General features: G+C 36.3%; 110 protein-coding genes, 1 tRNA gene, 5 pseudogenes, 1 riboswitch and 1 other annotated feature (1 of these 118 running past the window's edge). Of the genes and pseudogenes, 40 read left to right on the forward strand and 76 right to left on the reverse strand.

All coding sequences use genetic code 11. The features are described from left to right. From DS031_RS10040 to DS031_RS10110, 15 genes and pseudogenes are all read right to left on the reverse strand, one after another. Window positions 1–224 (reverse strand): annotated as a pseudogene (locus DS031_RS10040) (RNA-guided endonuclease InsQ/TnpB family protein); the annotation flags it as partial. A gap of 173 nt (window positions 225–397) precedes the next feature. Then, the gene (gene htpG / locus DS031_RS10045; protein ID WP_113805946.1) at window positions 398–2,275 is read right to left on the reverse strand and encodes a molecular chaperone HtpG; all 1,878 of its coding nucleotides are present in this window, start codon (window positions 2,273–2,275) and stop codon (window positions 398–400) included. A gap of 293 nt (window positions 2,276–2,568) precedes the next feature. After that, on the reverse strand, window positions 2,569–3,123 hold the full coding sequence (locus tag DS031_RS10050) for a 3D domain-containing protein (protein WP_113805947.1): 555 nt from the start codon (window positions 3,121–3,123) through the stop codon (window positions 2,569–2,571). 200 nt (window positions 3,124–3,323) lie between these two features. Next, on the reverse strand, window positions 3,324–3,833 hold the full coding sequence (gene yjjX / locus DS031_RS10055; RefSeq protein WP_113805948.1) for an inosine/xanthosine triphosphatase: 510 nt from the start codon (window positions 3,831–3,833) through the stop codon (window positions 3,324–3,326). Window positions 3,834–4,071: 238 nt separating this feature from the next. Continuing rightward, the gene (gene accC, locus DS031_RS10060; RefSeq protein ID WP_113805949.1) at window positions 4,072–5,415 is read right to left on the reverse strand and encodes an acetyl-CoA carboxylase biotin carboxylase subunit; all 1,344 of its coding nucleotides are present in this window, start codon (window positions 5,413–5,415) and stop codon (window positions 4,072–4,074) included. A gap of 10 nt (window positions 5,416–5,425) precedes the next feature. Continuing rightward, window positions 5,426–5,914 carry an acetyl-CoA carboxylase biotin carboxyl carrier protein gene (gene accB, locus DS031_RS10065; RefSeq protein ID WP_113805950.1) on the reverse strand — a complete coding sequence of 163 codons (489 nt, stop codon included), beginning with the start codon at window positions 5,912–5,914 and terminating at the stop codon, window positions 5,426–5,428. A 13-nt stretch (window positions 5,915–5,927) separates the two neighbouring features. Beyond that, complete coding sequence (locus tag DS031_RS10070; protein ID WP_113805951.1) at window positions 5,928–6,875, reverse strand: 5-oxoprolinase subunit C family protein; 948 nt, start codon at window positions 6,873–6,875, stop codon at window positions 5,928–5,930. Further along, window positions 6,868–7,641 carry a LamB/YcsF family protein gene (locus DS031_RS10075; protein WP_113805952.1) on the reverse strand — a complete coding sequence of 258 codons (774 nt, stop codon included), beginning with the start codon at window positions 7,639–7,641 and terminating at the stop codon, window positions 6,868–6,870. The genes DS031_RS10070 and DS031_RS10075 overlap by 8 nt, the downstream gene beginning before the upstream one ends. Then, window positions 7,628–8,377, reverse strand: coding sequence for a 5-oxoprolinase subunit PxpB (pxpB, locus tag DS031_RS10080; protein WP_113805953.1), 750 nt, complete (start codon window positions 8,375–8,377; stop codon window positions 7,628–7,630). The genes DS031_RS10075 and pxpB overlap by 14 nt, the downstream gene beginning before the upstream one ends. An 18-nt stretch (window positions 8,378–8,395) precedes the next feature. Next, complete coding sequence (locus tag DS031_RS10085) at window positions 8,396–9,631, reverse strand: NRAMP family divalent metal transporter (RefSeq protein WP_113805954.1); 1,236 nt, start codon at window positions 9,629–9,631, stop codon at window positions 8,396–8,398. A gap of 133 nt (window positions 9,632–9,764) precedes the next feature. Continuing rightward, window positions 9,765–11,141: a sigma-54-dependent transcriptional regulator gene (locus tag DS031_RS10090; RefSeq protein WP_113805955.1), complete on the reverse strand. Its 1,377-nt coding sequence runs from the start codon at window positions 11,139–11,141 to the stop codon at window positions 9,765–9,767. Next, window positions 11,131–12,834: a sensor histidine kinase gene (locus DS031_RS10095; RefSeq protein WP_113805956.1), complete on the reverse strand. Its 1,704-nt coding sequence runs from the start codon at window positions 12,832–12,834 to the stop codon at window positions 11,131–11,133. The genes DS031_RS10090 and DS031_RS10095 overlap by 11 nt, the downstream gene beginning before the upstream one ends. Beyond that, window positions 12,834–14,249 carry a sodium:solute symporter family protein gene (locus DS031_RS10100; RefSeq protein ID WP_181833094.1) on the reverse strand — a complete coding sequence of 472 codons (1,416 nt, stop codon included), beginning with the start codon at window positions 14,247–14,249 and terminating at the stop codon, window positions 12,834–12,836. The genes DS031_RS10095 and DS031_RS10100 overlap by 1 nt, the downstream gene beginning before the upstream one ends. Before the next feature lie 169 nt (window positions 14,250–14,418). Then, window positions 14,419–15,870 (reverse strand): TolB family protein, encoded by a 1,452-nt coding sequence (locus DS031_RS10105; RefSeq protein WP_113805958.1) that lies wholly within the window; start codon window positions 15,868–15,870, stop codon window positions 14,419–14,421. A gap of 31 nt (window positions 15,871–15,901) precedes the next feature. After that, window positions 15,902–16,372 carry a hypothetical protein gene (locus tag DS031_RS10110; protein ID WP_113805959.1) on the reverse strand — a complete coding sequence of 157 codons (471 nt, stop codon included), beginning with the start codon at window positions 16,370–16,372 and terminating at the stop codon, window positions 15,902–15,904. 260 nt (window positions 16,373–16,632) lie between these two features. Between DS031_RS10110 and DS031_RS23610 the strand changes: the two genes are divergently transcribed. Further along, on the forward strand, window positions 16,633–16,791 hold the full coding sequence (locus DS031_RS23610; protein WP_181833095.1) for a hypothetical protein: 159 nt from the start codon (window positions 16,633–16,635) through the stop codon (window positions 16,789–16,791). A 72-nt stretch (window positions 16,792–16,863) separates the two neighbouring features. Here the strand turns inward: DS031_RS23610 and DS031_RS10115 are convergent, their stop codons facing one another. From DS031_RS10115 to DS031_RS10130, 4 genes are all read right to left on the reverse strand, one after another. Beyond that, on the reverse strand, window positions 16,864–17,586 hold the full coding sequence (locus DS031_RS10115) for a LutC/YkgG family protein (protein WP_113805960.1): 723 nt from the start codon (window positions 17,584–17,586) through the stop codon (window positions 16,864–16,866). After that, the gene (locus DS031_RS10120; protein ID WP_113805961.1) at window positions 17,583–19,013 is read right to left on the reverse strand and encodes a LutB/LldF family L-lactate oxidation iron-sulfur protein; all 1,431 of its coding nucleotides are present in this window, start codon (window positions 19,011–19,013) and stop codon (window positions 17,583–17,585) included. Before DS031_RS10120 ends, DS031_RS10115 begins: the two co-directional genes overlap by 4 nt. A gap of 21 nt (window positions 19,014–19,034) precedes the next feature. Continuing rightward, window positions 19,035–19,748, reverse strand: a complete 714-nt coding sequence (locus tag DS031_RS10125; protein WP_113805962.1) for a (Fe-S)-binding protein — start codon at window positions 19,746–19,748, stop codon at window positions 19,035–19,037. A gap of 163 nt (window positions 19,749–19,911) precedes the next feature. Next, window positions 19,912–20,637 (reverse strand): FadR/GntR family transcriptional regulator, encoded by a 726-nt coding sequence (locus tag DS031_RS10130; RefSeq protein WP_113805963.1) that lies wholly within the window; start codon window positions 20,635–20,637, stop codon window positions 19,912–19,914. A gap of 298 nt (window positions 20,638–20,935) precedes the next feature. On the opposite strand from DS031_RS10130, the gene DS031_RS10135 reads away from it, so the two are divergent. From DS031_RS10135 to DS031_RS10150, 4 genes are all read left to right on the forward strand, one after another. Then, window positions 20,936–22,735: an L-lactate permease gene (locus tag DS031_RS10135; RefSeq protein ID WP_113805964.1), complete on the forward strand. Its 1,800-nt coding sequence runs from the start codon at window positions 20,936–20,938 to the stop codon at window positions 22,733–22,735. Window positions 22,736–22,846: 111 nt separating this feature from the next. Further along, window positions 22,847–23,971, forward strand: a complete 1,125-nt coding sequence (locus DS031_RS10140) for a CdaR family transcriptional regulator (RefSeq protein WP_113805965.1) — start codon at window positions 22,847–22,849, stop codon at window positions 23,969–23,971. A gap of 115 nt (window positions 23,972–24,086) precedes the next feature. Next, window positions 24,087–25,508, forward strand: coding sequence for a glycolate oxidase subunit GlcD (gene glcD, locus DS031_RS10145; protein WP_425451956.1), 1,422 nt, complete (start codon window positions 24,087–24,089; stop codon window positions 25,506–25,508). After that, entirely contained in the window at window positions 25,505–26,848 is a 1,344-nt protein-coding gene (locus DS031_RS10150; protein WP_113805967.1) for a (Fe-S)-binding protein, read from the forward strand. The genes glcD and DS031_RS10150 overlap by 4 nt, the downstream gene beginning before the upstream one ends. A 92-nt stretch (window positions 26,849–26,940) precedes the next feature. On the opposite strand, the gene DS031_RS10155 is transcribed toward DS031_RS10150, so the two are convergent. Then, complete coding sequence (locus tag DS031_RS10155) at window positions 26,941–27,186, reverse strand: DUF1450 domain-containing protein (RefSeq protein WP_113805968.1); 246 nt, start codon at window positions 27,184–27,186, stop codon at window positions 26,941–26,943. Window positions 27,187–27,253: 67 nt separating this feature from the next. Beyond that, window positions 27,254–28,222, reverse strand: a complete 969-nt coding sequence (locus DS031_RS10160; RefSeq protein WP_113805969.1) for a cupin domain-containing protein — start codon at window positions 28,220–28,222, stop codon at window positions 27,254–27,256. A 119-nt stretch (window positions 28,223–28,341) separates the two neighbouring features. Between DS031_RS10160 and DS031_RS10165 the strand changes: the two genes are divergently transcribed. Continuing rightward, window positions 28,342–29,214, forward strand: coding sequence for a LysR family transcriptional regulator (locus DS031_RS10165; protein ID WP_113805970.1), 873 nt, complete (start codon window positions 28,342–28,344; stop codon window positions 29,212–29,214). Between the two features lie 156 nt (window positions 29,215–29,370). On the opposite strand, the gene DS031_RS10170 is transcribed toward DS031_RS10165, so the two are convergent. Continuing rightward, window positions 29,371–30,183: a YitT family protein gene (locus DS031_RS10170; RefSeq protein ID WP_181833109.1), complete on the reverse strand. Its 813-nt coding sequence runs from the start codon at window positions 30,181–30,183 to the stop codon at window positions 29,371–29,373. A gap of 308 nt (window positions 30,184–30,491) precedes the next feature. Between DS031_RS10170 and DS031_RS10175 the strand changes: the two genes are divergently transcribed. Next, the gene (locus tag DS031_RS10175; protein WP_113805972.1) at window positions 30,492–31,769 is read left to right on the forward strand and encodes an L-lactate MFS transporter; all 1,278 of its coding nucleotides are present in this window, start codon (window positions 30,492–30,494) and stop codon (window positions 31,767–31,769) included. 26 nt (window positions 31,770–31,795) lie between these two features. Here the strand turns inward: DS031_RS10175 and selA are convergent, their stop codons facing one another. From selA to selB, 3 genes and pseudogenes are all read right to left on the reverse strand, one after another. Continuing rightward, window positions 31,796–33,208: an L-seryl-tRNA(Sec) selenium transferase gene (selA, locus tag DS031_RS10180; protein ID WP_113805973.1), complete on the reverse strand. Its 1,413-nt coding sequence runs from the start codon at window positions 33,206–33,208 to the stop codon at window positions 31,796–31,798. Between the two features lie 125 nt (window positions 33,209–33,333). Next, window positions 33,334–33,522: pseudogene (locus tag DS031_RS10185) on the reverse strand (Rdx family protein); the annotation flags it as partial. A gap of 123 nt (window positions 33,523–33,645) precedes the next feature. Then, on the reverse strand, window positions 33,646–35,559 hold the full coding sequence (gene selB / locus DS031_RS10190) for a selenocysteine-specific translation elongation factor (RefSeq protein WP_342767239.1): 1,914 nt from the start codon (window positions 35,557–35,559) through the stop codon (window positions 33,646–33,648). A gap of 170 nt (window positions 35,560–35,729) precedes the next feature. Between selB and DS031_RS23615 the strand changes: the two genes are divergently transcribed. Further along, a tRNA-Sec gene (locus tag DS031_RS23615) sits at window positions 35,730–35,826 on the forward strand. Window positions 35,827–36,109: 283 nt separating this feature from the next. On the opposite strand, the gene DS031_RS10200 is transcribed toward DS031_RS23615, so the two are convergent. The 3 genes from DS031_RS10200 to DS031_RS10210 form a co-directional block, all read right to left on the reverse strand. Next, window positions 36,110–36,388 carry a hypothetical protein gene (locus DS031_RS10200; protein ID WP_113805977.1) on the reverse strand — a complete coding sequence of 93 codons (279 nt, stop codon included), beginning with the start codon at window positions 36,386–36,388 and terminating at the stop codon, window positions 36,110–36,112. A 214-nt stretch (window positions 36,389–36,602) separates the two neighbouring features. Next, on the reverse strand, window positions 36,603–38,078 hold the full coding sequence (locus DS031_RS10205; protein WP_113806087.1) for a protein adenylyltransferase SelO: 1,476 nt from the start codon (window positions 38,076–38,078) through the stop codon (window positions 36,603–36,605). A gap of 201 nt (window positions 38,079–38,279) precedes the next feature. Then, on the reverse strand, window positions 38,280–38,888 hold the full coding sequence (locus tag DS031_RS10210; RefSeq protein WP_113805978.1) for a class I SAM-dependent methyltransferase: 609 nt from the start codon (window positions 38,886–38,888) through the stop codon (window positions 38,280–38,282). 133 nt (window positions 38,889–39,021) lie between these two features. Between DS031_RS10210 and DS031_RS10215 the strand changes: the two genes are divergently transcribed. The 3 genes from DS031_RS10215 (at window position 39,022) to DS031_RS10225 (ending at window position 40,269) form a co-directional block, all read left to right on the forward strand. Beyond that, window positions 39,022–39,222 carry a hypothetical protein gene (locus DS031_RS10215; RefSeq protein ID WP_113805979.1) on the forward strand — a complete coding sequence of 67 codons (201 nt, stop codon included), beginning with the start codon at window positions 39,022–39,024 and terminating at the stop codon, window positions 39,220–39,222. Continuing rightward, on the forward strand, window positions 39,223–39,492 hold the full coding sequence (locus tag DS031_RS10220) for an OsmC family protein (RefSeq protein WP_113805980.1): 270 nt from the start codon (window positions 39,223–39,225) through the stop codon (window positions 39,490–39,492). Between the two features lie 132 nt (window positions 39,493–39,624). Further along, window positions 39,625–40,269 carry an SDR family oxidoreductase gene (locus DS031_RS10225; RefSeq protein ID WP_113805981.1) on the forward strand — a complete coding sequence of 215 codons (645 nt, stop codon included), beginning with the start codon at window positions 39,625–39,627 and terminating at the stop codon, window positions 40,267–40,269. Window positions 40,270–40,331: 62 nt separating this feature from the next. Here DS031_RS10225 and DS031_RS24115 read toward each other — a convergent pair whose 3' ends face one another. Beyond that, window positions 40,332–40,817, reverse strand: coding sequence for a redoxin domain-containing protein (locus tag DS031_RS24115; RefSeq protein WP_281269113.1), 486 nt, complete (start codon window positions 40,815–40,817; stop codon window positions 40,332–40,334). 211 nt (window positions 40,818–41,028) lie between these two features. Between DS031_RS24115 and DS031_RS10240 the strand changes: the two genes are divergently transcribed. From DS031_RS10240 to DS031_RS10265, 6 genes are all read left to right on the forward strand, one after another. After that, on the forward strand, window positions 41,029–42,030 hold the full coding sequence (locus DS031_RS10240) for a glycosyltransferase family 4 protein (RefSeq protein WP_113805984.1): 1,002 nt from the start codon (window positions 41,029–41,031) through the stop codon (window positions 42,028–42,030). Window positions 42,031–42,114: 84 nt separating this feature from the next. Continuing rightward, window positions 42,115–43,146 carry a selenide, water dikinase SelD gene (gene selD, locus DS031_RS10245; RefSeq protein ID WP_425451960.1) on the forward strand — a complete coding sequence of 344 codons (1,032 nt, stop codon included), beginning with the start codon at window positions 42,115–42,117 and terminating at the stop codon, window positions 43,144–43,146. 124 nt (window positions 43,147–43,270) lie between these two features. Then, window positions 43,271–44,185: a phosphate/phosphite/phosphonate ABC transporter substrate-binding protein gene (phnD, locus tag DS031_RS10250; RefSeq protein ID WP_113805986.1), complete on the forward strand. Its 915-nt coding sequence runs from the start codon at window positions 43,271–43,273 to the stop codon at window positions 44,183–44,185. An 11-nt stretch (window positions 44,186–44,196) separates the two neighbouring features. After that, a complete protein-coding gene (gene phnE / locus DS031_RS10255) occupies window positions 44,197–44,952 on the forward strand; it encodes a phosphonate ABC transporter, permease protein PhnE (RefSeq protein ID WP_113805987.1) in 756 nt (251 codons plus the stop codon). 13 nt (window positions 44,953–44,965) lie between these two features. Beyond that, window positions 44,966–45,727 carry a phosphonate ABC transporter ATP-binding protein gene (gene phnC / locus DS031_RS10260; RefSeq protein WP_113805988.1) on the forward strand — a complete coding sequence of 254 codons (762 nt, stop codon included), beginning with the start codon at window positions 44,966–44,968 and terminating at the stop codon, window positions 45,725–45,727. A gap of 106 nt (window positions 45,728–45,833) precedes the next feature. Further along, entirely contained in the window at window positions 45,834–46,424 is a 591-nt protein-coding gene (locus DS031_RS10265) for a polysaccharide deacetylase family protein (protein WP_245947330.1), read from the forward strand. A 61-nt stretch (window positions 46,425–46,485) separates the two neighbouring features. On the opposite strand, the gene DS031_RS10270 is transcribed toward DS031_RS10265, so the two are convergent. The 3 genes from DS031_RS10270 to DS031_RS10280 all read right to left on the reverse strand — a co-directional run bounded on the left by DS031_RS10270 (window position 46,486) and on the right by DS031_RS10280 (window position 51,275). Continuing rightward, window positions 46,486–46,680, reverse strand: a complete 195-nt coding sequence (locus DS031_RS10270; protein WP_113805990.1) for a YqaE/Pmp3 family membrane protein — start codon at window positions 46,678–46,680, stop codon at window positions 46,486–46,488. A 93-nt stretch (window positions 46,681–46,773) separates the two neighbouring features. Continuing rightward, the gene (locus tag DS031_RS10275; RefSeq protein WP_113805991.1) at window positions 46,774–47,640 is read right to left on the reverse strand and encodes a metal-dependent hydrolase; all 867 of its coding nucleotides are present in this window, start codon (window positions 47,638–47,640) and stop codon (window positions 46,774–46,776) included. A gap of 602 nt (window positions 47,641–48,242) precedes the next feature. Next, window positions 48,243–51,275, reverse strand: coding sequence for an efflux RND transporter permease subunit (locus tag DS031_RS10280; RefSeq protein WP_113805992.1), 3,033 nt, complete (start codon window positions 51,273–51,275; stop codon window positions 48,243–48,245). Between the two features lie 778 nt (window positions 51,276–52,053). Between DS031_RS10280 and DS031_RS10290 the strand changes: the two genes are divergently transcribed. Beyond that, a complete protein-coding gene (locus tag DS031_RS10290) occupies window positions 52,054–52,674 on the forward strand; it encodes a DUF3298 and DUF4163 domain-containing protein (RefSeq protein ID WP_113806088.1) in 621 nt (206 codons plus the stop codon). Window positions 52,675–52,753: 79 nt separating this feature from the next. Here DS031_RS10290 and DS031_RS10295 read toward each other — a convergent pair whose 3' ends face one another. The 7 genes from DS031_RS10295 to DS031_RS10325 all read right to left on the reverse strand — a co-directional run bounded on the left by DS031_RS10295 (window position 52,754) and on the right by DS031_RS10325 (window position 58,088). After that, window positions 52,754–53,458 (reverse strand): polysaccharide deacetylase family protein, encoded by a 705-nt coding sequence (locus DS031_RS10295; protein WP_113805994.1) that lies wholly within the window; start codon window positions 53,456–53,458, stop codon window positions 52,754–52,756. A gap of 33 nt (window positions 53,459–53,491) precedes the next feature. Continuing rightward, window positions 53,492–53,920 carry a hypothetical protein gene (locus DS031_RS10300; RefSeq protein WP_113805995.1) on the reverse strand — a complete coding sequence of 143 codons (429 nt, stop codon included), beginning with the start codon at window positions 53,918–53,920 and terminating at the stop codon, window positions 53,492–53,494. 165 nt (window positions 53,921–54,085) lie between these two features. Then, window positions 54,086–55,789: a 2-isopropylmalate synthase gene (locus DS031_RS10305; RefSeq protein ID WP_113806089.1), complete on the reverse strand. Its 1,704-nt coding sequence runs from the start codon at window positions 55,787–55,789 to the stop codon at window positions 54,086–54,088. A gap of 63 nt (window positions 55,790–55,852) precedes the next feature. After that, window positions 55,853–56,073: a binding site (T-box leader), on the reverse strand. A 175-nt stretch (window positions 56,074–56,248) separates the two neighbouring features. Continuing rightward, complete coding sequence (locus tag DS031_RS10310; protein WP_113805996.1) at window positions 56,249–56,476, reverse strand: hypothetical protein; 228 nt, start codon at window positions 56,474–56,476, stop codon at window positions 56,249–56,251. A 78-nt stretch (window positions 56,477–56,554) separates the two neighbouring features. Then, a complete protein-coding gene (locus DS031_RS10315; RefSeq protein WP_113805997.1) occupies window positions 56,555–57,166 on the reverse strand; it encodes a hypothetical protein in 612 nt (203 codons plus the stop codon). 23 nt (window positions 57,167–57,189) lie between these two features. Next, entirely contained in the window at window positions 57,190–57,804 is a 615-nt protein-coding gene (locus DS031_RS10320; protein WP_113805998.1) for a DUF4304 domain-containing protein, read from the reverse strand. A gap of 17 nt (window positions 57,805–57,821) precedes the next feature. Continuing rightward, window positions 57,822–58,088, reverse strand: a complete 267-nt coding sequence (locus DS031_RS10325) for a hypothetical protein (RefSeq protein WP_113805999.1) — start codon at window positions 58,086–58,088, stop codon at window positions 57,822–57,824. Between the two features lie 167 nt (window positions 58,089–58,255). Here DS031_RS10325 and DS031_RS10330 point away from each other — a divergent pair, with 167 nt between their 5' ends. Together DS031_RS10330 and DS031_RS10335 are read left to right on the forward strand one after the other, a co-directional pair. Then, a complete protein-coding gene (locus DS031_RS10330) occupies window positions 58,256–58,474 on the forward strand; it encodes a hypothetical protein (protein WP_113806000.1) in 219 nt (72 codons plus the stop codon). 21 nt (window positions 58,475–58,495) lie between these two features. Further along, window positions 58,496–58,753, forward strand: a complete 258-nt coding sequence (locus DS031_RS10335; protein ID WP_113806001.1) for a hypothetical protein — start codon at window positions 58,496–58,498, stop codon at window positions 58,751–58,753. Window positions 58,754–58,902: 149 nt separating this feature from the next. Here the strand turns inward: DS031_RS10335 and DS031_RS24120 are convergent, their stop codons facing one another. The 4 genes from DS031_RS24120 to DS031_RS10350 all read right to left on the reverse strand — a co-directional run bounded on the left by DS031_RS24120 (window position 58,903) and on the right by DS031_RS10350 (window position 62,286). Beyond that, window positions 58,903–59,523, reverse strand: coding sequence for a phospholipase D-like domain-containing protein (locus DS031_RS24120; protein ID WP_245947331.1), 621 nt, complete (start codon window positions 59,521–59,523; stop codon window positions 58,903–58,905). 78 nt (window positions 59,524–59,601) lie between these two features. Further along, complete coding sequence (locus DS031_RS24125) at window positions 59,602–60,885, reverse strand: phospholipase D-like domain-containing protein (RefSeq protein WP_245947332.1); 1,284 nt, start codon at window positions 60,883–60,885, stop codon at window positions 59,602–59,604. Window positions 60,886–61,602: 717 nt separating this feature from the next. Next, window positions 61,603–61,689 (reverse strand): YjcZ family sporulation protein, encoded by an 87-nt coding sequence (locus DS031_RS24655; protein ID WP_181833110.1) that lies wholly within the window; start codon window positions 61,687–61,689, stop codon window positions 61,603–61,605. Between the two features lie 105 nt (window positions 61,690–61,794). Further along, window positions 61,795–62,286 carry a CAP domain-containing protein gene (locus DS031_RS10350; protein WP_113806003.1) on the reverse strand — a complete coding sequence of 164 codons (492 nt, stop codon included), beginning with the start codon at window positions 62,284–62,286 and terminating at the stop codon, window positions 61,795–61,797. Between the two features lie 687 nt (window positions 62,287–62,973). Here DS031_RS10350 and DS031_RS10355 point away from each other — a divergent pair. Both DS031_RS10355 and DS031_RS10360 read left to right on the forward strand, forming a co-directional pair. Further along, window positions 62,974–64,515 carry a peptidoglycan-binding protein gene (locus DS031_RS10355; protein ID WP_113806004.1) on the forward strand — a complete coding sequence of 514 codons (1,542 nt, stop codon included), beginning with the start codon at window positions 62,974–62,976 and terminating at the stop codon, window positions 64,513–64,515. A 51-nt stretch (window positions 64,516–64,566) separates the two neighbouring features. Next, window positions 64,567–66,171 (forward strand): peptidoglycan-binding protein, encoded by a 1,605-nt coding sequence (locus DS031_RS10360; protein WP_113806005.1) that lies wholly within the window; start codon window positions 64,567–64,569, stop codon window positions 66,169–66,171. A gap of 645 nt (window positions 66,172–66,816) precedes the next feature. Here DS031_RS10360 and DS031_RS10365 read toward each other — a convergent pair. The 5 genes from DS031_RS10365 to DS031_RS10380 form a co-directional block, all read right to left on the reverse strand. Continuing rightward, a complete protein-coding gene (locus tag DS031_RS10365) occupies window positions 66,817–67,158 on the reverse strand; it encodes a zinc ribbon domain-containing protein YjdM (RefSeq protein ID WP_113806006.1) in 342 nt (113 codons plus the stop codon). A 163-nt stretch (window positions 67,159–67,321) separates the two neighbouring features. After that, on the reverse strand, window positions 67,322–67,483 hold the full coding sequence (locus DS031_RS23620) for a hypothetical protein (RefSeq protein WP_181833097.1): 162 nt from the start codon (window positions 67,481–67,483) through the stop codon (window positions 67,322–67,324). Window positions 67,484–67,514: 31 nt separating this feature from the next. Next, window positions 67,515–67,694, reverse strand: coding sequence for a YtzI protein (ytzI, locus tag DS031_RS10370; protein ID WP_425451959.1), 180 nt, complete (start codon window positions 67,692–67,694; stop codon window positions 67,515–67,517). Window positions 67,695–67,736: 42 nt separating this feature from the next. Beyond that, the gene (locus tag DS031_RS10375) at window positions 67,737–68,174 is read right to left on the reverse strand and encodes a DNA mismatch repair protein (protein ID WP_113806008.1); all 438 of its coding nucleotides are present in this window, start codon (window positions 68,172–68,174) and stop codon (window positions 67,737–67,739) included. Further along, entirely contained in the window at window positions 68,171–68,506 is a 336-nt protein-coding gene (locus DS031_RS10380) for an ArsR/SmtB family transcription factor (RefSeq protein ID WP_113806009.1), read from the reverse strand. The genes DS031_RS10375 and DS031_RS10380 overlap by 4 nt, the downstream gene beginning before the upstream one ends. 217 nt (window positions 68,507–68,723) lie before the next feature. Between DS031_RS10380 and DS031_RS10385 the strand changes: the two genes are divergently transcribed. Together DS031_RS10385 and DS031_RS10390 are read left to right on the forward strand one after the other, a co-directional pair. Continuing rightward, window positions 68,724–70,487, forward strand: a complete 1,764-nt coding sequence (locus DS031_RS10385; RefSeq protein ID WP_113806010.1) for a SulP family inorganic anion transporter — start codon at window positions 68,724–68,726, stop codon at window positions 70,485–70,487. A 30-nt stretch (window positions 70,488–70,517) separates the two neighbouring features. Beyond that, the gene (locus tag DS031_RS10390) at window positions 70,518–70,868 is read left to right on the forward strand and encodes an ArsR/SmtB family transcription factor (RefSeq protein ID WP_113806011.1); all 351 of its coding nucleotides are present in this window, start codon (window positions 70,518–70,520) and stop codon (window positions 70,866–70,868) included. Window positions 70,869–71,205: 337 nt separating this feature from the next. Here DS031_RS10390 and DS031_RS24435 read toward each other — a convergent pair. The 7 genes and pseudogenes from DS031_RS24435 to DS031_RS10420 form a co-directional block, all read right to left on the reverse strand. Continuing rightward, window positions 71,206–72,635, reverse strand: a pseudogene (locus DS031_RS24435) (IS4 family transposase). A gap of 703 nt (window positions 72,636–73,338) precedes the next feature. Then, on the reverse strand, window positions 73,339–74,094 hold the full coding sequence (gene tatC / locus DS031_RS10400) for a twin-arginine translocase subunit TatC (protein ID WP_113806012.1): 756 nt from the start codon (window positions 74,092–74,094) through the stop codon (window positions 73,339–73,341). Between the two features lie 38 nt (window positions 74,095–74,132). After that, window positions 74,133–74,309, reverse strand: coding sequence for a twin-arginine translocase TatA/TatE family subunit (tatA, locus tag DS031_RS10405; RefSeq protein ID WP_113806013.1), 177 nt, complete (start codon window positions 74,307–74,309; stop codon window positions 74,133–74,135). 33 nt (window positions 74,310–74,342) lie between these two features. Further along, window positions 74,343–74,627 carry a c-type cytochrome gene (locus DS031_RS10410; RefSeq protein ID WP_113806014.1) on the reverse strand — a complete coding sequence of 95 codons (285 nt, stop codon included), beginning with the start codon at window positions 74,625–74,627 and terminating at the stop codon, window positions 74,343–74,345. Then, window positions 74,605–74,778, reverse strand: a complete 174-nt coding sequence (locus DS031_RS23625) for a hypothetical protein (RefSeq protein WP_181833098.1) — start codon at window positions 74,776–74,778, stop codon at window positions 74,605–74,607. The genes DS031_RS10410 and DS031_RS23625 overlap by 23 nt, the downstream gene beginning before the upstream one ends. A 20-nt stretch (window positions 74,779–74,798) precedes the next feature. Further along, the gene (locus tag DS031_RS10415) at window positions 74,799–76,025 is read right to left on the reverse strand and encodes a ZIP family metal transporter (protein WP_113806015.1); all 1,227 of its coding nucleotides are present in this window, start codon (window positions 76,023–76,025) and stop codon (window positions 74,799–74,801) included. Window positions 76,026–76,057: 32 nt separating this feature from the next. Then, window positions 76,058–77,125: a multicopper oxidase domain-containing protein gene (locus DS031_RS10420; RefSeq protein ID WP_245947336.1), complete on the reverse strand. Its 1,068-nt coding sequence runs from the start codon at window positions 77,123–77,125 to the stop codon at window positions 76,058–76,060. A gap of 320 nt (window positions 77,126–77,445) precedes the next feature. On the opposite strand from DS031_RS10420, the gene DS031_RS10425 reads away from it, so the two are divergent. Together DS031_RS10425 and mntR are read left to right on the forward strand one after the other, a co-directional pair. Next, window positions 77,446–77,847 (forward strand): cupredoxin domain-containing protein, encoded by a 402-nt coding sequence (locus DS031_RS10425; protein ID WP_181833099.1) that lies wholly within the window; start codon window positions 77,446–77,448, stop codon window positions 77,845–77,847. Window positions 77,848–77,897: 50 nt separating this feature from the next. After that, entirely contained in the window at window positions 77,898–78,326 is a 429-nt protein-coding gene (mntR, locus tag DS031_RS10430; RefSeq protein ID WP_113806017.1) for a transcriptional regulator MntR, read from the forward strand. On the opposite strand, the pseudogene DS031_RS10435 reads toward mntR, so the two are convergent. The 4 genes and pseudogenes from DS031_RS10435 to DS031_RS10450 form a co-directional block, all read right to left on the reverse strand. After that, a pseudogene (locus DS031_RS10435) lies at window positions 78,240–78,517 on the reverse strand (DUF3189 family protein). The gene mntR and the pseudogene DS031_RS10435 sit on opposite strands and share 87 nt — an antisense overlap. 346 nt (window positions 78,518–78,863) lie before the next feature. After that, a complete protein-coding gene (locus tag DS031_RS10440) occupies window positions 78,864–79,529 on the reverse strand; it encodes a L,D-transpeptidase family protein (RefSeq protein WP_113806018.1) in 666 nt (221 codons plus the stop codon). 28 nt (window positions 79,530–79,557) lie between these two features. After that, window positions 79,558–79,740 (reverse strand): hypothetical protein, encoded by a 183-nt coding sequence (locus DS031_RS10445; protein WP_113806019.1) that lies wholly within the window; start codon window positions 79,738–79,740, stop codon window positions 79,558–79,560. Between the two features lie 58 nt (window positions 79,741–79,798). After that, window positions 79,799–80,407 (reverse strand): hypothetical protein, encoded by a 609-nt coding sequence (locus tag DS031_RS10450; RefSeq protein WP_113806020.1) that lies wholly within the window; start codon window positions 80,405–80,407, stop codon window positions 79,799–79,801. Window positions 80,408–81,292: 885 nt separating this feature from the next. Here DS031_RS10450 and DS031_RS10455 point away from each other — a divergent pair. Both DS031_RS10455 and DS031_RS10460 read left to right on the forward strand, forming a co-directional pair. Further along, a complete protein-coding gene (locus DS031_RS10455) occupies window positions 81,293–82,168 on the forward strand; it encodes an ISL3 family transposase (protein WP_181833100.1) in 876 nt (291 codons plus the stop codon). Window positions 82,169–82,377: 209 nt separating this feature from the next. After that, window positions 82,378–82,647 (forward strand): hypothetical protein, encoded by a 270-nt coding sequence (locus tag DS031_RS10460; RefSeq protein ID WP_113806022.1) that lies wholly within the window; start codon window positions 82,378–82,380, stop codon window positions 82,645–82,647. Between the two features lie 679 nt (window positions 82,648–83,326). Here DS031_RS10460 and DS031_RS10465 read toward each other — a convergent pair. From DS031_RS10465 to DS031_RS10480, 4 genes are all read right to left on the reverse strand, one after another. Beyond that, window positions 83,327–84,574 (reverse strand): DUF4153 domain-containing protein, encoded by a 1,248-nt coding sequence (locus tag DS031_RS10465; protein WP_113806023.1) that lies wholly within the window; start codon window positions 84,572–84,574, stop codon window positions 83,327–83,329. 48 nt (window positions 84,575–84,622) lie between these two features. After that, window positions 84,623–84,838: a helix-turn-helix domain-containing protein gene (locus DS031_RS10470; protein ID WP_113806024.1), complete on the reverse strand. Its 216-nt coding sequence runs from the start codon at window positions 84,836–84,838 to the stop codon at window positions 84,623–84,625. An 11-nt stretch (window positions 84,839–84,849) separates the two neighbouring features. Then, window positions 84,850–85,332 (reverse strand): DUF2975 domain-containing protein, encoded by a 483-nt coding sequence (locus tag DS031_RS10475; RefSeq protein WP_113806025.1) that lies wholly within the window; start codon window positions 85,330–85,332, stop codon window positions 84,850–84,852. 143 nt (window positions 85,333–85,475) lie between these two features. Then, on the reverse strand, window positions 85,476–85,832 hold the full coding sequence (locus tag DS031_RS10480; protein WP_113806026.1) for a DUF3231 family protein: 357 nt from the start codon (window positions 85,830–85,832) through the stop codon (window positions 85,476–85,478). A 238-nt stretch (window positions 85,833–86,070) separates the two neighbouring features. On the opposite strand from DS031_RS10480, the pseudogene DS031_RS10485 reads away from it, so the two are divergent. From DS031_RS10485 to DS031_RS10500, 4 genes and pseudogenes are all read left to right on the forward strand, one after another. Further along, a pseudogene (locus tag DS031_RS10485) lies at window positions 86,071–86,257 on the forward strand (DDE-type integrase/transposase/recombinase); the annotation flags it as partial. Window positions 86,258–86,595: 338 nt separating this feature from the next. Continuing rightward, on the forward strand, window positions 86,596–88,491 hold the full coding sequence (locus tag DS031_RS10490; RefSeq protein ID WP_113806027.1) for a PrkA family serine protein kinase: 1,896 nt from the start codon (window positions 86,596–86,598) through the stop codon (window positions 88,489–88,491). A 10-nt stretch (window positions 88,492–88,501) separates the two neighbouring features. Beyond that, a complete protein-coding gene (gene yhbH / locus DS031_RS10495) occupies window positions 88,502–89,665 on the forward strand; it encodes a sporulation protein YhbH (protein ID WP_113806028.1) in 1,164 nt (387 codons plus the stop codon). Window positions 89,666–89,678: 13 nt separating this feature from the next. Further along, entirely contained in the window at window positions 89,679–90,944 is a 1,266-nt protein-coding gene (locus DS031_RS10500) for a SpoVR family protein (protein WP_113806029.1), read from the forward strand. A gap of 266 nt (window positions 90,945–91,210) precedes the next feature. On the opposite strand, the gene DS031_RS10505 is transcribed toward DS031_RS10500, so the two are convergent. Continuing rightward, the gene (locus DS031_RS10505) at window positions 91,211–91,399 is read right to left on the reverse strand and encodes a hypothetical protein (protein WP_113806030.1); all 189 of its coding nucleotides are present in this window, start codon (window positions 91,397–91,399) and stop codon (window positions 91,211–91,213) included. Window positions 91,400–92,324: 925 nt separating this feature from the next. Then, window positions 92,325–93,488, reverse strand: coding sequence for an iron-containing alcohol dehydrogenase (locus tag DS031_RS10510; RefSeq protein WP_113806031.1), 1,164 nt, complete (start codon window positions 93,486–93,488; stop codon window positions 92,325–92,327). A 147-nt stretch (window positions 93,489–93,635) separates the two neighbouring features. Between DS031_RS10510 and DS031_RS10515 the strand changes: the two genes are divergently transcribed. From DS031_RS10515 to DS031_RS10525, 3 genes are all read left to right on the forward strand, one after another. Next, on the forward strand, window positions 93,636–94,061 hold the full coding sequence (locus tag DS031_RS10515) for a MarR family winged helix-turn-helix transcriptional regulator (RefSeq protein WP_113806032.1): 426 nt from the start codon (window positions 93,636–93,638) through the stop codon (window positions 94,059–94,061). Window positions 94,062–94,173: 112 nt separating this feature from the next. Further along, complete coding sequence (locus DS031_RS10520) at window positions 94,174–94,800, forward strand: FMN-dependent NADH-azoreductase (RefSeq protein ID WP_113806033.1); 627 nt, start codon at window positions 94,174–94,176, stop codon at window positions 94,798–94,800. A 401-nt stretch (window positions 94,801–95,201) separates the two neighbouring features. Continuing rightward, window positions 95,202–95,567, forward strand: a complete 366-nt coding sequence (locus DS031_RS10525) for a DUF2512 family protein (protein ID WP_113806034.1) — start codon at window positions 95,202–95,204, stop codon at window positions 95,565–95,567. A gap of 51 nt (window positions 95,568–95,618) precedes the next feature. Here the strand turns inward: DS031_RS10525 and DS031_RS10530 are convergent, their stop codons facing one another. From DS031_RS10530 to DS031_RS10570, 9 genes are all read right to left on the reverse strand, one after another. Then, a complete protein-coding gene (locus tag DS031_RS10530) occupies window positions 95,619–97,037 on the reverse strand; it encodes a sensor histidine kinase (protein WP_245947337.1) in 1,419 nt (472 codons plus the stop codon). Further along, complete coding sequence (locus DS031_RS10535; RefSeq protein ID WP_113806035.1) at window positions 97,007–97,684, reverse strand: response regulator transcription factor; 678 nt, start codon at window positions 97,682–97,684, stop codon at window positions 97,007–97,009. Before DS031_RS10535 ends, DS031_RS10530 begins: the two co-directional genes overlap by 31 nt. Next, window positions 97,681–98,664 carry a YncE family protein gene (locus tag DS031_RS10540; RefSeq protein ID WP_113806036.1) on the reverse strand — a complete coding sequence of 328 codons (984 nt, stop codon included), beginning with the start codon at window positions 98,662–98,664 and terminating at the stop codon, window positions 97,681–97,683. Before DS031_RS10540 ends, DS031_RS10535 begins: the two co-directional genes overlap by 4 nt. A 104-nt stretch (window positions 98,665–98,768) precedes the next feature. After that, the gene (locus tag DS031_RS10545; RefSeq protein ID WP_113806037.1) at window positions 98,769–99,578 is read right to left on the reverse strand and encodes a FixH family protein; all 810 of its coding nucleotides are present in this window, start codon (window positions 99,576–99,578) and stop codon (window positions 98,769–98,771) included. Between the two features lie 176 nt (window positions 99,579–99,754). Continuing rightward, window positions 99,755–100,297: a CBO0543 family protein gene (locus DS031_RS10550; RefSeq protein WP_113806038.1), complete on the reverse strand. Its 543-nt coding sequence runs from the start codon at window positions 100,295–100,297 to the stop codon at window positions 99,755–99,757. 69 nt (window positions 100,298–100,366) lie between these two features. Beyond that, window positions 100,367–100,448: riboswitch (cyclic di-GMP riboswitch) on the reverse strand. A 408-nt stretch (window positions 100,449–100,856) separates the two neighbouring features. After that, window positions 100,857–101,039 carry a hypothetical protein gene (locus DS031_RS10555; RefSeq protein WP_113806039.1) on the reverse strand — a complete coding sequence of 61 codons (183 nt, stop codon included), beginning with the start codon at window positions 101,037–101,039 and terminating at the stop codon, window positions 100,857–100,859. Between the two features lie 77 nt (window positions 101,040–101,116). Continuing rightward, on the reverse strand, window positions 101,117–101,989 hold the full coding sequence (locus DS031_RS10560) for a transglutaminase family protein (protein ID WP_113806040.1): 873 nt from the start codon (window positions 101,987–101,989) through the stop codon (window positions 101,117–101,119). Further along, complete coding sequence (locus tag DS031_RS10565) at window positions 101,986–102,948, reverse strand: alpha-E domain-containing protein (protein WP_113806041.1); 963 nt, start codon at window positions 102,946–102,948, stop codon at window positions 101,986–101,988. Before DS031_RS10565 ends, DS031_RS10560 begins: the two co-directional genes overlap by 4 nt. 27 nt (window positions 102,949–102,975) lie before the next feature. Continuing rightward, window positions 102,976–104,433, reverse strand: a complete 1,458-nt coding sequence (locus DS031_RS10570; RefSeq protein WP_425451961.1) for a circularly permuted type 2 ATP-grasp protein — start codon at window positions 104,431–104,433, stop codon at window positions 102,976–102,978. Between the two features lie 392 nt (window positions 104,434–104,825). Between DS031_RS10570 and DS031_RS10575 the strand changes: the two genes are divergently transcribed. From DS031_RS10575 to DS031_RS10595, 5 genes are all read left to right on the forward strand, one after another. Beyond that, the gene (locus DS031_RS10575) at window positions 104,826–107,504 is read left to right on the forward strand and encodes an ATP-binding protein (RefSeq protein WP_181833101.1); all 2,679 of its coding nucleotides are present in this window, start codon (window positions 104,826–104,828) and stop codon (window positions 107,502–107,504) included. A 42-nt stretch (window positions 107,505–107,546) separates the two neighbouring features. Beyond that, the gene (locus DS031_RS10580) at window positions 107,547–108,377 is read left to right on the forward strand and encodes a CheR family methyltransferase (RefSeq protein ID WP_245947338.1); all 831 of its coding nucleotides are present in this window, start codon (window positions 107,547–107,549) and stop codon (window positions 108,375–108,377) included. Then, complete coding sequence (locus DS031_RS10585) at window positions 108,349–110,151, forward strand: response regulator (RefSeq protein ID WP_113806045.1); 1,803 nt, start codon at window positions 108,349–108,351, stop codon at window positions 110,149–110,151. The genes DS031_RS10580 and DS031_RS10585 overlap by 29 nt, the downstream gene beginning before the upstream one ends. A gap of 159 nt (window positions 110,152–110,310) precedes the next feature. Further along, window positions 110,311–110,490: a hypothetical protein gene (locus tag DS031_RS10590; protein ID WP_113806046.1), complete on the forward strand. Its 180-nt coding sequence runs from the start codon at window positions 110,311–110,313 to the stop codon at window positions 110,488–110,490. Window positions 110,491–110,695: 205 nt separating this feature from the next. Then, entirely contained in the window at window positions 110,696–112,120 is a 1,425-nt protein-coding gene (locus tag DS031_RS10595; protein WP_113806047.1) for a DHA2 family efflux MFS transporter permease subunit, read from the forward strand. 83 nt (window positions 112,121–112,203) lie between these two features. Here DS031_RS10595 and DS031_RS10600 read toward each other — a convergent pair whose 3' ends face one another. Both DS031_RS10600 and DS031_RS10605 read right to left on the reverse strand, forming a co-directional pair. Continuing rightward, window positions 112,204–112,695 (reverse strand): CBO0543 family protein, encoded by a 492-nt coding sequence (locus DS031_RS10600; RefSeq protein WP_113806048.1) that lies wholly within the window; start codon window positions 112,693–112,695, stop codon window positions 112,204–112,206. A 156-nt stretch (window positions 112,696–112,851) separates the two neighbouring features. Continuing rightward, a protein-coding gene (locus DS031_RS10605; RefSeq protein ID WP_113806049.1) for a polynucleotide kinase-phosphatase crosses the window boundary here: on the reverse strand, window positions 112,852–115,343 show its 3' portion. Its footprint extends 100 nt past the window's final position; only the last 2,492 of its 2,592 coding nucleotides appear in the window; its start codon lies off the right edge, out of view — the gene reads right to left on this strand; its stop codon occupies window positions 112,852–112,854.

A 115,343-nucleotide genomic window follows, 5' to 3' on the forward strand; every position in this document is an offset into this window, starting at 1 on the left:
GCGACAGCTTGAATCGTTTGGCTGTGCAGGGGATATAGACCTTTTACTTCCTTTTGAAGATCGCTTTTGGTGATCCATCCACCGCCAAGCCGGTAATAATAACGGGCGATTTGAACACAATCATTCCAAACAACGGCACAAAGACGGCGGATGTCAAACAACTTTTGAATGGCAGCAGCAGAAGCAGAAAACGGGACTTTCATCGTTCGATATATGGGTTTCACCTCCATGTCTTCATTTTATCATCAAGAACAAATGTTTGTATATGGGAAAATCTTATTATTTTTATTTCTGAATACCAAAACAAAAAAGCGCCATTCATCCCCCACCTAAAATGCCATCGAATTTTTGAGGAAGGGGACTTCTGGCTGAATTTCGTTAAAAGAACCTGTTTAGGTTACACCATAATCTTACAAATATCGTTTGTAAATTCGACCGGATCATTTACTGGTAATCCTTCAATAAGTAGTGCTTGATTGTACAATAAGTTTGTATAAAGCGCTAGTTTTTCCTTATCGTTTTCAAATGACGTTTTTAATGAGTGAAAGACTTCATGATTCACGTTAATTTCTAAAATTTTATCTGCTTTAATGTTTTGGTTATCAGGCATTGCTTGAAGGATTTTTTCCATTTCAATTGATACTTCGCCGTCAGATGCTAAACATACAGGATGATTTTTTAAGCGTTTTGAAACGCGAACATCTTTTACTTTTCCTGATAAAATGTTTTTCATTTCTTCAAACAGCTCTTTATTTTCCTTTTCTTCTGAAGCATCTTTTTCATTTTCTTCTGCTTCAATGCCTAAGTCACCGCTTGATACAGACTTGAATTCCTTTTCGTTATATTTCATTAACATTTTGATCGCAAATTCATCGATGTCTTCTGTGAAATATAAAATTTCATAGCCTTTATCAGCAACAAGCTCTGTTTGCGGAAGCTTTTCAATGCGTTCATGTGTATCTCCTGAAGCATAATAAATGTATTTTTGATCTTCAGGCATTCTTGATACATACTCCTCTAATGAGACAAGCTTCTTCTCTTTTGAAGAGTAAAACAGCAGTAAATCTTGCAGTTCTTCTTTATTAGCACCAAAGTCGCTGTACACACCATATTTTAGCTGTCTGCCAAATGAGTGATAGAATTTTTCATATTTCTCCCGCTCATTTTTCAGTAAGCTTTGCAGTTCATTTTTGATTTTTTTCTTAATATTTTTTGCGATTACTTTTAATTGTCGATCGTGCTGCAGCATTTCCCGTGAAATGTTGAGAGATAAGTCTTCTGAGTCGACCATTCCTTTTACAAAGCTAAAGTAATCTGGAAGTAAGTCAGCGCATTTATCCATAATTAACACACCGCTTGAATATAATTCTAAACCTTTTTCATATTCCTTTGTATAATAATCAAACGGCATGTTTTCCGGAATATAAAGAATCGCATTATATCTTACCGCACCGTCAACCTTAATATGAAGATGTTTTAACGGCTTATCAAACCCATAGTGTTTTTCTTTATAGAAGTTTTCGTAATCTTCATCTGTCAGCTCATTTTTATTTTTTCGCCAAATCGGCACCATGCTGTTAATGGTTTGTTCTTCTTGAACTTCTTCCCACTCGTTGTCCGTGCCTTCTTTAAGCTTTCTTTCTGTAACATCCATTTTAATTGGATAGCGGATAAAATCTGAATATTTTTTAATAATTGCTTTTAATCGGTATTCTTCTAGGTACTCATCAAAATTTTCATCTTCGGTATTTTCTTTTATTGTAAGTGTAATTTCTGTACCAACAGACGCTTTTTCACACGATTTAATTGTATATCCGTCAGCACCGTTTGATTCCCACTTGTACGCTTCATCGCTTCCTAACGCTTTTGTTGTAACCGCCACATTATCAGCGACCATGAACGCTGAATAAAACCCAACGCCGAACTGCCCGATAATATCATGACCGTCTTTTAATTCATTTTCATTTTTAAATGCGAAAGAGCCGCTTTTTGCGATCGTGCCTAGGTTATTTTCAAGCTCTTCTTTTGTCATACCGATTCCAGAATCTGAGATTGTTAATATTCTCTTCTCTTTATCAGCAGCCACTTTTATGTAGTAACTGTCCTTATCAAATGTTAAATTCTCATCTGTTAGTGCTTTGTAATAGATTTTGTCAATTGCATCACTCGCATTCGAAATTAACTCTCGTAAAAAGATTTCGCGGTGCGTATAAATGGAGTTAATCATCATTTCTAACAGTCTTTTTGATTCCGCTTTAAACTGCTTTTTTGCCATTAAGTATCGCTCCTTTCAATATATACAAGGGTAGTCACTGCATCACAGCAGAACATATGGTAATTGAGCGATTAGCACTCTCTAGCTTCAAGTGCTAATCCATTTATTTATTTACCATATACAATTTTCTCTGTCAATATGTTATTAGCGATAAAACAGATGAATCCTTTTTATCTAAATATTAAAAATAATTTTACATTTTATATTCTTACCGCTAGAATTAACCTTGAATAAAAATTACTAGCTTTTAAATAAAAAATAAGAACCTCATGTAAGGTTCTTATTGATCACATTTATGATTTTAAGATTTGTACTTTGACAGTTTTCTTTCCCCACTGCAATGCTTGTTTTTGTGAAGGGATAAATACATCAATTTTATTTCCTTTAATGGCACCGCCTTTGTCGCCTGCTACGGCATAGCCATAGCCTTCCACATATACTTTTGTGCCGAGTTTTATGACTTTAGGATCTACGGCAATCACTTTTAAATTAGGATTTTTCTTAAGGTTGATTCCTGTAGCCGTAATACCGGAACAGTTTTTGCAGTTTGCTGTGTAGGCCGTTGCTGTTACTGTTATTGTTTTTACAACTTGGTTTGATTGTGTTTTAACAGGTGCATCTGCTTTCACATTTGAAACAACTAATGTTTGATTTGGACGAATCGTATCTGATTTAAGATTGTTCCATTTTTTCAGGTTGCTGACAGAGGTGTTATGTTTTACCGCAATGCGGTATAACGTATCTCCGCTTTTAACTATGTATGTATTGGATGCTGCTGATGCTTCAAAGTGATTGAGTCCTAGGAGTAAAAATAAAGTGAAAATTGACGTTAATAGTATCTTTTTCAAAATGTTGTACCCCTTTACTTGTCGATACTATTAAAATAGCATACATATGTTACAGAATGATTTCAAAATTCTACAAGTTTAGTTACAAAACGATTTCATTTTGCATTTTTTTCTGCAACAAACTAGTAACTTCGTACTAAAAAGAAGAGGTAATCACCTCTTCTTTTTCTTCTTCAGTATGTACTTTTATTATCATAGCCTTATTTTAGAAATTTTGAAAACGCGCAAATGGCTGTATCTTCAAACATATCTGCCCGATTGATATGTCCTTTTGTTAAAATTCCTATTGTTCCTTCTTTTTTAGCGATATTTTGTTTTCCTGTCCATTCATCAATTACCGTGCCAAGCTCTTTTCCTTGGCGAACTCCTTTTGCAATGGATTCAGGAAGGAGAATGCGTATGCCGCCGCCGATATTTATCTCTCCATCAGCGTTTACAACCGCTCCCCAATTACATAAAAGCATTCCAAACGATGTTTCCTCAATACCTCCCTCTAAGCCAAATCCATAATCAAATTTTCCAGAAGCCATCACGGCTTTCGCGCGATTTATTGCTCCTGTGATTGTCTCATCATCAGAAAAAGGCTGATCTGCTACGCCGGATGAAACGTCAATCCCCGTTACCTGTACTTCACATCCCATTTTTTCAAATGCTGATTGAACAGCTTTCAGTTTTGTTGGATTTTTTGATCCGACTGCAATGTTCAACATCCTTTTATGCCTCCTATTTAAGAAAAAATCAAACCTATTATATCATTCATCCTTCTTCATTCGAAAATCCTTTTTATTTATTATAGATTCAATAACTTTCTTCATTCTTCATGTTAGAAAACTAATTTCCATAAAAGAAAATAATATCGTTTCTTCTAAAAACAAAAACTCCTTTTATCATTTTCTTTCATGATAAAAGGAGTTACAATTCAACAGTTCGTCTCTTCTTTTAATTCATTTAAAGTTCATAGATTTCAAGAAACTTTGTATTAAAATCACCTTCACCAAACTTTTCATGGTTTAATAGCTTTTGATGAAAAGGAATGGTTGTTTTAACTCCTTCGATAACAAATTCATTTAACGCACGCTTCATTCTCGCAATCGCTTCTTCACGAGAGGCGCCATATGTAATTAATTTTGCAACCATTGAATCATAAAACGGTGGAATGACGTAGCCTGGATAAACAGCAGAATCAACGCGAACTCCAAAACCGCCCGGCGGCAGGTACATTTCTACTTTTCCAGGTGACGGCATAAAGTTTTTATCGGGATCTTCTGCGTTAATGCGGCATTCAATCGCCCATCCGTTCAAGCTTATTTCATCTTGTGCAGCGGAAAGAGGTTCATGATTGGCAATTTTAATTTGTTCCTTGATTAAGTCGACTCCTGTTACCATTTCTGTTACAGGGTGTTCCACTTGAATGCGTGTATTCATTTCCATGAAATAAAATTTGCCGCTCTTGTCATAAATAAATTCAACTGTTCCTGCTCCAGAGTAATTAACAGCTTGAGCAGCCCTTACTGCTGCTTCTCCCATCTCGCTTCTTTTTTCCTCGTCAATTGCCGGTGATGGGGTTTCCTCTAACAATTTTTGCAGACGTCTTTGAATCGAGCAGTCTCGCTCACCTAAATGAATGACATTGCCATGATTATCGGCAAGAATTTGTATTTCAACATGACGGAAATCTTCAATATATTTTTCAATATAGACACCAGGATTTCCAAACGCTGTTGCTGCTTCCTGCTGTGTAATTTGAATGCCTTTTATTAATTCTTGTTCATTTTTAGCAACACGAATTCCTTTTCCACCGCCGCCTGCTGTTGCTTTAATAATAACGGGATAGCCGATCTCATCAGCGAGCTTCACAGCACTTTCTTTATTTTCAATAATCCCATTTGAACCGGGAACAATCGGGACTCCTGCTTCTTTCATCGTTTCACGGGCAATATCCTTAATTCCCATTCGATCGATTGCCTCTTTGCTTGGCCCGATGAACGTAATGTTACAGTCTTTACAAATCTCCGCAAAATCAGCGTTTTCCGCTAAAAATCCATACCCTGGATGAATCGCATCCACTCCAACTGATAATGCGACACTCATAATATTTGTAAAATTTAAATAGCTGTCTTTTGAGGATTTTGGTCCGATGCAGTAGCTTTCATCCGCTAACTGAACATGCAGCGCGTCTTGATCGGCTTCCGAATAAACAGCGACAGCCTCGATTCCTAATTCATGACATGCTCTAATAATTCGAACGGCAATTTCGCCGCGGTTTGCAATTAATATTTTTTTAATTCCCATTTTTATTCTCCTATTCTGGTTTTACTAAGAATAGCGGCTGACCATATTCAACAAGTTCTCCATTGTTTACAAGAACTTCGATAATTTCACCTTTCACATCAGCTTGAATGTCATTAAACATCTTCATTGCTTCTAACACACACAGAACCGTATCCTCTGCTACTTTATCTCCTACGTTTACATATGAAGGCTCTTCAGGTGAAGGAGAAGCATAAAACGTTCCTACCATTGGTGAAGTAATTTCATGAAAATGATTTTGTGTTTCTTCTGACTTATCTTGTTCTGGTTGAACTGCTGTTTCCTCTTGATAAACTTCTTTTACATCATTACCTTTAGAAGCAGCTTCCTTCAAGATTGGTTCAACTCCAGCTTTCTCCGCAGACTGCAAATTTTGATTTTTCACCCGCAAGCTAAAACCTTCATGCTCATAATGAACTTCATCAACCGTTGAACCGTTAACAAATTTAATAATTTCAATAATTTCATTTGATTTTAACATCTTAAAATCCCCTTTATTTTGATACCTTTTCTAAAATGCGAATCAATTTATCTCTTTGTTCATAAATTTCCTGCGCTTCTTCAACTGATACAGCTTTAAAACAAATTTGTGTACCTGGCAGTGCCTGCGCTAATAATGAAATATCGCTTGAGATCACGGTTGCAATCCGTGTATAACCGCCTGTTGTTTGGCGATCAGCCATTAAAATAATTGGATCACCACTTGCCGGAACTTGAATGCCGCCAAGCGGAATGGCTTCTGAAATAATATCAGCGGACGTTTTGTGTTCAATTTTCGGTCCTTTTAAACGATAGCCCATTCGATCTGACTGCTGTGTGACTTCATATGTTGAAGATAAAAAGGTTGAAATCGCTTCATCAGGAAAAGCGGAAAGGTGCGGTCCTAATACAACACGAACATCGACTTTTTTTTGATATGTTGGGATTTCATCAACATGAAGCGAGCGGCCGCTTTTCATAGGACGTTCTTCTACTCCATACAAAATATCGTCTTTTTGAAGCGCTCTTCCTTCCAATCCGCCAATTGCCGCTTTTAAGTACGTTGATTTACTTCCCATTACGCGCGGAACATCAAAACCGCCTGCCGTACTTAAATAAGCGCGAGCCCCTTCCTTCGGCTGACCAAATTCAATTTGCTGCCCTTTTTTAACAACAAAGCTTTTCCACATCCGCACTGTTTTTCCATTTACTTTCGGTGAAAGATTACCGCCGCAAATCGCAATCACTGTATCTTCTAATACTGTTAACGTTGGTCCCATTAATGTAATTTCAAGAACAGCTTCATTTTTCTTATTTCCAACAAGAAAATTGGCAATGTTCATTGAAAAAGGATCCATTGCACCAGATACAACAATTCCGAACTGCTGAAAACCAAGACGGCCGTTATCTTGAACTGTTGTTAAAAGTCCTGGCTTTTTCACTTGAAATAAAGGCTTAGACATTTTGTTCCACTCCAAAACCTTGAATTTTAATGTTTTCAGCTTGTAACCGTTCTCGTAATTTTCGAACAAAATTTAATGCTTCAGGCTCATCGCCATGCACACAGATTGTATCTGCTTGAATGTCGATATCTTCACCATTTACCGCTGTTACTTTTCCTTCTTTCACCATTCGAATTACGCGCTTTACAGCAAGATTGGCATCATGAATCATCGCATTCGGCTCTGTTCGTGAGGTCAGCGTTCCATCCGGCTGATATGTCCGGTCAGCAAACACTTCTTGAGCGACTTTTAAGCCTGCCTGCTCGCCTGCTTTCACTAATTCACTTCCTGCTAATCCAAATAAAATGAAGTTTGGATTTACCGCATAGACCGCTTTTGCGATTGCCTGGGAAATTTCTGGATTTTTTGAAGCGAGGTTATAAAGAGCGCCGTGCGGTTTTACATGCTGAATATTTGTACCATTCACACGCGCCGCCGCTTCTACTGCACCTACTTGATACACAACGAGATTAAAAATTTCCTCAGCTGACATCGCGATTTCACGGCGTCCAAATCCGCCTAGATCAGGAAAACCTGGATGTGCGCCAATTCCTACATCTAAAGAAGCCGCTTTTTTGACTGTATTCATCATGACGTTATAGTCTCCAGCATGAAAGCCGCAGGCAATATTGGCTGATGAAATATATTTTAAGACTTCTTCATCATTTCCGATCGTATAGGCACCAAAACTTTCTCCTAAATCACTATTTAAATCAACGAAACTCATTTCGATCAACTCCTTGCTTTTCAAAACAGTTTACTTCATATTCTCCACGCTGCACCGCTTTTTCAATCTCTACATAGTCATCTTTACTTATCGGCACAAACCGTAAATAATGTCCTGAAGATAATAGGATTGGGCTTGTACTGTTTGGATCATACAGCTTTATTGGTGTTTGACCGATAATTTGCCAGCCTCCTGGTGTTTCTAACGGATAAATGCCTGTTTGACTCCCTGCAATTCCGACAGATCCGGCTTCAATTTTTGGACGCGGATTTTCCCGTCTCGGTGTTTCAATGCGCTTATCCATTCCACCTAAATATGGAAAGCCCGGCACAAATCCCATCATATAAATCAAATAATCTTTGCTTGAATGGATGGAGATTACTTCTTCTTCACTTAACCCATTATGCTCTGCAACATAGGATAAGTCAGACCCTACTTCTCCACCATAGTAAGTAGGAATTTCAAAAATAAGAGAAGAGGATAATTCCGCTCCTCCTTGAAGCTTTTCATAAACAGCGCCAAGCTTGTCACACAACGTCTTATAAGAAATAACGTTGGGCTGATAAAAGATAGATAGTGTTGTATAAGCAGGCACCCATTCGATAATTCCATTAATAGGATGCTCTTCTAACTGTTCTGAGAACATTCTAATCGTTCGATTTGTTTCTTCTGAAATTTCGGTACCAAATAAAAGTTGAATGCCTGTATCTCCTAATGAAAAAAATTCAAGATTCACACGTGAGCCCCCTAACTTTTATGAGAATAGCTGTGGAATTTGATTCATTAACGTGACAACTGCTAAATAAGCTGTTGCGGCAAAAACTAATCCTCCAAAAATTGTTAACCAAACCGGATGTTTATAATCACCAACAATTGATTTTTTATGTGCAGCAACTAACATCGCGCCTAATGCAAGCGGTAAGATTAGCCCGTTAAACGCACCTGCTAAAATAAGTAACACAACTGGTTTTCCAATAAAAGTAAAGATAATTGTTGAAACGACTATAAATCCTATTGTAACCTTTGAGTGATTGCGGTCAACCTTTTCAGATAATGTTCGTAAAAATGAGACCGATGTATAGGCCGCACCAATTACAGATGTAATTCCTGCTGCCCACAATACTAAACCAAACATTTTATACCCAACTGCGCCTGCTGCCTCTTGGAAAACAGATGCCGGCGGGTTTGCTGGATCTAATGTAAACCCTGTTGCTACGACACCTAATACAGCAAGGAATAAGAAAATACGCATCACTGAAGCAATCAAAATACCTGTTACAGAACTTTTTGTCACTTGATGAAGATTTTCTTTTCCAGAAATTCCAGCATCAAGCAAGCGGTGTCCTCCGGCAAAAGTAATGTAACCGCCTACAGTTCCACCTACAAGTGTAATAATTGCAAATACATCAATCGTTTCTGGTGCAAACGTATGAATGACTGCATCTCCAACCGGCGGATTACTTTGAAAGGCAACATATAACGTAAGTAAAATCATCATACCGCCTAAGTAGCGGGCGATTTTATCCATCGCGATTCCAGCTTCTTTTGAAAGGAAAATACCAATTGTAATCACTCCTGTAATTACTGCCCCAAGACGAGGATCAATCCCAAATAATACGTTCATTCCAAGTCCTGCGCCGCCAACATTTCCAATATTAAATGCAAGACCCCCAAGTGCTACGGCAAATGCTAAAAAGTACCCTAAGCCTGGAAGAACCATGTTGGCAATATCTTGTCCTCTTTTTTTAGATACTGCAATAATTCTCCAAATATTTGCTTGTACGCCAATATCTAAAATAATCGACATTAAAATAACGAAGCCGAAGCTTGCTAATAACTGCTCTGTAAATACAGCTGTTTGCGTTAAAAATCCCGGACCAATGGCAGAAGAACCCATTAAGAACGCGGCTCCGAGTATCACGCTCCATTTACTTTTTGTTGGGATGTTTTCTTCTAAAGTAGGATATACCTTCTTATTTTCTAACCCCATAAAATAACCCCCTCATCGTGATTTATAAAAGTAATGATGTTTATGTTACTTCCTCCTTCTACGATATCACATAATTTTCAGATAATTTTAGTAGATTGCGCACAAAAAAATCGCCCAAATCGGGCGATTTCGCTCATGTTATTTCATATTTTTCAATTCGACGCTGCAGCGCATAGCGGCTAATTCCTAACAGCTTTGCTGCTTGAGTGATATTCCACTTTGATTCTTTAATCGCTTTTTCAATATATTTCTTTTCAATACGTTCGATATGATCTTCTAAAGAAAAATTTTCATCAAACAAAACGTCTTCTGTTTCATTTTCATTTCTATCATTATTTTCCACCGGCTGTAAAAAGTCAAGATGATGGGCAGAAAGTTCATTTTCTTGATGTAAAATCGCAAGTCGTTCAATCATATTTTTTAGCTCACGCACATTTCCCGGCCAAGCATAATTTAATAATCGTTTTTTCGCGTCATATTTTAGTAACGGTGGTTCCTTTCTCATTTGACTGTAAAACTCATTTAAAAAATGTTCTGTTAAGATGACAATGTCTTCATTTCGCTCTCGAAGCGGCGGCAGCTTCACTGGTACAACATTTAAGCGATAATAAAGATCAGAGCGAAATTCATTTTGTTGAATCATTTCTTCAAGTGAACGATTTGTTGCCGCAATCACGCGAACATTTACCTCGATATCATGAACACTTCCAATTCGTTTTATCTTTTTATCTTCTAAAAAACGAAGAAGCTTCACTTGAATATCCAGCGATAGATCACCAATTTCATCTAAAAAAAGGGTACCGCCGTCAGCCCACTCCATTAAACCAACTTTTTGTTCGAACTGAGTTGAAAAACTATTTTTTTCAACGCCAAACAATTCACTTTCAATAAGATCTCGCGGAATACTTGCACAGTTTACAGCAACAAATGGACCATCCTGACGTTTGCTTTTTTGATGAATGCTTCTTGCCACAAGCTCCTTGCCTATCCCTGTTTCTCCTCTTACTAAAACAGTCGTATCATTGCTTGCAGCGATTAAGGAAATTTTAGATTTTAATTCTTTCATTTGATCGCTTTCGCCGATCATTTTCACTAATCTTGTGCGCCGCTCTTCTTCCCGATAACGTTCTACTTCTTTTTCTAAATGATGATGCTTGCTCCATTTTTCAATCGTAATTTTTAATTCTTCAAGTTCAAATGGTTTTGTTAAATAATCAAATGCCCCTTCTTTAATCGCTCTTACCGCTGTTTTTGCCTCTCCATAAGCGGTTAACATGATCACCGCCAAATCTGGATAACGTTCTTTTATTTGATGTAAGGCATCAAGTCCATTTCCATCAGGCAAACGAATATCTAACAAAAGAATGTGCGGGCTAAACTGCTCTAAAAGATTCCATCCTTCTGCTAGAGAAGCGCCTGTTTGCACTTCGTATCCTTCATCCTCTAAAAACAGCTGCAATGAAAGCCGTAATGTTGTTTCATCATCAACGATTAAAATTTTAACTGCCATTTCGTTCACTCCCCTCTCCAATAGGAAATGCAATTGAAAATGTTGTTCCTTTTCCTTTTTGACTGCTTACATCAATTTCTCCTTTATTTTGAACAACAAGCTGATGAACAACAGAAAGTCCTAAGCCTGTCCCTTCAGAGCGTGTTGTAAAAAAAGGATCAAATATTTTTTTAATCACACTTTCTTCCATTCCAATGCCTGTATCTGATAGTAACATCACCACTTCATTGCCTTTTTGTTTGCTTGATATAGAAAGCTCTCCGCCATTTGGCATCGCATTCATTCCATTGATCATGACATTTAATAAAATTTGTCGAAGCTGATCGCGATCAACCATGATTTCATAATGATTTTCCTCATGATAAAGGGTTATGTTTTTTTCTTTTGCGATTCTCTTCATTAATAGAAAAACAGACGTGACCACTTCATCAAGGTCCACCCTTTGAGGATTCGAGCCAAGCGGCCGTGAAAACTGCAGTAAATTTGTAATAATTTTATTGACGCGATCAATTTCTGCTAACATATTTTCAGCAAGCATCAGATGATCCTTACTTAACGCAAGTCTGCGCATTAATAATTCTGTTGTTGTTTTAATGCCAGCGAGCGGATTTCGGATTTCATGAGCAATACCAGAAGCCATCTCTCCTAATGAAGCTAAACGAGACATGCGTTCCACCCGCTGTTCCAGCTTTCTTCGCTGTGTAATATTTTCAAATGTAATAAGATCGCGATGCATTCCTTCTATATCTTCTAGTGATCGATAGTTTACCGCATAATAAACCATTTCTTCATCCGTTTGGAAATGCCATATTTCTTCATGTCTTTTCTTTGATTCATAACTCGTTAATGTTTCTACTTTTTCTTTCAAAAAAGCATTTTCTTTCATCATCTTTTTCGCAGCTTCATTATAAATCGATTCCGCTCCTTCAATCACCAGCACCATGCCAACATGAACACTATTTAAAATCGTTTCATTCAGCAGCTTCATCTTCTCAATTTCGTGATTGCGTTTATCTAATCTTTCGACCATCTCTGTTAACGAAGAGGCCAAGATACCAATTTCATCTTTACGGTCTTTTTTAATGTCAGGATCCTTTACCTTTTCACCTTTACTGATTTGCCTGCAAAAAGCAGCTAAGTTTTTAATCGGCTTTGAAAGATGATAAGAAAAAAGGATCGTGAGCTGTACGGCAATGATGCTCGTAATGATGCTGATTAACAGTGTATATTTTTGAATATCAGGAAGAGAACCGGAAAAAACCGAAAATTGAATTGGAACATACAACTGCCAATTCCAAGATGAAAGCTCTTTTGTAAGGACGATACTTTCTTTAAAAAAGCTTGTATTCTGCTCGTTTCTATTTAACCAGTCCAAATGCTCTTGATTAATTTTCATTCCTTGATATGTCATTTCACCGTTTTCATCTTCAACATATAACCCATCTATTTCATTCATCATCATTTTAAGAAATGATTTTGCTTGGCTTTCCGTAATTCCTCCTTCATTTACTTCTTTATCAAGTCTTAAGGCATAGTGCTCGATGCTTGCAAGATTTTTGTTGATCGCTGCTTGTTTCAGATGTTTATCTGATTGATAGCTCGACCACATCGAGACAACACCGATAATTAAGATTGGAAGCAGTACAATCATTAAAAAAGGGATTAATATTTTACGTTCAATTGAATGACCCATTAGCTGTCACTCCCCCTTTTTTTAAAAAACAGTAAACCTGCCATTACGATTGAGGGCAGAACTGGATGATAAATGTGCTGCATCTCACTTGGTATAAGAAGAAATGCAAGAATATAAGTGATGAGGCCTCCAAATGTAGACAAAATCGCATTCTCTTTATGTACATTTGAGTAAAGCCCGCCATATAAAGGAAATAATAAGGAAGCCGCAATAATCCCCCATATATGACCGCTAAACTCGACAATCCCTTTTGGTGGGGTAAAGGAAATAATTAAAGAAAGTGTAGCAAATAAAAAAATCATCCAGCGCGTCCATGAAAGAATTTTTTGATTCGCTGCTTTTTTTCCGCTTAACGGCAGTTTAATATCATAAATAATGCTGCTTGCCATAATTAATAACTGCGAGTTAGCTGTCGAGATCGCAGCAGCGACAATACTAATTAACAGCAAACCTTTCCACGGGGTTTGGAGTAAATACGCAATCACATATGCATAAATTTCATCGGTGCTTTCTAAATGAAGAGTTGGCTCGAGCACTCTAGAGCCGATCCCGATTATAAAAATAGAAACATACACAATTACAAGAAAGATAATACTTGCCGCAATCATTTTCCATGCAATTTGTTTTGAACGAGCTGATAAAATTCTTACCGCATATTGCGGATTTGCCGCAACACCAAGCCCTAATGAAAAGAATGCACTTAACAGTGCCCAAAAAGATAAACCACCTTCAGGAAAAAGAGCCATATAAGAATCAGAAATCACTTCTCGTTTTTCGTAAGCGGAGACAGATGTAAAGAGCTGCGATAATCCCCCTACCTCCCTGACGATAAAGACAGCACCAAGCACAGCGCCTAACAGGATCAGACAAAAATGAAAAATATCAGTACGGGCAACAGAATGAAGTCCGCCAAACGTTGTATATAATACAAATAAATAAATTAAAAATACGCTCACTGTATAAGGAATTTCAAGCATTTGACTAACGACAATTCCAAACCCGCGAATTTGAATGACCACATATAACATATAACTAAAGCTTATAATGATTCCAATCCAAATTTGTAAAAGCTTCGAATCATAACGAACAAGGAAAAATTCCGGAACGGTTACGAGTTCATACTTATAAAGTTTAGTAGAAAGAAAAAGAAGGCCAATAATCCCAAGCAGCCAAGCGAGTGCTGTTGTCCAAATGACAGCTAAACCATTTTCATAAATTAAACCTGGCAGCCCTAATATGGAAGCCGCACTAAACCAAGTTGCACCAAAAGAAGCAATGCTCGGAATTAACGGAAGGTTGCGCCCCGCTAAAAAGTAGCCTGTTAACTCATCTGTTTTATCAAAACCATGCTTTCCTAACACTAAAATCGCAATGGTATAAATTAAGAAAAAACCTAAAAACAGCAGTTCATTCATTACGCCTCTCCTTTCATTCTGTTTCCGCCTCATGTTTTGTAGGTTTTATTATATACAAAATCTCCACATTGAACTAGGTTTCGTTCATGTGGAGAACAATTTAGTATTCTCAAAAATCACGTTTATGAAGAGATTGTTTATACTATGGGGGAAGATTACTGGTTTATGTTTAAGTGTATTGACTTTCTTCATCACGCATTGTTGTTTGATAGAAAGTTAAAGTTGAGGCGATTTTATAAAGATGGTGTTCGTCAACCCATAACACAAAGTAATTGTAAGTGGTACCTTGGATTAGAACAGGATGTGGATACTTTACGATTAAGGCTGCCTGTCTCATCATTTCTGCGGGTTGATCAGGAGAAGGGAAAATAAAACATGCTTCTTGGTGCTGAATTCGTGTTTTAAAAATACGCGGCATGGATCCGTATGGCATTAATTGATGGAATGCTTCTCCTCGGCATACCTCCTCAATGTTTTCTCCTGCTGAAACAGCTGAAACTTGAAGAAATCCATCACTACCTTGATATCTCTCATCGTTTACTTTTTGCCAGTGCGGTGGATAGTAAAATTGAACTTTGTAGACTGGATTCTTATAAGTTCTTTTGGAGCAATCGATGCGGAAAGAAGGTGACCATTGGAGAGACAGAATTGTAACTCCTTGAATGAGCGAAATCGAGACAGGATAAGCAAGATCAATCATCCGCATTTCGTTCGCAAATTCCTGTTCCGTGCAACCAGAAAGATAGGCAATTCTTCTTCCATCTGGGGACCATGTAACAGGAGATGCAAAACAAGTAGAGAATGCCCATATTCGATCGTTTTCTCCCCGCCGCCCTACTGTTCTAATTTGCGAATAATAGCCCCTTCTCTCGTCATATGCGGTGGCACTATATACAATATAGAGAGAATTAGGAGACCATTTCGGAAAATAGTTTTTGGCGAGCGGTCCTCCTTTTACCTCAAAAACATTGCCTGTTGAAATCTCTACAGTGTAAATGATTGAAATACTGGCACCTGGCGTTGTATAAAGCGCAAATGTACCATCGGGAGATAACTGCACATCATGAAGTGGTCCATTCGTATTGCCTGTTATTTGCTGTTTTCCTGTTCCATCTATCCTCATGCGAAACAGTTGACTAATCCCTAGGACACCTGGTGCTTGAAACAGCAGTTCCACACCGCTTGGAAACCACTGCACATCAGATGAATGAGACTGCTTAATTTTTTGAGCTCGGTGGGACATGACGTTATAAAGAATAATGTGGTTTTGTTTTGTATACGCTATTTTTTTACTGTCGGACGACCAATTCAAACTGAAATCTGCGCCTTCGTCCAATTGATCAATACAAGCAATTGAACCAGTGATTACAGAAATAACATAAAGGAATCTATTTTTTCCTACAAAAGCGATTTTTCTGCTGTCCGGTGACCATAACGGAACTGAAAATGAATCCCCTAATCCATTTGTCTGCTGAACATTCGCTCTATTTCTTAGATTATACAGCCAAATATCATAATACCCGCCACGATCAGCTGTATAAGCAATGAAACCTCTATCAAGAGAAAGACCGTATGGAACTGCTGGTCTCACTTCAGGAAAAGTTTGATAAGAAGACTGCATGACTATCACATCCTCATTCTTTTATTATGACTTAATGTCTTTTTAGAGTTTGATGAACCATCCTTTTCATCGATAAAATGGTCGTTTTCTTGTACCGCACCGCTAGAAGCAGTACTTTGATTTGTTGAGGTCGCGATAACTTACTGAAGCGGGGCTCCTGCTTTAAAAAGGCACGAACGATCGACCAGCTTTTCGGCAGCATCGGAAAGTCATCGAGTGTTTTCTTTTTACATAAACGATGAAGCCGCGCTTTTATTCCTGAAGAAGTGCTTTCATCAACAATACACGGAGCATATATATTTTTTGTATGTTTTCTAAGGTACTCGAAGCGATCAACTCCGCTTAGAATGGTATAGCTGCCGTCTTTGCTATTTTTTTTAACAACTAAAATATGCATGCAATCCCACATCAAGCTTTGAAGCTTCTTAATGTGACCCGTAATCTTTAACGATAAATCAGGCTTGATCTTACTCAATGGTATATACCGAACCGTCAATTTCATAGGCACCCTCTCCCCGCTTTATTAAATGGGTAACTCTCTTATTTGTAACAGGATTTCTAAAGTTCGCGTTATACGGATTGATAGATCAATAATAATTCCCTCTGATTCCATTCTTTTTCGCATTATATGAATAAAATGGGCTGTTGGTACATATGGAAATAGGATGAAATCAACTTGAGGAATGTTTAGAACACGTTCAAGCGGGAATTCCATCTATTGAGAAGATTTGAATTCTACAGTTATTAGAGGAGGTGAAGTTTGTGTCATTCGCTAATTTTGATGAAGTAAAGGAAGTTTGCCGAAGAATGGAAAAATATAAGTTATCAGACTTAGAGATTGATGCTAGAAAAATCGATGCTAGGAGACTATCAGAATATCTTTATGCACAATCGAAAAAGAAACGCGACGACCTTAATTAAGTTACTTTGATTTGAAACATTTCTATAAATAATTGATAAGGGCCTTACTGTATACAGTAAGGCCCTTATCAATTATTTATCATTCACTACTACATATGTCGCTTTAATAGGTCCATGAACTCCGACTACTAAGTTCATTTCAATATCAGCCGAGTTGCTTGGTCCTGTTATAAAATTTACACAAGAAGCAACCTCTTCCCCGTTGTTAATCTTCTCATGAATTTCATCAGCTGCTTGAGTGATTCTCGGTATAATAGTGCTTTTAGGAATGATTGCAATGTATGTAGTCGGAAGTAAACTTACAGAACGCCCTTTGTCATTGTCGCTAAACAAAACAACAGTACCCGATTCGGCAAGTGTTTTATCACTGAAAGTAATGCCTACATTTGCTCGTTCTGCTAATTCAATATTTTCATTTCCAATGGATGGATCCCATACGTTCACTTCAATTTGTTCACGGGGCCACTCATCATTTAGTAAACCGCTAAGCCCACATTCAGCAAACCGGTCATCATTCCACGTAATAACAGGTCCGCCGCCATAATTTGTGACAACGTTTTTTAGTGTCTGTACTAAATCGAATGACGTTGTCTCAACAAAATCAGTTTGAATTCGCTGACATTGCTTTTTTAATACATCCATAAGCTCGTCTTGTGAAAGTCCGCGAAAAACTTCCCATTGCGGTTGATGCTTCCATTCCGGTCTCGTTACCCCTTCTGTTCTTCTGTCACGGCCAAGATTCGCTGCAAGTTTGTTTAAAAATTTTTCTCGGTTTTGAATCGTCCCTGCTGTCATGATTTAACCCCTCCTTTGCCACGCTTTTTAAACCAGTCACGAAATCGCTCTTTATCAGGAGCTGGAAACTCTCGAATATCTGTCCATGCCTTAAGCGGACCAGGTCCCTTGGAAATTTTATTATTCACTGTAAAAGGATTCATTGCAGTCGGCGATAACTTTGAACCTAAATTATAAAGCGATGGTGAAGCTGATCCAAGTCCAAAGGCCTTCATCGCCAGTTTTTCAGAAATTGGCGCTTTTCCCTCCCGTTCAACAATTACCTGCCGATGCTTATGAAGCAATTCGTGAAGCGGAATTTTAACTGGACATACATCTGTACAGGCGCCGCATAGTGTTGACGCGTACGGCAGTTCTTTATAATCTTCATAACCTCCAAGAAGAGGAGAAAGCACAGCGCCAATTGGTCCAGAATAAATTGAACCGTATGAATGACCGCCTACATGACGATAAATGGGACAAACGTTCACACATGCCGCACAACGAATGCACTGTAAAATAGATTGAAATTCTGTACCTATTATTTTGGAGCGTCCATTGTCAACAATAACAACATGAAATTCTTCAGGGCCATCCACATCGCCTTCCTGCTTAGGACCTGTTAATGCTGTTACATAACTTGTTAACTTTTGGCCTACAGCACTTCTTGTCAACAAGCTTACTAATACTTCAAATTCGGCAAACGTCGGGACAATACGCTCCATTCCCATTACCGTAATTTGTGTTTTTGGAAGGGATGATACAAGTCTTGCATTTCCTTCATTTGTCACAAGGCTAATCGATCCCGATTCTGCGATTGCAAAGTTACAGCCTGTAATCCCAATATCCGCCGCTAAAAACTCCTTCCGCAGCATTTCTCTTGCATGTAGTGCAAGTTCTTCAGGTTTTTCTGTTTTTGTATATGCTAATTTTTCTTTGAATACGTCGCGAATTTGCTCTTTATTTTTATGAAGGGCAGGCGTGACAATATGTGAAGGGGGATCATGGTCATCAACTTGTAAAATATACTCTCCAAGATCTGTCTCAATCACTTCACAGCCCTGTTCTTCTAAACAAGCATTCATATTAATTTCTTCCGTTACCATCGATTTAGACTTAACGACTTTCTTTCCATTCTTTTTTTGAATCACATTTTTAATATACTCGTTTGCCTCATCAGGAGTTTCAGCAAAAAAGACATGTCCTCCTCGTTCTGCCACCTTTTCACTAAACTGCATTAAATAATAATCAAGGTTTTCAAGGGTATGTTGACGAATTTCTTCTCCAAGATTACGCCATTCTTCCCAATTGCCAAGTTCCTCCGTAGAGTCAATACGTCTAGTGCTAAGCCGTTCTTGCGCACCTGCTACTGCACCGCGCATAAACGTATTATTAATGCCATTATCAACACGCTCTTTAAATCCTTCCGTTCCGATTTTCATCGCCATCGGTGACCCTCTCCTTTTCTATCAGCTGTTCAATACTTCGGCAATATGCAGCACCTTAATTGGCTTTCCTTTCCGTTCAATTCGCCCGCCAATATTCATTAAGCAGCCGCAATCAGCGCCGATTAAATAGTCTGCTTCCGTTTCTTCAATACTCCTAACCTTCTCATCTACCATTTGCTCTGAGATATTGCCCATTTTCACAGAAAATGTTCCTCCAAATCCGCAGCAATTATGGCTGTTTGGCAGTGGAATGTATTCTAATCCTTCTACATTTTCTAGCAGCTTTGTAGGCGCTTCTTTTACACCTAATAATCGAGTCATATGACAGGATTTATGATATGTTGCTTTTCCATTAAGCTTTGCTCCTACATTTTCTACTTTTAGCACATCAACAATAAATTGCGTCAGTTCATACGTTTTGTTAGCAAGATTAAACGCCCGATCCTCCCACACATGATCACCCGCAAATACATGAGGATATTCACGAAACATTGTCGCGCAAGAACCTGAAGGGGTTACAACATACTCTGCATTTTCAAACGTTTGGATCATTCGTTTCATCGCTTCTTTTGATTCTTTCACATAGCCGCTGTTATAAGCCGGTTGGCCGCAGCAAGTTTGTGTTTCTGGAAATTCGACTTCACAGCCTAATTTTTCAAGCAGTTCAACAGCTGCTCTCCCAGCTCCTGTTTGGAACATATCTACTAAACAAGTAACAAATAATGTTACTTTCATCATTATCCCCCCTGTACCAATATAGAAAACGCTTTCTATTATCAATTTAATATAAAGCTCATCATTAGTCAACTGGTCATCTGATGACTTAAAAATAAAATATAAACTGAGCCGCATAACTTGTTTTCTTACAGTATCAAGAAAAAGAAAGAAGCTACCTGAGTTAGCTTCTTTCTTTTTCTTGATAATAATTTTTTAATACACTTTCAACATTTTCTAAGTGCTCAATGATAATCTGCTGGGCCTTGGTTACATTCTGTTGTTTAATCGCTTCGTAAATTTGTAAGTGTTCCTGATAAAGGCGCTCAGTTGTTGTTTGCTTAGAAAATAGCCATAGACGACGCGTTTCTCTCATAGACTCAACCATCATGCCGGACACATTACTCATTAAACCTTTTAAAATTGGATTATGTGTGGCGTCCGCGATGGCAAAGTGAAATTTTAAATCAGCTTTTTCGCCAAGCTCTTCATTACCAAGTCCATTTCTCATTTTAGTTAATGCCGCTAACATAACTTCTAAATCCTCATCTGTTCGTCTTAAAGCTGCTGTGCCTGCTGCACCAACTTCTAAAATTTTGCGAACCTCTAATAAATGAATAATATCTGTTTCATTCATTAATACTGCCGTGGATAAAGGCAGCGTTAACATCATTGGGTCAAACTCACGAACATAAGTGCCTTCGCCTTGTTTCATCTCTACTAAACCCATCGCTCGTAATGCACTTAATGCCTCTCGAACTGCTGAGCGGCCAACCTGAAAATTTTCAGCTAACTGCTGGACAGAATCCAGCTTATCACCTGGCTTCAGCTCTCCTTTATTAATCATCTCTAACAGTACTTCGGCAACTTCTTCATTTATTTTTCGTCGCTTAATTTGTTTATATTCCATTTCATACCACCTCTATTCAAGTCAACACTGATGGAAAGTATCTAAATTATACTATACTATCAGCTGTTCTAGTTTTAAAGATTAGAAAAAGCAAGAAAACAAATTGTATTTTATCTGCTGTTATTAAAAAAATATTTTTATTGATTTATGATTACGCTTACATTATGATGGTCATATAGTCATCTGATGACTATATGACCAGATTTAATTCTAGTTATACATAAGCAGAAGTTTTTTACTTTTATGTCTATTGGCTTGAGATTTTATTTAGTAAACTAAAGTTTAAGGAGGAAAAAGAATGAATATTGGATTATTATCTCTTATTGCTTTACTGCCTGTATTTTCCGTCTTTTTATTTCTCGTTATTTTAAAATGGCCGGCAAGCCGCGCTATGCCTGTTTCATTAATTGTAACCGCTTTAACAGCTATGTTTATTTGGGGGACAAAGACTAATGTCATAGCCGGAGCTGCTCTTAATGGTGTTGCTACAGCTTTAGATGTTATGTTTATTGTATTTGGAGCTGTTTTACTACTAAATACGGTGAAAGAAAGCGGAGCAATTACAACGATCCGCCAAGGCTTTATAAGCATTTCTCCTGACAGAAGAGTTCAAGCCATCATTATCGCTTGGTTGTTCGGGGCATTCATTGAAGGTGCTGCCGGCTTTGGTACTCCTGCAGCTATTGCAGCGCCACTTTTAGTAGCGATCGGCTTTCCAGCAATGGCAGCAGTGCTTGTTGCATTAATTATTCAAAGTACACCTGTATCATTCGGTGCCATTGGTACTCCGCTTCTTGTTGGAGTGAACGGCGGCCTTGTTGATCAACCCGCTGTATTAAATGCAATCGGTTCAATGGAATATAGACAATATTTATTACAAATTGTAGCAAATGTTGGAATGTTTCATGCCATTGTAGGGTTTTTAATTCCATTAATTATGGTTGGAATGTTAACTCGTTTCTTCGGTAAAACCCGTTCTTTTAAAGAAGGATTAAAGATTTGGAAATTTGCACTTTTTTCAGGAATCGCTTTTACTGTTCCATATTATATAATTGCCGTATTCCTTGGTCCAGAATTTCCATCTCTATTAGGTGCATTAATTGGCTTATTAATTGTCGTTCCATCGGCAAAATCTGGATTGTTCATGCCAAAGCAAGAAGAAATTTTTGATTTTGAAGACCGCGGTAAATGGGAAGCTGATTGGTTTGGCAAATTAAATCATGAGCAGCCGAAAGTGCTTGAAGGCGGCAAAAAGATTTCTTTAGTAATGGCTTGGGTTCCATATTTATTAGTAGCAGTTTTATTAGTAATTACTAGAATTGTAGAAGAAGTAAAAGCATTGATTACCCATCCTAATGTAACAATTTTAATTGAAGATTTATTCGGATCAGGAATTGCGATTAAATCAACACCATTATATTTACCGGGAGCTATCTTTGTTGTTGTCTCTTTCATTACCTATTTCCTACACGGTATGAAAGCAAAAGATTATGCAAAAGCATGGTCAGATTCATTTAAAACGGTTGTATCTGCAGGAGCTGCGTTAATTTTTGCTGTTCCAATGATTAAAATCTTCCTTAATACACAAACTGAGGCACTTGCAAGTATGCCGCTTGTTTTAGCAGAAGGTGTTTCGACTCTTGCTGGTTCATTATGGCCTGTATTCTCTCCAACAATTGGTGCACTTGGCGCCTTCATTGCTGGAAGTAATACATTTAGTAATATGATGTTTTCCTTATTCCAGTTTGGTGCTGCTGAAAATATCGGTCTTACAGCAGGTGGTGCTGGCTTTGTTGTTGCCCTTCAAGCAGTTGGCGGTGCAGCAGGTAATATGATTTGTGTACACAATGTTGTGGCTGCTTCTGCTACAGTAGGTTTAGTTGGTCAAGAAGGAAGCTTAATTCGAAAAGTATTAATTCCATTAACTTATTATTTATTGGCAGCTGGTACGTTAGGTATGGCTGTAATCGCCGGAGGCTTCAGTATTTGGTTCCTCGTTTACGGAGCAGTCGTCATTGGATTTATTTTATTTATGGTTTTAACAAAAGGAAAAGCTGAAAAAGAAAAGACAAAAAACAAACAAGAATTCACAGCATAAATAAATTACAATAGAGGTTGACTCATTCGGGTCAACCTCTTTGTTTATAACATGTAATAAAATAGTGAATAATACAAGTTTTTAATGATTACTAACTGTGGAGAGTGAACTATGATACGACCTTCCTTAGCAAAAAACATTATTTCAGAAGTAAGGAAACTTCTAGATGAAGATGTCATTGTTGTCGATGTAAACGGCATTATTATTGCCAGTACTGATGAAAGACGAGTTGGAACATTTCATGAAGGAGCCCTTATTTCCTATCGGGAACGCAATAAAATTATTATTACAGAGAACGATCAACATGCACTAGAAGGTGTAAAGGCAGGTATTAATTTGCCAATTTTTTTTCAACAGCAAATCGTCGGAATCATTGGCATTACCGGAGACCCCAGTAAAGTTTCGCAGTATGGTGAAATATTAAGAAAAATGACAGAATTACTTATTAAAGAAAGTTATTATTCAGAACAGCTGGAATGGCAGTCACGAACGCTTGAAGCTTTTGTATTTGATTGGATACAGCAGAAAGAATGGTCAAGTTCATTTCAAAACCAAGCAGAATTGTTGGGGATTGATTTAAATGTCCAAAGACAAGTGATTATAGGTCACTACCTGCGCAATAATGAAAATTTCATTCAACGAAACGTATGGAATGATGTGAGACAAACATTTATGATTGAAAGCAAAGACGTTTTTGTACGATGGGGCAATGAACGCTTTGTGTTATTACACGCTGTTAAAGGAAAAGAAAATAAGCAGCGCACCATGCATTTTATACAACAGCTAAAAAGTTATTTAACAGAAAAATATAATCAACCGATTTCGTTTGGAATTGGTCAAGCTGTTTCTCCAAATGATGTTTACCAATCGTTTGAGCAGGCTGAACGGGCTTTATCAGCTGCTAAACACACAAATGCTATCATTTTTGATGATGAGCTTCGCTTAGAAATGTGCTTACAAGATATTAAAAAACAAACACGTTTTGAATTTGTCAATCGAACGATTGCGCCTATTATAGAAGATCTGGAACTATTAGAGACATTGCGCACATTCCTAGATCAAAACCAATCATTTAAAAAGACTGCCGATACGCTTCATATTCATATTAATACGCTTCATTATCGTTTAAAAAGAATTGAGAAATTAACGAAGCTAAACCCAAGAAATTCTCATGATATCACTACCTTATATCTCGCCCTTTTATTTTTAGATGATTATCTAAAAATAAACAATTAAATCGTTTGATTTTTGGATAATCAACCATAGTTAATTATCCTTCTTTTTTTTATGATTAAAGTAGGCTTTGAGAAGAAACAACGAACCCTCAAAATTTTACTTTAATAACGGAAGGATGGTTTTCTTGATTTCAAATGAAATAAAGTTAAAACTTTGCAATATAGTAGGTTTGGAAAACTATGACGATTCAAATGTAGGCAGACTTGTTTATTCCTATGATGCAACACCACAATTTCAGTCAATGCCAGATGCTGTTATTTCACCAAGGAATACAAAAGAAGTTTCTGAGATTGTGAAAATTTGCAATGAACATCAAATTCCTATCGTACCAAGGGGCTCTGGAACAAACCTTTGTGCGGGAACATGCCCAACAGAAGGCGGGATTGTCCTTCTTTTTAAATATATGAACTCGATTTTAGAAATTGATGAAGAAAACCTTACCATAACGGTCCAGCCAGGTGTTATTACACTCGATATGATTACTGCGGTTGAAGAAAAAGGATTATTCTATCCGCCAGACCCAAGCTCAATGAAAATTTCAACGATTGGCGGAAACATTAATGAAAATTCCGGTGGTCTGCGCGGACTTAAATACGGTGTAACAAGAGATTATGTAATCGCTTTAGAAATTGTATTAGCAAATGGTGAAATCATCCATACAGGCGGTAAACTCGCAAAAGATGTCGCTGGCTACGATTTAACTCGTTTATTTGTAGGTTCAGAAGGTACGCTTGGTATTGTGACAGAAGCAACACTTAAGCTGATTCCAATGCCTGAATCTAAAATGACAATGCTCGCCCTTTATCAAGATATTGAAGCAGCGGCTAAAACGGTTTCAAAAATTATCGCCAATAAAATTATTCCAACAACACTCGAGTTTCTTGATCAGCCAACACTAGAAGTTGTGGAAGCGCATGCGCAAATTGGCCTCCCAACAGATGTAAAAGCTGTTCTTCTCATTGAACAAGACGGTCCAATTGAAGTTGTGAAACGAGATATCGAAAAAATGGCGCTGTTATGCGAGCAGGAACATGCAGTATCTGTTAAAATAGCGGAATCTGAAGCAGAAGCAGATGGTCTTCGCACAGCGCGCCGCTCTGCTCTTTCCGCTTTAGCTCGTTTAAAACCGACTACGATTTTAGAAGATGCGACGGTTCCACGTTCTGAAATCGCAAAAATGGTAAAAGCAACAAATGAAATCGCTGAAAAATATCAGCTTAACATTTGTACATTCGGACATGCTGGGGATGGAAACCTCCACCCAACCTGTTTAACAGATGTACGCAACCATGACGAAATTGAACGTGTAGAAAAAGCATTTGAGGAAATTTTTGAAAAGGCCATTGAGCTTGGAGGAACGATTACAGGTGAACATGGTGTTGGAATGATGAAAGCTCCTTATCTAGAATTAAAACTTGGTTCGGCAGGGATTGCTGCAATGAAAGCAATTAAAGACTCTTTTGATCCTAATAACATTATGAATCCTGGTAAAGTATTTGCAAAAGAATCTCGAAAACGGGTGGTGGTGACACAATGACAACTGTAAAAGAGCGTGAAACGATTCAACAGCAATTTAAAGAGCGGATGAGTGAAGATGAGCTTCTAAACTGTATGCGCTGCGGCTTTTGCTTACCGACCTGTCCTACTTATATTGAATCTGGGTTTCAAGAATCTCACTCACCAAGAGGAAGACTTGCTGTTATGAAAGCTGTTGTTGACGGAGTTATTGAACCGGATGAAGATGTTGAACGTTCACTTAACATGTGCTTAGGCTGCAGAGCTTGTGAACCTGTTTGTCCATCAGGCGTGAATTACGGTCATCTACTTGAAGAAGCACGCGATATTATTAATCAAAACAAAACACACTCTTTACCTGTCAGAACGATTCGTAAAGCGGTTTTTGAAGGTCTATTTCCCCATCAAAACCGGATGCGCACCTTAACAGGATTAATCGGTTTTTACCAGCGCTATGGTTTACAAAGTGCCGTACAATCAAGTGGGGTGATGAAACTGTTACCGAATAACTTATCTTCAATGGAAAAAGTACTTCCTGAAATCCCAACGATGAAAGAAATGAAAAGTCGTCCTACTCACCTTCCTGCTAAAACAACCGTTAAAAAACGTGTTGCCTTTTTCTCAGGCTGCCTGATGGATACGATGTTTATGAAAACAAATGACTCAACAATGAAACTACTACAGCTTGCAGGCTGTGAAATCGTCATTCCAACTGAACAAGCTTGCTGCGGGGCACTGCATGGTCACAGCGGGGAAAAAAATAAAGCAAAAGAGCTTGCAAAACGGAATATTGAAGCATTTGAAGACTTACAAGTTGACTATATTATTACAAATGCCGGCGGATGCGGCGCCTTTTTAATTGATTATGATCATCTCTTGAAAGATGAGCCTGAATGGGTGTTTCGTGCTAAGAAGTTTTCAAAGAAGTTAAAAGATATGTCCAGCATTTTAGTTGATTTACAATTTCATAAAAGGAAATTAAGTTTGCCGGCACAAGTCATTACTTATCAAGATTCTTGTCATTTAAAAAATGTTATGAAAACGTCAGCTGAACCTCGGTTACTTTTACAATCGATTGAAAATAGCGAGTATCGCGAAATGAAAAATGCTGATCAGTGCTGCGGCTCAGCTGGAATTTATAATATCGTTGAATCTGAAATGTCGATGCAAATTCTTGACTCTAAAATGAAAAATACAAAAGCAACGGAAGCGACAACAATCGTAACCGCTAACCCTGGCTGCTTGCTGCAAATGAAGCTTGGAATTGAACGAGAAGGGTTAACAGGAAAAGTTCGCGCGGTTCATATCGCAGATCTGCTTATTGAAGCTGCACAGTCTCCTGTCCCAGAAATAGAAAGCTAAAAAAGGAAATCATTTCGATTTCCTTTTTTTGATAGAGGAGTGTTTTCTCTTTCTGGATCATTAAAAAGATCCTTATCAACTATTAGTGCCGTTTATTTCAGCGATTCCTCTCCCCGAACGGTTTCAATTATTTTATTTACCAAAGTTTCCCCATCCTTCGCTTCAATCGTTGTTAATTGGATGCGGGAAAATGGTTTTACTCTACACTCTAAACATCTTCTAAAACAATCAACAACATAGACTTTTACTTCATCAGCATAGTCTCTTTGGAGAATATCTACAGCTTCACCAGCCTCTGTTACTTTAACGTTTCGCTCACAAAACTTAGCACTTCTCATTTTACTATTCCTTTCATCAAAAGGTAACTCAAAAGCATAGGGTCAGACCCTAATCATTTAACCTCTTCTATTCTTCATCATAATGAGTAAATTGAATATCCAATGTACGAAGGTATGTTTGAAGACCTGCATCTTGAATTGGGATGATAAATGCTGGTTCCCCAGATTCATTGTGATGTGAATGCCACAATCCTGGAGGAGTAACAAAAGCTTTCCCTGTTTCCCAATCAATACGAATCGGATCAATAATTTCCTTTGTAACAGGATCAATTTTATCTCCAACTAACGTATATGTACCAGGTTCTGCATAAGCTACAAAGTCGAGAGCGACCGACTTATGGCTGTGAGGAGCTTGATTCGAACCAACAGGCACAATTCCAAACATAGCCCATAATACATGTGTAATTGTTAGCGTTTGATCAAATTTTTGATTGTTTAACAAAATAGAGATACGATTTTTCAAATGCGCATCTGGTGCATTTGCTACTTCATCCAATTTTTCTTTCGCTTGTTCAGCTGTAAAAAGTGTCGGCTTAAAGCGTGCTTTTGTCGCTTTTGCTCCTAGATAATCAAGAATTGGTGTATCAATAATATAGTAGATTGTGGTATCTTCTGCTGCTGTATGTGTGCTAACCGATCCAGATGGGAGTGTTAAAAAATCTCCCTTCTTCCAGTTAATCGTTTCACCGTTTACCTCTGTACTTCCGGCACCGGAAATAATGTAATATAGTTCACTCGTTGCATTTGGTTCTGTATTAATCGAATCCCCTTTATTGATTCGCATAAAGTGAGCAAGAAGTGATGGACTTGTCGCCGGATATTCCGTTTTCAGATCGTTCGCAAGATCCAATGTTACGATACGAGTTTCGCCTGAGTTATATAATTCAGGTCCAAATTCTTTCGCTGGAAGAGGGGTAATGATACCGCTTCCAATCGGGTCAGCCGCAGTAGAATATTCATAAAAACGAGCATCACCCGTCCAGTTTTCATTTACAGTTCCTACAGATAATTGCCCTGGTTGTGCATGTTTAGTCATATATAACCCTCCTGTTATCTTTATGACTCTATCATATCTTGACTGATAATGTTTGTAAAATATATAATTTGTATTACTATAATATGTTTTATGTATAACTGAAAAGCAGGTGATAACTGATGGAACTTCGACAGCTTCAATATTTTATTACTGTAGCTGAAGAATTAAATTTCAGCCGTGCAGCTGAACGGCTTCGGATTACACAACCTCCTTTAAGCTTACAAATTCAAAACTTAGAGAAGGAGTTAGGTATTGTACTGTTTTATCGAAATAACCGTCATGTAGAATTAACGGATGCAGGAAAATTATTTTTCGACGACGTACGCAAAATGTTCGATCATCTAGACCGTGCTGTTGAAAATGCGCAGCGTACTCATCATGGGGAGATTGGAAAGCTGACGGTTGGTTTTGTTGGGTCTGCTACTTATGATATTCTTCCTTCTGTTCTGCGAGAATTTCGCAGTTTATATCCGGACGTTCAGGTCCATCTTCTTGAACTGTCCACACCTATGCAAATCGAAACATTGCTTGAAGAGGAAATTGATGTAGGCGTGTTAAGACCTCCTGTTCATTATGAAGCATTACGTACTGAAATTGTATCTATTGCTCCTTGTGTATTAGCCGTTCCAAAACAACATCCATTATTGGAAAAAGAAAACCTTTCTCTTCTCGACCTTACGCCTTATCCTTTTGTAATGTTATCGAGAAAAACGTGGGCAGGCTTATATGATGAAATTCTAGGATTATGCAATCCGATCATCCAACAAGAGGCACTCGAGTTTCAAACTGTCATTGGTTTAGTTGCCGCAGGTATGGGGATCGCAGTCGTTCCACAATCAGCTATGAATTTGCATACTCAAGAGGTCGTGTATCTAGATTTTAACAATCAATTACCTGCCGCCTCCATGGGTATCTCTTGGCGCAGGACTGATCAATCTCCTTTAGTAAAAACCTTTATAGAAATAGCCAAAGAATGGGATAAAAATAATTGAATGAATACATACTCATCTAAATAAACTATTTGTCTGAACCCACTCTCTGTAAAAAAGAAAACACCAACTTTAAGCGAACTGTACCAATGCTCTAAAAGTTGGTGTTTTTTCATAATTTCGATCTTAATAACTTACTTAGTTCACTCAATTTGAATGCTATGTTTTTCTAAAATTACCCATTAACTCAGCTGTGCTAGTAATGTTTACAAATGCTTTGTCATCTACTTTTGCGATAAGTTCTTTTAACACTTCCACCTCATAACGTGAAACGACTGTATAAAGGATGCTTCTTCCTTCATTGGAATAGGCTCCTTCCCCTTTCCAAACAGTAATGCCTCGAACAACATTTTTCAGCAGTTCTTGTTTCACTTCCTCACCTTTTCGGGTAATAATCGTTACCGTTAGTTTTAAATGAGAAGTATGAATCGCATCAATCACTTTTCCAGTTACAAAAATAGACGCCATTGTAAATAATGCCTTGTCCCAATCGAACAGAAAACCTGCGACAAACACAACGGCCGCATTTAAGGCAAACATAATCGTTCCAAGCGGGATTTCCTTTTTTTTAGTGATACCTAAACCAATAATGTCAAAACCACCTGTTGAACCTTGATATTTAAAAACTAACCCGATGCCAATTCCGCCGATTGCCCCTCCAAATACGGCTGACAGCAGCGGATCCTGCGCAAGTGCTTCTTTCGGAATAATTTGCATGGAAAAAGATGTTACAACGATCGAAATCATCGTATAAAAAATTAACCTCCTCCCCAGTACTTTATATCCGTAAATCACAATGGGAATATTGAGAATTAAAATCATAAATCCAGAGTTTATACCAGGCATTTTTAAACCAATAATAAACGCAATTCCTGTTACTCCAGAAGATAATACTTCATGAGGAAGTAAGAACATATTAAAGGAAAAGGCAATAATAATAGATGCAATAATAATTACAGTTAAACGCACAATCATAAAAAATCTCCTTTCTCTTTCCTAATAAGTGTAGCCAAAATCCCTTAAAAATAATGCTTTCCCTTTAGCGCAACTTTTTAGACATCAAAAAGGTAATAGTAAATGCAAAACATTACACTGAAATCATATACAGCCTTCCCTTTTGTCAACCATCTCCAAAAGATGTTCATAAATCTGACACAAAATTCTTAAATATTTATAATTTTTTGATTTTTCTTGCAGGAATATGTAACATTATATACAAATAATAAACTAATTGGCGAAACTGCCAAAAATAATCTTATATACAAGAAGGAGGAAATGACATGAAGACAACTAAAAACAGATGGCTCATCGCGTTATCAGCAATTGCCATTCATCTATCTATCGGTGCTGCCTATGCTTACAGTGTGTACAAAAAGCCTTTAGTCGACACAATGGGTTGGTCATTAACCGATGTAACCTTAGCATTCACAATAATGATGGCGCTTGCAGGATCTTCTGCTGCTGTGTTTGGGAAATTTGTTGAAAGAAATGGTCCAAGGAAATCCGCCATGGTTGCAGCAGTATTATTCGGGTTAGGACAAGCTGGTTCCGGTTTAGCTGCTGCCGTTGATTCTCTCACACTTTTCCTGCTTACATACGGTTTATTAAGCGGACTTGGATTAGGAATCGGCTATATCTCACCTGTTTCTACACTTGTCAAATGGTTTCCTGACCGCAGAGGCTTAGCTACAGGGATGGCAGTACTTGGGTTTGGTACAGGCGCTCTTATTACCGCTCCCGTTGCAGCAAGCCTAATCGAATCGATTGGCATCGAAATAACCTTCTACATCCTCGGAATCAGTTATTTTATTTTAATGATTCTTGGCGCTTCTTATATCGCTCCTCCTGAAGAAGGTTGGATGCCAAAAGGAATGGAAAAAGATGTGTTATCCGGTAATAAAGAAGGTAAAAAAGATTTAGCACAGTTAACCGCAAAAGAAGCGGTAAAAACCAAACACTTTTGGATGCTCTGGACAATGATGCTGATTAATACAAGTGCAGGAATTATGATGATTTCAGTTGCTTCTCCGATGGCACAAGAAGTTGTTGGCTTATCTGCCGCAGCGGCTGCTGCGATGGTAGGAATTATGGGGATTTTTAACGGCGGCGGAAGACTTGGTTGGGCCGCGGCTTCTGACTATATTGGCCGACCTACTGTTTTTATGATTTTCTTTATCATTCAAATCGTTGCGTTCATCTCGCTTCCTTTAACAACAAATGCCCTATTGTTCCAAGCATTTATTTTGCTCGTTGTTAGCTGCTATGGTGGAGGTTTTTCTAACCTGCCTGCATTTATTGGAGATTTATTTGGAACAAAACAACTTGGCGCCATTCACGGCTATCTTTTAACAACTTGGTCTCTTGGCGGTGTATTTGGTCCAATGTTAGTCGCAACAATTAAAGAAAATACAGGCAGTTATATTCCAGTCTTCTATGTATTTACAGGCTTAATTCTTTTTGCTTTCCTTATTTCGATTATGCTTCGTTTAGATATTAAAAAAATTCAAAATGGACAGCCGCAAAAAAGCGTTGGTCATACAGCAAGAAAACTTTCTTAATAAAGTAAGAGGATGACGTATTCAAATCATCCTCTCGTAACTTCTTTAAATCCCGCTATTAGTTCTGATAGTTCTTGTTTCGTAATCGTTCGAAAATCAATGATTACTTTGTTTTCTTTAATTCGTGTAACAATCGCTGGGGTACCTTTTCTTAACCTTTCAGAAAGTTCATGTGAGGACAAGTGCTCATTCGTAACCGCTACAGCAAATGTCGGAAGTTCCACATCAGGCATTGTTCCTCCTCCAATCTGTGAGATTTCGTTTATTAGTTCAGCTTGAAAGGACGATGTCTGCTGTGTAAGTTCTTTTAGAAATGCTTCAGCGCGCTCTTTTATTTCTTCAAGCGGCTCGATAATATCACGAACAGTTGGAAGCTCTTTGAGGGCTTCCTCTCCCAATAAATACATTTTTAATGTTGATTCAAGTGCCGCGAATGTCATTTTATCAACACGAAGCACGCGTGCTAATTGATGTTTCTTTAGCTTAGCAATAATCTCTTTTTTTCCAGCAATAATTCCTGCCTGCGGTCCACCTAACAATTTATCACCGCTAAACGAAACCACATCCACTCCCGCATCAATCACTTCTTTTACGACTGGCTCATCACCAATTCCAGCGCTTTTAAAATCATAAAGTGAGCCGCTTCCTAGGTCTTCATAAAAAATAAGATGTGGATGATGATCTTTCAATGCGACAAGTTCTTCTGTCTCAACAGATTTTGTAAAACCAATCGTTTTAAAATTACTTGTATGTACTTTCATCATCATCGCGGTCTGTTCATTAATCGCGTTTTCATAATCATAAAGATGGGTTTTATTTGTAGTACCAACCTCAATTAAATGGGCACCGCTTTCCTCCATAATTGAAGATACTCGAAAGGAGCCGCCAATTTCAACGAGCTGACCGCGCGAAACAATTACTTCCTTTTCTTTCGCTAACGCTCGTAATACAAGATAAACAGCAGCTGCATTATTGTTTACAACCATTGCCGCTTCAGCACCGGTTACTTCAGTAAGCAGCTCTTCAATAATGTCATGACGTGAGCCTCGTTTTCCTTCCGCTAGTTTATATTCTAAATTAGAATAGTGACGAGCCGCATCGATTACATGTTCCACTGCTTTGTCACTTAAACGCGCTCTCCCTAAATTTGTATGCAAAATCGTTCCTGTCCCATTAATGACTTGCTTTAAATAACCTTCTTTTAAATTTGTAACTCTTCTTTCTGTATTTTCAAAAATCAATTCCGTAAAATTTGGTTTATTGTCTTCATCAATTTGCAGTTTATTTTGTAACAACTGCTCTCTTATCAAATTAATTTCTTCTTGAAGAACTTTCGTTAGCCTTGACTTTTCTAAAGAAATTTCATCTAATATGCTATTAAAACGCTCATCTTTTTGCAGTTCATGGACTGGCGGCAGTTCTCGTAAATATTTTTTCATTGTTTACCCCTCCATTACGTTTATTATATCAGCAAAAAATGGAAAATTAAAAATCGTCTGCTGGTACGACTAACTAGAAAAAAGAGGCCGACTTAAAGTATAAGATCGGCCTCTTCTCAACATCATTAAAACTTTTCATCCATTTTGTTGATAATTTCCTCTACTTGTGGAAATTTTCCTGTTTCTTTCTTAGAATAAATTTTTTCCTCATTTACGGTCACTTCAAATATCCCACCTGAAGCTGGAATAAGTTCCAATGAGGTAATCTTTCCTCGAAAGTGTGTAAATAGCTGTTCCGCAAGACCTGCGGCTTTTGGTGAATAGTTTCACATCATGCAAAATTCAATTGCTACTTTGTAACTCATCTAAAAAACTCCTTTAACCATTGATAAGTTTATTGTACAAAATGAAAAACTAAATTTAAAATGTTTTGCTTATCACTGTTTTAATTTTACCCATTTCCGCTCATTTTCTAAACGAGAGGTGAGCTTTAATTCATCAAGCAGCTCTAAAAACGGAATTAAATATTTTCTTGGAAGCTCTAAAATTTCTTTCGCAGTCTTTAAATCAAATGATTGTTCTGTTTCTTGTTTTAAGTGAGATAACGCTTTTTCAAACGATAATTTATGAACAAGCAGATGCTCATCCAATTTATAGGCTTCCCCGCTTTGAAGTAAAAATGTTTGCAGGTCTACAATTTCTTTCTCAGGAATTTGTGAAGCTTTTACATATTCCTCCCATCGTTTTACCGCGATCCCATCGCTTTTTAAATGATCAATGATTTGATTCATCCGTTTTTCCCACTTTTTAGGAAAGTGAGAGGCAAAAGATTGTAAAGCGATATATTGTTCGCTCTTTTTTAATTTACTCTTCTCAACTAGCTTTTCAACCGCAAACTCAACATATAACTTTGGATAAAAGTCTCTATACGATTGAACAAGTTCTGCTTTATTTATACCGATTCTCATTGGATACTGTTCATGATAATCTTTTACCGCATTCACCAGTTCATCCTGCAGTGTGATTAACTGATGTGAAAGGATAAAACGATCGTTCGTCATTTCGATAATGTTGTTATTTTCAACTTCTTTTTTTAACACATCATGTAATTCATGTTCATTTAATGATGTATACTGCATGATCTGCTGCATATCAAGCAATTTATACTCAAATAAAACATCTTTCAGGCGATCTTCTGGTGTTCCTTCTTTCTTTTTCATTAAAGCTTCAATCGTTTCAACGCCAAATCGGTATTTTTCGCCTTTAGGGTCAATCACCCAGCCTCCACCAACTGTTTCAACAGGTGTTGGCCTTCTTAAAATAAATCGATCGCCGCGGCGCACAACAACCTCTTCATGAAGACGAAGCTGACAAAGCACTTCATCGCTCGTTTGTTTTACTTCATTTCGATCAAAAAAGACGATCGTTCCCATCACTTCTGATGTGCCAACATGAATTTTCACTAGAGAGCGCTGCTTGATTGGCGAGTTCATTTCATCAACAAATTTTAAAGAAACATCAATGACCTTTGTGACTAGAAAATGATCGGAGGAAACAAGAACATCGCCGCGCTGAACTTCCTCTTTTGTAATACCGCCTAAATTAATCGCCGTTCTCTGTCCTGCCCGCGCTTCATCTGTCTCTTGGTGATGGACTTGAATTTGCCGTGCTTTTACTTTTTTCTGTTGAGGAAGAACGATTAATGGACTTCCTTTTCTCACCAGTCCTTCGTAAATCGTGCCGCGCACAACCGTTCCCTGCCCCTGCACTGTAAACACTTGATCAATTGGCAGCCGAAACGATCCATAGCTGTCGCGGGTTTCAATCTCGTTTAATTCATAAAAAATTTTTTCTTTTAACTCGTCAATTCCTTTTTTTGAAATGCTGTCTGCATAAACAACAGAGGCATCATGAAAAACAGTGCTTGCCAACTGCTCCTGAATATCTAGTGTGACAATTTCCAGAAACTCTTCATCGACTGTATCAATTTTTGTGATTACGACAATACAGCGCTTGATCCCAAGAAACTCAAGGATTTCAATATGTTCCTTCGTTTGCGGCATTGTCCCTTCATCTGCCGCAATCACAAGAAGAACAAGATCAATCCCCGCCACTCCGGCAATCATTTGCCGAATAAACCGCTCATGACCGGGCACATCGACAACAGAAACATGCATGTTATCTTTCATATGTAACGGTGCATAGCCTAATTCAATCGAAATGTTTCGCTCTTTCTCTTCCTTTAGCCGATCGGTATCAACATTCGTCAGCGCTTTTGTTAATGTTGTTTTACCGTGATCAATGTGACCTGCCATGCCAATCGTATAATACTTTGTATCCAATTCTGTCACCAACTTTTACTTTTAAATGTTATGTCATTTCTACTTTAATTGGAAAACAGCCACTGTTCAAGTAATTGGATTAGTTAGTGAATAGTTAGGTTATCTGATACGAAAGCTTATCACTTGCGAAATGAAGTCATTTTAGATAGAATGGTTTTTGCAGCTAAGAAAATTCATATGGGGTTGGATGGGTAACTGGTGTTCCCCTGAGTCTTCAAAACTCTGAGGGGCCTGCGTGCCAGGCTCGGTGGGTTCGATTCCCACACAGTCCCGCCAATATTGGGTTTTGGAATTTTGGTTAGGCAGATATACCACAAATTTTCGAGGCGATTTTAGAGAGGTTCCAATGGGTACTTTGAGACTCTTTGGGGAATTTGCAATTTATAGAACTGTTATTGACCTGCTACAAAAAATTGTAGGAGGTAATTAGTATGCAGAGAAACAAGTCCTCAACTACCCGTAAAACACGCGGATAATAAAAAAAAGACCGACTAATTTATCGGTCTGCTCTGTTACATAATTGTACACTTAGCTTAACAAAAACTCTAAAGATTACCGGTTATCCATAGTAATAGGTACCATGCCCATGGTGGAAGCCATAGCCTGGATAATAGCCGCTATGACCGTGATGGTAACCATAGCCCGGATAATAGCCGCCATGACCGTGATGGTAACCGTAGCCTGGATAATAGCCGCCGTGCCCATGATGATAACCATAGCCTGGATAATAGCCGCCATGACCATGATGATAACCATAGCCTGGATAATAGCCGCCATGGCCATGATGGTAAGAAGGTCTTTGCTGATCATCAAAACTTTCATAGGATTGACTTTCCATTTTTTCCTCTCCCTCAACCACATATTCCAAAATAGTGTATGTGTCTATTTTGGAGGAAGTGTAGGCACCCGCCTATTTTTAAGAAAGAGAACTAAATAAAAAGCGAGCTGGATAGTTTTCAAGCTCGCTATTACTAAAGATTTCAAATGTGATTTTTTAGTGTGAACGGTCAAATTAGTAAAAAAACAAACAGAACCTTCCTAATACTCTTTTATCATGTACCACAAAAAGTTCGGTAAGGACGTGCTGATGGCGGAGGCGGTGTACAGTAATCAGCCTGCTCAGGAGTGTGTGCGTATGGGTTTGAAAGAGCACCAAGAAGCTTCTCCATCACACCATAATCTCCTTGCTTCACCGCAGCTGAGAGCGCCTCTTCTACGCGATGGTTGCGAGGAATTAGCGCAGGGTTAGAGTTTCTCATCAACTGCTGTGATGCGTCTTTTGATTGCTGCTGCCTGCCTAGTCGTGCCTGCCAGCGCTCATGCCACTCTTTAAATTCTTCTGTGCCAAACAGGTCTATATTTTCATGTTTATCAAAAGTTAATGCTATGAAAGTATTTGTATAGTCTGCATGATCTTTCTCCATCATTTTAAGGAGATCTTCAATAAGAGCTTCATCCTCTGATTCTTCATTAAATATTCCGAGTTTTGCTCTCATGCCTGTGATCCAGTTAGATTGATACAACTCACCAAAACTTGAAATGGCCTCTTGCGCCAGTTCAAGACCCTTCTCCCCATTTTCATGTAGAAGCGGAATGAGCGTTTCAGCAAACCTTGCAAGATTCCACCCGCCAATATACGGCTGATTGCCGTATGCATAGCGACCTTGGGCATCAATCGAGCTAAATACCGTTTTCGGGTCATACGTATCCATAAAGGCACATGGACCATAATCAATCGTTTCTCCGCTAATCGTCATATTATCAGTGTTCATCACCCCGTGAATAAAACCAACAATCTGCCATTTCGCAATCAGCTCGGCTTGACGCTCAATCAATTTTTTAAGCAGCAAAAGATAGCAATTTTCATCAGCTTCAATTTCTGGATAATGGCGTTTTATCGTATAGTCAGCTAGAGCGCGAAGGTCCTCAACTGTCCCCCATCCTGCCGCATATTGAAAGGTACCGACGCGCAGATGACTAGAAGCCACACGGGTGAGAACAGCACCAGAGAGTTCTGTTTCCCGAATGATTGACTCACCAGTTGTCACAACTGCTAGGCTGCGGGTAGTCGGAATACCGAGCGCATGCATCGCTTCGCTAATAATATATTCACGCAGCATCGGTCCAAGTGCCGCTCGACCATCGCCTCCGCGGGAATATGGCGTTCTACCTGAACCTTTAAGCTGAATATCAAACCGCTCACCTTTAGGCGTAATCTGCTCGCCAAGAAGCAGTGCCCGACCGTCCCCTAACATATTAAAATGTCCGAATTGATGGCCGCCGTAAGCTTGAGCCAGCGGAAATCCGCCTTCAGGAATCTTGTTTCCAGCAAACACCTCTATACTATCTTCACTTTGCAGCGCCTCATCGTTCAATCCCAGTGATTCTGCTAACGGAGAATTGAAAATAATCAACTTCGGTGAGCGTACAGGGTTTAGATTAAGACTGCTAAAAAAGGTTTTTGGCAGACGAGCGTAACTGTTATCTAAGTTCCATCCTGTTTTTATTGTTTCTTTTTTTTGTGTCATTGTATCTCCTTTTCCTCTTTTGTCTTTTTGTATTTTCATCTTTTCGCTTTCCTAAAATAAAAATCATACATATCCTCAACTAATTTTAGTGATCTACCTTTATACTAACGCAATAAAAGCTGTTTTAGTGTCTACTTTTACCAATTTATTATACTTCTTTCATACAAACATAACACCCGTTGAACAATTAATTCAACTCTCTTAATAAATCAAACAATAAATCAAAAATTTCTCATAAGGATTTTGCTCATAAACGCCTGGTAGAATTACTTCCTTCTTTAACTCAAAAGAAGGATGATTTTCTAAAAAATAAACATAATCTTCTGATCCATAATATAAAATGATCTCGACTTCCCGTGCTGCTTGTTCAACTGAAAGCAGGATGTTGTTTACCACTTTCATAAAGATTTGAACCGAAAATGGATTAAAGAAATAAAATCGGTTATCTAGGGAATCAATCTGGTACTCTTCTACATAACAGCAGCAAAACTGAATGTCATCTTTACTATGTTTTACTTTTTTAAAATAGTTGTTTTTATTTTCTATAGCTTCATTGTAAAAAACCTCGTTCATTTCGACCCCTACGACAGATGCTTTGTAGAAATAATGAATATAAAAATTTAACCGTCCTTTTCCGCAGCCAAAATCAACAACCCGATCACTGCTTTTCACTTCATAGTTTTCAAATAAAGTCTCTAATGCCTCATATGGTGTTGCTTCATAGCGGTGATAATGAGACGAGTTATTAAATCCTTTTTGGTGTATTCTCGTATTGATGTTCAGTAATTCATCATAAGTTTTTTCTTTCATTAGTTTCTCCTTATATTAATTCCTGCAAAATTTTGAAATATTATTATCATAGCATAAAAACTTATAAACCAAGCCGCATTGTTTGCATAAAAAATGGAAGATTATTATTCTTATAGTTAAGGATGGTGATAAAATGAGTGAACCAATTGCGTTAACGAAAATCACGATTATTCAAAAAGATACCGCTAATAAAATCCGCGAAGCTTACATAGAAGGCTTTGAAGAACCTCTTCTTTTTGGCGTTCACGGAGGGGTAAAAAGATTTTACGATGTCGAGCCGGAAGTGGAATATCCTTCAACATTAGACCACATCGTTGCAGCTGCTGGCGGCTGACTGGTCGGGACCCTTTCTGGCGCGCTGGAGGCGCGTAAAATTCCGACTTCACCTGACAAAGTAAAGGCAAATATTCAAGGTACGATTGAAGCACCTGAAGGCGTTTTAAAAATCACAAAAATCAGCTGTCACTACAACGTGAAAGTTCCAGATGGAAAAGTAGATGCCGCTGAGCGAGCACTGTCTGTATTTGAGAAAGGCTGTCCAGTCGCTCAAACGCTGAAAGGCGCTGTTGAGTTCGAGCACACATGGGACATTGAAGTGTATTAAAATGAATGGAGACTAACTTTCTACGGTGAAAGTTAGTCTCTTTCGTATCATGAAACAAATTATTTGAAACATCCTGCTTTTGATGAAACAATACTAAAAGATAATCCCAACAAAATGTAAGGAGATGATGATATGAAAGTATTTGTTGTTGGAGCAAATGGACAAATCGGCACACACCTTATCAATTTGTTAAAGGAAAGTAATGACCATACAGTAAGAGCGATGGTTAGGAAAAAAGAACAAGCAGAATCTTTAGAAAAAGAAGGAATTGAAACAGCTTTAGCTGATTTAGAAGGCAATGTTGATGAAATTGCTGAAGCGGCTAAAGGCTGTGATGCAATTGTATTTACTGCTGGTTCTGGCGGACATACAGGTGCAGACAAAACGCTTTTAATCGATCTCGATGGCGCAGCAAAAACAATTGAAGCTGCTGAAAAAGCAGGCATTAAACGCTTTGTTATGGTGAGTGCGCTGCAGGCTCATAATCGCGAAAATTGGAATGAAAAAATTAGACCTTATTATGCCGCTAAACATTATGCAGACAAAATTCTTGAACAAAGCGATTTAACGTATACGATTATTCGCCCAGGCGGCCTGTTAAACGAGCCGGGTACTGATAAAGTGTCAGCTGCTGAGAACTTAACGCGAGCATCCATACCTCGTGAAGATGTTGCAAAAACAATTACGGCGGCTTTAAATGAAGAAAATACGTTTAAACGTTCATTTGATCTTATTTCTGGTGAGCATTCCATTTCTAATGCATTAAAATCGATTTAATCAAAAAAGGTTGGCAAAATTGGGTATAACACCCTAAAACTTGTCAACCTTTTTTCTTTCACTTATTGATTATGAAGTTTACCAAGCTCCGCAAACACTGTGTCATAATCTTCTTTACTTTGTGCCTTAAACGAAGTGTTAGTATATACAAGAGTTCCCTCTTTATCAACCACAAACACAGAGCGCTTTGCTGTTTCATTTTTTTCATCAAATACATCGTATTGTTTTGCCGTTTTTTTATGCCAGTCTGATAAAAGCGGATAAGGCAGTGTTCCAAGACTTGCCGCAAAAACATTGTGTGCGTAAATATGATCAACACTAATGGCGAGCACTTCTGTATGAAGCTCTTCAAACTTTTTGTAATCCTCTTTCCAAGAGGTAATTTCCTTAATTCAGCCAGGTGTAAAATCAAGTGGATAAAACGCAACAAGGACATTTTTCTTTCCGCGGTAATCTGATAATGCAATCTTTTCCTTACTCAAAGCATTTGTTGTCGCGGATAATAAAAAGTCAGGTGCAGCTTCACCAATTTTTAAAGATGCTTCCAAGATTTCTCCCCCTCTCTTTTATCTAAATTTAAAAATCCCTTAGTACTTTTTCCATTTTTAGTTCTTATTAAACCTTTACTTGCTTCACTCATTATTTTGTAAGCAGTAAATATGACACCTACAAATAATTTCGTGATAATAGAAGCATGATCAATAAAGTAAACGAATTTTTACACCTTTTAGATAAGCAGAATGTTAAGGATGTGACAAAATGAAAATTGTTTTAGTAACACCAAATTACCATCAACCGCGCGGAAACACGATTACTGTAAAGCGAATATCAGATAAGTTAAATAGTCGTGGCATTGAAACCGAGATTGTTTCAATTACAGAAGATCATCACGTAAATATGCTTCCCCCTGCAGATCTTGTTCACGGCTTTCACGCTTATCGTTTCTTTAAGTTTAAGGAAACACTCCACCAAAAAATGGATACGTATGTAATTACAATGACCGGAACTGATTTAAACCATGATTTGTTTAATGATGAAAGACGCAGCGATGTAATTCAATCAGTGACAGAAGCATCAGCTGTTCATGTTTTTAGCGAAAAAGCGCGCAATATCTTATTGAAAGAAGTTCCGGAAATTAAAGAGAAAACGTTTGTCATCCCACAAGGAACAACTAATTTTACTACTACCGATTTTACAATCCAAAAAGAAGACAATACCTTTTTATTTGTACTTCCAGCCGGCATACGAAAAGTAAAAAATGTACCGTTTGCGATTCACACATTAAAAAAACTGCATGAAAAACTACCTTATGTTCGCCTTTTACTCGTCGGACCAATTATCGAAAAAGACGAAGGCCAGCTTGTCAAAAACCTTGTTGAAGAAAACAAAGACTGGGTACAATACATTGGACAAGTATCTCATCATGAAATGGGTGCCATTTATAAACATGCCGATGCTGTGTTAAACACCTCACACTCAGAAGGACAATCCACTGCGATTATTGAGGCGATGAGCTTAAGAATACCTCTTTTAGTTTCAGGAAATGAAGGAAACCTCAGCCTGATCACACATAATCAAACCGGCTTTGTCTATAACGATGAAGGCGAATTTCTTGAATATGCGGAGCAATTAGTCAATAATTACGAAATAAGAGAACAATTTGGAGAAGCTGCCGAAAAGCATATTAATAAACATCATACCAACACATCAGAAGTTGAAATGCTCTTAAAAATATATGAAGATGTGCTGGTAAAACCTTAAAGAAAATATTCATTCTCCCCTCTTCTCTATTTGTTTTAATAAAAAGAAAAAGGAGTGAATAAATTGTCAAAAAAAGATGAAGTTATTAAGTTAACGAATTTATCAACAAAAGGCGGCTGAGGATGCAAAATTGGTCCTGAAGACCTGTCGCAAGTTTTGCGTCATTTACCAAAATCGACTCCCGATCCAAACTTACTCGTTGGTCTTGATACATCTGATGATGCAGGCGTATATAAAATTAACGATGACACAGCCCTCGTTCAGACATTAGATTTTTTTACACCGATTGTTGATGATCCTTATATGTTCGGTCAAATTGCTGCCGCAAACTCATTAAGCGATGTGTACGCAATGGGTGGAAAACCAATCACGGTAATGAATATCGTTGGTTTCCCAATCAGCACGTTAGATAAAAGCATTTTAGCTAATATTTTAGTTGGTGCTTCTGATAAAGTAAAAGAATCAGGTGCTGCTTTAGTTGGCGGTCACTCGATTGATGATCAAGAACCAAAGTTCGGCTTATCTGTAACAGGGACTGTGCACCCTGACAGCATTTTATCAAATGCCGGTGCAAAGCCTGGTGACCGACTTATTTTAACAAAGCCAATTGGTGTTGGGATTTTAACAACTGCTATTAAAAAAGATCTACTTGAGCAAGAAGACCTAGACAGAGTGATGAATGTAATGGCCGCTTTAAATAAGGATGCTGCTGAAGCAATGGAACAGTACAACGTAAATGGCTGTACAGATGTTACGGGCTTTGGTTTACTCGGCCATGCAATTGAATTAGCCGAAGGAAGCGGTGTCGGCATTACGATTAACAGTAAAGCTGTTCCGATTTTACCGCGGACAAAAGAACTTGCTGAACAAAATATTATTCCAGGCGGCACAAGAAAAAATCATAAGTGGCTCGCTGATCGCATCCAATATGATCCAAGTATTAGTGAACTTGACCAGCTCATTCTTTGCGATGCGATTACATCAGGCGGACTGCTTATTTCTGTACCAGAAGCAGAAGCGGAAGAATTACAGCAAACACTTCAAGAGAAAAATGTTGAATCCGCGATTATTGGTGAAGTAACAAAGCAATCACCAGGCTGTATAAAAGTCATCTAAAAGGACTCGTAATAGAGTCCTTTTATTAGAAATAATATAGAAAGTAAAAGTTTAACGTGTAGTATTAACAGTTAGTCACATATAAAACCGGTTATTTTTATGCATTCACTAGGGAGGAATCTTTATGAAAAAACAACTTATCTTATTCTACATACTTTGTTTAACACTCATATTAGCAGCCTGCGGAGGCGCAGCAAATGAAGGAAACGAAGCGGCTGAACCGACTGAAGAAACAGCCGAAACAGAAACCTTTACAATCGGCGTAATCCCAGCACAAACAGAAGGTGAAATGGAAGGGGCAATGGATAAACTGCAAACCGTTCTATCCGAAAAGTTAGATCGCGACGTTTCGATTGAAGTATACCCAGATTATAATGGTGTTGTTGAAGCAATGAATTTCGATAAAATTGATATGGCTTATTTCGGTCCGTTAACATATGTTGTTGCTCATCATAAAAGCGGTGCACAAGCAATTATTACACAGTTAATTGATGGCGAACCGTTTTATCATTCTTATATGATTACACATAAAGAAAATCCTTATCATTCAATCGAAGACTTACTAGCAAATCCTGGTGAAGTTGATTTTGCTTTTGGTGATATTAACTCAACTTCCGGCTCATTAATTCCGTCAATTGAATTACAAGACCGCGGTGTATACACGTCTGAGGATGAACATCAATTTAAATCTGTTCGCTTTACAGGTTCACACGATGCAACAGCACTCGCTGTTCAAAACAAACAAGTAACTGCCGGCGCGATTGACAGCGCGATTTTTAATCAGCTCGTTGAATCTGGAAAAATTGATGGCGAACAAATTAAAACAATTTGGGAATCTGATAAATTATTCCAATATCCATGGGCTGTTCACAAAAATACCGACGAAGAAACGATTCAAGCGCTTCAGGAAGCATTTTTAGCGATTGAAGATCAAGAAATTTTAGATGCGTTTGGTGCAACTGGCTTTACAAAAGCTTCGAATGAAGATTATCAGAGCATCAGAGACGCTGCGATTAAACAAGGAATCATTAACGAATAGAGCTGATTACTGTGTGGTTTAAACGCCGTAGTATTTTTACTCTTATTCTGTTAGCTTCAGCTGTTTACTACAGCATGAAGCTAACAGAATTTGATCTTTCAAAATTTAAAGATTTTAAAAATATGATTGAATTTTTATCCGAATGGTTTCCGATGAATTTTGATGCCCTGCCCAAAATGCTTGAGGATAGCTTTGAAACGCTTGCGATGGCATTTCTCGGCAGCTTTTTCGGACTTCTTATCGCCTTACCGATCAGCTTTGTCGCTGCTCGAAATACGTCACCATCAAAACTACTTTTTCAACTATCACGAGTGAGTTTAAGCTTTGTGCGCTCCATTCCTGAAATTGTATTTGGCTTAGTTTTATTAACCGCACTTGGACTTGGTCCTTTCCCTGCTGTGTTAGCAATCATGTTTCATAATATCGGTGTGCTTGGTAAACTGATTTCAGAGCTAGTTGAAGCAAGTGATCCCGGCCCACAGGAAGCAATGAGAGCGGTCGGCGCTAAAAGTTGGTTGGCATCGCTTTTTAGTATTATCCCGCAAATTTGGCCAAATGTTTTATCACATTATTTTTACCGCTTTGAAGTCGCGATTCGAACGTCGCTCATATTAGGGTTTATTGGAGGCGGCGGCATTGGACAGCGGCTTTTTAACGACTTTAAAACATTTCAATATTCTTCTGTGTCCCTTGATGTATTAATTATTATGATTATCGTCGTCATGGTTGACTTTTTTGGCAGCTATGTCCGAAATAAAGTCATTTAAAGGAGTTATCGTTATGATTGAGATAAAGAATTTATCAGTGCATTATCAAGGAGCAAACCATCCAGCACTTTCATCCATTAACCTAACTCTTGAAGAAGGCGAATTTGTGTGTGTATTAGGAAAAAGCGGTGCCGGTAAGTCAACACTCATTCGCTCAATGAACGGGCTGCAGAAGCCAACAGATGGAGATGTATATTGGAATGGTAAGCCGTTATCTAAAAAAAGCGCTGAACAAACTCGTCTTGTGCGCAGAGAAATGGGCATGATTTTTCAGCATTATAACTTAATCCCAAGACTAACGGTGATGCAAAATGTATTGACTGGAATGTTTGGCTATCGGAGCTCCGTTAAAAATTTAGTTGGCTGGTTTTCAAAAGAGGAAATCGAACAGGCGAAAAAAGTAATCGCCGATGTTGAACTTACAAATTTTGCTGATCGTAAAGTAGAACAGTTAAGCGGCGGTCAAAAACAGCGTGTCGGCATTGCCCGCGCACTCTTGCAGGAGCCGAAAGTTTTCCTTGGCGATGAACCTGTCGCAAGTCTCGATCCCGGTACGTCTGATCGAATCTTTTCTTTATTAAAAGACATTCATCAGCGTCATCAGCTGTTAAGCGTTATTAACGTTCATGATGTTACACTCGCTAAACGCTATGCAACAAGAATTATCGCTCTTAAAGATGGCGAACTAATTTTTGACGGCAAACCTGGACGATTTACCGATGAAGTGTATGAGAAAACGTATGAAATGCGTACTAATTCCTCTGCTGCTTATTAGACATATCGGAGCTCTTTTTCTTTTTAACCGTAAACCCTTTTAAGATAAATAAAGGTGGTGAGCTAATATGCAAAAAAGTCCATGAGTAGTCGACAATACAAGGATCGTGTACGATTCTACAGATGCTGATGTAATAACGGTGGGTAAACCGCAAAAGGAAAAATCGGTACTATTAACGTTTGATGATGGTCCAAGTAAAATTCTGCCGGAAATTCTTGATGTGCTTCATGCTGAAAGTGTTCCTGCGCTTTTCTTTTGGCAGTCGCGGTTGTTTTATGAAGATCGACCTTGGAAACGATTATTAAGTGAAGGTCATGAAATAGGCACTCATTCAATGAAGCATCTTAACTTAACAAACCTTTGCTATAACAAGCAATATAAAGATATCGCTCAAAGTGTTAAAAGTATTGAAAGTATTATAAATCAAAAAATCACATACTTCCGTCCCCCATTTGGTCAGTATAACGCTGAGACCATCACAGCTGCAAAAGAATTAGGATTAACGACTGTCATGTGGAAAATCGCCTCAATGGATTGGGAGCTTAAAGAAAACCCACAAGAAATTATAGCAAATGTTGTAGAGAACTTAGAAGACGGCGCAATCATTTTGCTTCATGAACTAAAACAAACGCTTTACGTGTTGCCTGAGTTAATTCAAGAAATTAAAGCAAAAGGCTATCAATTTACAACTCTATAAAATAGAAAGAGGAAGCTTCACTTATAAGAAGCTCCCTCTTTTTGTATATTTCGCTTTATCCTTATTCTCTTCGCATCATTTTCATCTGCTTCTTTAATCGTTTATCAGCTTTTCGATCATGAACAACGAGGAGTGCATGTATCAATCCCGGCACATAAAAGCACAGCGTCAGAATCAAATTAACAATTGCTTGAAATGGCTTTCCTGCAATTAAAACAGCTAACGGAGGAAAAATGATCGCTAAAATGTACAACAATGTCAACACCTCCATTTATCTTAGTTGAATTATATACGTGTTTATGTATCATAAGGTTTCAAAATAATGGATGGAGACAACGAAAAAAATATTTTATTTTATCTCAATATATTCAAACAAAAAGGATTCTCCATTTCGATAAAAGCGCGGATCAAATACCCCTAAACGGTTGTCTTCGTTCACCACAACAACGAATGGACTCCACTTTGTTAATGTTTCAGCTTCAGGTTTTTCAGAAAAAAGTGGTTCAAGATCTGCTTCCTCATCCGAAAATAGCGTTGTATGTACTTCAAAGCCTTTCCATAAAGAAGCTAACGCAATGTCCACTTCATTGCCGTTTTTTCCGATTACCGTATATTGAGTAGGAATGAAATCAGCAGATAATGCGACTTTTTCATAATCTGATTTTACATCGTTCCTAATGAACATTCCTTGAGCCGTTTGAATCATAATGTGCAGGACAATTGCGAGCCACGCCCAGCGGAAAATCTTTTGCGCTGAGTGCTTTGAAAAGCGCTTCAGTAAAAAAGAAACCAAAAAAATGAGCCAAATAACAAAATCAATAATAGGAATGGTCCCTAAAGTTAACCTTACATTAGAAAAAGGTTCTAAATAGCCTGTTCCCCATGCATTCAAAACATCAGACGTATTATGAATCGCAACTGCAAGCATAGCGATTAAAAAGTGACTGCGATGCTTTACTTTAAAGAAAAAGACCACTAAAAGATAAATAATGATAGCCCAAATCGGCACAAGAAAGATCGAATGAGTAATCCCTCTATGCCACAGTTGATACAGTCCTTCATAATCCCAAAACTGCGAGATAACATCACTATCTGGAATTTGACTGCCGACAATGGTTGTAAATAGCAAGGCATTCTTTTCTCTTTTTGTTAAATTTTCTTTTTTCAACGCATGATATAAACCAACTCCAAACAGAGTGTGTGTAATACTATCCACTACCTCTCCACCTCCATCCTTTATGTACTTAACAGCATACAACAATCAAAGCATAATAAAAACTAACTAAACGTTTAAGCAGATCCAACTTATTCATTGCATGTTTACAAATAAAAAACCGATTCTCTTTTTATAAGTGAGAATCGGTTTTTGGATCACTTTGAAATTGTAGATAGAGCTTCACATTGAACACTCCTTACTATCTTTTCATTACTTTTGTATTACTTTTATAAGTGCTTCACCGTATGCATCCATTGCTTTCCCATAAGAATTCGCTGCATCTGCAAGTAGTTTAATAATTTTTTTCATTATAATACGCCCCTTTCCAAGTTTGACGGCTTCATTATCATATAATTACAATCTAATGACAATGCCAGTGAAAACGGGAACATTATCCATGTAAACGACAACATATACCTTGAAAGCGTCCATCATATATCTTTTTCTCATAATTTCGCTGTTTTTCTTTGATTTTTATGGATATTCATTTTGAAATACTTTTTAATACAAGAACGTTTTTACCACTAACAAAAAGACCCAGCGAATTTTCGCTGGGTTAAACTATTTGTGAAAGAGAATCTTTTGAACCCGGTTTCTCCTCTTTATCCTACGATATCATGTTCTGAAGCATTAGTTTGTGCGATTCTCTGTTTCTTTGATTTTTTAAAGTGCAGCAATTCATAGATCACTGGGATAACGACCAATGTTAACAACGTAGAAACTGCTAAACCGCCAATTACGACAATTGCTAAGCTTTGCGAAACAAGGCTGCCCATTTCAGCTTTTTTGAACAATAATGGCAGCATCGCGCAAATTGTTGCGGTCGCAGTCATTAAAATCGGCCTCATCCGGGTACCAGCCGCTTCTAAAATAGCGTCACGCATAATCATCGTTTCTTCATTTTGCTTTACCCGGTCAATTAATACAATCGCATTTGTAACAACAATTCCAATCAGCATTAATGCACCAAGCAGGGCTGTGAGATCAACAGGAATTTGACTGACTAATAATCCAAGGATCGCCCCAATTGCTGCAAGTGGTAATGAGAATAGAATTGCAATTGGCGCTCGTAATGTCTTAAATGTGATGACCATTATTAAGTATACAATTCCAATCGATGCACCCATTGTGAGGAATAAGTCTGTAAAATCATCAGCTTGCTGAACAGATGCTCCTCCAACAAACACTTCTACATTATCAGGTAGTTCCATACCTTCTCCAGGTTTTGTTCCATGAATCTTCTTATTGATTTCCTCAGACACAATCGAAAGCTGCTTCGGATCAACTGCAGCGGTTACTCTTATATAAGGCTCCCCATCTTTATGAAGAATTTGTGTTGCTTTATTTTCTAATTCAAGCGCTGCAGCAGAGGTAATGGGTACTACTCCCTGTGCTGTTGTAATCATTATGTCTTCTAAGTCTTTAGCTGATTTAGGATCTAAAACTGGTTCTAAAAATACCGGTGTATCTGTTCCGTCAAGCGTAACATTTCCAATCGGCATGCGGTTAAGCATCATACCAAGCTGTCCGGTTACCTCTCCTGGATTAACAACTTTTGGATCAACAGTAAACGTATAAACTGGCTTTTTCTCTTCTAAGTTCGTCTCTACCTTTTCAATGTCTTCAATATCTTTTATGACATCTTCAATATCAATCGCCGTTTTCTCAATCACATCAATTTGATCACCAATTACATCTATTGTAATTGAAGTGGAACTTGCTCCTGTTAGAGAACCTGAACCTGCAGTTAATACAGCATTTGGATAGCGATCCTTCTGCTTATTTACTTTTTCAATAAAACTTTCGGCATCCGCCCCTTTTTCCATAACAATCGTATAGTTCGCCTTAGTAGGAGATTCTACTGCACCATATTGAGCAGCATCAGGGCTGTTTCCTAATTGTGTGTAAACCGCTTTTGGTCCATCCTGCGCTAATGAAAACTTTTCCAACTGCAAAGCATTATCACGCACTTCATCAATTGGTATTTCATTTGGATAATCTAACGAAACCATCACAAGTTCTGCATCGGAGCTGTCGATTGCACCTTTAGGCATTGCAAAATAGACACCAATTGAACCAAAAAATAGTACTGCAGATGTAAGTAAAATGACCCATTTATGATTCAATGACCAACGGAGCATGTTAACAAAGCGCTTTGGTGTTTTATGCTCTGGCAGTTTTGCATTTTTTAACAGTCCTGCACTCATTAACGGGACTACTGTAAGAGCTACGACTAATGATGATAATAAGGAATATGTAACAGTTAGCGCAAACGGCATTAAGAAATCTTTTAATCCAGCTCCCACTAGTCCAAGCGGCAAGAATACTGCAACAGTTGTAAGTGTTGAAGAGGTAATGGCTGCTGCCACCTCTTTTGCTGCATCAATAATGAGTTTGATTGAAAATTTCTCATGCTGCATTTTACGGAAAATATTTTCAATAACTACGATACTATCATCTACTAAACGACCGACGGCTACTGCAACCCCACCAATTGTTAGGACGTTTAGTGTAATGCCTGATTGTGCTAGTAAAAATAATGTAAAGCATAAAGATAATGGAATTGAAACAATCGTAATAAATGTTGAACGAACATTTCTTAAAAAAAGCATAATGACAATGGTAGCAAATAATGCACCAAGCAATACTTCTTTAATCATACTATTCACTGAATTCACAATCATATCTGCTGTTGCAAAGAATACACTTACATTCACATTCTCGTATTTCTTTGATAATTCTTCTGCTTGATTCTTTACTTCTTTAACGATGGAAACAGCATTTGAATTGCTGTCCTTTGTAATGATGGCAATTAATGCATCTTCACCATCAATACGGGTAAGGTTCCCTTCAGGATCTGCCTTTTGAACAGAAGCTACATCGCCAAGCGTTACATTAGATGCAACCGGTAAATTCTTAAGATCTTCAAGACTATTAAGAGTACTGACAACTTTTATATTACTTGCTTTTCCATCAATCGTTTTCTGACCTACTGCGGCTGCAATATTTTGACCTTCTAATGCACCTAAAACAGCTTGCGCAGGAAGCTTGTATTGTGCTAACTTCTCTTGATCAAGCTCCACTGAAATTTCACTTCCCGTTCTACCATACATAGCGACACTGCCGATACCTTTAATATCCTTAAAAACAGGAAGTAATTTTTCTTCTGCAAGCTTAATATTTTCTTTTGTGATTCCATCTTTAAACGTCATCGAAATATCTGCAATTGGAATCATGTTCGTATTAAGCTGAACAACAATCGGTTTGTTCGTTCCCTCTGGAAGCTGTATGCTATCAAGCGCTTCCTGCACATCAGCCTTTGCCTGCTTCATATCTGTCTCTGCTTCAAAGAAGATATCGACCTTAGAGAACCCGTCTCCTGTTGTTGAAAAAATCTCTCGCTTCCCTTTTACAGAAGCAACAGACTTCTCCATTGGAGTTGTAACAGTATCAGCCATTGTTTCTACATCTGTACCTTGGCCTAGGACAACTACAGAAACTTGCGGATTATCTGCAGCAGGCAAAAACTCCATTGGTAAAACAAAGTAACTTACGACTCCCATAATTAACACAAGTATAGTCGTAAGAATGACCGCAGCCTTATTTTTAAAAGACCATTTCGTTAACCATGTCATATTCAGTTTTCTCCCTTCATGTCTAGAGTTTTAAAGAAAAGATAATGAGATTCTATGTAGTAAATTTCTGTGGTTGAATAGGGTTAAGGAGTACGGTTAGAGGCGTAGTATAAAACTAGAAAACTACAGAATAGTTCTTACACACTATTACCTAATTTAACCAAAGTTGATTATACTCCTTATGTTTTTATAAGTAAATTCTTTTTTTGTTAAATATTTGTAAATGTTATGTTAAGGAATTTCCATTTAAGCAGTCCAAAAAATCACTCTAGTTCAAGGTCTAAAATTAGCATGGTTATTCATACTATGTACAAACTTGCCTTAAAATTCGATATGAACACGGTTTCTCTAAATTAATCAACTGAAAAGGAGTGTTGAGTTTGAAGAGATCTAAGTTCATCAATCAAAAATCGAACAAAAAGAATAAATTAACATTTGAAAGATCCGAGGAAGTACTGTATTCAAAGGTTAACAGAGAGAAAAAAGGACTGGATGACTACATTAAAACCCTAACCTTTCTTGAAGGAAATGAAATGATTTATATGATGTATCTCAAATGAAAGGCAAGCAGCGTACCATTCCTTGTATCTATCACGTTGGAAAGCCTATACATACAAGCAGCCTTCCGCCATGTTAACATCCGTCTTCTTTGCTGCGAAAATTTAAATATCGATTCAAAATAATTATTCACCTAATAACATCAAGCAGAAATGACAGTTCTGCCCATTTCAGCATAAGCTGTAAAAACAATTGAAAAGGAATGGTGTTCTTTATGGTGATGGATCAGTCTAAGTTCCCTGTATACATCCAAACCGTTTCACATATAACACCAAATTTACAGCTTTATTATCCAAAAATTATCGGCATGCAAAACCAACATGTTCAAGAAAAAATGAATCATACAATTATGAACCAAGTGCATCAATTAATCAACATGCAAAGAAAGGTTCAAATACAAGGTAAGACAGAAATGACAGGTTTTTATGAAATAAAGTCAAATGAACGAGGCGTACTCAGTTTGCTGCAGAGCAATTATGCTTATACTCCTCCGATGGCGCATGGAATGACATATGCGAAATCATTAACATTTTCCGTTTTAACAGGTAAAAATTATCACTTAAGCAAGCTTTTTAAACCAAACAGCAGCTATGTTAAAGTGATTTCTGACCTTATTAGAGCACAAATTAAAGAGCGGAATATCCCTTTACTCGGTGAATTTAAAGGCATTAAACCGAATCAAGATTTTTATATTGCTGATAAAGCATTGGTTATTTATTTTCAGCTTTATGAGATTACCCCTTATTATGTTGGGTTTCCGATGTTTCCGATTTCGGTTTATAAACTGCAGGATTTAATAATGGAGGATAGTCCTTTAGGGAAAATGTTAGCGGATATATAAATGGCTCTTTAATGTTTAAAATATGAAATGACGAGCAAAAGATATCAACAGGAAATCTAATGCTCGCCATTTTTTATTTTTATTTTCCGCTATTTTGAAGCTCGTTAACTGTCACAAATTGATACCCTTTTTTTGATAAAGTCTCTAAAATACCTTCAATGGTTTTTAGTTCATTCCCTGTATCATCGTACATCGGATGCAGCAAAATAATTGATCCTGGTTTAACCTTTTCATTTACATAGTTTACTTTGTCAGAAACAGAAGAATAATACGTGTCAGGTTCAAGGCTCCACATAATTGTTTTGATGTGATGCTTTTTTAAATAATATGGTAAAGCAATAAGTTTCTTTCCATTTGGCGGTCGAAAGTCTATTTCCCCTTCATAACCTGTTTCGCGAATCAACTCGTTCGTCATTTCAATTTCCTGTTCAATAAATGATGGTTTTTTAAAAATCATTCGCTGATGGGAAAAGGTATGATTTCCGATTTGGTGACCAGCTGCCGCAACCTCTTCTCCTACCTGTAAATTCTCCTTCAATTCATTTCCAATCACAAAAAAAGTAGCCTTTGCATGATATTTCTCTAAAAGAGGCAATATTTCACGCACAATTTCTGTCGGCCCATCATCAAACGTTAAGGCGACAACTTTTTCGTTTGTGTCTATCTGACTCGTTAAACCTCCAAACAACTGATACGTTCTTGCATTCATTAATTGATAGGTACCATATAAAGAAAAACAAATAATAACTAGTAGGACTCCAAGTGTAATAATTCTTTTTTTCATAAATTAACCTCACATTTATTATATAAATATTATTTACTCACAATGATTGCTTTCATAATGTTTTCCTTCATCAGGAAATTCCCCTTCAGGAGGAGTCCAAACAGTTTGGCAAATCTGATTTTCATTCACGACTAAATACGTATATACCCATCCTTTTTCATTTTTAAATCTAACTTCTAAATGATAAGGATTATACTGCCTACCTTCTCTTCGTCTAATATCCCATTGTTCACCTGAATATTTTTCTTCCAAATATTCGTTTAACAGCTCTGTTTTTACAGATACTTGATAAGCGAACCAAAAGGGACGAACAGCAAAAAACAAAAGGACGATTACAGCAGCTAAACAAGCAATTATAAAGCCTGTTTTCTTAAACCTTTTTGGCAGCATCAGTGCAGTAATAAAAAGCGTAATAATAGCTGCAGCTGACATTATTATTTCTATAAATGTAATCAGATGCATCCACTCTCCCCTTTTACCAGATTGATTTAACAGATAAATCACTTATTTTTGATGTTATATATTAACCTTACCATACTTTGGCATGTTACTAGTCGCAATATAAATAAGACGATTGCTGCAGCAATCGTCTTATTCGTTATACTTTTAAAATATAAGCTTTTGAAATTACTTATTCGTTACCGAAACGCCTTCTTCAACTGGAATTCCTTCGCTCACAACCATTTTGTTCACTGCACTAAACAATGCTTTAACTGAAGAAGTCATAATGTCAACGTCAATTCCACAGCCCCAATGCACAGTACCATCTTGAGCAGTTAAACCGATATAAGAGACCGCTTTTGATGCCGAACCTGTTTCAAGGGCATGTTCCTTATAAACTAAATCTTTATAAGAAATACCAAATTTATCTTGAAGTGCACTGCTGATTGCGTCGAGTCTACCATTTCCTGCACCTGTAAGTTCTTGAACATTACCATTGATTCCGATCTTTACAATTGTTTGATACCCTTCATCCCCAGTAAATTTGTAGTTAATAAATTCAACTGGCTCTTTAATATTAACGTAATCCTCCATGAAAATATTATAAATTTCTTCTGGCAGTAATTCTTTATGAAGACGATCGGATACGTCTTTAACCACATAGCCGAAGCTTTCACGCATTTGCGCTGGAAGATCAAGACCATACTGCTGTTCAAGTAAATAACCGATACCGCCTTTACCTGACTGGCTGTTAATGCGGATCACATCTGCTTCATATTCTCTGCCAATATCTTTTGGATCAATTAATAAATAAGGAACCGTCCAATCCTTAGTGTTCTTTTCTTCTCGCCACTTCATACCTTTTGCAATCGCATCTTGGTGTGAACCTGAGAATGCAGCAAAAACAAGTTTTCCGGCATATGGCTGTCTTTCATTAACCTTCATTCTTGTGACTCGTTCATAAACTGAGACAATTTCAGGTAGATTTTCAAAATTAAGCTTCGGATCAACACCGTGTGAGAACATATTTAAAGCAAGCGTTACAATATCAACGTTACCAGTACGCTCTCCATTTCCAAACAATGTTCCTTCAATTCGCTGACCTCCCGCAAGCATACCAAGTTCAGCGTCTGCCACACCGCTTCCTCTGTCATTATGTGGATGCAGTGATACAATCACGTTTTCTCTATAGTTTAAATGATCACTCATATATTCAATTTGACTTGCATAAACGTGCGGCATTGACATCGATACTGTCGCTGGTAAGTTAATAATGACTTTATTGTCAGCTGTCGGCTGCCATACATTAAGCACTTCATTACAAATATCAAGCGCAAAATCAATTTCTGTTCCTGTAAAGCTTTCTGGTGAATATTGAAACTTAAAGTTCCCTTCCGTTTCAGCTGCATATTTTTTAAGAAGTTTTGCACCTGTTACGGCAATATCAATAATTTCTTCTTTTGACTTTTTAAATACCTGCTCACGCTGTGCCACTGATGTAGAGTTGTATAAATGGACAACTGCATTTTTCGCACCTTTTAGTGATTCAAATGTCTTTTTGATAATATGTTCTCTTGACTGTGTTAACACTTGAATGGTGACATCATCTGGAATTAAATTCTGCTCAATTAATGTACGCAAAAACACATATTCTGTTTCGGATGCCGCTGGAAAACCAACTTCAATTTCTTTAAAACCTACTTCTACAAGCACTTGAAAAAACTCTAATTTCTCCTCTAAACTCATCGGAATGACTAATGCTTGGTTTCCATCGCGAAGATCGACACTGCACCATGTAGGAGCCTCAGTAATATACTCTTTTTCCGTCCATTTCATGCTCTTCGCTGGAGGCATAAAGTAACCTCTCGAATACTTTTCAACATTTTTCATTTTACAACCCCACCCTTTTATAAATTCTACTTTTTCGCCTAATATAAAAAAGCCTATCATCTCCTAAGAGACGACAGGCTTTGCCTACGTGGTACCACTCTTTTTAATTCGTTTTAAAACAAAACGAATTCACTCGATAACTTGATTACGGTCGTTAACCGTTAAGGCCTACATTTCAGCCTTACCACTCATGGGCGAGTTCAGGCATTTATTGACTGTCTTTCACCAACCGACAGCTCTCTAAACAATAAATTTTCCTTACTACTCCCAATCACTGTGTTTTCATTATTTTTAAAATTGTCTTTATTTTATTATTTATTCTATCGTCAGTCAACCCATGATTTACTATTTTTTTAGAAATCATTAAAAATGCTATCACTTCTTCATAAGAAGCCCTTATATTACTTCTTTTACCATCACTATCGCTCAAGTAAATAAAAAATGAACCTAGTACTGTAATTAGATCCTCTTTTTTACATCTTCTCTTATTGATTCAATAAGCTGATCTGATAAATTTACTGGAAGAGATGTGTTGTTTTCAAAAATCCAAGTATTGAGAATTTCAAGATCAGCTTTATTAAAGGTAATGCTGTAACCTCTGTTATGATGAGTAAAATCAGCTGTTACTGTTTCCTGGCCAGCAAAACCGTCATCAATAATCATGTTCGTTATTTCATATGATTTCACGAGCTAAACTCCTTTTTATCTTTCATTATGTATATAGAATTAACGTTATTTTATGATACATCATTCAGCATTATACGCTCATTCAAATCCTAATGCCTTAGCCGCTTCCTCTGCCGCTCTCGCCTGAATCGAATCATCGTCCCATCCTTGCTTATAACTTAACAGTAACTCTTTGCTTGCAGCTGTGTCTCCTTGTAAGCCTAACAGTATGCCTTTATATAAATAGCGATCTACATAATTGTTAGTTCCTAATTTCTCAATAAGTTTTTCCATCGATGTAAGCTGTTGAAAGTGTGGAAGTACGAATTCATCAATATCTTCCTCAACTGTTTTGATAAGCTTTGGAAGATCAACATATAATTCGTTTAACCGGTATTTCATGTGTTTTTTATTTCCTTTTAAGTCTGCAATACTTTTATATAAAATGTCACCTGTTTCTAGCTTTTCAGGAACATCAAATGCCTTTTGATTCATCACGATTTCATAAATGGCAGGAAGAAAAACACTTGTTTCAAGCATAAATTCCATCTCTTCCTCTGTGATCTTTATTGATGGTGTAATTTCAACAACCCAGCCAATTTCTTTAGAAGAACGATTATAGAAAAGATCTCCTTTTTTTATAAAACCTCGCTCTGATAATAACGAGGGAAAATCTGTTTGAACCAACTGTTGAAATCGCTCGTAAATCATTCACTTTCTCCCCTTTTAAATGTTTAAGAAAAAAGGTCCACATTCAGCCGTTCACAAACACTTAACGTGTACTCTTTCGCTGCATCCCAATCCTTTTCTTCATAAATGTTAAACAATAACTGCTTTCCTTTATTGCGATCTCCATAATACGTATGCATTGCAGCTAAATGATGACGGTTTTCAAATCTCGTTTGGTTTTCTAATGCCTGAATCACACTTTTTACATCAGATAAGTCATGAAAATATAGGAAAATATACGTTGTTATATGAGAAATAATGAGCTCTTTTAATTTGATTATATCGATGTATTCATTATTTAAACGATACCAATAGCCGCCCTTTACGTTGCGAAGCTCTGTAATTCTTCTCTCATAAACTCCCTGCTCTACCTTTGGAAATTTAGGAAGATCATTACCTAATGCTTGATAAACGAGCGGCACAAAGATACTTACATTAAACGTAAACTCTAGATCAACTTTCGTATTTCCTTTTTGATCTAATTGAATATGAAAACACCAGCCCAACTCTTCATTTATTTTCTTATAAAAATAATTTCCTGATTTTTTAAATCCTTCTTTCTTAAAGATAGGAGCTATTGTATCTTTAACTAATTCTTTAAAAGTATCTTGAACAACCAAGTTTCTTCTCCTTTCCTCTAGTTAATTTTCGCCTTTCTTTTTTTCGTAACAAAATAAATAATAATCCCAATTGGCAGTACATAAATAAGAAAAATCATTCCTAAAAGCCAAACAACCGAAAAAAAGAAATCAAGATCACTGCATCCTAAAGTGCCGCAAAGCGTCGGTCGAAACCCTTTCTCAGCGGCATGAAACCAAAAGCCGAGCAGTCCAAAATAAGCAAAACCGACAGCATATAATAACCATGCCGTACCTAAAACAATTAATATGATTAGCTTCCACATTGACTTTACTCCTTTATGTTAATTGTTTTCTTCAATGTTTGTATTTTTTATAACTTCCTCTCTAAATACGCTGTGCTAGTTTATGTTTCTTACTTAATTCGACTATTTGTATAGATAAGATAACTTCGTATATAATACCCAAATAAATACATACTGGCGGTGAACAAATGCTGTGGCTTACTGTTTCACTAGTAGGATTATCGATTGTGTTTCTTACAATTCAACATGCTTACAAAGAAAATAAAGACATTTCAAATGACAAAAAGAAACGAGGAATATTCCTACTATTTTTTCTGATCGCCTCAGCTGCAGGCGAGTCCACGATTCTTTATCTTGGACTTTTATTAATTTTATTTGGAATGGTTAAAGCAAGCGGTCTGCTTTAATAATTGATGAAGGGAATACAGATGGACGTTATTTTTCAGCTTATTATATTTGCTGTTGTGTTAGGTGTACTAACTGCTCTATCGCAAGAAAAGAAAGAGCAATCAACATTAACTAGATTTTTTAGAAGCTTCCTCATTGGTGCTGGTGCTTTTTTATTTATCAATTTCATACTTGATTTCTTTCAGATCACACTACCTTCTGATCAAAGCGGCTTTCTGATCATCGTTTTTGTGGGTACAATAGTTCTTTCCCTGCTCATTCGATTGATAAAGAAGTAAAAAATAAATCGCGCTTCCTTAGATAACCTTCAACCCTAGTGATAATTAGCTTTATTATTTTTTGAGCTATTTATCTCGTTTAACTCATGCTTAGAAGAGGCTGACTGTATAAGCCACCCTCTTCTAATAAAAGTTATTTTATTTTCTTCTTAATTAACCGTACCGCCTGCTTGGATATAGCGTGCGTTAAATTCTTGTACAAATTGATTCGTAATGTCCGCATCATGAATAAATAACATATTTTCGTCATTAATATCGTTGCAGTTCGTACTCCAGTTTGTTGAGCCGACGATGACGGTTGGATCACTTGATGTATCGGCATCAATGAGCATTGTTTTACTATGCAGTTTGCGAGATTCCTGTGCAACATAAACCGGTGCAGGATTTGCCCAACGGATATTAGGGTTATTTGTGCTCGTTTGTGAAGTGGTTTCGCCTCTCATTTCAATGCTTGCAGACCACCATTGATTCCAGAAGCTTAAGTCAAACACACCTTTTACATCAAATCCTGTTAACGTTCCTTCTAGATCGTTGTATGAGCCTTCCCATTTGTACTTCAGCTCATCTACTAACGCTTGATCGCTCCAAGCAAAAATTGAAAAATACGTATTAATATCTGCTTCATTTTTTACAAGTTCGGTTAGATGTCCAACTGCATTATCGCCTGATGAAAAATAAATTTCTACTGGTGTACCGTTAATATTAATTGAATGTGTTGTATTATCCACTTTACGAGTGCTGAAGTTTGAAGTTATTTTATCAGGAGTCAACGTGCTGCTTCCCCACATTTCGTTAAATTCTACTTCATAAATACCCGCAAGAGCCGGCCAATTAATTTCAACAACGTGCTACTGGTTGCCGTCTAAAATGCCCTGCTCCATATTTTCTTCAGAGCCATATAAGCCTGTTACAGTAAAGTTCCAGCTTCCTGTAAATAACCAGCGGTCATCCACGATCGCAAATTTATTGTGCATTTGGTTGCCAGGTGAGTAGTAAGCGTTTTGACTTTTTTCTTCTGCATCTACAAATAGTCGGCCTGTTTGCATACTGCTTCCTACTTCAACGGTTACTTCTTGAATATCGTCTGCCGCTGCTGGAAGTCCGTAGCTTGTACGTGCTGTGCTGTCTTCCACGGCAAACATTGGGGAATCAGAAAACACAGTAATATCATCACTTGTTCCGATCACATTATCTTGACCGCGCACTAGTTTTTCAACATATAAACGCATCGTTTTAAAGCGTTCTGTATAGTGAGGATCTGTCGCGTCTTTTGAATCAGCAATCACACGAACGTCAACACCTTGTGCCGCTTTAGTGATTAAAGTATCAATAATACGTGGTAAGTTAATTTCATATGCTGCTAAATCAATACTTGTCGTGGCCGCATTTAAGCGGTTAATTAACGCATCCTCAAGATTTACATTATAATTTGCTTCATTACCTATTGAGGCATATTTAGTTAACGCACACTTATTAAAGTAAACATTAATAGCCCCTTCTAGTTCTGAAACATTGTTTAACTGCTCTGCGCCAGGTGTGCATGGTGTACCTGTTCCGCCGCTCCCTAAACCTGAACTGCTGTTAGAATTAGCTGCTTTCGGTGTTCCTAAGCCATATCCGTAATCATTTGTTGATGTGTTCCAGTTAGAAGCTGTTGTCCCGCTTACTGCTGCATCGGTTCTTTCCATGGACGATTTTGTGTTATTGTCACCTGCATGCCAAGCGTCTACTGAATCTACTAAACTTCCAGTGTTATCACGCAGTTCAAGATTTTCACCACTGTTTGATAGACTTCCAGTATAAATAAGATCTGCCGTTATATTTAGAACACTGTTATCGCTCGTTCTTTCTAGTAAATAGTAACTCTGTTTTGCAAGAACGCCTGATAAATTAATAGCCGGCGTGCCATCGACTGCGTTTAACGTCCATCCTGTTAAATCTATATCACTGCTTGTTGGATTATAAAGCTCAATCCATTCATCATTATAGCTTGTGGTTGTACCCATCCAAGCGATTTCATTAATAACCGCGCTGCTCGCTGCCGCATAAGCCTCTTTCTCCTCTTGAAATCCAGGCAGTAAAAATGAAAAAAGCATGCCGGCAATCAAAAAAACGTTTAAAGTTTTTTTCATGATGTTCGCTCCTTATGATATTAGTAAGTGAAAAGCTTTAACCTATGTACCAAAAGAAGTTTCTTGAAAACGCTTACTTTTTCACCTCCAGTTATTAAATTAGCAACATCACTAGTAAAACAAATGAATATTAACTGGAAATTAATCCTTTATTAAGTTTGTGTTAACACAAAACGAGTATTTTTTTGTCTGTTGAAATAATAAAACCCCTTCTGCAAGAACGCAGGTAGAGGTAGGTTTCCTTCATCTTTATATGTAACGCCTTTAATATGTTTAACTCTACTATACAAGTACATTCAATATGTTAAAGTAAAAACCCTTCGTTTTAAAGATAAACAGCCAAACCCTTGGTTGAATAAAGGTTTGGCTGCTTTTTTCTTCTGATATTGAGTTTAACAAAGTAAGCTTTTTGTTAAACTCATAAAGGAACGAGGATACTTTATCATTCTCGTTTTCCTATAGGTCCTATAATCAATGTGAAATAAAAGACCCTATTTAGTCTTTCGATAGATTCCTTTCAATCCCTATTTAACAAAAATTTTTAATGTGAATTGAATAATCTATCATAACACTTATATAACGGCATATGATAACGTTGTTGATCTTGGGGATATTCCTCCCTCAGCAAATAACTGAGGGGCTCTTTTAAATGGTAAGCAAACAGTTTTAACTTGCAACTATTCATCCGAAACGACCGATGCTCATCATAAAGGTTTATTAGCATCTAACGTATGCAGCCCAAACTATAATCAGAAGAATAAATAGAACAACGATGAACAGAAAAGCTGTTGGTTTCACATTCACGAATTTTTTCCTGTATTTTGACCAGTGAATTTACTTAATATAACCATTTTCAGTCTACATTTTCGAGAAAATGTAGACTGAAAATGGCTTGTTTCGAATAGCATGCTAGCTATTGAAAATCGCTGACCAATAAAGTTTTCCATCTCGTGATACGGCCACACCTCCACCGATACGATTTGATCTAGGGTTCAATATGACTTCTCTGTGCCCTCTTGTGCTTGCCATCCACGCATTAACTACTTCCATGGCACTTCCTCTCCTACAAGAAACATTCGCACCATAGCCTGCTCCTACTGGAATATTTCTGTCCTGTAACATTTTTATCTCTTTTCCATTGAAGGTAGGACTATAATGCTCACAATTTCCAAGAGTAGCCATGTCCTTTGCTTTTAATCTGGCTACTTGAGTTAAACGGGTGTCTATAGATAAAAGATTTCTCCCATATCTTTGTCTTTCTTGATTAATACGGTTTATCATTTCTTGTTCAAATATACCAAGATAGGAATAATAATGAGTTGGGTAAGGGAAAGGGAAAGGATATCGTGTAGAATAAGAGTAGTAATCTAAAGGGTAATAGTGAAAAATAGGTTGATACATGCTTGTCACTCCTTATTTATTAATTTCCTAATATTGTATTTATATCTGACCTCTTTGGGGGATTGTCCATATAAAATAGGCGATTACCTAAAGTTATCTGGAAATGTAAACTTTTTTATAGTCACTGAGTTAATTTAAACTGATTTTTAAATAAAAAAATCCTGTTTAACACAGGATTTGAACAATGTGTTGCTTTATAAAAAAGTTTGATTATTTTATGCTGTGTTTTAAACAAACGCCCCTTTAGTTAGAAGAAGATCCAAAGATCGTATGCATAATTTATACAAATCTAGTTAACATACTATCATCTTCTCGTAACCAAAAAAAACACCATGATTACGTCTGTAATCATGGTGTTTCTACTTTAACAAACTATCATTTTTGTTAAACTAGAGAAGGAATCGACAACTTTCTTATCAAATATATATCCGATAGAAAAATATGAAAAGAAATACGCCCAGGACCGACTTTAGTCAAATTCTGTATTTCATGTGCCGTTTACCACTTCATACAATATATTCCTTTTACATATATTATTTACTCTGATGGTGGGTATAAATCTGGAAAAAACTATCTATAGCAGGGCTAAAAATTTCAATTAACTCTGGACCATTATTTTGAATTTTACATATATCAACTTCATATATTCCCCATATACAATTTATCTCAAATAAAGGAGGGGTTTGTATGGAGGCGATGACAACATCTGGAGAGCTTGTTGTGAGTGTCTATCAAGAGGGCGACCTGGCTCCAATTCCCCGTGTACAAGTAGAAATTAGCGATATGAAAAGCAATGTCATTAGAAGGTTACAAACAGATGAATTTGGTAATATCCCAACAATCACATTACCTGCATTATCTAATCATAATACCCATAGTGAGATGGCGATGGAAGATCAGGCTACACAAGGTAAATATATTGTAACTGTTAAACATCCTAATTATGAACCAGTACGTCTTGAAGGTGTTCGAGTATTAGAAGGGTCCAAAGCCATACCAGAAATTCATCTTTCTTCCTTACGAAGTGAAGGATTTCCCGTAATTAAAACATTAAAACTAGAAGAACCTAAACCTTCTCTAGAAAAAATTGACCAAAATCCATATAACCTTTCAGAGTTTTCTACTAACCCACAATCTTTTCTTAATACATTTAATCTTTTTACTGAACACTATTATAGCACACACCCCCCTATTGGTCTTGTCATTCCTGAGACAATTCAAGTACATTTATTTCCTGAGCAAGGATCTACTGCCCCTGAACGTACTGTTGTTATGAAATTTGTTGACTATATTAAAGGTGTCGTCCATGAAGTGCTTGACGGATTTACTGAGGATGCAGCAATTAGAGCAAATATCATTGCTATTGTATCCTTCACTTTAAATCGTTATTACACAGAGCATTATCATAAACAGAATAAAAATTATCATATCACTAATGATAGGACGATGGATCAGGGTTATATAGAAAGGCCTACTGACCAAGAACCACTTGTAAGGAATACGGACGCTTTCTTTAGTCAGTATGTGCAATACCCAAATCACCGATATTTCCCTTTTTTAGCACAATCTTGTCCTTCGGGCTGCGCTAATGGAGAAAAATTGGATAGGGCTCTAAGTAGAATACTTGCTCAAGAAGGAAAAACACACACAGAAATTATCAAATATTTTTATGGAGAAAATTTTAATATTGTTTCCGCTGCTTTCATCATTATAAATAATGAACTATATACCTTTATAAGTCCGATGAAGTTAGGTGATTCAGGTGAAAGGGTACTATTAATTCAAACATATCTTGATGTAATTGGTAAAGATTATGGTATCCAAGTTTTTAAAAAAGCAATTGAAGAGAACGGACATTTTGGAGAAAAAACTGTTAAAGCAATAAAGCTTTATCAACAAAAGATTCTGAAATGGACCGGTGAAAAAATAACTGGGGTCGTCGACCAAGCAACTTGGTATAAAATTTTATCCCGTTATTTTGAAATTATTCATAGGCAAGAGCGCAACTATAATCCTACAGATACTCAAGATCAACATATTACATCTCTAAATCGTCCCATTGGAGCGACCAATTTACAATCAATTCACTCCAGATATATATGGCAAAAACCGATGTCTCCTCAATATGGTTTACTATGTAAAACGATTCCAACCCCATATGGGCCTAGACAATATTGTTATTATTCTTATTTTTATGAGATTTATAACCCGTACATGTACTATCAGTAAAAGCACATTTTTCACTTAGTTTCCTTATTTTATGAAAAAGGAGTGAATTGTGTGGAAGTGACTACAACAACCGGCGAGCTTATCGTTAGCATTTATCAAGAGGGAGACCTTTCCCCGATTTCTGGGGTCCAAGTAGAAATCAGCGATATGAATGGAAATATCATTAGACATCTACAAACAGATGAATTTGGTAATATTCAAACCATCACATTACCTGCTTTGACTAATAATACTCGTAGTGAAATTGCTGGTGGAGTCCAGTCAACGCAAGGCAAATATATCGTCACTGTAAAGCATCCTAATTATGAACCAGTACGTGTGGAAGGTGTACAAATATTTGAAGGTTCAAAAGCCATACCAGAGATACATCTTTCTTCGTCAAGAAGTGAAGAAATGGCTCCAATAAAAACGATCAAAATAGAGGATTCCAAACCTACTGGAGTAAAACGTCCTGAAAACCCTTTTAATATAGCAGAGCTTTCGATTAATCCGGAATCCTTTTATAATACTTATAAGTTTGCTAGTGGATATGAACCTTCACTCGATCCAGGATCTTTTTATAGTACCTATGAGTTTGCTCCTGAATCCGAACCCAGTCCACCCCCTCAAATCGGCCTTGTAATTCCCGAGAATTTAACATTACAGTTAGTTAGGAAAAGGATAAACGGCCGAATTAGGCCTGCACGTAAGATTGTTCTTCCATTCGTTGACTATATTAAAGGTGTACTCCATAAAGAGATTAATGGATTTACTGAAGATGAAGCAATTAGATCTAATGTGATTGCAGTTGTATCCTTTACTTTAAATCGTTATTACACAGAGCATTACCGAAGACAGAATAAAGAATATCACATAACTGATGATACAGGGGTAGATCAAAATTACGATGAGAACCATCTAGTTAATGCTCAAGAACCTCTTGTTAGAAATATAGAGGAGTTCTTTACCAAGTATATTGAATATCCGGGTAATCACTTCTTCCCATTTTTAGCGCAATATTGTAGTGGCACTAGAGGAGTAAGTTGTGCTTATAAAAAATGGTTAGAACAAACCCCAAGTAGAGCAATGGCAAACAGAGGTAAAACACACACCGAGATTATAAAACATTATTATGGTAGGAACTTTGATATTACTTCCGCCGCTCAAATCGTTATAAATAATGAAATATATAGCTTTATAAGTCCGATGAAATTAGGTGATTCTGGTGAAACGGTACCTATCATTCAACACTATCTTGATGTAATTGGTAAAAAGTACGATAAGGAAATTTTATCCGCAGCGATTGAAGAAAACGGGCAATTTGGTGAAAAAACTGACAAAGCAGTCAGACTTTTTCAGGAGCATTTTATGAGACTGTCTCCTGAAAAAGTAAATGGGGTAATCGATCAAAAAACTTGGTATGTCATTTTAACTCGTTACCTTACGATTATTAATAACAGAAATGAACGAAATGTTGAATCTACACCTACACATATTCCATTTGCTTCAAGACCTATTGGAAAGACTAATTTACAACGATCAAATCCACCTGGAGCTTTTTGGCCAAATCCTCAATATGGGTTAGTATGTAAAACGTTTCATACCCCTTATGGGCCTAGACAATATTGTTATTATACTTATTATTGGGAGATTTATCATCCGTACTATCAGGGGTAGTACCAGCGAAGTTGTCACCACCCGCAATAACGCGAAGTATTAAATTATAAATACTGGGTTAGATTAGCAAAAGAACATGAATTGCATGTACCAAAAAGAGGTTTAATTGAATATTGTTATATAAAAATTTTGTGACAATGTTTTGTTACAAAATATGTAGTCTGTTTCGTATCGACATCCCATATTGGAACTGTATCTAAACAGGTCCAATATGGTGTTCATTTTTAATTAACATAACATTATCTTCTCGGAACCAAAAAACACCTTGATCTAGTAGTGATCAAGGTGTTTTTAGTTTAACAAACTAACCATTTTGTTAAACTGGCGAATGATCCTTATTGTATTAAATGTTCTTTACTTTAAGAAGGAGTTATAATATTTATCTTAAAATTAATTTCAAGGGTAAAGGAGATGATTTTCGATTGTTACCAATTTATATACCCCCGTTACTTTTTGGCTTAAGGGCAATGCTTAGATTAAAATCAGAATATACAATGATAATGTTCAAATAGCCAAGGATAAAATATGTGTTGTTACTGATGTTATTGGATATAATCTGTTACACATCTATCATACTGCTGAAATTGTTTTAATTCCTTTATTGATAATGGAAACTATTTCAGTTCTGCAGCATGAAAACTAACTCTATATCTTTTTAACAAATTCAGATTTTAACTTCATTGCTCCAAAACCGTCAATTTTGCAATCAATATCATGATCTCCATCAACCAAACGTATATTTTTTACTTTTGTACCTATTTTTACGACTAATGAACTTCCTTTTACTTTCAAGTCTTTAATTACTGTTACAGAATCACCATCGTTTAAGACATTCCCATTTGCATCTTTAATAACCTTTTTATCTTCACTATTTTCAGCTTCTACTTCTAAAGTCCACTCATGAGCACATTCTGGGCAAACAAAAAGACTTCCATCTTCGTAAGTATATTCTGAATGACATTTTGGACAATTTGGCAAATCAAACATTATTTCATTTCCTCCATTCATTCTTATCAATTGTAATATATAAATCTATTAACAATGCAACAGTGACGTCTTGCTTTTTTACAAAAATAAGTCAACAGCATTACTTTTAAACCCTTTAAAATAAAAAGCTCAATGCATTGATCAAACGATACAGACAGCGTCTTTACAATTTTTTCGTTCTTGCTTCCCACATCTTTAAGTGAGCTACCGCCAACTTATACTCTTCTTTACTTACCTTTACGGGCTTCTCATTATAGTAGTAAACAAAATACTGCAGCTCGTTTTCACGAACATGGATACTGACACCTCGAACAATACTTTGCATATAAACCCCCTTCTAGCAATAAAACAAAAAATTAAAGCTCCTTTTCATCCTTGTTTTTCAAATGCGGCGGAGTTTGCGGTGTATCATCATAGTTATAAGTGTCAACAGTATGTTTATAAGAATAACCTTTGGAAATTGCAGCGATGCTTAAAACTAAAATAATCAGCATGACAATAATGGAAATGACAATAATGGCAACCAATATATTCACCTCTTTATATAATACAGAAGTTTTACTTTGATAATTGAACTTTTAATACACATATTTATTCTCTAAATAAAGTTCTAAACCCCCTATATCTCCTCCGATTTTTCTATAAGCGATTAACTTCTCAGCTGCAATCTTTCCTAGACTATCATCTAAATCCTGAATATTGATGAATGATGTAATGTTTACTTTATCCGGTGTCTTATCATCACGGAACATCTGACCAGGTATTTGACTCCAAAAATGTTCCCATTCATCAATTAACCCGATTTCACGAAAAAAGAACTTCTGTATTCCACATAACCATGCAGTACAAGATGTGTTTCTCTTTTGGCATCCAATTCCATTCTGTAAATAATCACACGCAAAACAACAAGAGTTACCACTTTCAATACAAACCTCACAAATATAGTGAGCACCTATTGACCTAAATACTTGTATTCCATATTGGATAACATCTTCTCTAGCCATTTCAATACTCAACTTATATTTTCCTCTTCAAGCTCTTCCAGTATGGAAATCGTATCAATTAAATGGTTATTAAAAATTTCCCGTGCAACAGCCAATAATGTCGTAAGTAGAGGATCTCTAAGGGAATAAATCACTTTTTTACCCTCTTTTACTCCAACAACAATATTTTTAGAGCGCAGTATGCTTAATTGTTGAGAGACGGCAGATCCTTCAGTATTAAGAATATATTGAAGTTCATTTACACTCTTTTCACCTTCTGCTAACAGCTCTAAGATGCGTATTCGCAAGGGATGTGATAAGGCTTTAAAAAAATCCGCCTTAAAATGCTGCATCTCACGATTCATTTCATGCACCTCTTTTATAATAAATTAATCATTTTATTAGAACTATATATATTCAAATATTTGAATATACTATACGTTACTACTAATTTAAATAAATTGCAACATAATTTTCGCCTCGAAAATTTCTTTTGACATTAATATGAAAACGATGTAAATTTTCATCATAGTATATTCAAATAATCAGATATATAAATATTTTAAAAAAGAAGGGTTGATTATGAAGCAAAAATGGTTTTATATTGGAAGACTTAGTGGGTATTCTTTACAATCACTGCAAAAGGATATTTTATCTGGTTTAGTCGTTGGAGTAATTGCTATACCGCTGGGTATGGCGTTTTCAATTGCTTCTGGGGTTAAACCTGAATATGGAATATACACCACAATAATTGCAGGTATTTTAATTTCACTATGCGGTGGATCGAAGTATCAGATTGGCGGACCTACAGGAGCATTTATTCCCATTTTATTTGGAATTGTCATGACTTATGGATATGAGAACCTATTAATTGCTGGTTTTTTAGCAGGTATTATACTATTTTTAATGGGAATCTTTAAACTTGGTTCACTGATTAAATTTATTCCAAGACCAGTGACTATAGGATTTACATCAGGAATAGCCGTAATCATTTTTATAGGTCAAATAGCTAATTTTTTTGGTCTTGCAGGTATAGAGAAACATGAATCATTTTTTAGAAATATAAGAGAAATTGTCGTTCATTTTCATACCATTAATTTTTATAGTGTTTTAACAGCTGGAATATGCCTTGTTACCGTTTTACTAACACCTAAATTTCCCCTAAAGATACCTGGTCCTCTTATTGGATTACTGCTTTCTACGTTCGTGGCGAGTTTATTGTATCCTAATCAAGTAGCGACAATCGGTTCAACATTCGGTGAAATTCCAAGTCATTTACCTCGTTTTGAGATACCGAATATTACTATTGAGAAGATTCAACAATTAATTGGGCCAGCTTTTGTGATTGCAGTACTTGGGGGAATCGAATCTTTATTATCTGCAGTTGTTGCTGACGGTATGACAAATAGCAAGCATAACAGCAATCGCGAGCTGATGGGGCAAGGTATTGCTAATATGGTCACACCTTTATTTGGTGGGATTCCTGCAACAGGAGCTATAGCAAGAACCGCAACAAATATAAAAAACGGCGCAGTCTCACCATTGTCCGGGGTGATGCATGGAATCGTTGTATTGTTCATATTAGTACTGTTTGCTCCTTATGCTTCAAGTATCCCATTAGCAAGTATGGCCCCTATTTTAATGGTAGTAGCTTGGAATATGAGTGAACGACATGCTTTTTATCATGTATTAAAAACGAAAACGGAAGATTCGTTTGTTCTAGTTGTAACTTTTTTATTAACGGTTTTTGTTAATCTTACAGTTGCTGTTGAAGTAGGTCTTATATTAGCTGTACTGTTATTTACAAAGCGAATGAGTGATATAATGGTAACAACAAAGGCACTGCCTAATCCAAAAAATAAGCATAAAAAAGTAGAAGCTCACATGGTGACAGATGCCCGCGACTGTCCTCAAATTAGTATTTATAATGTTGAAGGCCCTTTGTTTTTTGGAGCTGCTCAAGCGTTTGAGCAATCAATAATGAATACGATCAATTATAAACCGAAAGTTTTACTTTTAAGAATGGGGAAAGTTCCTTTTATGGATACAACTGGCGAATCCTATTTATCAAGTATTGTAAAAGGTTTTTCAAAGTATGGAATCGTATTACTATCTGAAGTTAAACCGCAGCCTAAAAGTGTTTTAAATAAGACTGGTTTATCTCATTTTATAGGAGAAGATCATTTTTTTAAACATACTGGAGAGGCAATAAATTTTGCGCTGAAACATCTAAATGAAGACAAATGTATTGGATGCAAACATTTTGCATTTAGAGAATGTACAGTCTTGTCTGGTACGCATAAGGACGTTGAAGAACAAAGACGAACAGAATTTACTACATCTTAATAATTGTATCTAGAAAGAGAGGGAATTAAATTGAACCTTGAAATGCAGCAGTTTAAAGCTGAATTCTTTAAAGCTCTTGCTCATCCTCTTAGAATAAGAATTCTTGAACTCTTAGCTGAAGGAGACAAAAATGTAAATGAAATTCAAAGTCTTGTGGGAATTGAAGGCTCTGCAGTTTCGCAGCAATTAACAGTGTTGAGAGCAAAAAATATAGTTACCGGCACTAAAGACGGTAATCGGGTGATTTATTCCTTAAGAGATCCAATGATTACTGAATTGCTCAGTGTTGCTCGTCAAATTTTTAATAATCACCTTGTTGATACGATAACAATGTTAGATAAATTCAATGATACAGATAATGTAGAAAAAGATAAAGAATGAGTGTAGATGGCAGTTTTCATATTATGTAGACGTTGCAAAGGTAAGGAAGTAAAAACAATAATTCCTTTTATAAAGTTAAAGTGCCACGTATGTAAAGACAAAGGTAGAATTAAGGAACTGAATAAGTAAACTACAGTTCCTTTTTTAGTTTCAGTATACATTAATGTAGTTACATTTATTTAATTTTGACGTGTTTCTTCCTATTATAGGGGTCCTGCCGCATGCCCATCAAGCTAACAACGTAAATGACTAGATACGAAATGATCCTTGTTTCAAAACTAGCCAGTGGCGGAAAAGTAGGCATGCCAAAAAAGCCTATCAAAATTCGATTTTTTCACTAGTCAGCTTGTCTATGCTTCACCGTCGTTTCATACACAACACCCAGAATATCAAAGACGGTCATCTTCTTATACCGATGACATTTACGACCGTTCTTTTTGAGCAGCTTATAAAGACGATGCAGAATTTTCAAAAGTTCTTCTGTGCCAACTGCTATCGCTTGAAACAGTAACGGAAAGTAATCTTTAATCATATAAATCGCTTTGTATTCACTCAGCTCCTGCTTTTTCTTTTCAAGCAGAATCTGTCGGACTTGAAACATCGTAGAAGAACAGAGGAGAATGCCAATGAGTTGTCCATATTAATGGCACTCTAGGCGTTCTCTTTTAATATTTTTACATTCATCAATTTCAAAGAATGACTTCCACGTTTTAAACAAAATCTCAATCTGCCAACGAAGCGAATACAATGAATGCACGTAGTTCGTCGGTACTTCTTCTAGCGACGTGTTCGTGATATATACATTCATGCCCATTAAACGTTTACTTTTATCCTTCATGACAATGCCTTTCTTCTTTTCACGTATCGCTTGGTTTTTCAGCCGTGTTTGCGTTTGATCGTCGGTTAAACGATGGATAATGACATGTGCTGGAAGCTTCTGATTTTGGCTAATGTATGCCTCGGCGATCTCCATCGTTTCACCAGGAGTTAGACCAGACATCATTTGTGTCATATCCAGCTGGATGTATTCTGTTTGCTTTTTTAACGTGCCATTTTTGAAGTATTCTGCTGAGGGTTCTTGATATACATGCGTGTATTCAGTTTTAACCTCGAGATATAGTAAGCCTCTTTATCATGAATGGCTTGTAAGTATCTTAAATCGAAGTAACCAAGATCACGCAAACATAAATCGCTTGCCTCTATGGTTTCAAGGCAGATGGTACCGTATGCTTTATCATTATTCTTTCCTGGCCCAAGTTGCACGTTAAGAAATTAACCACTCAGTAAATCATATTCCAATTGGATTTTCACGCCTGCCGTATTACTACTCCCACCTGAACCTTGATAGTCAGTGGCGAAATGATCAGGCAGTTGAAACACTGTCGCATCTAAAATACGGATACGATTGAAAGTAGAAATCATGTGTGCAGAAAGCGATTGATTTGAACAGAGTTTTTTTGTAAGAAGAGAGGTAAAGACTTCTCGAAGACATGCGACAGCTGCTGAATTAAAGCGTTGATTAAGTCCTTCTGGGCTCATCAGTACCCCAGTGTAAGCTTCCAATCGACTACACAATTGGGTAAGAGATGTGCTAGCGATTTCCTGACTGATCTATACACAAAGGGCAATGAGTTCGTTTGCTTGATACTTACTAGATCGCTGTACAAAGCCAACTTGTTTGGCGATGTCTTGTAGGACTACTGGGGATAAAAAGTATTGCAGCTCTTGCGCGAAAAGATTCAGTTCATTTGAAATAATAGGATTCATTAAAAACACCATCCTTTCTCGTAAACTACTTACGATAAGCATAGCGTTTTTTCATTTTGAGGGTATGATTTTAACTTCGCTTGATGGGCATGCGTATTCACCCGTATACGGAGTAATATGAACGATATTTCGTGTAACTTCTCTCGGGTTTGTCCGAACGGTTTCTTTCCATCCTTTTTCATCAGAAGCCGAATAAGAAGCATGAGCTGTAAATTGTTTTAATAAAAAATTGGCTCAGCCAACTAGACTATCATGACCACAACTCCATATAAAGTTTTAAGTGGAGAATACGTAAAAGGTGCTCTCTCTATTCAATTTGTCCAAAAAGTGCGGGATCTTTGTGTTTTGCAATAAAAAAGTGGTTCTTACGCACTTTTATTTTGCAATAAACAGGATCTTGACAGTTTAGTTCATATTAGAGAAAGTCTTCGTAATTTTCATTATATATTTTAACAAAAATATCCAATTTAATTGAAATCGTTCCTCAACAATCTCCCTCAATATAGAAGAACTTGTTACTCAAAAGGAAAAACTAGATGACTTAATTGCAGAAGACTATATAGATACTTTTTATCCTTCCCGATTTCATTTATAACTTATTCTCTAGAAGTACTTTTTATTAAATCATTTTCATTTCTTCCACTGAATCACCAAACTATTCATGCAAATCAAAAAGGATGTCCCATAAGTCAGAACAACAGACTTACAGGACATCCTTATTTTCATTTTCCATTTTCATTTGTGCACGCAAAGCTTTTTTATAAGAAAAACGTGAAATGATAATGCTTATTTCATATAACAACAACATTGGAACTGTTACCATCATATGTGATAACAATTCAGGCGGCGTAATAAAGCCGGCTATCACTAATAGTACAAAATAAGCATATCGCCGAATACTCGCTAAAAACATTGGAGTAAGAATACCTAAACGCGTTAAAAACATCACCACAATTGGCAGTTGAAACAAAATACCAAACGGAATTGTTATTCGAAAGAGAAATGAAAAGTATTCATTAATTCCGTATTGTTCTGTAATATTTAATTGCTCGGCTAATCTGCTAATAAAATGAATAATAAATGGAAAAAGAACAAAATATGCAAACAATAAGCCACCAATAAAAAGAATAACGCTTAAAGGAATATACCCCAATGTTACTTTTCGTTCATTTTCATAAAGGCCAGGGCTAATAAATGCCCATAACTGATAAAGCGCAACAGGCGACGTCACAATCACTGCCATTAAAAAGGCAAACTGCATATAGACCTTAATTGGATCTATCAATTTAAATGCATTCATTGGAATGCTTTGCGCTTCAGGAGCACTTTGCAAAAACACGATAATTGGCTGTGCAATAAATAATCCACCAATCATAGCAACGAGAAAGAAAGCGACTACAATAATAATTCGCTTTCTTAATTCACCAATATGCTCATAAATGGTCATTTTTTCTTTCATAAAACTCATCCTAACATCGACTATTCAACCTTAGTCGATTATTTATCTTGCTTTTTATTCGCATCATCATCGTCATCAGCAATCCCTTTTGTTGCATTTTTAAATTCTCTAAGAGACTCTCCTGTCGCTTTTCCAAGTTTAGGTAATTTATCAGCACCAAATATTAAAATTGCAATAAACGCAATAATCGCAATGCTCCCTGGTCCTAATGGCATCCTTATCTTCCCCTTTACGTTAATATAGGAAACTTATTGATACTGTGAAAGCCACTCTACTAACATTTCAAGATCATCTTCCTTTGCCTTACCGTCTTCTAGCAGCCCTTTTGGCATGCTTCCATTTCCTTTTCCGTTCACTAAAATATCACGAATTTCTTCTTTTGTATAGCGTGCACCAATATTGTGAAGGTTTGGACCGTCACCCGGCACACCTTCTAAATTGCCTCCATCACAGCCCATGCAGGAACGTAGCAGTACCTTAATTCTTGTTTCATCAATCTTAACAACTTCATTATTTTCTTTTGTTGGTTGCACTTCCTGCTTTTCTTTGACCTAACAACAACTTTTTCCTTGTTATACTATTTGAAGCATATCTCATTTTCTCAATTTTTCTAGGAGCGTAAAGTAATACGAATGGTATGACGGTAAGCAAAATAATAATTTCTACGATTGTGAAACTATCCATGATTACTTCTCCTCTCCTCTTTATCCAATAACAAATAAGCCTGTTATATACATAATGAGCAGTCCTGCAGCAATTCCAAGTCCTCCTGGTAAATCACTAAAGACGGCTTTATCTTTTTTAGACATCATTTTCGTAATTTCATAGATAACTTGGAAAATCGCTCCTGCTCCAATTGATAGGAACAATAATGCCATTACATTTGAATAGACAAATCCGCCAATCCAAGTACCGATTATGGCAGGACCTCCCGCAATAAGCCCTAGTAAAATTAAATGACTAATTAATCTTTTGGGTGTTTGATTTGATCTTGAAATTGGTGAGACGATCGCAAGACCCTCTGTTAAGTTATGAATCATAAATCCAATGATTAAAAAGGCTCCTAAACCTACTTCTCCGAGTGTGTATGCAGCACCAATTGCCAATCCTTCACCAAAGTTATGCAGTCCTATACCAATAGAAATCATATAAGCTAATGCTAATCGTCCACTTATGCTGCTTTTGTCACTTAACGTACCAGTCAATCTATTACTTAATGCTGTTAATACAAATACACTTGCAAAAATGCCAAAAACAATTAATGCAATTCCCTGTAATGCACCAGCAATCCCAAGGGCAATCTCTAATGACTCTTCAATAGCGTCAATCGCAAGAAATGCTAAAAGACCAACCGTTAAACTTAAGAAAAATTTATAGACGCGATCATTCACTTTTGCAAGGAATGGTTTCCATAATAGTCCTAAGAGAACTGGAATCACCCCTACAAACAGACCAATTAAAGAAAACATTCCAAATGTATTCGCATTTGGTGTCGGACTTAATGTTGCTACTTCTACTTCTCCTGCAAACGTTGATCCGATCGATGATACTGCTACAATCTCATATGGCTCTTCTTCTACCCAATGATATGGAATTGTTAAAGTAGCTGTTTTAAGACGCGGAATCACATTTGTCGGCTCCGTCGAATAATTGACATACGCTTCGTTTACTGAAACTTGAGCAATTGTCAAATCTTCATGTCCTGTATTTCGTACTTTCGCCGTAATTTGCCCTGGTTGGAGCGTAATTTGTTCAAATGTTAACTCTTCAACAGGCGGACCGCCAGCTCCAAAGAATGGAAGGCCTATTTTCACAATTCCAAAAAGGATTACGCCAAGTATAAGTACTGGTAAAATGCCAAAAAGCCATGTTTTCGCCGGATTTGGCCGTGAATGAACAGATGGTTTTTGATTATATTCTAAATTTGCCACTTTATTTCTTCCCCCCTTAAACGTGATCGTTTTTATTCCACTACATCAAATATTCCCATCCAGCCTAATTCTGCAAATTCTGATTGATGGGCATGGAACATAAATCGCCCTGGAAACTTAAATTCCCACTCTAAAATACCGCGCTGTCCTTGGCACTGAATGATAGTATCAGTCAGTTCAAACTGCTCTAAATTTGTGCCTGTTGGATAATATCTGAATACATCTCCATGAAGGTGAAACGAGTTAATTAAATCGAACTCCGTCATATTAGATAGGTAAATACGTAAAGGCTCACCGACTTTTACTTTGATTGGATGATCAGCATGATAATTGGCAACACCATTTACTGTATAAAATTCATTTTCTCCGTCAAAATTAGTATCAAAGCCATTCATCACCATCACCATTTCCTTTGCTTTTGACCTCGGTTTTTTTGGATCGATGATAAATGTACCGTATAACCCTTTTTCAATATGTTTTTTTAACGGCATCGCGTGGCAGTGATAAACATGCATACCAAACGGTGCAGCATCGAATTCATACGTAAACGATTGACCTGGTGCAACAATTTCAAATACGCCATCCATTTTCCCCGGATGTATGCCATGAAAATGAATCGTGTGAGGATGACTACTTTTATTTACAAAGTAAATTTTAAGATGGTCTCCCTCTGTACAGCGAATCGTCGGACCCGGTACGCTGCCGTTATAAGTCCACGCTGGATAAAAGACTCCAGGTGCCACTTCTATTTCTTTATCCTCTGCCACAATTTGATACTCACGCTGTGTTTGCCCATTCGGAAGCGTTGTTATCTTTCCGTAATCAAAATTCGTCAAAAATTTCATAGGATCATAGCCATGACTCATTTTTGATGAGTTTTTCCCATTTGTTAAGGGAGTACTTTGATCATGCGTGGAACTTGCAGAGGTACCTCCATGTGCAAGTACCGTATTTTGTAATCCTCCTGGAAGGTAACTCATTGCTGCTAAACCTAGTGCTCCAAGACTTCCTGCCTTTAAAAAGGAACGGCGTGAATAGACGTTTTCCTTTTCTGATTTTGTGTTCATTTCCGTAAATTCCTCCTTATTTTGGTGTTTCATGTCCACACCTCCCATAGTAAAGAATCAATAAGGTCTTTTATTTACAATATGCCTATTTTTTTATCTGATGCATGTGTATTTCACAAAACTATGTTTTTTTCCCTTGTGCAACTTTTATTGTAGATACCTTATTGCTATTTGTAAAGAAGAATTTTTATATTCATCTAAATATTTTTACCTAATGCAAAAATTAATATATACTAATAACATATTACCGAATTCTGACACGGTAAAAGTAACACTATTTTTTTACATACATATAATTTTCCTAAAGAATGGCTTCTGTTCATGATTATATAATTGATGAAAGAGTGAAATTTATGTTTAAGAAAAATAGTATTCATTTAATCATTGTTATAGTTTTCTTAACACTATTCACAACACTATTTTTGTGGTATAAGTCCTCACCAATATTTAGTCAGGAAATGATTCAACAAGATACAAGTAAAGTTCATCTGAATATCGAATTAACAGAATGGACAATCACACCGACGAAAATAACGCTTAATAGTGGAGAAGTCGTAGAACTTTCCATCATAAATAAGGGATCATATCCACATGATCTTGTGATTCCAGAACTTGATTTAAATACAAGAACACTTTCACCAAGTGAAGAAGAGAAAATTACATTTGAAGCTGATGAATCGATAAATATTGAAACATACTGTTCACTTCCTGGACATAAAGAATCAGGGATGACTGCACAGTTATTGATTAAATAACAACACGATAGATAAGTTAGATCTCCACTTAAAATGAAAAGAGGGATTAAATGAAACCAACACCCAGTATGGAAGATTATTTAGAAAAAGTTTATCTATTAATAAAAAATAAAGGATATGCTAGAAGTGCTGATATGGCATCCCTTTTAGATGTAAATCCATCATCTGTTACGAAAATGATTCAAAAGCTTGGCGAGATGGGATATATCAATTACGAAAAATACCGAGGTATTACTTTAACCACAAAAGGAGAGCAAGCAGCAAAAAGTTTGGTAGAAAAACACCAAATTCTTGAAGAGCTTTTACGAAGAATTGGTGTTGATGAAGATAAAATTTATCATGAGGTAGAAGGAATTGAACATTATATCAGTGATCAAACTGTAGAACGCCTCTCAAATCTTATAGATTTTTTTAATAAACATCAAGCCATTCAAAATTCTTTTATGAACTTTCGAAATAATGAAAAGAAACATTTTTAACAAAAAAACGTTCCTTTCCTTTATCCCTTGAAAAATAATTTTTCCCGCATCTGAGCTGTTTAACTTATTGAAATAGTTAACATTCAATATTTCTCCTTTGGTTAGCTTTCGATCAGCAGGTAATTTTTTTAGTGATATGCTGCTAGGGCAGTAGTATGTGTTCCACCATAATCATTATATATATAAATCAAGATATCATCCTCTTTGCTCATTTATAATTACCTATTATCACCATTATTCATACATTAATTCAAAAAGACCCCTTTAAGTCAGACATGAAGAGGAACCTTAATATTACCGTTTAATTAGAAATTGATCCTTAATTCCTCAGATACTACATTTTCTTCTATTTATTTTTTAATTAACAATAATTTCTATTACATAGACAAGCGTTATTTGTAGATTATATGGTTTAAAAAGTTAGTTGCATTTAAGATAACAGTCCGAACACAAATGCAGCAAGCAATTGCGAGAACACATTAGCTTGTATTCCCTTGCCCGGAAAACACAAGACCAAAACGCTAACTAATCGATACGTTACTCCATCAAACCTAAAGCTTTATACTCGCGATATGTTACACCACCAGTAATAGGTAATGTATTTTCCTTCTGAAATTTTTTCATACCTTGTTCTGTTTTAGAATCATATATCCCATTGATTTCGCCACTATAATGTCCGATTGCTTTTAACCTTTGTTGAACTAGCTGCACTAAATTCCCTTTAGAACCTAACGATAAATTTTTTAATTCCCCTTTTCCAGTCCCAGTTATAGGCCCATCAATATGTACAACAGTTCCTATAGGAACCATTTCGTATAATTTTTCCACATCATCATTAAACATTCGAATACAACCACTGCTAACATTTTTACCAATTAAGCTTGGTTTATTTGTACCATGGATTCCATATTTCCCCCAAGGAACGTTCATTCCCAACCATCGTGTTCCAAACCCTCCTCCCCAACCTTTAGATTTTTCTATAATATTAAAAGTTCCGATTGGAGTAGGAGTATTTTCTGTACCATGAGCAATAGAAAAACTTTCAATTACAATTTCATTTTTCATTAACATTAAATGACCAGACCATAAATTCACATAAATTTTCATATCCTCATTTTTTTGGGCGGAAATGTCATCTCTTGAAAATAACACAGTAAAAATAAGTACCATGAACAATATCATAAGAACTCTTTTTCCAAACATTCCTTCACCTCTATCATATAAAAAAATACTATGTAAACTCTTTAGTAACAGATAAATCCATGCGCCATTGATCTGTTACAGCATTTCTTTTAAAAATAAAGTTGACATTTTTCTTTATTGTTCCTATCCCCTCTTTATAAAATTCGACTTTAACAAGCCTTTCAGCGATGACCAATTCTGCAACTTCTTTTTTTGGTGTAAAAGAAATCACTTGAATTCCTTTGATATTATTTATTTTGTTTATTACGCTATCAATATCTTTTAGTTCATTATTGAAAAAAAATCATTTTTAATAACTCATCATCTGTATTATTAATTGCAACCATAAACACATTCAATAATTCATAAGGTGTAGCTTTTTTAAAATATTCTTCTATTTTTCCAGCTGCTTTTAAAACCATAAGTTGGTGTGACAAATCAGGATTTTTAGATCGATGTGTTGTACTTCCCCAAAAATGAATACAAAAATGACCTGAAAAACCATTTTGAAGTACTCCTCCCCCATGAGGCATGCCATTCATAGATGCTGCGATTAAATGATCATTTACTAAAACTAAAACTGCTCTTCGTCTCCAACTCCATTGATCATTATAGACTTTTTTCATAATTTCAGTATCTTTCTTAGTTAATGGTTGCACATCTGCATGATTACTTCCGGCCCTTCTTTGGACATTAAAACTTTTTCCTGTTTCTACATCAATGATCTGAAATTTTGATTGTTTTGGTATTATTTTGTTTACTTCTTCCCAAGACGGCATCTCTATACGAAAACTTATTGGAAAAAAGGGAACTTCTTTCTCGAAAGCATAAGTTGGCTCATTTTTTATTAAAGAAAGTACAATTATACTTATAATCAAAAGAATGCCTTGTTTTTTCATATCCCTAATCAACTCCAATTTAAAAGTACAAACTTATTTTGTACAATTTTTCTTAAAATACATTTAGAAATATGTATTTGGGGTAAAGATAGTATCCGCCAGTTCGGTGTTCAAAAGTTATCTACCCATTAAATTGTAATTGATCAGGTCTTTAGATATTTTTCAAACAAAATTACATGACAAAATTATTCGTTTTTGTTACATTGATTGATTTTCTATAAAGAAAAAATAACTTAAGGGTCTAGTTGCTGTTGTATAGATCAATAAATGAAAGAACCTCCCTACCACAATCATGTAATCACGAATTTGCACATGATGATATTTAATAGATCTTCCATTCCAATCATACTCTTGAAAGGAGTCTACGGATACCGATATTTGCTTCGTAAACATATTTTTCACAGAGATAACAACATAGCTTATCTCTCATACATTTATTATTTTGAATAGGTTTGAAATCCTGTTTCCTTATCAAACAACATGCAGAGATTTGCTCTCTGTTGAAGTAAAATATGCTTTTATGGAGAACTTTCCTTATTTATTTCAAAGTTCAACGTGATTATTTTAAAAATAAATGTATATAAATCTATCAAACTGGCAAAACTGATAATGCATTCCCCCATTCTGAAAAAGCATCTTCCTCTTTTGTGGAGGTAGATGCTCATTTTTTGACTTATTTCTTCCTATTATATAGGTTATTTTTTACGTTCTTTCATATTCTTGTGACTGCTAGAATAAAGTGGTTCTTACGCACTTTTGGTGATGACCTCAGTTTCTATTATTCTGATAAAATAGCTATAAAAGAGGTTATTGCTATGATTGTAAGTTCTCCATCATCAGATTTTGATTCCGTTACATTTAATTGAAGATAAAGCTCGTTATCTTATGATTTATAAGTCCTCTTCTTCATCATGTACTTGTCCGACTTGTGGGAAAAAATCAAATCGTACTCATAGTCGCTACACTCGATTCATTCAAGATTTACCTGTTAATGAGAAAATCGTTTATCTTCAAGTTCAAGTCCGGAAATTCTTTTGTACCAATGTTTACTGTGAAAATATAGTATTTACAGAACGTTTTTCTTGGGTGGAACCTTATCAACGTCGCACGAAGCGACTACATAAAGTTTTAGTTAGATTAACTCTTTCAAATAATTGTTTAGCTGCTAGTCGAATGGTAAACCTTTTTCACGCAGCCATCAGCCATGACTCACTGCTTCGGTTCATTCATCAAATTAAAGTTCCTAGCTATTCTCAGCCAACTCGAGTTGGAATTGATGATTTTGCATTTAAAAAGCGAAATCGATATGGTACCTTGATCGTCGATCTAGACAGTAAAAAACCAATCGATGTATTAAATAGCCAAGATGGAACCTCTGTTCAATCATGGTTAAAGAAGCATCCATCGATCGAACTTGTAAGTAGGGATGGATCTAAAACGTATGCCTCGGCGATTACAGAAGCATTGCCCTCTGCTATCCAAGTTGCTGATCGATGGCATCTTTTAAAAGGATTATTTGATGCACTAAAACAAACACTTCTTGATTATTTACCATTGAAGTGGACAGAGAAAAGAAGAGTGGATTCAACAGAATCTAAAAGTATGGCTTCACCAAGGAAGTCTGATCAAATGCGAGAAAAGAACGCAGATCAAAAATGGGAGCTCATCTTAAACGTCCAACGATTCTATCAAGAAGGTAAAAAATTGCAGCGATTGCACGTCACTTTCATATCAGTCGAGCAACGGTTTACAAGTATTTAAAGCAAAATAAACGCCCTGATTTACGTCGTTCATCAATCAGTGATTCATTTTTATCAACAATTCAATCACTTATTTTTGAAGGTTACGTAACTGATTTTATTGAAAAAGAAATTAGAAAAGAGGGCTATTCTGGTTCTCGTTCTACATTAAATGCTGTTGTTGCTCAAATTCGTCGAGAAAGCAATGATCAGTACATAACTGAGACTGTTTTGCGCTCAAAATTACTAACAAAGCTTTGGAAAGAAGAGGATTTTAACGAACTGATCCAAGGGGTACCAGATGCTTTCCTAGAAGCTTTTCCAAATATAAGGATGATTCATGAAGTGGTTCAGGCTTTTCTATCTTTAGTGCGCAATCGAAATCATTCAGACCTAGAGACATGGATATCTAACTATCAAGAAGTGAACCTTTCAGCCATTCAATCATTTATTAACGGCATCAAAGCTGACATCGATGCCGTAAAACATGCCTTATATTAACCTTGGAATAATGGCATTTTAGAAGGGCAAATCAATCGTTTAAAAACAATAAAGTGCATGATGTATGGTCGTGCAGGGTATACCCTATTGATAGTTTAGTAAACAACGATCCATCCATCTCTTTCTGTTTATTTAGAAGGTCTTGCAAATCATCGCGTCAAAATAAGATGTAAAATAACAAGAGTGTAATTTTTACATTTATTTTACACTTTTTTTAATACTGATTTTGCTTGAATAAAAAATAAAGGATTATACATTATTAGGCAGGATTATATGTATGATCCTTTTTTCATCAAACGCGATTTATAAGTTGAAGAAAGACGATAACCAATTAAGGTATCATCCTTTAGTAAATTTCCTACTGAACAGTATGGTTGTACTATTCATTAATACACTTTAAATTGTTTATTTATTTTGATTATAGTTAATCCTTTATTACAAACCCATTGTATTTTATTAAGGAAGGGAATAGTTGATGGTAATTCTAATTATTTAAACTGGACATATTTTAAAGAATCCAGCTGCAACAATATATTATGTCTTCTAGTTTGAATACTCTCTCTTTAACTTTAGTAATGAAAATAAGCCAAAACTATGGAACTCTGTATAAAAAGCTACATAATATCGGCTTAAAGGATTTTATAGAAGATTAGCTTTTCGTTACATTAACAGAGCCTTTCTAATTAAAAATTATAGGAAAAGTAAATGTTACGAAAGCTGCCCAAAGTCCGTAGACAGGCAAATACTTAGTAACAGCATCTTGGATAGTTAAAGCTCCGGATTTGTTTTGTAGAAAACGAATATAGGAGAACATAATCCAAATTAGATTTGCCCAGATAAGTATGTTTACTCCTAAAACAGCAAGTCTATTAGGCGTAATCCCATAAGAAGAAAGTCTGAACACGATGGCTGACAAAGCCACACTGTCAATGATAAGCGCAAGAACAATTAAAGCAAAATTTATATAATCTGAAATGTTCTTTTTCTCGTCTGAGTCGCTTTCGGTAATGGAAAATATGGTAATGGCCAATACACCAAGGAGTATTCCGTTGAAAGCTATCAGGAAATTGCGGTCCAAGAATGGATTTTTCCCGACCCATATAACCGTGATAAGATAGACCAACAATGTAACCAGGACAAGAGGACTAAAAATTTTAGCTATATATGGTGTAATATTCTTAGCAAGTTTAAGATTCATTGATACCAGGTATGCAGCCACAATAGCGAGAGCAGCAGCACCAAATAAAACGACATTACTAAAATAGAAGTCTTCTATATCCAAGCCAACAAAGCTAAATAACTGCATGGTTAATGCTGCTAGCACCATCCCGCTAACTGCCATGCTGGCGTAGAGAATACAATATTCCAAATTAAATTTAATATAGGCTAACCTTGTACTGCCTTTTGAATATTCATTTCCTGTAAATGCAAGCCCTACCAATATCCATAAGAATATGGGAAGGTGTAAATAAGCAAGGATAATACTGTCTTTATAATTTAATGGCAGCATATTAAGATAAAACCAGGAAATTAGGAACAACGCTGCAAGGGAATAAATAACACTTTTTTTCGGAGTATTATTGTAAACAAAATAGGCAGCAATAAAGGGAATTATACCAAAGGCCAGGTTAATTGGAGCAATTGTTTCCTGTTCGACAAAATGGAAAATGATCCTGGTGGTTATCCCGGCCAGAATGGCTAAAATGCCCATGAATAAGAAACCTTTTTGAAGCAAGGAAGATTTTTCTGTGTTTGCCGTCTCCTTAAAATGCAATCTTTCATACCAAACGCCAAGAACCTGAGAATCAGGATTTTGTTCCCATGCGTGTGAGAATGACTTTTTAAAAGCTTTGGGGTCTTTTCTATACATTCTCTCCAGCTCATGAGGTTTAGCAATATTTTCAATAATCAAATTGTTAATGTCCATGGTTATATCTCCCCTAATAATTGTTATATTAAGTTTCCTTCACAACGTTTAACTGTCTTCCTCACTTTTGTATTCTAAAATATCTCCAGGCTGACATTCTAAAGCCTTACAAATTGCCTCTAAAGTAGATAATCGAATCGCTTTTGCCTTTCCATTTTTCAGTATAGAAAGGTTCGCCATTGTTATTCCAACCTTCTCAGAAAGTTCTGTTACGCTCATTTTCCTTTTTGCTAACATCACATCAATATTGATTATAATTGCCATTATTATTCACCTCAGACCGTTAAATCGTTTTCTGATTTTATATCAATTGCTTCTTGCAAAAGTTTTTGGAGAACAGCCGCAAAGACTGAGATAACCATCGAAGCAAAAGGAACAATCAATCCGACAAAGATAACTCCTGGTGCATCGTCTACTTCCGCAAAGATATAGAAGAGCGGCCAAACTAGCACATGCAAAATACTGATTGTGATTGCACAGTATTTGATTTTCTTCAAAGCTTTTACAGATAAATCGGAGAAAGCTTTATTTTTGTCAATATAGATTAAGAGTTTAAAAGCCTGATACAAAGCAAAATAAAAAGGTATTGCCGATGCATCAAAAACGACGAAAACGAGATATTTTATAAAAGCAAACTCTGGAAGCAATTTTGCTGCAAGATTCGCCATCTCAGGCACCAAAAAGATGCACAGAGCAAGAACTGGGACTCCTAAAAGAATAACAGCTATTTTTAAAAACAACGTTGTTACTTTTCCCATAAAACGCACCTCACTTATTTATTCTGATTTTGATTTTAATATACATTTTATCGTTTTACAATAAATTTTTATTAATTTTAATAACATTTTTATTGTTATTTTTTAAACAAAAATAAAAAGCATTCCTTATTCAAAGAAATGCTCTATAACTTTAAACAATTAAATTTATAACTTGTACAGCTAACTTCTTTTAAAATTCGAAGAAACATGATATCAAACCCATTATCATATAGCTTTGGAGCCTCTAAATGAACGTCTTTTTTTGTAAAACCTTTAGGAATAGCGGCACCTTCACTCTCGAAGATTTTTTCCATTTGCATAACATAATGGTCAAGTTCTTGCCAACACCCTCCCATAATATTCATGGCATGTTGGTCATCAGCTTTTGCTATGAAATATTCTAATACTCTAAGGATAAGTGTTTTCTCTTGGTATGTAAGCCACAGAGTTCCAAGTTCTGATGAGCTAATCGTATTTTTTTCATCATTTTTATTACACACCCTTTTATCATCTACTTTTTTTACATTTCCCTCTATGGTTGAAAATATTCATTTAACGAAATATTATGTTTCAAGCCATGTGGAATTTTCTCTTGTTCAACTAAATGGTGCTTTAATAGAATAAAGGGTCTTCCTAAAGAAAGCGACTATATGTAAAATTCTATTCATATCTTGCAAATAATCGCTTTTTTCTTATACAAAAAATATACTGCCATTTATAGCATTGATTAAATGCTAAATACAGCAAGTGAAATATCTTAACAACATAATAGAACAGGATCATCGATTCATTAAGAAACGAGTCCTTACTATAGTTAGGTTTCAAGGCTTTCGACACAGCTACATCCATTCTTTCGGGAGTAGAAGCCATGCATATGATCAAAAAAGAACAAGTTGATTTACGGAATCAGTCTGTCCAAAATTAGAAAGAATTCATCCATCAATTGTTTGGGCTTGCAGCATGAGATAAAATTTCGCTAGGAATATATGCGCTTTATTCTCTTTTATTTTATCTTTGCAGCAGAACCGGCAATTCGATAGCGAATCCTTTTGATTATTTGCAGTAAATCACGACAACGTCAGTTATATGGTATAATAATATCAAGTAGCAATTTATACGTTAAGTACTCTACTAGGTTCCTATCCTACGTTTATGTTATGTTCAAGCCAGCATATGCATGATTGAACCTTTAAGTGAGTGCTTTTTATTTTCTTAAAAAGTATTCAGCATTAAAAGTTTATTTTTAGGGGGTATGAATAAACGATGAATTTATTAGACATGCTTCATGCTTACCAAGAAGAGGAAGAAACTTTGCATTGGGAAGGCTCTTTTGGAGATTACTTAGAACTAATTAAAGAAAACCCGCGTATTGCTATGCCAGCTCATACTAGAATTTATGACATGATAAAAGCAGCCGGAACAGTGCAACATGAACAGTATACCGAATATAAATTTTTCAGCAAAAACCTCTTTGGTCTTGATGAATCTATCGAAAAGCTTGTTGACGAATATCTCTACCCTGCCTCGAGAAGACTTGACGTAAGAAAAAGACTGCTTCTGTTAATGGGACCTGTAAGTGGAGGAAAATCAACCATTGTTACAATGCTTAAAAAAGGTTTAGAACAATTTTCACGAACAAAGGATGGCGCCGTTTATGCTATAAAAGGCTGTCCAATGCACGAAGAACCTCTTCACCTGATCCCTGAACAGCTAAGAGCAAATTTCGAGCAAGATTTACAAGTTAAAATTGAAGGAAATTTATGCCCTATTTGCCGGATGCGAGTGAAAGAAGAATTTAATGGAAACATAGAAAATATGCCCATTGAACGCATTATCTTTTCAGAGGAAAACCGTGTTGGAGTTGGTACATTTGCTCCTTCAGATCCAAAATCACAAGATATCTCAGATTTAACAGGCAGCATTGATTTCTCAACAATCAGCGAATATGGCTCAGAATCTGATCCAAGAGCCTATCGTTTTGATGGGGAATTGAATAAAGCAAACCGAGGCTTAATGGAATTTCAGGAAATGCTAAAATGCGATGAGAAATTTCTTTGGAATTTACTTTCTCTTACCCAAGAAGGAAATTTTAAAGCAGGAAGATTTGCATTAATTAGTGCTGATGAACTGATTGTTGCCCACACGAATGAAACTGAATACCGCCATTTTATTAGCAATAAAAAAAATGAAGCACTCCACTCCCGTATTCTCGTTATGAAAATCCCCTATAATTTAAAAGCAAGTGCTGAGGAAAAAATCTATGAAAAACTTATTGGTCAAAGTGACTTAAAACACGTCCACATCGCTCCATATGCTTTAAAAACTGCCGCTATCTTCTCTGTTCTTACAAGACTTGAGCCTTCCAAAAAAGCAAATGTTGATCAACTAAAAAAGATGTATCTTTATGACGGAGAAATACTTGAAGGATATATGAATAAAGACATTGAGGAACTTAAAAAAGAAGCAAAGAACGAAGGAATGTTTGGCATTGATCCCCGTTATGTAATAAACCGCATTTCAAGCGCTTTATTAAAGGGAAATAAAACATGTATTAATGCGCTTGATTTATTAAAAGCATTAAAAGATGGACTTGAGCAACACGCTTCCATCTCAACTGAAGAAGTGGAGAGAATGATGCAGTTCATCACAATTGCAAGACAAGAGTACGATAAACTTTCCAAAAATGAAGTGCAGCGTGCTTTTGTTTATTCATTTGAAGAATCTGCTAAAAGCCTGCTTGATAATTATCTTGATAATGTAGAAGCATACTGCCACAGCAATAAAATGCACGATCCTATTACTGGAGAAGAAATTGACCCGGATGAGAAATTGATGCGGTCCATTGAAGAACAAATTCAAATCTCTGAAAATGCAAAAAAAGCTTTTCGCGAAGAAATATTAATACGTATTTCTTTATACGCTCGTAAAGGAAAAACATTTGATTATACCTCTCATGAAGGATTAAAAGATGCGATTGAGAAAAAATTATTCTCAGACTTAAAAGATGTTGTTAAAATTACTACCTCTTCAAAAACGCCAGATGAAATGCAGTTAAAACGTATTAATGAAGTTTCAAAACGTTTAATGGACAGCCATGGATACTGTCCGACATGTGCCAATGAACTTCTTCAATACGTCGGCAGCTTACTAAATCGATAGGGTGATGAAAATGGAGATGAAACCACTTTTTATACTATCGCGCGACGACTGGTCACTTCACAGAAAAGGCGATATTGATCAGAAACGTCATAAACAGAAGATAAAAGATGCGATTAAAAGAAACCTTGCTGATATTGTAAGTGAAGAATCAATTATTATGTCTTCAAATTCCGAAAAAATTAAAGTACCTATTCGCTCTATTAAACAGTATAAATTTCGTTTTTCTTCAGATGATCAGCAAAGAGTTGGTCAAGGAAACGGGGATTCAAATGTCGGTGATGTCCTCGGCCAAAGTGAAAAAGGAGAAGCACAGCAAGGTAAAGGAGAAAAGCCTGGTGATCTAGCTGGAGAAGACTATTATGAAGCAGAAGTAAGCATGGATGAAATTGCAGAACTTATTTTTGAGGATTTGCAGCTCCCAAATTTGAAAGAAAAGCAAAAAAGCGAGCTTACCCATGAAGAAATCTCATTTAATGATATTAGAAAGCAAGGAATTATAGGAAATATTGATAAACGGCGAACAATCTTTGAAACCATTAAACGACAATCAAGACATAAAACACAAAACACTGGCCTTCAAATTACAAAAGATGATCTGCGTTTTAAAACATGGGAAATACAAGAGAAACCGACGACTAATGCTGTTGTACTGGCGATGATGGATACGTCAGCCTCTATGGGAACATTTGAAAAATATATTGCCAGGAGCTTTTTCTTTTGGATGGTTCGTTTTTTAAGAACAAATTATCAAAAAGTTGAAATCGTCTTTTTAGCGCACGATGCTGAAGCAAAAGAAGTATCCGAGGAACATTTTTTCACAAAAGGTGAAAGCGGCGGTACGAAATGTTCTTCTGTTTATAAACTTGCAAATGAAATCATCGACAGCCGCTATCCGCAAGAAGCATATAATAATTATGCATTTCACTTTTCTGATGGTGATAACTGGTATGCAGACAATGAAAAAACTATTCAGTTTGTCAAAGAACTAATTAAAAAATGTAATATGACAGGTTATGGTGAAATCAATCCCTTTAATCGCTCGTCAAAGCTTTCGGCAGAAATGAATAAAATAACTGATCCCTCATTTATTACGAGCAGCATTCGAGAAAAAAGTGATGTCTATAGTGCTCTAAAATCTTTTTTCGGCGACAAAATGAAAGCCGCATCGCAATAATGGAGGTGCTTTGATGAAAGAAAAGGAAATGATTGATTTAACGGAAAGTATTGATAAAATTACTACTATTGCATCAGAGAAAAGCCTTGATTTTTTCACAATGCGCTATGAAATTTGTCCATCAGATGTTCTCTACTCTATAGGTGCTTATGGAATGCCTACCCGTTTTTCTCACTGGAGTTTTGGAAAAACATTTAGTCGAATGAAAATGGATTATGACTTTAACTTAAGTAAAATTTATGAACTTGTTATTAACTCTGATCCATGTTATGCATTTTTACTCGAAAACAATACACTTATTCAAAATAAACTAATTGCTGCACACGTTCTTGGACACAGCGATTTTTTTAAAAACAATGTTTATTTCTCTCTAACAAATCGTGACATGGTCAATACAATGGCCCTTTACGCAAAACAAATTCATGAGATGGAATTTGAATACGGGTTAACAGATGTGGAACATACGCTTGATGCAGTGCTCGCCATTCAAGAGCATATTAATCCTTGGTATGCTTATCATACTGGGGGACCTCAAGGCGTTAAATCAAATGATAAACATGCTCATGAGGAAAAAGATCTCTTATCCTTTATCGCTGAAAACAGTAAATCATTACAATCATGGCAAAAGCAGATTGTGTATATGCTCCGGGAAGAAATGTATTACTTTTGGCCACAAATTGAAACAAAGATTATGAATGAAGGCTGGGCAACATATTGGCATATTCGAATTATGCGGGAACTTGAGCTTTCAGAGGATGACCTCATTAACTTTGCAAAAGTGAATGCGAGCGTTATCCGCCCTTCCCCCCACGGCATTAATCCTTACTTTTTAGGGTTAAAAATGTTTGAATCCCTTGAAAAAAACTATGGACAAGCCTTTCTTTTTGAAGTTCGAGAAATGAATAATGACCTCTCCTTTCTCCGTAATTATTTGACAAAAGACCTTATAGCAGAAACAGATATGTATTTATACGGCAAACGCGACAACAGTTATGTGATTACAAATAAAGAATGGAATACTATTAAACAAAATTTACTTTCCCAAAAAGTAAATGGCGGCTTTCCCTATTTAGTTGTTCTTGACGGTGATTATAATCAAAATGGAGAATTGTTAATTAAACATAAACATGAGGGAATTGACCTTGATCTTAGCTATGTTGAAAAAACATTACCTTATCTAACCTTTTTATGGGGAAAACCTGTCTATCTAGAAACCATTGTAAGCGGAAGAACAAAAACATTTATGTGCAAAGGGAACGAACAAGTAGAAGCTGTCTAAAACTAAGCTGGAGAAGGTGGTGATCATAAAAGGGTGTCCTTAAAGAAAGCTTGCTTGTAGGTAAGATTTAACTTGTTTGCTTTATGAGTATGTATTTATACCAAAAAAAATAGATGAAAATAATAAAAGTCCCTCTTCCTAAAAGTGAATGGAAGAGGGATCTTCTTATAATGGAGCAATTTCGTATATTTAAAAAGAAAGATATATGAAGAACATGTTGATAATACTAAAATAAGAAAAGTGTTGAAGGACGGCTTATTAAGCTCCTAAAGTACTGAAGCCACAGGATATTCTTCTAGTTCTTCTAATTCACGATACTGTTCTTTTACAAAGTTGTACAAATGATTCTCAATATCCATCATTTGTCCATCAATACTAACCACATTTCTTATTTCTTCTAAAAAACATAAACCCTTGAGTAACTTATAATGCTCTTCAGTCGATTCTAAAATCACTTTCATCTCCTCCTTTCTTAAAATTTTTTAAATTCAAATGATAAATCTATTTGTTAAGAACGCTAAAAATAATAAGAGCTAGGACACAACCGGTTACACTTTAACAACCTATTCTTAGATCCTAATATGACTGTTTTTCTTTATACAAATTATGCCCCCTACCCCCTAAGGTAAGAATGATACTGCCTCTCTAAATACTTCTCGAAATCACATCCATTTTACTCCAATGTAGAAACGAGTGGTATCTTTGAAGAAATTATGCGAATTTCAGATTAACATGGCCCCGTTTTTATATAGAATTTCGCTAATTTAAATGTGATTTTTCTTATGGTTCTGTCCCTCTCTCACTATTTTTAGATTCTACATTTATAATTATGATTCACTTTGTTATGATTGACCACTCATTTGTAACATTAAATGACAAATTATTCTAAATTTTTTGTTTATTTTAAAGTAATAATCACTTTTTTAGGGATTTTCTAACTAGATGCATTCAAAATTTATCGAATTTAATAGAATTATAGAAGTTTTTTAACATGAACTTTATCAAACTAAATCATACTCAAATCTACCTCTACTAAATCTAATTATAAAAAGGATGATAAAAAACATAACAAAATTAGCGTTTATCGAATCAAAGCATGCTAATATCAAAATAAGCCATGAAAAATTCCCCTTTAAATATTAGATTTCTTCATTCCACGTTTAGAGGAGGTGACTGATTAGGGTAATAAATTATACTCTGAATAATCAAAATATTAAAATATAATTAGATTTACATAAATTTATCTTCTCGGAACCATCAATTCACATGGCAAACTAACAAAAAACACATGACATTTCCTGGTGGAAATGTCATGTGTTTTCATCTAAAGTTTAATTGTTTTACACTCTTAAATTCATCATTATTAAGTTAGAATTGTACTTACTTCGCTAATTTTAAAATATGATGAACATCATCTTCATAAAGCTTCACAAAGTTGCCGAGCGGGCCTCTTTCTGTACCTTTTTTCGACATTTCTGCAAAATGCTCTTCACCGATGTTTGCTTCCTGAAGTGTGACCGGCATGCCGATTGAAGAGAAGAATTGTTCTGTTTTTTCAATGCCTTTTAGCGCGGTTTTTTCAAGATCATTTAAATCGATTTCAACGTCCCAAACGCGATTAGCAAATTGGACAAAGCGGTTTATGTCGTGCTTGTACACATATTTCATCCATGCTGGGAAGACGATCGCAAGGCCTGCGCCGTGCGCAATATCATAAATCCCGCTAATTTCATGCTCGATGTCATGACTTCCCCAGTCACCAATGCGTCCTGTGCTTAATGAATCATTATGGGCCACTGTTCCCGCTAACATAATTTCTGCACGTGCATTATAGTTCGTTGGCTCTTCTAGTACTGTATGTGCATGATTAATGATTGTTTTTAATGCTGCTTCACATAAACGATCTGTAAGATCAACATTTTTTTCATTTGTAAAATAACGTTCTAAAATATGTGCCATCATATCCGTAATGCCGCAAGCTGTTTGATAAGAAGGCAGTGTATATGTAAGTTCTGGGTTTAAAATTGCAAACTGAGGTCTCATTGAGTTATGACCTGTTGCGCGCTTGTACCAGCCCTCTTCATTTGTAATAACTGTTCCCCCGCTTGTTTCACTTCCAGCAGCAGGAATAGTTAATACAACCCCAAGCGGTAAGCAGTCTGTTACGACGCTTTCCCCTGTAAAGAAGTCCCACACATCGCCATCATATTTCACACCAGCGGCAATTGCTTTCGCAGAGTCAATCACACTTCCGCCGCCGACTGCTAAAATAAAGTTGATTTCATTTTCCTTACAAAGCTTCACGCCTTCTCTTACAAGACTTACGCGAGGATTTGGCTTTACACCGCCAAGCTCGATAATTTCAATGCCCTGCTCATGCAGTGATTTTACAACGCGATCATATAAGCCGCTTTCTTTAATGCTGCCGCCGCCATAATGCAAAAGAAGCTTTTTCCCATAAACAACCGCTTCTTTTCCGACTGCTTCTTCTGTGTCTTTACCAAAAATAAGCTTTGTAGCGTTTTGAAATTCAAAATTTTGCATATTCTCCACCTCCATTTTCAATAGTAATTTTTTTTATGCGTAAAAGCAAGCGTTTGCACTCAAGTTTTCTAATTGACATGAAGAATTAAATTTTATATACTTACCTTTGTAATTAGTATGTATAGCAACTAAAAGTGAGGGATCTCTTTGAAGCTTTTACAAGAGTATATCAGTATTAAAATTCATCAAACTGATTTAAATCTTACGAGCTTTATTAAGTCACAGTTAGAGCCCTTTAACCTTGCACCGGAGCAAAATTTAGTGATGATGCTGCTGTGGGAAAAAGACGGACTAACGCAAAATGAAGTTGCTCAAAAGCTGGATAAAGATAAAACAAACATTGCAAGAATGGCTTCTAACCTTGAGAAAAAAGGGTTGATTAAGCGAATTGGCTGTCCAAATGACCGCCGTTCTGTAAGACTTTATCTGACACCATGTGGGAAAAAGCTTGGTGAACAAGTACTTCCAATCGCCGAAGAGTTTGATAAAATCGTGTGTAAAGGTCTTTCAAACGAAGAAGTACAGCAATTAGAAAGACTTCTTTCAAAAATTAATAAGAATGTCCACACATAATCTTTTAAGGACATTCTGCTCTTATAGTTGCTGTAACAACTTATTTTTTTGAACAAAAGGTTGCTATAACAACCTTTCAATTTCAATATTTTATTTTATGGAGGTTTTATAAATGGCAAACGTATTATTTATTAAAGCAAATAATCGACCAATGGAACAAGCGGTGAGCGTTATGCTTTATCATACGTTCCTTGAAAGCTACAAAGAGTCTCATCCTGAAGATACAATGATCGAGCTTGATTTATTCGAAGAAAATTTACCTTATTATGATAATGAGAAAATTACGGCAATGTTTAAGCTGGCAAAAGAAATGGAATTAACGCCTTCTGAACAAGAAGCAGCGAATTTAGTAACGAAATATTTAAATCAATTTCTTGAAGCAGATAAAGTTGTGTTTGCCTTCCCGCTTTGGAACTTTACAATTCCTGCAGTTCTGCACACGTATTTAGATTATTTAGCACAAGCAGGCAAAACGTTCCGCTACACAGCAGAAGGTCCTGTTGGCTTACTAACTGACAAAAAAGTTGCGCTGTTAAATGCGCGCGGCGGTGTATATTCAGAAGGTCCAGCGCAAGCTGCTGAAATGGCTGTCAATTATGTAAAAACAATGTTAAACTTCTGGGGCGTGCAGGATCTAACATCTGTCGTTATTGAAGGACATAACCAATTCCCTGATCAAGCGGAAGAAATTATTGAAGAAGGTTTAGTAAAAGCTACAGCAGCTGCTAACGAATTTTAATAGTGATAAAGAGGTTGATGCAATAGGTTTGTACCCTATTGCATCAGCCTCTTTTTTCGTTAAAACACTACTGATAGTTTTTTTCATTTAAGTAAGGAAAACACGGATACACTACCTTATTTTCTACATGATTCGGTTTAATTACCAACTCTTTATAAAATTTTTCACTTATAAGCTCGACACTGTTTATAGCGCTTCCATCGTAATGGATTGGCTTTTCATCCTTATTTTTCATTTATTTCCACTTCTCCTGTTTCTACCATTTAATTATACTAAATATTAACAAAATATGAAATAAAATTTAATCCTTTTTACTTAGTTATGATGATTTTCCCTAACTCTTCATATTCATGAAAAGAGTTTATTTGGTAAATAATACTTAGCATAAAGGAGAGATGATCATGACGGGCTTATTAATCAAATTAGTTGTATGTCCAATTACCGTGATTTTTGCTTCATACTTATTTCCAACGATGAGTTACGACACAATTTATCAGCCGATCATTGTTGGTCTAGTGTTAGCTTTCGCAAGCCATATGATGGAGTTATTTTTGTTAAAGCCAGGGACATTTTGGATTAGTACATTTGCAGATTTTATCGCGGCAACCATTATCGTTTATGTGATTTCAATGTTTTTTGAAGGAGCATATGTACCATTTGTCGCTGCGTTATTTACCGGTTTTTTACTTGCGGTAACAGAATATTTCCAGCATCAATGGCTTTTGAAATACGGAAAAACATTAAAAGGTGGACCTGTTTATCGATAACAGGTTCACTATTAAAAAGAGCTGCAGAGGTTTGCAGCTCTTTTTAGGTTTCTAAATCTCCAACAGCGGCAGCTTAACGGTTACGGTGGTTCCAATCCCCTCTTCCGACTCAATTAAAAATATGCCGCGATGCTTTTTTACAATTTGATTCACAATCGCAAGTCCAAGTCCTGTGCCACCGTCTTTTCGAGTTCTTGCTTTATTGACGCGATAAAAACGGTCGACAACTTTTGGAAGATCTTCTTCTGAAATTCCCGGTCCTAAATCTTGAATCGTAAAAACGGCAGAAGATTGCTGTTGAGACAATGAAATAAATAGTTCTTTTCCTTCAAGAGTATAGCGAATTGCATTATCAAGTAAATTACTTATAACCTGTTCGAGGCGATCGGCCTCTCCTTCTATAATAATGTCATCATCTAATTGTTCCTGAATCTTAATGTTTTTTTGTTTTGTAATCAGCTCATAGCGTTCTAAGACATCAAGCGTTAACTGCGCAAAAGACAGTGGTTCATGTTTCATCGGATATGAATCGCCTTCTAACTGTGCAAGATCAAGTAAATCATTTACTAACCGCTGCAGTCTGCTTACTTCATGATGAATAATATTCATATATTTATTTCGGTCTTCGTTGTCGACTACAACACCATCACGAATCGCTTCTGTATATCCTTTTATATAACTAAGCGGTGTGCGCAGTTCGTGGGAAACATTTTGTAAAAACTCTCTTCGCTGCTGCTCTACTTTTTCTAAAGAAGATGCAAGACTATTCAATGATTGGGAAAGAGAGCCTATTTCATCGCGTGTCTTAATATGAATACGCTGCGTAAAATCTCCGTCCATCATTTTATGTGAAATCACTTCCATCTTTTTCAAAGGAGAAATGAGATGATCGGATATTTTACGCCCACCGACTATAACAATTAAGAGAACAAATACGAGCGCTAGTAAAAGCAAAAGCCGAATCGATTGAAAAGGTTCATAAACAACCTCAAGCGGCATATATAAAAAAATGGCTCCTTGTAACAGCTCCTCTTGCAGCAAAGGAATCGTTACTGCGAGAATATCTTGATTAAACCTTGGATGCTCCCGGATCATAATCACTTCTTTTCCCGCTAAAAGCTGCTGCCTTTCTTCAAACGTAATTAAGTTGGTATTAAAATACTCATCATAGGGCACTCCCGCACTTAACAGCATTGGATCGTCTGTAAAAATCACTTTCCCTTCAGAGCCTTCGTCTGTCCATTGAACCCGCTTTAGAAACTCTTCTCCTTTTCCATTTTGATCATACACGGCTTCTAATCGTTTACCCTGCATAAGCAATAATTCAATTTGCTTCTCTACATAAAATTTTTCATATAAGTAAAACGTTAAGCCAATACCGGTAAGAATTGTAAAAAGTGAAACAATGGAGAGCGTCATCCAAATTTTTTGTTTTATTCCTAGTCTTCGAATTTGTACCCAACTCCCCATACCGTTTTAATGTACTCACCGGCACTTCCTATTTTTAATCGTAATGTTTTAATATGGGTATCAACCGTCCGCGTTGTTCCTTTGCTTTCCATCCCCCATATACGATCAAACAAATGCTCTCTTGAAAAAACCTGCCCTTTATTTTCTACTAAAAAGGCTAATAGATGAAATTCTTTACGCGTTAAATTCACATCATCTTGATTAACTTTTACGGAATAACGATTTATATCAATTAATAATTCATTACATGTAAGAAACGATTGTGAAGCATTTTTAAAATGATGCGTTCGTCTTAACAATGCTTCAACGCGGGCAATGAATTCTTTCGGACTAAAAGGCTTTACCATATAATCATCTGCACCGATTTTAAGTCCATGAATCCGGTCCCATTCATCACCTTTTGCCGTAAGCATCAGAATTGGAATCGTCGATTTTTCACGTATTTTTTTACATGCTGTAAATCCGTCCATACGAGGCATCATAATATCTAACACAACAAGATCGACACTCTCTCGTTCTACCTGCTTTACAGCTTCATAGCCGTCCTGTGCTTGATAAACACTATATCCTTCTTTTTCTAAATAAGATGTTAACAGGGAAACCATCTCAGCTTCATCATCTGCGATTAAAATGCTATATCCGCTCATTTATTTTCCCCTCCAAAAATCATCATGTGAGGACTGTTTCCTACGTTTAATTCTTTTTCTAGTTTAAAGGACTCCCGATTAATAAAGGAAAGCGTATTTTCATCTAAGCTTGTTACATAAAGCATGTTTTCATCACCCGTAAGCGCATTTGGATTACTTCCAACTGAAATAACTTCGTTCACAATTCTTGTCTTCTCATTAATTTCAAACAATTGATGGGAGCCGTGACAAAGCACATAAACAGCAGCATTTTCTGAATCACTGTAAAGATCAACAGGCATTAACCCAACTTCAATTCGGTCAATTTCTTCTCCAGTTTCAGGATTGTATATATAAACAGCACTGTTTAACTCTCCATAAGCTCCGTGTCCGCCAACCCATAGGTATTGTCCATCAAATAACAATCCGTTTGGCCGCCCCACAACAGGAAAACTGGATACTACTTCTTTTTGATGAATATCAATAACAGATACAGTCCCGCTTTTTGTATTTGCAGCATATAAGTAGTTTTTTACTGGATTCAATGCCATGGATAATGGAAATTCATCCACTGAAACACTAGCTGTTACGTGATTAGTTTCAACGTTTAAAAAATGGATGTTGTTATTCGCACTGTCAGCTAAAAAAAGAAGCTTATTTTTAGAGTCATACAGCATTTTATTCATTCCTTTTCCTACTTTAGCGATTCGCTCAACATTTCCATTTTCTAAAGAAAGCTTATATAAATATTCCTCGTTTTCCCCTGCTAAAATAACATGTTCTTTATTAATTTTTTTCATATCTGTGATCCTATTTTCGATTTCAGTTGTTTCAATAACTTTTTTATCATTTAAATTAATATAAGATAACATCGGCTCTTTTAAATGCGACAGCAGTAAAACATCATCCACTGAGTCTGGAACTGAAATGCTTTCTTGCTGACAGCCAAAAAGCAGCAGGAAAAACGAAACCATTACGAACAGCCATCTATGTTTTTTCATAAAAGAACTCCCCACTTAAATAAACTCATTTATATCTTAAACTATAAAAGAAGTTGACTCAAAAGCATCGATACATGCCCTAATGAGTCAACCTGTAAGAGATTTTACTGAACGGTAATCGTGTTTTCTTGATGATCGTGTAAATCATCTTTTTTAACGTGAACCTTCACATAATATTTACCTGAAGCTGAGAATGAAGTGTTCGCTTTGTATTCTCCTTTTGTCCCTTCTGCCGCTTCAATAAATTGATGCTTTTCATCATTTTCTTTCCAAACTTCAAACCTTACATCTGCTTCTGAAAGCGGAGAATCATCCTGCAGTAAATGTACTGTTAACACTGTTTCTTTTCCTGATTGAAGCTTATTTTCAGACATAAACTGCATCACCAGTCCACCACTATGATGATTTTCAACGGCATGATCATCTTCACTATGACTATCATCCGCATCGTGTTCTTCGTGATTTCCTTCATGATGAGCTTCTTCATCCGTTGTTTCCTGCGGCTTCTCTATATTACCAACAACAAATTCTTTTTTCGGCATGTTGTGCATATCTCTTGCTGTTACATGGGAGACAACATAATAAACGCCTGCTTCCTTAAACGTCTTTGTAATTGAATAAAGGCCGCCGCCTTGATGATTTCCTTCAATCTTTTCATGCTCTTCTTCGCCATCTTTCCACACTTCAAACGCGACTTCATCTGCATCGTCTACTTTTTCACTGCCCTGGGTTACGACCGCCTGCAGTGTAACCTCTTCATTTGGCTGAGGATTTTCAGGATTGACACTAAGGTTGACCTCTATCAATTGCGGCAGTTGTTCATTATTTTCAGCTTGATTTTGTGTATCATCATTACCGCATCCGCTTAAAACAAGCGCAGCAATTGAGAAAACGAGTATAAGTATATTTTTCATGCTGCATCCATCCTTTCGTGTTTAATACTATACCAACTTTTTACGATCCAAAAGTCATTGTAAATTAAAATTATGAAATCCTTGTGAAGTTTTTCAAAAATTTTAGTGCATCCATGCAAATTAATAAAAGGTTATCCTATATTTGAAGATAAGATAACCTTTTGTTAATGATTATTTTAATTAAAAGAACTTTCAACTTTTTTACACTTTTCGATTAAACCTTTTATAAGCACACCAAGTAATATGTATATGGGAAATGAGTAAATCGATTTCCAATGATAGGTATTATATATTCCAATCCATTGAAAAAATGGTTCAAAAACAAATGAAAAAGCCGCAGCCGTTATCACACTGACAAAAATAAAACGCTTCCAATTATTAGCATATTGATAAATAATCATATAGATAACAGGTAAGGCTCCTATATTAACAGCCATTAAGCGATTATAGAGAGAAATTTCTTTATAACTGTATTCCCACAGCTTTAATTCTGTTCCCGCTGCATCTAACATTGTAGCAATGTACATGAGAATAATTCCATAAAGCATAATTTCGATTATTCTTTTTTTATCAACAAGTTTCCACCATATCAGCCATGGAACGATAAAGGTAAAGACAAGAATCCACCATTGAAAAGAAAACAGCTCTTGATGCAGCCAGTGCTCGATTCTCAATTGCGTTAATTCGTACTGCAAATCACTAAAGTCATTTACAGCCAACATATTCACCTCTCTCTAGAAAAAATAAATCTATAAATCATTAAGCATAAAGAAGAACCTCTTTCCATAAAAAGAAAGGGTCAGTTGCACTACTCACTCCACCGAATCCAAGTGACCAGATACAGATTCGACTTCAAAGTCCCTATATCTTAGAGTAAACTATGACTTTTGTCCTGTCTATATTAGCTATTGAAATTTTCTAATATTTTTAAAACTATTTCACTTGACTTTCCCTAACTAGATTTATTGTAGAAAGTATGAGATAAAACGTAACAAAACCAATGGATGTTTAATTAGAAAATGCTATAATCAAAATAAGCCATGAAACATTTCCCATTGCTTACAGTTTTTCTCTTACTCTCCGTACTGTGCCTATCATGAAAATGATAGGCACCTTTTTTATACAAAACCCTGACATAATAACCATATATTAAATTCGCTGTATGAATAGCCTCTTTTCTTCCTATTATGTTTCTTTTTTAATATAAAAAAACTCATCACTATGCTTGGATTTAGGATGAGTTATAGACTAATAGGATTGTGTTTACGTTAAATCCATTCATTCTGAGTATGCAATCCCTTTAAAATGAATGTGAACGGTTGAAGAAATTTCTGCTTCAACATTTGCTTTTATATGTTTAACCTTCATTAATGCATCCATCATTCCTGGTGCCTCAATTTTATATTCTCTCGAATTGAAATCAAGACTATGTGTACTAAACGAAAACACATATTGTTTCATCATGAATACCTCCGTCCTGTTTTCATGAATTTTTTATACAACAATGACAAGCCGCTTCTTATAATGGTTAACTGCTTTCAATCATTTACTTTCTTTACATCGACTGTTACTTCTAAATCCTGTTTTTCACCGCCGCGATAAATTCCTTTAATTGGAACGATATCACCATAGTTTCGCCCGTGACCAATTTTCACATAACGGCAATCAATTTTACCGTTATTGGTAGGATCTAACCCTACCCAGCCCACTAAAGGTACATATGCTTCGAGCCATGCATGGGAGGCGTGCTGAACCTCTGTTTCATCGCTGTTATTTAAATCACCTATAAATTGATAACCGCTCACATATCTTGCAGGTATATGATAGAGTCTGCAAACCGCAATCATTAAATGAACATAATCCTGACAAACGCCGCGTTTTAACCGGAGCATTTCTTCTACTGTCGTTTGAACATGTGTCGCATCGACGTCATAGGTGAAATTCGAGTAAATGGACGCTGAAATTTGTTCAAGCAGCTGATAGACACTTTCTGCTTTGGTAGGATCAATCGCTTCCTTACAAAATGCTTTTAACTGCGGCGTAATGCCGGTATAATTTGTTTCCATTAAATATTCTGCATACTTATTTTGAAATTGTTCACTTTCTAAAATTTGGCGTTCAATGTTATAAGAAACTTGACTTGCCTGTTTTTGATGAATCTCACTTGTTTCCACAATCGATTGTGATTCAATAACAAGTTCTTTATGAGGAGAAACGACATTAAAATAATGAACAGTATTTCCAAAATAGTCTTCATAGGAAAAGAGCGAAACATTTGGCTCAATTACAATTGAATTCGTACTGCATAATTGACGAGAGTCTGTTCTTGGGGAGAGCCTAATTTCATTGACACTGTCCACTACTGGCTCTTGATATGAATATTTTGTAAGATGAGAAATTTGTAATTTCACGCTTCAATAAGCTCCTCTCGAAAAAAAGTGTTCGATACTACAGCTCCAAGCTGTTCACATAACCTTAACATTTCAGCAAACTGCTCGAGTCCTACCGATTCTTCACCAACTCCGGCTGTAATATCATCTATTTCTTTTGACAAAACAATTGATTGATGAAATAACGGTGAAAAATCAAAATCTTTCTGTTTAATTGCTCGTAAATTAGCTTCCATTGATGTAAGTGCGAAGCTAACTGAACGAGGAAAGCTAGCATTAAGCATCATAAATCCAATCACTTTTGCAAATGTAACGTCATCTGCATAACATTTTCGGAAAGCTTCAAAACCACCGACAGACTTCAACAGAACGCTTAGACGATTATAATGATTATGGTCAACAAAAAGAGAACCATCTTTCATAAAATTTGTATAAATCGCTTGAAGAATATGTACCGTATTTTCAGCTCTTTCTAAATATTTACCAGCTTGGATAAAATTCCATTCTTGTTCACGAATCATCGTAGAGTCCGCTGTACCGTTAAAAAGTGACAGCCATTCTCTTACGCGTTGATAAAACATAAATGGCGATTGAGCCGTAAGTGTATGTATATTCTGCTTGTCCATCCAAAGATAAAATTCATTGACAATATCCCACAATTCATCTGGAAGAAGCTGCCTTAAAGCGCGCATATTGCTTCTTATTTGATAGAGACAAGAAAAAATAGAATTAAGATTTTGGCGATCAAATGTTAAAAATTGAATCACTGTTGTTTCATTAATCTCACCATGACTGCTCTTAAACGTATGTTCATCTCCAATAGCTGTGATTAATCTTTCCCACATATAGGTTTCTTCATTTTCTTTTCCCTTTAGTTCATGACGCATATGATAATTAACGTCAATCAGCCTTGTATGATTTTCAGCTCTTTCCACATAACGACCTACCCAATATAACAATTCAGCACAGCGATTTATCATTTTCAGTCACCTCGATTTAAAATTTTTTTAAAGGACCCACGTATCTTTTGTGCCGCCGCCTTGAGACGAATTGACGACAAGAGAACCTTCTTTCAGCGCTACTCTCGTAAGGCCGCCCGGTGCAATTCGAATGTCTTTGCCCATAAATACAAATGCTCGTAAATCAATATGACGAGCCGCAGCCCCGCGTTCACCAGCAAGAGAAGGAGCACTCGATAAATTGATGGTCGGCTGCGCAATATAACGCTCTGGGTGGTTAATAATCTTTGCAGCAAATTCTTTCAGCTCTAATTCGGAAGCCTTAGGTCCAATTAACATCCCGTAACCACCAGAAAGTGTCCGCTCTTTTACAACCATTTCAGGCAAATGACGAAGAACGTGCTCTCTTTCTTCCGGCTTTGAGAGCATATAAGTTGGGACATTTTTTAAAATCGGTTCTTCATTTAAGTAATAACGAATCATATCAGGTACGTAAGCATATACCGCTTTATCATCAGCAATGCCAGTTCCAGGTGCATTGGCAAGCGCCACTTCTCCAGCACGATAAGCATTCATTAATCCAGGCACCCCAAGGACAGAATCAGAACGAAACGCAAGCGGATCAATGAATTCATCATCAATACGGCGATAAATAACATCAACTTGACGAAGTCCTTCGATTCCTTTTAAATAAACTTTTTGATCAACCACAGCTAAGTCTCTTCCTTCCACAAGTTCAATCCCCATTTCTTGAGCAAGAAAGACATGATCATAATAAGCGGCATTATAAACACCAGGCGTAAGCAGTACAACAAGTGGATCTTTTTTATGATGAGGTGCTAAACTGCGCAAGCTGCTTAATAAATCATTTAAGCCTTGATCAATATCACGGACTCTGTAGTCAAAAAACAGTTCTGGAAACAGACGTTTCATGAGAGAGCGATTTTTATAAACATATGACATTCCCGAAGGACTTCTTAAATTGTCTTCTAAAACGTAATACTCCCCTTTTTCATTACGAATTAAATCAATTCCTGACAGTGGTACATAAACATCGTTTGGGACATCTAATCCAACCATTTCAGGGAGGAAATACGGATTTGTAACAATCATTTTTCTTGGAATAATCCCATCTTTCAAAATGTTTTGCTCATGATAAACATCTGAAATAAAATGGTTTAAAGCACGAACTCTTTGTTTTAAGCCTTTTTCAAGAAACGCCCATTCCTTCTCTGGAATGATTCTAGGAATAAGATCAAAAGGAATCGTCCGCTCCGCAGAAATATCCCCTAAATTTTCACCATACAATGTAAAGGTAATCCCTTGTTTGACCATTTGCGATTGAATTAAGAAATTGCGATCTGCTAACTCTTTTGCGCCCATTTTTGAAAACTGCTGATAAAGTCTTTCATAGAAAGGTCTCACTTTACCAGATTGATCAAACATCTCATCATAACATGACTGATTTCCATACTCAGAAAATAGATTTTTATTTTTCATTGCCATCATCACCATAATTTTCTCCCTCCAACTGTTCATCGTTTTCCACCTTAGTTTAATGTCACTTTTTTTAACACGCTGTTTACATGTTTAAGTATAAGACATGCAAAAACCGTCTGTATGTCGAAAGCAGTCTCCAAAATGTGGCTAAATTGTGTCCATTTTGTGTCGTGAATTTGTAAGCGCTCTAAGAAAGGAACACAAATAGGTTTTTGTATTTTTTCAAAAACGTTACATGTTATATAATCTTACAAACTATTTCATTCATTCTTACTAAATAATATATAATTCTATTAATCAAGCTTCTTTTAATGTAACGATTCGACATGTATATACAGTGCTTAACACTTAAAAAGAACTATTATTTTGGTGATAGATTAGAATGGAGAGGATCATCGGTGAGGCTTACAATTAGCAAAAAATTAATTATAGGATTTTTATCCGCAGCTATCTTTTTCGGCGGAACAAGCGGTGCCTTTTATTATTACATTAATAAGGTAAACAGCTCCTATTCTGAGTTAATTAACCTGCGGGTAACCATTTTAACCAATGCTAAGGATATGCACACATTAGCCCTTCAGCAAACAAATGGGCTGCGCGGTTATCTGTTAACTCGAGGTCCAGAATTTTTAAATGAGCTGCAAACAGCGAATACAGATTTAAACGAATTAATCGAGGAAACCAAATCACTTGTCACAGAAAAGGAAAATAAAGAATTAGTCTTACAATTAGATAAATTGAATAAAGAGTTTAACAAAAAATATGAAGAACTGTTAATCGTCTTTGAAGCAAATCAAGATCAAGAAGAAGCGTTAAATCACTTTAAAACAAAAGTGTTACCAACAGGAACACAGCTGGCCCCGCTAACAAAAATCCTTACAGAAAACCAACAGAAATTAATGGATGAAGCGTCATTAGAAAATACGAAACTTGTGGAACATGTAAATAAAATGAGCCTCTTTTTAAGCATTACAGCCTTAATTTTCACCATTATTATCGGCCTTTTCATTTCAAGAAGTATGACACGCAATCTTTCTAAGATTATGAAAGTGATTACCGGCTTAACTGCAGGCTCAAGTACAGCATCCGAACTAACGCATATTGAAGTAAATTCAAAAGATGAATTTGAAGATATTGCGCAAGCTTTTAATGAAATGGCCGCATCCCTTCAAGAAAGAAGCTGGCTTGAGACAAACATTACAGAAATGGCGACGATGTCTCATGGGATTCATGATTTACATACATTAGCACAGCAGTTCATTACAAGAATTACACCAATTGTAGAAGCAAGTTATGGGGTATTTTATATTAAACAAGGCATTGAACACGAGCGTTTTTTTAAAGGAGTGGCAGCTTACGCATACAACAACCAGGAACTTGGTTTACCTAGTTTTCGATATGGAGAAGGTCTTGTTGGACAAGCAGCATTAGAAAATAAGACGATTTTACTTACCGATATTCCTGAAAACTATGTTCAAATTTCGTCTGGGATCGGCGCTTCCTCCCCGTCAAATCTTATGATTATACCAGTAGAATTTGACGGCGACATTATCGCGGCCATTGAATTGGCATCCTTTAAAGAATTTAAACCCATTCAAAAAATCTTCCTAAATCAAGTATTAAGCCAAGTTGGAATTACGTTAGATAGTGTTTCAAGCCGCATGAAAACAGAACATCTCTTAAAAGATTCTAAAGAATTAACAGAAGAGCTTCAAGTACAGTCAGAAGAACTGCAGCAGCAGCAGGAAGAACTAATCAGCATCAATGAAAAACTGGAAGAACAGTATCGAAACTCTGAACAAAAAACAAAAGAATTAAATCAAATAAAAATGGAACTAGAAGAAAAAGCAGAGGAGCTTATTCTAACTTCCAATTATAAATCTGAATTTCTCGCAAATATGTCCCATGAATTACGTTCGCCGCTTAATAGTTTGCTTATTTTAGCAAAACTGCTTGTTGAAAATGAGAGCGGCAATCTTACTAAAAAACAAGTAGAATTTGCGGATACAATTTTCAAGTCAGGCAATGACCTGCTTCATTTAATTAATGAAATATTAGATTTATCTAAAATCGAAGCTGGAAAAGTAGATGTAATTCCTGATGTTGTGAGTTTAAAAGATATTTGTTTATTTGCGAAACGACAATTTCTACCGATTGCTAATCAAAAGGAACTAACATTTAAAATTGAAAAAGAAGACACACTTCCAGAAACTCTCTGGACCGATCAGCAGCGCCTCCAGCAAATATTAAATAATTTATTATCCAATGCTTTTAAGTTTACTGACAAAGGTGAAATACTTCTTCATATTTATAAAGCAGACGGTGCCAACCATCCTAAACTTCAAAATATTGATGGGTCTCTCGCTTTTTCAATTAAAGATACAGGAATCGGCATTTCGAAAGAAGATCAAAAACGGATCTTTAAATCGTTTCAACAAGGAGATGGCACGACAAGCCGAAAATATGGCGGTACAGGCCTAGGGCTCTCGATCAGCCAGAAAATTGCTCATCTATTAGGCGGAGAAATTGAAGTGGAAAGTACAAAAGGAAAAGGAAGCACGTTCACCTTCTATTTACCAATCCAGCCATCAGAAGATCGCGCCCCTGATACGATTACCTTTCAAAATGAGGCCGCAGCAGCGCTTGCTGTTTCTGACGATTGTAAGCAAACTCTTCCTGACATACAAGACGCGAAACCGCTCTTAAAAGGAAAGAAAATTCTCATTGTGGATGATGATATGCGAAATATATTTGCGATTACAACAGCGCTCGAGAACAAACATATGAAAGTCGTCTTCGCCGATAACGGTAAACAAGGAATTAACGTACTCAAAGATAATCCAGACATTGACCTTATTCTGATGGATATTATGCTTCCTGAGATGGATGGCTATGAAGCCATTCGTGTCATTCGCCAAATACCAGAATACGAAATGATGCCAATTATTGCGCTAACAGCGAAAGCAATGAAACATGATAGGGAAAAATGCATTGAAGCTGGAGCGTCTGATTACATCAGCAAACCTGTTGATTTAGATCAACTTTTCTCGTTAATACAAGTTTGGTTATACAGATAGGCGGGGGTTTCAATTAATAAACAAGTAAAAAAAGAAATAACAGTGCAGCTGAAAGACGATGAGTTAGAAAAAATTGAAATTGAACTTTTGCTTGAAGCGATTTACCGCCATTATGGTTTTGATTTCCGAAACTATACGTTCTCTTCCATGCAGCGAAGGGTTTGGCATCGTGTTCATGCCGAAAAACTATCAAGTATTTCCGGCCTGCAGGAACAAGTTCTTCATAACCCTGACATATTGAAAAAGTTAGTAAGTGATTTTTCAATTAATGTAACAGAAATGTTTCGCGATCCGAGTTTTTATCGTTCTTTTCGTGAAAAAGTGATCCCAATGTTAAAAAAATACTCTTCCATTCGTATCTGGCATGCAGGCTGTTCCACAGGTGAAGAAGTATATTCAATGGCTATTCTTTTACACGAAGAAGGTTTGCATGAAAAAGCAAAAATTTATGCCACAGATATAAATGAAACTGTTTTACAAACAGCAAAGCAAGGGAAATTCCCTCTAAAGAAAATGCAGCTGTACACTAGAAATTATTTAAATTCAGGAGGAATAAGAGCCTTTAGCGAATATTACACCATTAAAGATGAAGATGCCGTTTTTCATCCTTTTCTCAGGAAAAATATCGTTTTTGCACTCCATAATTTAGCCGTTGATCATTCGTTCAATGAGTTTCATGTCATTATTTGCCGAAATGTAATGATTTATTTTAACAGTTCCCTGCAAAACCGTGTCCATGATTTATTTTATAATAGCCTGATATTATCCGGTGTGCTGGGACTTGGAAAAAAAGAATCTATTACCTTAACCAGCCATAAGTCGTATTATGAGGAGATTGATTCAAATGAAAAACTATACCGAAAAATCCACTAGTATCGACCAAAAAGCCAATATATTATTGGTTGATGATCGTCCAGAAAATTTACTTGCCCTTGAAAGCGTCCTAGCTAGTCCCTCTTATCATTTAATTAGTGCAACTTCTGGTGAAGATGCCTTAAAACACGTGTTAACGGAAGATTTTGCGGTTATTTTACTAGACGTACAAATGCCGGGACTTGATGGTTTCGAAACGGCAAAATTAATTAAATCTCGTAAAAAGTCAGAACAAACGCCAATTATTTTTATTACGGCCATTAATCAGGCAATTGACCATGTCAAACAAGGTTATAACGCCGGAGCGATTGATTATATTTTTAAACCATTCCATCCTGAAACATTAAAACTGAAAGTTGAAGCTTTTGTAAAGATCCATAACTATCAAGAACAAATCAAGTTTCAAAGTGAAGTGATGAAAGTTATTGGAGAAACGTTAAGTGATACACTTATTACTTTTAACGACAAAGGAATGATACAAAGCGCTAATCCTACTATCATCGAGATGTTTGGCTATACGGAAAAAGAATTAATCGGAAATGATATTGATAAACTTGTTCCTAATCTATTTGTAAACTTTTTTAATCAAGAAGAATCAGGAAAAATTATTGAAACAATTGCACTGCGAAAAGATCAAAGTGAATTTCCTGCCGACATTCAAATCGGAAAAGCCAGCATAGAAGAAAATAGGATTTATGTGTGTTCGATTCGCGATGTAACAGAACGAAAGCTGATGGAGGAAGAACGTTTTCGCAAAATTTTTGAAGCCACTCCATGCTTAGTTTCACTTCGTTCTCTACAAGATTGGCGCTATATTAATGTTAATAAAAGCTGGTTAACATATTCCGGCTATAATGATTATGAGGATATTATTAATCAAACATCCGATTTTCTAAAATACATTCTTCATTCAGAAGAAATAGGCGAAACTGTTGTTGAAATGGCAGAACTGGAACATCCTATTCAAAATGAACGAGTCAGCTATTTAAATAAAACAGGAGATTTACGTGAAGGATTGCTCTCAACAGAAGTGATGGAGCTTCACGGGGAAAAATGCCTTCTCAGCGTCATTACCGATATTACAGAGAGAGTATTTATGGAAAAAGAAATGACGCGGTTAGACAGCCTGAATTTAGTAGGAGAAATGGCAGCGGGAATTGTCCATGAGGTGCGCAATCCACTAACAACGATTCGCGGCTTTTTACAAATGGCAAAAGATTTTCCGTCAGAAGAACATATTGATATTATGATTGAAGAATTGGACCGGGCCCATAACATTATTACTGAGTTTCTAACCGTTTCAAAAACAAATCCGGCTAAACATCGCCTAAAAAAGCTTGACGATATTATTGAAACGTTATTTCCGTTAATTCAAGCCAAAGCAATGTATGCGAATAAATATATCCGCCTTGATTTAGGACAATGCCCGCCGCTAAGCCTAAATGAAAAAGAAATACGTCAGTTAATTTTAAATCTATCAATCAATGGATTAGAAGCAATGTCTGCTGGCGGCATGCTGACGATTAAAACATATTGCAGCGATCATGAAGTCATATTGGAAGTAGAAGATCAAGGCTGCGGAATCAAAGAAGAGTTCATTGATCAAATCGGTACTCCTTTCTTTAGTACAAAAGTACAAGGGACAGGACTCGGTTTATCTGTATGCCACAGCGTTGTTTCTCGCCATAACGCCAAGCTCGATGTAAGAACAAGTGACCAAGGGACAATCTTTTTTGTTAATTTTCCACTTCAAGAACAAGTTGTTAAAAGCTAGTATGAATAACATAAACACGATACCTTTCTTTAATTGTCCAGATGAACTTCCTACAACCCTCTCTCCAATTTAAACAATTGGAGAGGTTTTTTCATTATTTCATTAAAATTCTGGGTAAACTTCATAATAAGGACTTGAACTTATAAGGAGTGTTGAAGGTTGGAAAATTTAGATGGAATCTTACAGTATTATGTAAAAGGTATTATGAACGAATACGACATTAAGGAACAACAGCAAGCAGAACAAATTTTAGCTGATGCCCTGCAAAGTGAACAAGCAGATATTGTGATTACCGAATTTGTTGAAAATGTATTAGAAAAAAATAAGGGTCTTCACTAAAAAATAAACAGCTGACAGGTTAGAGAAACTCATCCTGTCAGCTGTTTTATTAATGCTCCCTTAACATTCTTTTGGTTATAAAATTAATCCATTTATTATAGGTTATTCAATATGAAAATCTTAGAGCAATTCAATAGCTTAATATTGTAAGATAGTGTAAGCTATTCTGGGGTAAGAAATTGAAAACGGATTGGAGAAACAGAAAATGGAACCATCAACTTATAAGCGGTCTACAATTGTCACACTTCTGCTTGCAGGAACTTTTATCGCAATCTTAAATCAAACACTGATGATTACAGCGATTCCACCAGTAATGAAGGAAATGAATATTACCGCAAACAGCGCACAGTGGCTTACGACTGTATTTATGCTTGTCAATGGAATTATGATTCCTGTAAGTGCCTTTTTGCTGCAGCGCTTTACAACGAGGCAGCTTTTTATGTCAGCGATGGGCATTTTTGCTTTTGGTACATTAGTTGCCGGAATCGCACCAAATTTTGAAACGCTCTTACTCGGAAGAATGATTCAATCAAGTGGAGCCGGTGTAATGCTTCCCTTAATGCAGACAGTATTTTTAATGATTTTCCCTATTCATAAACGAGGCGCAGCAATGGGATTAATCGGTCTTGTTATTTCATTTGCCCCCGCGATTGGTCCAGCTTTATCCGGCTGGGTAACAGAGCATTACTCATGGAGACTTTTATTTTTCATTATTTTACCGATTGCACTTATTGATCTTCTTATTGCTTACTTTGCTTTAAAAAATGTAACAGAAGTTACAAAACCAAAAGTAGATATTCCTTCCATTATTTTATCTTCATTTGGGTTTGGTGGATTGCTTTATGGATTTACAGCCGCCGGCAATTATGGATGGTTTGATACGAATACAATTCTCTCTCTTGGGATCGGTATTTTCGCCCTTATTTTGTTTATCATAAGACAAATACAAATGGAAATTCCCATGCTTGAATTTCGAGTATTTAAGTATGCTATTTTTCCGCAGGCTGTTCTTATTGGGATGATTACCTTTATGGGATTAATTGGCGCAGAAACACTTATTCCACTATTTATGCAAAACATGCGTGAATTTACAGCGTTTGAAGCAGGTCTTGCCATTTTACCAGGCGCCCTTATTACCGGCTTGATGTCTCCTATTACAGGACGGATATTTGATAAAATCGGTGCAAGATGGCTCGTTATTAGCGGGTTAACTATTATTACAGGGGCATCATTTGCGTTTACGAATTTAGGACCCGAAACATCTTTTACATTTATTACAATGATGTATGGGCTGCGGATGCTCGGTTTATCAATGGTCATGATGCCGGTCTCAACAGCTGCATTAAATCAGCTGCCGTCACGATTGATTCCTCACGGCGCAGCTATGGATAATACAATGAAAATGATCGCCGCATCAGTTGGTACAGCTATTCTCGTGACCGTCATGACAACAACAACCGAAAGCGCAAAAGGACAGCCAGATATTCCTTATCCAGATATGCATGGCGTGAATATCGCCTTTATCGTTCTTTCTATTGTATCGTTAGTAGGCTTACTGATTTCTTTTTCCATTAAAAACAGCAAAACGTCGGAAAAAGAACCTGAACAACAGCAATCAGATGCGGTTTAAACAAGCAGTAAAAAAGCTTAGGTTCTTCCTGAGCTTTTTTACTGCTATTTTGTTGAAAATGTTCATAAAAAATGTTCTTCTAATTACCACGGCACACCGAATATTAAGATATAACAGGTTACTACAATAATGGAAGCAAGATAAACAAGAAGTGGATGTCTTTCATGAAGAGCAATGAAACCATACATAAGTACATAAAAAGGAAAATCCATCCAACACTCATATCCATTATGAAAACTTAATCGTCCTGTTTTCCAAAAAAGAACGGACCATAAACATGAACCAACAATCCAAACCGCTATATAAAAGAGTCTGCTTTTTAATTTATGAGGAAAGTGACTAATAAACAAAAAAGTAACGGAAGGTAATACAATAAAAGTTTGGATAAGATTAATTGTTTTTAGCGAAAGCCAGGAAGAGTTATATTTCCAAAGCCAATAATCACCAATTATTAAATGATATAATAAGTTCATGCTTACCACATACCATATTGTTGGCAGCATGTTTCTTATATTTTTCCAGTCCCCCCATTTCCATGCTGCGAAGACTAAACCGAAGACAGTAACTACATGCATATTTTTGCTCCTAAGCGTTTTTTAATAGCATGTCATAAATTTGTAATAATATGTAAAACATTCTGATGTTATTGAATTTTGTTATTGATCAGTTTTATATAAAACAGCTTCTCTTACAAATAAAGAGGCAGCTCCAATTGAAACTACCTCTTTTTATTATAATCTTGGATCAACCGAATCAGATTCCATTGCTAAAACGGCGAGTACACATTCATGAACTCTTTCAATCGATTCCCCGTTGACAAACCTTTTTATTCCCTCTACCCCTAAGGCAAATTCTCGTAATGCGAGTTTTTGTTTTTTGCCGGTGTTTCGGTTCTTTAATCGTACAAGATTTTCAGGAAGTAAATAATCCATGCCGTAAATTATGTGAAGATATTTGCGGCCTCTTACCTTTATTGCAGGCTGGATAAGCTTGCCTTTATTGCGGGCAATAAACGTTTCAGGCTTCATAACAATTCCTTCATGGCCGTCACGTGTGATCTCTTCCCACCATGAAATGACTTCTTCTTCACTATCTCCATCACGAATCATTTTATATTCCGTTTCTACAAACAAGCTTGAACGCTTAGAAAGCTCTCTGTTCATTTCCATATGCCAAACGTGCGGCTTATGAAAAAGCGTTTCATTACTATGAGCCAGTATATGAAATGGAGCAATTTGAATATCATTATTATCTTTAATATCCCAACAGTATTTTTGGAATACTTCTTTAAATATCTCGGCATTTTCTAATTTTTGTTCGTACTCCTTGAGCCATATTTTTAATTGTTCATTCTCTTCAGCTGCAGTAGCGATTTTGTGCGTTAATTTCCTGCGATCTAAAATTGCATTTTCTGAAACATGAGCATACTGAGAACTGATAAGCTCTTTTGCTTTTAAATTCCACGGCATAATTTCAGCATCCATTAGAACATATTCTGTATCATATTTTTCGAAATAGCGTTTTTCCTGAAGCTCTTTATTGATTTTTAGAACGATTTCTTTTTTTGTTTCAACGTTAAAGAAACGTCTTCCTGTTCTTGTATAAATCACACCTAACGTTTCAATTCCAATGAATTTTTTAGCAGAAGCTTCATTTTTAAATAAAAATAAAATCGCTCTGCTGCCCATATGTTTTTTCTCGGCAATCATCATCTGTATTCCCTGGCTTCTATAATAATCAATTGCCTCTTTTGGATGCTCAAGATAATCTTCATAAGAAGACGTATGAGGAGTTGGACTCATCGTTGGCGGAATATAAATTAGCTGTTCAATTGGAATGGTAAAATGTGAAATCGTATCAATTGCTGGTTTTACATGTTCTTGATAAAGAGTGATTTCCCCTCCGTATTCCGTTAACACAGAATAACCGTTAATAAATTTATTAATATTTGGCGACGCTAATCGCTGCTCTTCCCACTTCTTTAATGGATTATCAGCAAACTCTGAATAATCGTTAAGTGCCTTCACAGAAAATAATTGTTTTTCTGGATAACGAAAAGCAGTTAACTTGCCGCCAAACACAACGCCCTGATCAATGTTAATTGTGCTGTTTATTAAAAGCGGCTGCGGCTTTGGATCATGTCCCCAAATGATAAGCGTATTCGTTTTATGATGAACAAACCAATCTTTTCGATTCGGCTTCCCGTTTTGATCAAAACCGTCAGTATCGCCATAACGGCAAAAATCACTAATTTCATGAGATTGTTTTCCAATATATTCGTCTTTAATTCCAGCATGCGTACAAACCAACGTTGAAACACCATTCTTTTTAAACACATAATGAGAAGGCGCTTTTAAAAGAAACTCTTTTAATGCCTTTTTTATTTCTTCTGTTTGTTCTGCTCCAAACTCTTCTTCATAGCGTTTAAAATCTTCTTCCACTTTTTCATCGCCATGAGCTAATGTTACATTTCTTCCACCTAACCAGCGTGCAATTTTCCAGCCGTGGTTGCTGTCGATCATATATGCAAGGTTCTGTTGAACATGACGAAAGAAAAATAACATCGTTTTAAGAGAATGAGGACCGCGGCTCATAATGTCACCAATTGAAAGAAATTTTCTTCCTTCTGGGTGAATATAATAGTCTTCTTCATTTTTTTCATATCCTAATTTTTCTAATAAAGAAATCATTTCATCATAACAACCGTGAATATCTCCTATAATGTCAATTCCGTCTTCTATAGCGATTTCTAGGAGATTGCTTCGTCTTATAAGCTCGATCTCGTTTGGTTCACTTATAAAATAGACAGCTTTATATCCTTCTTTTTTTATAAATCGCTTTTCTCTTTTAAACACTTGAAATTGCTGTTTAATACGCCGTTTTCCTCGCGGATGATTCCTTCTTTCATCTCTTTCAAGCAGGATGTCTTGAGGAATATCCATTACAAGTGCAATAATTGGCACATGATTTTTTCTTGCGAGTGCAATATACCTTTTTCGATCATCAGGCTGAAGGTGTGTGGCATCAATAAACGTTAATTTATTTAAGCGGCACCTTGCTTCAATGATCTTATCCATTATCCTAAATGCTTCTTTAGAAATCTCTGCATATTCATCAAATAGATTGTCTGATTCCTCTTTTGGTTTGTCACGCCAATCAATAAATTCAATATCACTTACTAATATGCGAAAATCGTCAGAGCTAACAACTTCAGAAGCTCTTA

The sequence above is a fragment of the Bacillus taeanensis genome (assembly GCF_003318295.1).
Taxonomy (GTDB): Bacteria; Bacillota; Bacilli; order Bacillales; family UBA6769; genus Maribacillus; species Maribacillus taeanensis.

Excerpts from the sequence above, each read along its gene's own strand:
- htpG (WP_113805946.1), bottom strand. The coding sequence starts at position 2,275 with ATGGCAAAAAAGCAGTTTAAAGCGGAATCAAAAAGACTGTTAGAAATG.
- yjjX (WP_113805948.1), bottom strand. The coding sequence starts at position 3,833 with ATGTTGAACATTGCAGTCGGATCAAAAAATCCAACAAAACTGAAAGCT.
- accC (WP_113805949.1), bottom strand. The coding sequence starts at position 5,415 with ATGGGAATTAAAAAAATATTAATTGCAAACCGCGGCGAAATTGCCGTT.
- accB (WP_113805950.1), bottom strand. The coding sequence starts at position 5,914 with ATGTTAAAATCAAATGAAATTATTGAAATTATTAAATTTGTTAACGGT.
- DS031_RS10070 (WP_113805951.1), bottom strand. The coding sequence starts at position 6,875 with ATGTCTAAGCCTTTATTTCAAGTGAAAAAGCCAGGACTTTTAACAACA.
- DS031_RS10075 (WP_113805952.1), bottom strand. The coding sequence starts at position 7,641 with ATGAGTTTCGTTGATTTAAATAGTGATTTAGGAGAAAGTTTTGGTGCC.
- DS031_RS10085 (WP_113805954.1), bottom strand. The coding sequence starts at position 9,631 with ATGGGGTTAGAAAATAAGAAGGTATATCCTACTTTAGAAGAAAACATC.
- DS031_RS10090 (WP_113805955.1), bottom strand. The coding sequence starts at position 11,141 with ATGGCAGTTAAAATTTTAATCGTTGATGATGAAACAACATTACGGCTT.
- DS031_RS10095 (WP_113805956.1), bottom strand. The coding sequence starts at position 12,834 with ATGGGTCATTCAATTGAACGTAAAATATTAATCCCTTTTTTAATGATT.
- DS031_RS10100 (WP_181833094.1), bottom strand. The coding sequence starts at position 14,249 with ATGAATGAACTGCTGTTTTTAGGTTTTTTCTTAATTTATACCATTGCG.
- DS031_RS10105 (WP_113805958.1), bottom strand. The coding sequence starts at position 15,870 with ATGCAGTCTTCTTATCAAACTTTTCCTGAAGTGAGACCAGCAGTTCCA.
- DS031_RS10110 (WP_113805959.1), bottom strand. The coding sequence starts at position 16,372 with ATGAAATTGACGGTTCGGTATATACCATTGAGTAAGATCAAGCCTGAT.
- DS031_RS10115 (WP_113805960.1), bottom strand. The coding sequence starts at position 17,586 with ATGACAGCAGGGACGATTCAAAACCGAGAAAAATTTTTAAACAAACTT.
- DS031_RS10120 (WP_113805961.1), bottom strand. The coding sequence starts at position 19,013 with ATGGCGATGAAAATCGGAACGGAAGGATTTAAAGAGCGTGTTGATAAT.
- DS031_RS10125 (WP_113805962.1), bottom strand. The coding sequence starts at position 19,748 with ATGAAAGTAACATTATTTGTTACTTGTTTAGTAGATATGTTCCAAACA.
- DS031_RS10130 (WP_113805963.1), bottom strand. The coding sequence starts at position 20,637 with ATGGAATATAAACAAATTAAGCGACGAAAAATAAATGAAGAAGTTGCC.
- DS031_RS10135 (WP_113805964.1), top strand. The coding sequence starts at position 20,936 with ATGAATATTGGATTATTATCTCTTATTGCTTTACTGCCTGTATTTTCC.
- DS031_RS10140 (WP_113805965.1), top strand. The coding sequence starts at position 22,847 with ATGATACGACCTTCCTTAGCAAAAAACATTATTTCAGAAGTAAGGAAA.
- glcD (WP_425451956.1), top strand. The coding sequence starts at position 24,087 with ATGGTTTTCTTGATTTCAAATGAAATAAAGTTAAAACTTTGCAATATA.
- DS031_RS10150 (WP_113805967.1), top strand. The coding sequence starts at position 25,505 with ATGACAACTGTAAAAGAGCGTGAAACGATTCAACAGCAATTTAAAGAG.
- DS031_RS10155 (WP_113805968.1), bottom strand. The coding sequence starts at position 27,186 with ATGAGAAGTGCTAAGTTTTGTGAGCGAAACGTTAAAGTAACAGAGGCT.
- DS031_RS10160 (WP_113805969.1), bottom strand. The coding sequence starts at position 28,222 with ATGACTAAACATGCACAACCAGGGCAATTATCTGTAGGAACTGTAAAT.
- DS031_RS10165 (WP_113805970.1), top strand. The coding sequence starts at position 28,342 with ATGGAACTTCGACAGCTTCAATATTTTATTACTGTAGCTGAAGAATTA.
- DS031_RS10175 (WP_113805972.1), top strand. The coding sequence starts at position 30,492 with ATGAAGACAACTAAAAACAGATGGCTCATCGCGTTATCAGCAATTGCC.
- selA (WP_113805973.1), bottom strand. The coding sequence starts at position 33,208 with ATGAAAAAATATTTACGAGAACTGCCGCCAGTCCATGAACTGCAAAAA.
- DS031_RS10200 (WP_113805977.1), bottom strand. The coding sequence starts at position 36,388 with ATGGAAAGTCAATCCTATGAAAGTTTTGATGATCAGCAAAGACCTTCT.
- DS031_RS10205 (WP_113806087.1), bottom strand. The coding sequence starts at position 38,078 with ATGACACAAAAAAAAGAAACAATAAAAACAGGATGGAACTTAGATAAC.
- DS031_RS10210 (WP_113805978.1), bottom strand. The coding sequence starts at position 38,888 with ATGAAAGAAAAAACTTATGATGAATTACTGAACATCAATACGAGAATA.
- DS031_RS10215 (WP_113805979.1), top strand. The coding sequence starts at position 39,022 with ATGAGTGAACCAATTGCGTTAACGAAAATCACGATTATTCAAAAAGAT.
- DS031_RS10225 (WP_113805981.1), top strand. The coding sequence starts at position 39,625 with ATGAAAGTATTTGTTGTTGGAGCAAATGGACAAATCGGCACACACCTT.
- DS031_RS10240 (WP_113805984.1), top strand. The coding sequence starts at position 41,029 with ATGAAAATTGTTTTAGTAACACCAAATTACCATCAACCGCGCGGAAAC.
- phnD (WP_113805986.1), top strand. The coding sequence starts at position 43,271 with ATGAAAAAACAACTTATCTTATTCTACATACTTTGTTTAACACTCATA.
- phnC (WP_113805988.1), top strand. The coding sequence starts at position 44,966 with ATGATTGAGATAAAGAATTTATCAGTGCATTATCAAGGAGCAAACCAT.
- DS031_RS10280 (WP_113805992.1), bottom strand. The coding sequence starts at position 51,275 with ATGACATGGTTAACGAAATGGTCTTTTAAAAATAAGGCTGCGGTCATT.
- DS031_RS10290 (WP_113806088.1), top strand. The coding sequence starts at position 52,054 with ATGGATCAGTCTAAGTTCCCTGTATACATCCAAACCGTTTCACATATA.
- DS031_RS10295 (WP_113805994.1), bottom strand. The coding sequence starts at position 53,458 with ATGAAAAAAAGAATTATTACACTTGGAGTCCTACTAGTTATTATTTGT.
- DS031_RS10300 (WP_113805995.1), bottom strand. The coding sequence starts at position 53,920 with ATGCATCTGATTACATTTATAGAAATAATAATGTCAGCTGCAGCTATT.
- DS031_RS10305 (WP_113806089.1), bottom strand. The coding sequence starts at position 55,789 with ATGAAAAATGTTGAAAAGTATTCGAGAGGTTACTTTATGCCTCCAGCG.
- DS031_RS10315 (WP_113805997.1), bottom strand. The coding sequence starts at position 57,166 with ATGATTTACGAGCGATTTCAACAGTTGGTTCAAACAGATTTTCCCTCG.
- DS031_RS10325 (WP_113805999.1), bottom strand. The coding sequence starts at position 58,088 with ATGTGGAAGCTAATCATATTAATTGTTTTAGGTACGGCATGGTTATTA.
- DS031_RS10330 (WP_113806000.1), top strand. The coding sequence starts at position 58,256 with ATGCTGTGGCTTACTGTTTCACTAGTAGGATTATCGATTGTGTTTCTT.
- DS031_RS10335 (WP_113806001.1), top strand. The coding sequence starts at position 58,496 with ATGGACGTTATTTTTCAGCTTATTATATTTGCTGTTGTGTTAGGTGTA.
- DS031_RS24125 (WP_245947332.1), bottom strand. The coding sequence starts at position 60,885 with ATGAAAAAAACTTTAAACGTTTTTTTGATTGCCGGCATGCTTTTTTCA.
- DS031_RS10350 (WP_113806003.1), bottom strand. The coding sequence starts at position 62,286 with ATGTATCAACCTATTTTTCACTATTACCCTTTAGATTACTACTCTTAT.
- DS031_RS10355 (WP_113806004.1), top strand. The coding sequence starts at position 62,974 with ATGGAGGCGATGACAACATCTGGAGAGCTTGTTGTGAGTGTCTATCAA.
- DS031_RS10365 (WP_113806006.1), bottom strand. The coding sequence starts at position 67,158 with ATGTTTGATTTGCCAAATTGTCCAAAATGTCATTCAGAATATACTTAC.
- DS031_RS23620 (WP_181833097.1), bottom strand. The coding sequence starts at position 67,483 with ATGCAAAGTATTGTTCGAGGTGTCAGTATCCATGTTCGTGAAAACGAG.
- DS031_RS10380 (WP_113806009.1), bottom strand. The coding sequence starts at position 68,506 with ATGAATCGTGAGATGCAGCATTTTAAGGCGGATTTTTTTAAAGCCTTA.
- DS031_RS10385 (WP_113806010.1), top strand. The coding sequence starts at position 68,724 with ATGAAGCAAAAATGGTTTTATATTGGAAGACTTAGTGGGTATTCTTTA.
- tatC (WP_113806012.1), bottom strand. The coding sequence starts at position 74,094 with ATGAAAGAAAAAATGACCATTTATGAGCATATTGGTGAATTAAGAAAG.
- tatA (WP_113806013.1), bottom strand. The coding sequence starts at position 74,309 with ATGCCATTAGGACCAGGGAGCATTGCGATTATTGCGTTTATTGCAATT.
- DS031_RS23625 (WP_181833098.1), bottom strand. The coding sequence starts at position 74,778 with ATGGATAGTTTCACAATCGTAGAAATTATTATTTTGCTTACCGTCATA.
- DS031_RS10420 (WP_245947336.1), bottom strand. The coding sequence starts at position 77,125 with ATGAAACACCAAAATAAGGAGGAATTTACGGAAATGAACACAAAATCA.
- DS031_RS10425 (WP_181833099.1), top strand. The coding sequence starts at position 77,446 with ATGTTTAAGAAAAATAGTATTCATTTAATCATTGTTATAGTTTTCTTA.
- mntR (WP_113806017.1), top strand. The coding sequence starts at position 77,898 with ATGAAACCAACACCCAGTATGGAAGATTATTTAGAAAAAGTTTATCTA.
- DS031_RS10440 (WP_113806018.1), bottom strand. The coding sequence starts at position 79,529 with ATGTTTGGAAAAAGAGTTCTTATGATATTGTTCATGGTACTTATTTTT.
- DS031_RS10450 (WP_113806020.1), bottom strand. The coding sequence starts at position 80,407 with ATGAAAAAACAAGGCATTCTTTTGATTATAAGTATAATTGTACTTTCT.
- DS031_RS10455 (WP_181833100.1), top strand. The coding sequence starts at position 81,293 with ATGATTTATAAGTCCTCTTCTTCATCATGTACTTGTCCGACTTGTGGG.
- DS031_RS10465 (WP_113806023.1), bottom strand. The coding sequence starts at position 84,574 with ATGGACATTAACAATTTGATTATTGAAAATATTGCTAAACCTCATGAG.
- DS031_RS10470 (WP_113806024.1), bottom strand. The coding sequence starts at position 84,838 with ATGGCAATTATAATCAATATTGATGTGATGTTAGCAAAAAGGAAAATG.
- DS031_RS10475 (WP_113806025.1), bottom strand. The coding sequence starts at position 85,332 with ATGGGAAAAGTAACAACGTTGTTTTTAAAAATAGCTGTTATTCTTTTA.
- DS031_RS10490 (WP_113806027.1), top strand. The coding sequence starts at position 86,596 with ATGAATTTATTAGACATGCTTCATGCTTACCAAGAAGAGGAAGAAACT.
- yhbH (WP_113806028.1), top strand. The coding sequence starts at position 88,502 with ATGGAGATGAAACCACTTTTTATACTATCGCGCGACGACTGGTCACTT.
- DS031_RS10500 (WP_113806029.1), top strand. The coding sequence starts at position 89,679 with ATGAAAGAAAAGGAAATGATTGATTTAACGGAAAGTATTGATAAAATT.
- DS031_RS10510 (WP_113806031.1), bottom strand. The coding sequence starts at position 93,488 with ATGCAAAATTTTGAATTTCAAAACGCTACAAAGCTTATTTTTGGTAAA.
- DS031_RS10520 (WP_113806033.1), top strand. The coding sequence starts at position 94,174 with ATGGCAAACGTATTATTTATTAAAGCAAATAATCGACCAATGGAACAA.
- DS031_RS10525 (WP_113806034.1), top strand. The coding sequence starts at position 95,202 with ATGACGGGCTTATTAATCAAATTAGTTGTATGTCCAATTACCGTGATT.
- DS031_RS10530 (WP_245947337.1), bottom strand. The coding sequence starts at position 97,037 with ATGGGGAGTTGGGTACAAATTCGAAGACTAGGAATAAAACAAAAAATT.
- DS031_RS10535 (WP_113806035.1), bottom strand. The coding sequence starts at position 97,684 with ATGAGCGGATATAGCATTTTAATCGCAGATGATGAAGCTGAGATGGTT.
- DS031_RS10540 (WP_113806036.1), bottom strand. The coding sequence starts at position 98,664 with ATGAAAAAACATAGATGGCTGTTCGTAATGGTTTCGTTTTTCCTGCTG.
- DS031_RS10545 (WP_113806037.1), bottom strand. The coding sequence starts at position 99,578 with ATGAAAAATATACTTATACTCGTTTTCTCAATTGCTGCGCTTGTTTTA.
- DS031_RS10555 (WP_113806039.1), bottom strand. The coding sequence starts at position 101,039 with ATGAAACAATATGTGTTTTCGTTTAGTACACATAGTCTTGATTTCAAT.
- DS031_RS10565 (WP_113806041.1), bottom strand. The coding sequence starts at position 102,948 with ATGATAAATCGCTGTGCTGAATTGTTATATTGGGTAGGTCGTTATGTG.
- DS031_RS10570 (WP_425451961.1), bottom strand. The coding sequence starts at position 104,433 with ATGGCAATGAAAAATAAAAATCTATTTTCTGAGTATGGAAATCAGTCA.
- DS031_RS10585 (WP_113806045.1), top strand. The coding sequence starts at position 108,349 with ATGAAAAACTATACCGAAAAATCCACTAGTATCGACCAAAAAGCCAAT.
- DS031_RS10595 (WP_113806047.1), top strand. The coding sequence starts at position 110,696 with ATGGAACCATCAACTTATAAGCGGTCTACAATTGTCACACTTCTGCTT.
- DS031_RS10600 (WP_113806048.1), bottom strand. The coding sequence starts at position 112,695 with ATGCATGTAGTTACTGTCTTCGGTTTAGTCTTCGCAGCATGGAAATGG.